This window comes from Luteimonas sp. KH_071 (genome assembly GCF_057838005.1).
On record NZ_CM174458.1, the window covers coordinates 3,123,240 to 3,236,489 of the forward strand.

At 67.5% G+C, this 113,250-nt stretch carries 105 protein-coding genes (2 of these 105 running past the window's edge); 38 read left to right on the plus strand and 67 right to left on the minus strand.

Annotation, left to right across the window (positions count from 1 at the left end):
* The 3 genes in view from AC3IRM_RS14420 to AC3IRM_RS14430 are tightly spaced (at most 29 nt apart) and all read right to left on the minus strand, a layout consistent with a single transcriptional unit that may run on beyond the window.
* Nucleotides 1-1,266, minus strand: partial view of a CIA30 family protein gene (locus AC3IRM_RS14420; RefSeq protein WP_489203770.1) — the 5' portion only. It extends 585 nt beyond the left edge of the window; only the first 1,266 of its 1,851 coding nucleotides appear in the window; the start codon lies at nt 1,264-1,266; its stop codon lies off the left edge, out of view.
* A 29-nt stretch (nt 1,267-1,295) separates the two neighbouring features.
* Nucleotides 1,296-2,066 carry an ABC transporter permease gene (locus AC3IRM_RS14425; RefSeq protein ID WP_489203771.1) on the minus strand — a complete coding sequence of 257 codons (771 nt, stop codon included), beginning with the start codon at nt 2,064-2,066 and terminating at the stop codon, nt 1,296-1,298.
* A complete protein-coding gene (locus AC3IRM_RS14430; RefSeq protein WP_489203772.1) occupies nt 2,066-3,022 on the minus strand; it encodes an ABC transporter ATP-binding protein in 957 nt (318 codons plus the stop codon). The genes AC3IRM_RS14425 and AC3IRM_RS14430 overlap by 1 nt, the downstream gene beginning before the upstream one ends.
* Nucleotides 3,023-3,268: 246 nt before the next feature.
* Here AC3IRM_RS14430 and AC3IRM_RS14435 point away from each other — a divergent pair, with 246 nt between their 5' ends.
* The 5 genes from AC3IRM_RS14435 to AC3IRM_RS14455 are packed head-to-tail and all read left to right on the plus strand — an operon-like array spanning nt 3,269 to nt 8,106.
* On the plus strand, nt 3,269-4,516 hold the full coding sequence (locus AC3IRM_RS14435) for an efflux RND transporter periplasmic adaptor subunit (RefSeq protein ID WP_489203773.1): 1,248 nt from the start codon (nt 3,269-3,271) through the stop codon (nt 4,514-4,516).
* Between the two features lie 44 nt (nt 4,517-4,560).
* Entirely contained in the window at nt 4,561-5,253 is a 693-nt protein-coding gene (locus AC3IRM_RS14440; protein WP_489203774.1) for an ABC transporter ATP-binding protein, read from the plus strand.
* A gap of 25 nt (nt 5,254-5,278) precedes the next feature.
* A complete protein-coding gene (locus tag AC3IRM_RS14445; protein ID WP_489203775.1) occupies nt 5,279-6,436 on the plus strand; it encodes an ABC transporter permease in 1,158 nt (385 codons plus the stop codon).
* 54 nt (nt 6,437-6,490) lie between these two features.
* The gene (locus tag AC3IRM_RS14450) at nt 6,491-7,801 is read left to right on the plus strand and encodes an ABC transporter permease (protein ID WP_489203776.1); all 1,311 of its coding nucleotides are present in this window, start codon (nt 6,491-6,493) and stop codon (nt 7,799-7,801) included.
* Nucleotides 7,798-8,106 (plus strand): hypothetical protein, encoded by a 309-nt coding sequence (locus AC3IRM_RS14455; RefSeq protein WP_489203777.1) that lies wholly within the window; start codon nt 7,798-7,800, stop codon nt 8,104-8,106. Before AC3IRM_RS14450 ends, AC3IRM_RS14455 begins: the two co-directional genes overlap by 4 nt.
* Before the next feature lie 350 nt (nt 8,107-8,456).
* On the opposite strand, the gene AC3IRM_RS14460 is transcribed toward AC3IRM_RS14455, so the two are convergent.
* The gene (locus AC3IRM_RS14460) at nt 8,457-9,074 is read right to left on the minus strand and encodes a nucleotidyltransferase family protein (RefSeq protein WP_489203778.1); all 618 of its coding nucleotides are present in this window, start codon (nt 9,072-9,074) and stop codon (nt 8,457-8,459) included.
* A gap of 176 nt (nt 9,075-9,250) precedes the next feature.
* Here AC3IRM_RS14460 and AC3IRM_RS14465 point away from each other — a divergent pair, with 176 nt between their 5' ends.
* A complete protein-coding gene (locus AC3IRM_RS14465; RefSeq protein ID WP_489203779.1) occupies nt 9,251-10,315 on the plus strand; it encodes an alpha/beta fold hydrolase in 1,065 nt (354 codons plus the stop codon).
* Nucleotides 10,316-10,357: 42 nt separating this feature from the next.
* On the opposite strand, the gene rarD is transcribed toward AC3IRM_RS14465, so the two are convergent.
* From rarD to AC3IRM_RS14540, 15 genes are all read right to left on the minus strand, one after another.
* A complete protein-coding gene (rarD, locus tag AC3IRM_RS14470; protein ID WP_489203780.1) occupies nt 10,358-11,269 on the minus strand; it encodes an EamA family transporter RarD in 912 nt (303 codons plus the stop codon).
* Nucleotides 11,266-12,204, minus strand: coding sequence for a drug/metabolite exporter YedA (gene yedA / locus AC3IRM_RS14475; protein ID WP_489203781.1), 939 nt, complete (start codon nt 12,202-12,204; stop codon nt 11,266-11,268). The genes rarD and yedA overlap by 4 nt, the downstream gene beginning before the upstream one ends.
* A 225-nt stretch (nt 12,205-12,429) precedes the next feature.
* Nucleotides 12,430-14,622, minus strand: a complete 2,193-nt coding sequence (locus tag AC3IRM_RS14480) for a carboxy terminal-processing peptidase (protein ID WP_489203782.1) — start codon at nt 14,620-14,622, stop codon at nt 12,430-12,432.
* A 391-nt stretch (nt 14,623-15,013) separates the two neighbouring features.
* Nucleotides 15,014-16,021, minus strand: coding sequence for a lipoyl synthase (gene lipA / locus AC3IRM_RS14485; RefSeq protein ID WP_489203783.1), 1,008 nt, complete (start codon nt 16,019-16,021; stop codon nt 15,014-15,016).
* Between the two features lie 80 nt (nt 16,022-16,101).
* Nucleotides 16,102-16,785 (minus strand): lipoyl(octanoyl) transferase LipB, encoded by a 684-nt coding sequence (gene lipB / locus AC3IRM_RS14490; protein ID WP_489205937.1) that lies wholly within the window; start codon nt 16,783-16,785, stop codon nt 16,102-16,104.
* Complete coding sequence (locus AC3IRM_RS14495) at nt 16,755-17,222, minus strand: BLUF domain-containing protein (RefSeq protein ID WP_489203784.1); 468 nt, start codon at nt 17,220-17,222, stop codon at nt 16,755-16,757. Before AC3IRM_RS14495 ends, lipB begins: the two co-directional genes overlap by 31 nt.
* 22 nt (nt 17,223-17,244) lie before the next feature.
* Nucleotides 17,245-17,523, minus strand: a complete 279-nt coding sequence (locus tag AC3IRM_RS14500) for a DUF493 family protein (protein ID WP_489203785.1) — start codon at nt 17,521-17,523, stop codon at nt 17,245-17,247.
* 345 nt (nt 17,524-17,868) lie between these two features.
* Nucleotides 17,869-19,110 (minus strand): D-alanyl-D-alanine carboxypeptidase family protein, encoded by a 1,242-nt coding sequence (locus AC3IRM_RS14505; RefSeq protein WP_489203786.1) that lies wholly within the window; start codon nt 19,108-19,110, stop codon nt 17,869-17,871.
* A 55-nt stretch (nt 19,111-19,165) separates the two neighbouring features.
* Complete coding sequence (locus tag AC3IRM_RS14510; protein WP_489203788.1) at nt 19,166-20,497, minus strand: septal ring lytic transglycosylase RlpA family protein; 1,332 nt, start codon at nt 20,495-20,497, stop codon at nt 19,166-19,168.
* Nucleotides 20,494-21,624: a lytic murein transglycosylase B gene (gene mltB / locus AC3IRM_RS14515; RefSeq protein WP_489203789.1), complete on the minus strand. Its 1,131-nt coding sequence runs from the start codon at nt 21,622-21,624 to the stop codon at nt 20,494-20,496. Before mltB ends, AC3IRM_RS14510 begins: the two co-directional genes overlap by 4 nt.
* Before the next feature lie 83 nt (nt 21,625-21,707).
* Nucleotides 21,708-22,817, minus strand: a complete 1,110-nt coding sequence (gene rodA / locus AC3IRM_RS14520; RefSeq protein ID WP_489203791.1) for a rod shape-determining protein RodA — start codon at nt 22,815-22,817, stop codon at nt 21,708-21,710.
* Nucleotides 22,814-24,880, minus strand: a complete 2,067-nt coding sequence (gene mrdA / locus AC3IRM_RS14525; protein ID WP_489203792.1) for a penicillin-binding protein 2 — start codon at nt 24,878-24,880, stop codon at nt 22,814-22,816. Before mrdA ends, rodA begins: the two co-directional genes overlap by 4 nt.
* A gap of 274 nt (nt 24,881-25,154) precedes the next feature.
* Nucleotides 25,155-25,634, minus strand: coding sequence for a rod shape-determining protein MreD (mreD, locus tag AC3IRM_RS14530; protein WP_489203794.1), 480 nt, complete (start codon nt 25,632-25,634; stop codon nt 25,155-25,157).
* Nucleotides 25,631-26,686 (minus strand): rod shape-determining protein MreC, encoded by a 1,056-nt coding sequence (mreC, locus tag AC3IRM_RS14535; protein WP_489203795.1) that lies wholly within the window; start codon nt 26,684-26,686, stop codon nt 25,631-25,633. The genes mreD and mreC overlap by 4 nt, the downstream gene beginning before the upstream one ends.
* Nucleotides 26,687-26,922: 236 nt before the next feature.
* On the minus strand, nt 26,923-27,963 hold the full coding sequence (locus tag AC3IRM_RS14540; RefSeq protein ID WP_489203796.1) for a rod shape-determining protein: 1,041 nt from the start codon (nt 27,961-27,963) through the stop codon (nt 26,923-26,925).
* A gap of 208 nt (nt 27,964-28,171) precedes the next feature.
* Between AC3IRM_RS14540 and AC3IRM_RS14545 the strand changes: the two genes are divergently transcribed.
* The 8 genes from AC3IRM_RS14545 to AC3IRM_RS14580 all read left to right on the plus strand — a co-directional run bounded on the left by AC3IRM_RS14545 (nt 28,172) and on the right by AC3IRM_RS14580 (nt 34,644).
* A complete protein-coding gene (locus AC3IRM_RS14545; RefSeq protein ID WP_489203797.1) occupies nt 28,172-29,122 on the plus strand; it encodes a carbohydrate kinase family protein in 951 nt (316 codons plus the stop codon).
* A gap of 401 nt (nt 29,123-29,523) precedes the next feature.
* Nucleotides 29,524-29,877, plus strand: a complete 354-nt coding sequence (locus tag AC3IRM_RS14550; protein ID WP_489203798.1) for a hypothetical protein — start codon at nt 29,524-29,526, stop codon at nt 29,875-29,877.
* A 347-nt stretch (nt 29,878-30,224) separates the two neighbouring features.
* Nucleotides 30,225-30,914, plus strand: a complete 690-nt coding sequence (locus AC3IRM_RS14555) for a hypothetical protein (protein ID WP_489203799.1) — start codon at nt 30,225-30,227, stop codon at nt 30,912-30,914.
* A 479-nt stretch (nt 30,915-31,393) separates the two neighbouring features.
* Nucleotides 31,394-31,876 carry an SMI1/KNR4 family protein gene (locus AC3IRM_RS14560; RefSeq protein ID WP_489203800.1) on the plus strand — a complete coding sequence of 161 codons (483 nt, stop codon included), beginning with the start codon at nt 31,394-31,396 and terminating at the stop codon, nt 31,874-31,876.
* Nucleotides 31,877-31,932: 56 nt separating this feature from the next.
* Complete coding sequence (locus tag AC3IRM_RS14565; protein ID WP_489203801.1) at nt 31,933-32,310, plus strand: hypothetical protein; 378 nt, start codon at nt 31,933-31,935, stop codon at nt 32,308-32,310.
* A gap of 57 nt (nt 32,311-32,367) precedes the next feature.
* Complete coding sequence (locus AC3IRM_RS14570) at nt 32,368-32,664, plus strand: hypothetical protein (protein ID WP_489203802.1); 297 nt, start codon at nt 32,368-32,370, stop codon at nt 32,662-32,664.
* 911 nt (nt 32,665-33,575) lie between these two features.
* A complete protein-coding gene (locus tag AC3IRM_RS14575; RefSeq protein ID WP_489203803.1) occupies nt 33,576-34,013 on the plus strand; it encodes a hypothetical protein in 438 nt (145 codons plus the stop codon).
* Between the two features lie 58 nt (nt 34,014-34,071).
* A complete protein-coding gene (locus AC3IRM_RS14580) occupies nt 34,072-34,644 on the plus strand; it encodes a hypothetical protein (RefSeq protein ID WP_489203804.1) in 573 nt (190 codons plus the stop codon).
* 48 nt (nt 34,645-34,692) lie between these two features.
* Here AC3IRM_RS14580 and AC3IRM_RS14585 read toward each other — a convergent pair whose 3' ends face one another.
* A complete protein-coding gene (locus AC3IRM_RS14585) occupies nt 34,693-34,857 on the minus strand; it encodes a hypothetical protein (protein ID WP_489203805.1) in 165 nt (54 codons plus the stop codon).
* A 974-nt stretch (nt 34,858-35,831) separates the two neighbouring features.
* Here AC3IRM_RS14585 and AC3IRM_RS14590 point away from each other — a divergent pair.
* From AC3IRM_RS14590 to AC3IRM_RS14600, 3 genes are all read left to right on the plus strand, one after another.
* Nucleotides 35,832-36,155, plus strand: coding sequence for a DUF3658 domain-containing protein (locus AC3IRM_RS14590; protein ID WP_489203806.1), 324 nt, complete (start codon nt 35,832-35,834; stop codon nt 36,153-36,155).
* A 491-nt stretch (nt 36,156-36,646) separates the two neighbouring features.
* Nucleotides 36,647-36,997 (plus strand): ribonuclease E inhibitor RraB, encoded by a 351-nt coding sequence (locus AC3IRM_RS14595; RefSeq protein ID WP_489203807.1) that lies wholly within the window; start codon nt 36,647-36,649, stop codon nt 36,995-36,997.
* Between the two features lie 88 nt (nt 36,998-37,085).
* Complete coding sequence (locus AC3IRM_RS14600; RefSeq protein ID WP_489203808.1) at nt 37,086-37,289, plus strand: hypothetical protein; 204 nt, start codon at nt 37,086-37,088, stop codon at nt 37,287-37,289.
* Nucleotides 37,290-37,776: 487 nt separating this feature from the next.
* On the opposite strand, the gene AC3IRM_RS14605 is transcribed toward AC3IRM_RS14600, so the two are convergent.
* A complete protein-coding gene (locus tag AC3IRM_RS14605) occupies nt 37,777-39,381 on the minus strand; it encodes a hypothetical protein (protein WP_489203809.1) in 1,605 nt (534 codons plus the stop codon).
* A gap of 238 nt (nt 39,382-39,619) precedes the next feature.
* On the minus strand, nt 39,620-41,104 hold the full coding sequence (locus AC3IRM_RS14610) for a peptidoglycan-binding protein (protein WP_489203810.1): 1,485 nt from the start codon (nt 41,102-41,104) through the stop codon (nt 39,620-39,622).
* A gap of 416 nt (nt 41,105-41,520) precedes the next feature.
* Here AC3IRM_RS14610 and AC3IRM_RS14615 point away from each other — a divergent pair, with 416 nt between their 5' ends.
* Both AC3IRM_RS14615 and AC3IRM_RS14620 read left to right on the plus strand, forming a co-directional pair.
* Nucleotides 41,521-43,035, plus strand: coding sequence for an MATE family efflux transporter (locus AC3IRM_RS14615; RefSeq protein WP_489203811.1), 1,515 nt, complete (start codon nt 41,521-41,523; stop codon nt 43,033-43,035).
* An 86-nt stretch (nt 43,036-43,121) separates the two neighbouring features.
* Entirely contained in the window at nt 43,122-43,562 is a 441-nt protein-coding gene (locus tag AC3IRM_RS14620; protein ID WP_489203812.1) for a hypothetical protein, read from the plus strand.
* Nucleotides 43,563-43,652: 90 nt separating this feature from the next.
* Here the strand turns inward: AC3IRM_RS14620 and AC3IRM_RS14625 are convergent, their stop codons facing one another.
* The 4 genes from AC3IRM_RS14625 to ubiE all read right to left on the minus strand — a co-directional run bounded on the left by AC3IRM_RS14625 (nt 43,653) and on the right by ubiE (nt 48,240).
* Nucleotides 43,653-44,384: a hypothetical protein gene (locus tag AC3IRM_RS14625; RefSeq protein WP_489203813.1), complete on the minus strand. Its 732-nt coding sequence runs from the start codon at nt 44,382-44,384 to the stop codon at nt 43,653-43,655.
* Complete coding sequence (locus tag AC3IRM_RS14630; RefSeq protein WP_489203814.1) at nt 44,381-45,364, minus strand: alpha/beta fold hydrolase; 984 nt, start codon at nt 45,362-45,364, stop codon at nt 44,381-44,383. The genes AC3IRM_RS14625 and AC3IRM_RS14630 overlap by 4 nt, the downstream gene beginning before the upstream one ends.
* Before the next feature lie 4 nt (nt 45,365-45,368).
* Nucleotides 45,369-47,384 (minus strand): M1 family metallopeptidase, encoded by a 2,016-nt coding sequence (locus AC3IRM_RS14635; RefSeq protein WP_489203816.1) that lies wholly within the window; start codon nt 47,382-47,384, stop codon nt 45,369-45,371.
* A gap of 94 nt (nt 47,385-47,478) precedes the next feature.
* Nucleotides 47,479-48,240, minus strand: a complete 762-nt coding sequence (gene ubiE, locus AC3IRM_RS14640; RefSeq protein WP_489203817.1) for a bifunctional demethylmenaquinone methyltransferase/2-methoxy-6-polyprenyl-1,4-benzoquinol methylase UbiE — start codon at nt 48,238-48,240, stop codon at nt 47,479-47,481.
* A 103-nt stretch (nt 48,241-48,343) separates the two neighbouring features.
* On the opposite strand from ubiE, the gene AC3IRM_RS14645 reads away from it, so the two are divergent.
* From AC3IRM_RS14645 to AC3IRM_RS14655, 3 genes are all read left to right on the plus strand, one after another.
* A complete protein-coding gene (locus tag AC3IRM_RS14645) occupies nt 48,344-48,799 on the plus strand; it encodes a nucleoside deaminase (RefSeq protein ID WP_489203818.1) in 456 nt (151 codons plus the stop codon).
* 213 nt (nt 48,800-49,012) lie between these two features.
* Entirely contained in the window at nt 49,013-50,641 is a 1,629-nt protein-coding gene (locus AC3IRM_RS14650; protein WP_489205938.1) for a SulP family inorganic anion transporter, read from the plus strand.
* A 12-nt stretch (nt 50,642-50,653) separates the two neighbouring features.
* The gene (locus AC3IRM_RS14655) at nt 50,654-51,532 is read left to right on the plus strand and encodes a universal stress protein (RefSeq protein ID WP_489203819.1); all 879 of its coding nucleotides are present in this window, start codon (nt 50,654-50,656) and stop codon (nt 51,530-51,532) included.
* 53 nt (nt 51,533-51,585) lie between these two features.
* Here AC3IRM_RS14655 and AC3IRM_RS14660 read toward each other — a convergent pair whose 3' ends face one another.
* The 12 genes from AC3IRM_RS14660 to AC3IRM_RS14715 all read right to left on the minus strand — a co-directional run bounded on the left by AC3IRM_RS14660 (nt 51,586) and on the right by AC3IRM_RS14715 (nt 60,845).
* Nucleotides 51,586-52,329 carry a hypothetical protein gene (locus AC3IRM_RS14660; RefSeq protein ID WP_489203820.1) on the minus strand — a complete coding sequence of 248 codons (744 nt, stop codon included), beginning with the start codon at nt 52,327-52,329 and terminating at the stop codon, nt 51,586-51,588.
* Nucleotides 52,330-52,571: 242 nt separating this feature from the next.
* Nucleotides 52,572-53,204, minus strand: coding sequence for an ATPase (locus AC3IRM_RS14665; RefSeq protein ID WP_489203821.1), 633 nt, complete (start codon nt 53,202-53,204; stop codon nt 52,572-52,574).
* A gap of 2 nt (nt 53,205-53,206) precedes the next feature.
* Nucleotides 53,207-53,563: a type II toxin-antitoxin system prevent-host-death family antitoxin gene (locus AC3IRM_RS14670; RefSeq protein WP_489203822.1), complete on the minus strand. Its 357-nt coding sequence runs from the start codon at nt 53,561-53,563 to the stop codon at nt 53,207-53,209.
* 87 nt (nt 53,564-53,650) lie between these two features.
* A complete protein-coding gene (locus tag AC3IRM_RS14675) occupies nt 53,651-54,109 on the minus strand; it encodes a hypothetical protein (RefSeq protein ID WP_489203823.1) in 459 nt (152 codons plus the stop codon).
* Nucleotides 54,110-54,149: 40 nt separating this feature from the next.
* Nucleotides 54,150-55,352 carry a DUF1176 domain-containing protein gene (locus AC3IRM_RS14680; RefSeq protein ID WP_489203824.1) on the minus strand — a complete coding sequence of 401 codons (1,203 nt, stop codon included), beginning with the start codon at nt 55,350-55,352 and terminating at the stop codon, nt 54,150-54,152.
* Nucleotides 55,353-55,421: 69 nt separating this feature from the next.
* The gene (gene hslU / locus AC3IRM_RS14685; protein ID WP_489203826.1) at nt 55,422-56,804 is read right to left on the minus strand and encodes an ATP-dependent protease ATPase subunit HslU; all 1,383 of its coding nucleotides are present in this window, start codon (nt 56,802-56,804) and stop codon (nt 55,422-55,424) included.
* 91 nt (nt 56,805-56,895) lie between these two features.
* The gene (gene hslV / locus AC3IRM_RS14690; RefSeq protein ID WP_159680638.1) at nt 56,896-57,450 is read right to left on the minus strand and encodes an ATP-dependent protease subunit HslV; all 555 of its coding nucleotides are present in this window, start codon (nt 57,448-57,450) and stop codon (nt 56,896-56,898) included.
* Between the two features lie 56 nt (nt 57,451-57,506).
* On the minus strand, nt 57,507-58,103 hold the full coding sequence (locus AC3IRM_RS14695) for a hypothetical protein (protein WP_489203827.1): 597 nt from the start codon (nt 58,101-58,103) through the stop codon (nt 57,507-57,509).
* Nucleotides 58,103-58,984, minus strand: coding sequence for a tyrosine recombinase XerC (xerC, locus tag AC3IRM_RS14700; RefSeq protein WP_489203828.1), 882 nt, complete (start codon nt 58,982-58,984; stop codon nt 58,103-58,105). The genes AC3IRM_RS14695 and xerC overlap by 1 nt, the downstream gene beginning before the upstream one ends.
* A 10-nt stretch (nt 58,985-58,994) precedes the next feature.
* Complete coding sequence (locus AC3IRM_RS14705; protein WP_489203829.1) at nt 58,995-59,672, minus strand: DUF484 family protein; 678 nt, start codon at nt 59,670-59,672, stop codon at nt 58,995-58,997.
* Entirely contained in the window at nt 59,672-60,511 is an 840-nt protein-coding gene (gene dapF / locus AC3IRM_RS14710) for a diaminopimelate epimerase (RefSeq protein WP_489203830.1), read from the minus strand. The genes AC3IRM_RS14705 and dapF overlap by 1 nt, the downstream gene beginning before the upstream one ends.
* Nucleotides 60,512-60,548: 37 nt before the next feature.
* A complete protein-coding gene (locus tag AC3IRM_RS14715) occupies nt 60,549-60,845 on the minus strand; it encodes a hypothetical protein (protein ID WP_489203831.1) in 297 nt (98 codons plus the stop codon).
* A gap of 154 nt (nt 60,846-60,999) precedes the next feature.
* Between AC3IRM_RS14715 and AC3IRM_RS14720 the strand changes: the two genes are divergently transcribed.
* On the plus strand, nt 61,000-62,100 hold the full coding sequence (locus AC3IRM_RS14720; RefSeq protein WP_489203832.1) for a DNA/RNA non-specific endonuclease: 1,101 nt from the start codon (nt 61,000-61,002) through the stop codon (nt 62,098-62,100).
* 12 nt (nt 62,101-62,112) lie between these two features.
* The gene (locus tag AC3IRM_RS14725) at nt 62,113-62,547 is read left to right on the plus strand and encodes a hypothetical protein (protein ID WP_489203833.1); all 435 of its coding nucleotides are present in this window, start codon (nt 62,113-62,115) and stop codon (nt 62,545-62,547) included.
* A 3-nt stretch (nt 62,548-62,550) separates the two neighbouring features.
* Here AC3IRM_RS14725 and AC3IRM_RS14730 read toward each other — a convergent pair whose 3' ends face one another.
* From AC3IRM_RS14730 to AC3IRM_RS14785, 12 genes are all read right to left on the minus strand, one after another.
* The gene (locus AC3IRM_RS14730; protein ID WP_489203834.1) at nt 62,551-62,946 is read right to left on the minus strand and encodes a YbaN family protein; all 396 of its coding nucleotides are present in this window, start codon (nt 62,944-62,946) and stop codon (nt 62,551-62,553) included.
* Between the two features lie 55 nt (nt 62,947-63,001).
* The gene (locus tag AC3IRM_RS14735; protein ID WP_489203835.1) at nt 63,002-63,592 is read right to left on the minus strand and encodes a lipocalin family protein; all 591 of its coding nucleotides are present in this window, start codon (nt 63,590-63,592) and stop codon (nt 63,002-63,004) included.
* Nucleotides 63,593-63,629: 37 nt separating this feature from the next.
* A complete protein-coding gene (locus AC3IRM_RS14740; protein ID WP_489203836.1) occupies nt 63,630-64,712 on the minus strand; it encodes an SAM-dependent methyltransferase in 1,083 nt (360 codons plus the stop codon).
* Entirely contained in the window at nt 64,709-65,500 is a 792-nt protein-coding gene (locus AC3IRM_RS14745) for a DUF1295 domain-containing protein (RefSeq protein WP_489203837.1), read from the minus strand. The genes AC3IRM_RS14740 and AC3IRM_RS14745 overlap by 4 nt, the downstream gene beginning before the upstream one ends.
* Nucleotides 65,497-66,741, minus strand: coding sequence for a class I SAM-dependent methyltransferase (locus AC3IRM_RS14750; RefSeq protein WP_489203838.1), 1,245 nt, complete (start codon nt 66,739-66,741; stop codon nt 65,497-65,499). The genes AC3IRM_RS14745 and AC3IRM_RS14750 overlap by 4 nt, the downstream gene beginning before the upstream one ends.
* Complete coding sequence (locus AC3IRM_RS14755; RefSeq protein WP_489203839.1) at nt 66,738-67,553, minus strand: DUF1365 domain-containing protein; 816 nt, start codon at nt 67,551-67,553, stop codon at nt 66,738-66,740. The genes AC3IRM_RS14750 and AC3IRM_RS14755 overlap by 4 nt, the downstream gene beginning before the upstream one ends.
* Nucleotides 67,550-68,851 (minus strand): NAD(P)/FAD-dependent oxidoreductase, encoded by a 1,302-nt coding sequence (locus AC3IRM_RS14760; RefSeq protein WP_489203841.1) that lies wholly within the window; start codon nt 68,849-68,851, stop codon nt 67,550-67,552. The genes AC3IRM_RS14755 and AC3IRM_RS14760 overlap by 4 nt, the downstream gene beginning before the upstream one ends.
* A complete protein-coding gene (locus AC3IRM_RS14765; protein WP_489203842.1) occupies nt 68,848-69,801 on the minus strand; it encodes an acyl-CoA desaturase in 954 nt (317 codons plus the stop codon). Before AC3IRM_RS14765 ends, AC3IRM_RS14760 begins: the two co-directional genes overlap by 4 nt.
* Before the next feature lie 136 nt (nt 69,802-69,937).
* Complete coding sequence (locus tag AC3IRM_RS14770) at nt 69,938-70,723, minus strand: anti-sigma factor (protein WP_489203844.1); 786 nt, start codon at nt 70,721-70,723, stop codon at nt 69,938-69,940.
* Nucleotides 70,720-71,289, minus strand: a complete 570-nt coding sequence (locus AC3IRM_RS14775) for a sigma-70 family RNA polymerase sigma factor (RefSeq protein ID WP_489203845.1) — start codon at nt 71,287-71,289, stop codon at nt 70,720-70,722. The genes AC3IRM_RS14770 and AC3IRM_RS14775 overlap by 4 nt, the downstream gene beginning before the upstream one ends.
* A 113-nt stretch (nt 71,290-71,402) precedes the next feature.
* On the minus strand, nt 71,403-72,188 hold the full coding sequence (locus AC3IRM_RS14780; protein WP_489203846.1) for a hypothetical protein: 786 nt from the start codon (nt 72,186-72,188) through the stop codon (nt 71,403-71,405).
* A 65-nt stretch (nt 72,189-72,253) separates the two neighbouring features.
* The gene (locus AC3IRM_RS14785; protein WP_489203847.1) at nt 72,254-73,351 is read right to left on the minus strand and encodes a glycerophosphodiester phosphodiesterase family protein; all 1,098 of its coding nucleotides are present in this window, start codon (nt 73,349-73,351) and stop codon (nt 72,254-72,256) included.
* Nucleotides 73,352-73,449: 98 nt separating this feature from the next.
* Between AC3IRM_RS14785 and queD the strand changes: the two genes are divergently transcribed.
* Together queD and AC3IRM_RS14795 are read left to right on the plus strand one after the other, a co-directional pair.
* Nucleotides 73,450-73,806, plus strand: coding sequence for a 6-carboxytetrahydropterin synthase QueD (gene queD, locus AC3IRM_RS14790; protein WP_489205939.1), 357 nt, complete (start codon nt 73,450-73,452; stop codon nt 73,804-73,806).
* 161 nt (nt 73,807-73,967) lie between these two features.
* Entirely contained in the window at nt 73,968-74,369 is a 402-nt protein-coding gene (locus AC3IRM_RS14795) for a phasin family protein (RefSeq protein ID WP_489203848.1), read from the plus strand.
* Between the two features lie 95 nt (nt 74,370-74,464).
* Here the strand turns inward: AC3IRM_RS14795 and AC3IRM_RS14800 are convergent, their stop codons facing one another.
* The 7 genes from AC3IRM_RS14800 to rhlB all read right to left on the minus strand — a co-directional run bounded on the left by AC3IRM_RS14800 (nt 74,465) and on the right by rhlB (nt 81,020).
* Nucleotides 74,465-74,866, minus strand: coding sequence for a DUF3037 domain-containing protein (locus tag AC3IRM_RS14800; RefSeq protein WP_489203849.1), 402 nt, complete (start codon nt 74,864-74,866; stop codon nt 74,465-74,467).
* The gene (locus tag AC3IRM_RS14805) at nt 74,850-75,626 is read right to left on the minus strand and encodes a HipA family kinase (protein WP_489205940.1); all 777 of its coding nucleotides are present in this window, start codon (nt 75,624-75,626) and stop codon (nt 74,850-74,852) included. Before AC3IRM_RS14805 ends, AC3IRM_RS14800 begins: the two co-directional genes overlap by 17 nt.
* Nucleotides 75,626-76,324 carry a uracil-DNA glycosylase gene (ung, locus tag AC3IRM_RS14810; RefSeq protein ID WP_489203850.1) on the minus strand — a complete coding sequence of 233 codons (699 nt, stop codon included), beginning with the start codon at nt 76,322-76,324 and terminating at the stop codon, nt 75,626-75,628. The genes AC3IRM_RS14805 and ung overlap by 1 nt, the downstream gene beginning before the upstream one ends.
* 119 nt (nt 76,325-76,443) lie before the next feature.
* Entirely contained in the window at nt 76,444-77,277 is an 834-nt protein-coding gene (locus AC3IRM_RS14815; protein WP_489203851.1) for a response regulator, read from the minus strand.
* A gap of 3 nt (nt 77,278-77,280) precedes the next feature.
* Nucleotides 77,281-78,231, minus strand: a complete 951-nt coding sequence (ftsX, locus tag AC3IRM_RS14820; RefSeq protein WP_489203852.1) for a permease-like cell division protein FtsX — start codon at nt 78,229-78,231, stop codon at nt 77,281-77,283.
* The gene (ftsE, locus tag AC3IRM_RS14825; protein ID WP_310235768.1) at nt 78,224-78,913 is read right to left on the minus strand and encodes a cell division ATP-binding protein FtsE; all 690 of its coding nucleotides are present in this window, start codon (nt 78,911-78,913) and stop codon (nt 78,224-78,226) included. The genes ftsX and ftsE overlap by 8 nt, the downstream gene beginning before the upstream one ends.
* A gap of 340 nt (nt 78,914-79,253) precedes the next feature.
* Nucleotides 79,254-81,020: an ATP-dependent RNA helicase RhlB gene (gene rhlB, locus AC3IRM_RS14830; protein WP_489203853.1), complete on the minus strand. Its 1,767-nt coding sequence runs from the start codon at nt 81,018-81,020 to the stop codon at nt 79,254-79,256.
* Between the two features lie 204 nt (nt 81,021-81,224).
* Between rhlB and trxA the strand changes: the two genes are divergently transcribed.
* Both trxA and rho read left to right on the plus strand, forming a co-directional pair.
* Complete coding sequence (gene trxA, locus AC3IRM_RS14835; RefSeq protein ID WP_310235771.1) at nt 81,225-81,551, plus strand: thioredoxin; 327 nt, start codon at nt 81,225-81,227, stop codon at nt 81,549-81,551.
* 213 nt (nt 81,552-81,764) lie between these two features.
* Entirely contained in the window at nt 81,765-83,558 is a 1,794-nt protein-coding gene (gene rho, locus AC3IRM_RS14840) for a transcription termination factor Rho (protein WP_489203854.1), read from the plus strand.
* Nucleotides 83,559-83,629: 71 nt separating this feature from the next.
* On the opposite strand, the gene AC3IRM_RS14845 is transcribed toward rho, so the two are convergent.
* The 5 genes from AC3IRM_RS14845 to AC3IRM_RS14865 form a co-directional block, all read right to left on the minus strand.
* Entirely contained in the window at nt 83,630-84,499 is an 870-nt protein-coding gene (locus AC3IRM_RS14845; RefSeq protein ID WP_489203855.1) for a TonB family protein, read from the minus strand.
* Nucleotides 84,500-84,578: 79 nt separating this feature from the next.
* Nucleotides 84,579-87,881, minus strand: a complete 3,303-nt coding sequence (locus AC3IRM_RS14850) for an ankyrin repeat domain-containing protein (RefSeq protein WP_489203856.1) — start codon at nt 87,879-87,881, stop codon at nt 84,579-84,581.
* A complete protein-coding gene (locus AC3IRM_RS14855; protein ID WP_489203857.1) occupies nt 87,874-88,146 on the minus strand; it encodes a YcgL domain-containing protein in 273 nt (90 codons plus the stop codon). The genes AC3IRM_RS14850 and AC3IRM_RS14855 overlap by 8 nt, the downstream gene beginning before the upstream one ends.
* Before the next feature lie 98 nt (nt 88,147-88,244).
* Nucleotides 88,245-89,264 (minus strand): cytochrome d ubiquinol oxidase subunit II, encoded by a 1,020-nt coding sequence (gene cydB, locus AC3IRM_RS14860; RefSeq protein ID WP_489203858.1) that lies wholly within the window; start codon nt 89,262-89,264, stop codon nt 88,245-88,247.
* A complete protein-coding gene (locus AC3IRM_RS14865; RefSeq protein WP_489203859.1) occupies nt 89,264-90,661 on the minus strand; it encodes a cytochrome ubiquinol oxidase subunit I in 1,398 nt (465 codons plus the stop codon). Before AC3IRM_RS14865 ends, cydB begins: the two co-directional genes overlap by 1 nt.
* Nucleotides 90,662-90,839: 178 nt before the next feature.
* Here AC3IRM_RS14865 and AC3IRM_RS14870 point away from each other — a divergent pair, with 178 nt between their 5' ends.
* From AC3IRM_RS14870 to AC3IRM_RS14885, 4 genes are all read left to right on the plus strand, one after another.
* Entirely contained in the window at nt 90,840-93,200 is a 2,361-nt protein-coding gene (locus tag AC3IRM_RS14870) for a S9 family peptidase (RefSeq protein WP_489205941.1), read from the plus strand.
* The gene (locus AC3IRM_RS14875) at nt 93,197-93,673 is read left to right on the plus strand and encodes a hypothetical protein (RefSeq protein ID WP_489203860.1); all 477 of its coding nucleotides are present in this window, start codon (nt 93,197-93,199) and stop codon (nt 93,671-93,673) included. The genes AC3IRM_RS14870 and AC3IRM_RS14875 overlap by 4 nt, the downstream gene beginning before the upstream one ends.
* Nucleotides 93,674-93,734: 61 nt before the next feature.
* On the plus strand, nt 93,735-94,646 hold the full coding sequence (gene hemF, locus AC3IRM_RS14880) for an oxygen-dependent coproporphyrinogen oxidase (protein ID WP_489203861.1): 912 nt from the start codon (nt 93,735-93,737) through the stop codon (nt 94,644-94,646).
* Nucleotides 94,647-94,678: 32 nt separating this feature from the next.
* Nucleotides 94,679-95,371, plus strand: a complete 693-nt coding sequence (locus AC3IRM_RS14885) for an RluA family pseudouridine synthase (protein ID WP_489203862.1) — start codon at nt 94,679-94,681, stop codon at nt 95,369-95,371.
* Between the two features lie 358 nt (nt 95,372-95,729).
* On the opposite strand, the gene polA is transcribed toward AC3IRM_RS14885, so the two are convergent.
* Nucleotides 95,730-98,471, minus strand: a complete 2,742-nt coding sequence (polA, locus tag AC3IRM_RS14890) for a DNA polymerase I (RefSeq protein WP_489203863.1) — start codon at nt 98,469-98,471, stop codon at nt 95,730-95,732.
* 106 nt (nt 98,472-98,577) lie between these two features.
* Between polA and AC3IRM_RS14895 the strand changes: the two genes are divergently transcribed.
* Both AC3IRM_RS14895 and AC3IRM_RS14900 read left to right on the plus strand, forming a co-directional pair.
* Nucleotides 98,578-98,874, plus strand: coding sequence for a DUF2782 domain-containing protein (locus tag AC3IRM_RS14895; protein ID WP_489203864.1), 297 nt, complete (start codon nt 98,578-98,580; stop codon nt 98,872-98,874).
* A 4-nt stretch (nt 98,875-98,878) separates the two neighbouring features.
* Nucleotides 98,879-99,928: an oxidoreductase gene (locus AC3IRM_RS14900; RefSeq protein ID WP_489203865.1), complete on the plus strand. Its 1,050-nt coding sequence runs from the start codon at nt 98,879-98,881 to the stop codon at nt 99,926-99,928.
* A 256-nt stretch (nt 99,929-100,184) separates the two neighbouring features.
* On the opposite strand, the gene AC3IRM_RS14905 is transcribed toward AC3IRM_RS14900, so the two are convergent.
* Nucleotides 100,185-102,272 (minus strand): S46 family peptidase, encoded by a 2,088-nt coding sequence (locus AC3IRM_RS14905; RefSeq protein ID WP_489203866.1) that lies wholly within the window; start codon nt 102,270-102,272, stop codon nt 100,185-100,187.
* Between the two features lie 180 nt (nt 102,273-102,452).
* Here AC3IRM_RS14905 and AC3IRM_RS14910 point away from each other — a divergent pair, with 180 nt between their 5' ends.
* Both AC3IRM_RS14910 and AC3IRM_RS14915 read left to right on the plus strand, forming a co-directional pair.
* Complete coding sequence (locus AC3IRM_RS14910) at nt 102,453-102,698, plus strand: hypothetical protein (protein ID WP_489203867.1); 246 nt, start codon at nt 102,453-102,455, stop codon at nt 102,696-102,698.
* 97 nt (nt 102,699-102,795) lie between these two features.
* Nucleotides 102,796-102,975, plus strand: a complete 180-nt coding sequence (locus AC3IRM_RS14915) for a hypothetical protein (RefSeq protein ID WP_489203868.1) — start codon at nt 102,796-102,798, stop codon at nt 102,973-102,975.
* 30 nt (nt 102,976-103,005) lie between these two features.
* Here the strand turns inward: AC3IRM_RS14915 and uvrD are convergent, their stop codons facing one another.
* The 3 genes from uvrD to AC3IRM_RS14930 all read right to left on the minus strand — a co-directional run bounded on the left by uvrD (nt 103,006) and on the right by AC3IRM_RS14930 (nt 109,350).
* Nucleotides 103,006-105,183: a DNA helicase II gene (gene uvrD, locus AC3IRM_RS14920; protein ID WP_489203869.1), complete on the minus strand. Its 2,178-nt coding sequence runs from the start codon at nt 105,181-105,183 to the stop codon at nt 103,006-103,008.
* A gap of 42 nt (nt 105,184-105,225) precedes the next feature.
* On the minus strand, nt 105,226-108,633 hold the full coding sequence (locus AC3IRM_RS14925; protein ID WP_489203870.1) for an EAL domain-containing protein: 3,408 nt from the start codon (nt 108,631-108,633) through the stop codon (nt 105,226-105,228).
* Between the two features lie 66 nt (nt 108,634-108,699).
* Nucleotides 108,700-109,350 (minus strand): TIGR00645 family protein, encoded by a 651-nt coding sequence (locus AC3IRM_RS14930; RefSeq protein ID WP_489203871.1) that lies wholly within the window; start codon nt 109,348-109,350, stop codon nt 108,700-108,702.
* Nucleotides 109,351-109,902: 552 nt separating this feature from the next.
* Between AC3IRM_RS14930 and AC3IRM_RS14935 the strand changes: the two genes are divergently transcribed.
* Together AC3IRM_RS14935 and AC3IRM_RS14940 are read left to right on the plus strand one after the other, a co-directional pair.
* A complete protein-coding gene (locus tag AC3IRM_RS14935; protein ID WP_489203872.1) occupies nt 109,903-111,192 on the plus strand; it encodes a sugar MFS transporter in 1,290 nt (429 codons plus the stop codon).
* Nucleotides 111,193-111,576: 384 nt separating this feature from the next.
* Nucleotides 111,577-113,250, plus strand: partial view of a TonB-dependent receptor gene (locus tag AC3IRM_RS14940; RefSeq protein WP_489203873.1) — the 5' portion only. Its footprint extends 1,347 nt past the window's final position; only the first 1,674 of its 3,021 coding nucleotides appear in the window; the start codon lies at nt 111,577-111,579; its stop codon lies off the right edge, out of view.

Sequence of the window (113,250 nt, forward strand, 5' to 3'; positions counted from 1 at the left end):
GGTGATGTCGTCCAGCGGATTGCCGTCGACCAGCACCAGATCGGCACGCAGGCCCGGCGCGACCCGGCCACGGTCGGCAATGCCGAAGCGCGCGGCCGGTGCGGAGGTCGCGGCCACCAGCGCCTGCTGCGGCGTCAGCCCGGCCTGCACCAGCAACGCGAGTTCGCCATGCAGGCTGGCGCCCTGTGCGGTACCGGAGTTGGGTGCATCGCTGCCGGCGAGAATCGTCACGCCTGCCGCATGCAGGCGCTGCACGCTGGCGATCGCATCGGCAAGGCGTTGCGGCTTCGGGGTCACCGACATGCGTGCGCCGAGACTGTCGCGCTGTTCCGGCGTCAGCCAAGGCGACAACGCGGTGTCGGCCGCGAGCTGTCGGCCTGCGTCGACGCCGGCCACCGACGCGATCACCACCAGTGTCGGCACGACGAACACATCGCGACGCGCGACATCGGCGACGAAGGCGTCGTCGGCCACGGCATCGTCTGCCACATGCACGAAGCCGTCGACACCGGCCTCCAGCACCTCGCGGGCGCTGGCCTGCGTGGACACGTGGGCGACGGCGACGCGATCGTGCGCGTGCGCCGCGTCGACGACGGCGCGTACCTGTGCGGCGCTCAGCGTCGGCAGCGTGCGGCCCGTCGCGTAGCCGCTGAGATCCTCCACGATCAACTTGATGAAGTCGTCGCCTTCGGCCACGCGTGCGGCGATGAAGGCCGGAATATCGGTGTCGGCATCGACAGTCGGCACCGGGAACCCGTACTGCGTGCCATGGCCGCCGGGTGCGGTGATCGCGGTGCCGGCCGCCCACAGATCGGCCTGCGTGGTGGGCGCAGTGGATTCCCGTTGCGTGCGCAGCGCCGGCAGGCGCTCCGGCATGCCGTGCATGTCGAGCCCGCTGGTCACACCGAAGCGCAGCATGTCCTGCTGCGCGTTGCCCCAGGCATGCACGTGCGCATCGATCAGACCGGGCAGCAGGGTGCGCCCTGCGCCGTCGATCACCTCGACCCCGTCGGGGATCGCCACCCCCGCACCGGCCGCCTCGATGCGGCCGTCGCGCACCACCACCGTGCCGCGTTCGATGACGTCGACACCATCGAAGATGCGCACGTCGTGAATCGCGAACGCGCCCGCCGTGGTCGTCGTGCCCGCTGCGGTCGCGGGCGCCCGTCCCGTCAGTGCCACGGCGCCGCCGAGCACGGCCACCAGTGCCGCCACTGCGGCGACGCCCGGCCAGCGCCGCTGTCCTGTCCTGTTCGCATGTGTCATGTCGGTTCTCCGGATGTCGAAGCGGAACGTCAGGCCGCGCGCGCGAGACGGCGCAGCGCGAGCACGCAGCAGGCCACGGTCACGACGGACAGCACCAGCAGGTGCAGCCACGGCGACGTGGTCGCCGGCTGCCCGGTTGCCCCCAGCGCGATCTGCGCCAGGTGCCAGGCGGGCCACAGCGGGGCCAGTCGCGCGAACACGTCGGGCAGCATCGCCAGCGGCAGCCACAGGCCGGACAGGAAGGCCATCGGCAGGAACAGCAGGTTGACCCAGGCCGGCGCTGCGTTCGCGCTGGCCACGCTGCCGAGCAGCAGGCCGATCGCGCAGAACGGCAGCGCGCCGAGCACGGTCACCGTCCACAGCAGCGCCCACTGCCCCGGCGCCAGTGACACGCCGCCGAACACCGTTGCCAGCAGCGCAAGCTCCAGCACGATGCCGAGTGCGAACAGCATCGCGATCAGCATCCGCGCGATGAGCCACGCGCTCGGCGGCGCGGGCAATGCGCGGCGCAATGCGAAGAAGCCGCGCTCGCGGTCGATCGCCAGCGTGACCGAGAAACCGAACAGGCCCGCGCCCATCGCGCCGAACACGCCGTAGGTCGCGAGCAGGTACCGCGCCGCCTCGCCGCCGCTCCGCCCGCCCATCAGCAGGCCGAACATCACGTAGAACAGCGCCGGAAACAGCAGCGTCGGAATGATGTACATCGGCTCGCGCAGCAGTCGCAGCAGTTCGCAGCGTGTATCGAGCAGATAGCAACGCAGCAACCCGACGCGCGCGCCGGTCTCGATCGTCGTGTCCATCACGCGGCCTCCTGGTTCGAATCGGACATGGGTGTGGCGGCCACGGTCATCGCGACGAAGGCGTCGGCAAGACCGGCGCGTTGCACGTCGAGGTCGGTGAGCTGCGGGTCCGCGTCGAGCAGCCGGCGCAGCACGGCTTCCGCATGCTCGGCCATGACCACCAGTTGCCCGTCGACGCGCTTCGCCGTGCGCACGCCCGGCCAGGTCGCCACGACATCGGCAGGCACGACGGTCGCGCAGCGGATGCGTCGCTGCGCGACCTGCGCACGGATGTCGCCGATGCTGCCGTCGGCACGCACCCGGCCGGCATCGAGCACGACGACGCGATCCGCCAGCGCTTCGGCCTCTTCCAGGTAATGCGTGGTCAGCAGGATGCCGACGCCGTCGGCGACCAGGCTGCGGATCGCGCGCCACACCTGCTGGCGTGCGCCGATGTCGAGGCCGGTGGTCGGCTCGTCGAGGAACAGCAGCTTCGGCCGCCCGCACAGCGCGAGCGCGAACTGCACGCGGCGCTGCTGCCCGCCCGACAGCCGCCCGTAGCGCCGGCCGAGCAGGCCGTCGAGTCCGGCCAGCGCCACGCAATCGGCTATGCTGCGCGGCTGCGGATACCAGCTGCGCGCCAGTGCGAGCAGCTCGCCCACCTGCAGGCGTTCCGGCAACTGCGCCTGCTGCAGCATCACGCCGATGTGGCGACGCGCGGCGAGGTCGGACGGATGCCGGTCGAACAGCGTCACCTCTCCGCTGTCTGCGGCTTGCAGACCGAGCAGGATTTCGATCGCGGTGGTCTTGCCGGCGCCGTTGACGCCGAGCAGGGCGGTGACCTGACCGGGTGGCAGCGTGAGATCGACGCCGTCGAGCGCCTGCACGGTGCCGCGGCGGCGGCGCACGCCACGCAGGCTCGCGAGTGGTGCCGGTGGGTGCGGCGTGGTGTCTGCAGTGAGCGGGGCTGGGCGCATTTCGGGTCCTCCGGGTGGCCTGCAGTCTCGGGCGCGGCGCCCGGCACCGGCAGACGCAGGCGTCATCTCCTGCAGGTGACATCCGTCAGGTGACCCGCGGCCGGGAAGCGCGCAGACTCGGCCCGGCGCATCGCTGCGCCTGCTCTGCTCGGCACCCCGTCGGAAGCTGACTTCCGGCAGGTTGGATCGACAGACCCCCGCGGTCACACTCCCGCCTGTCGTCACGTCCTGCTTTCCATGGAACCCATGAATACCAAGGCCGACCTGCTCAACGAACTCCGCATCGACCGCAAGGCGCCGCCCGAGCCGCCACGTCGACGCGGGCTGTGGATCGCCATCGCGGTCGGCGTGCTGCTGCTTGTCTTGATCGCCGGCTGGGCGCTGTTCGGGCGCGACGGCGGCGTCGAGGTGCGCACCGCCCCGGTCGTCGCGATCGCTGCCGGCGGCGCGAACGCATCGGTGCTCGATGCCACCGGCTACGTCGTCGCCCGCCGCACCGCGACGGTGTCGTCGAAGATCACCGGCCGCGTGCGCGAGGTGCTGATCGAGGAAGGCCAGCGCGTCGAAGCCGGCGAGATCATGGCCACGCTCGATCCGATCGACGCCGATGCGCAGCGCAGCCTGTCGGCCTCGCAGCTCGCCGCCGCGCGCAGCCAGACCGGCAGCGTGCAGGCCCAGCTGGCGCAGGCCGAAGCCGATGCCACCCGTCTGCAGTCGCTGGTCGCGCAGCAGCTGGTGTCGCGCTCGCAGTTCGACCAGGCCGTCGCCCAGCGCGATGCGCTGCGCGCGCAGCTGGTCACCGCGCAGCGCAATACCCAGGTCGCGTCCGCGTCACTGGCGATCGCCGATCTCGGCGTCGACAACACCATCGTGCGCGCACCGTTCGCCGGCATCGTGATCGCGAAGTCCGCGCAGCCGGGCGAGATCGTCTCGCCGCTGTCGGCCGGTGGCGGCTTCACCCGCACCGGTATCGGCACGATCGTCGACATGGATTCGCTGGAAGTCGAAGTCGACGTCGGCGAAGCCTTCATCGGCCGCGTGCAGCCGAAGATGCCGGTCGAGGCGACGCTCAATGCCTATCCCGACTGGAAGATTCCGGCCGAGGTCATCGCGATCATCCCGGCCGCCGACCGCGGCAAGGCGACAGTCAAGGTGCGCATCGCGATCAAGCAGAAAGACGCGCGCATCGTGCCCGACATGGGCGTGCGCGTGAGCTTCCTCGAAGCGCCGAAGGCCGACGATGCGCAGCAGCCGCGCGGCGTGCGCGTGCCGGGCGCGGCCATCGTGCAGCGTGATGGCGCCGACGTCGCCTTCGTGCTCGGCGAGGACGACACCGTGACGCAGCAGACGCTCGAGATCGGCATCGCGCTCGGCAACGACCGTCAGGTGCTGTCGGGCCTCAACGCCGGCGACACCGTCGTGCTCGATCCGCCCGACACGCTGACCGACGGCGCGAAGGTGCGCATGGCCGCCGCCGATAACGAATCCCGCTGATCGCACACCACATCCACCGAGCAGCATCCACTCCGGAGTGCGCCATGTCGTCCCTCGTCAGCATCCGCAACCTGCACAAGACCTATCAGCGCGGCCCGGAAAAGGTCGACGTGCTGCACGGCATCGATCTCGACATCCCGCGCGGCGATTTCGTCGCGCTGATGGGCCCGTCGGGTTCGGGCAAGACCACGCTGCTGAATCTGATCGGCGGTCTGGACACGCCGACCTCGGGCGAGATCGAGATCGAGGGCGAGCGCATCGACCGCATGAGCGCCGGCCAGCTGTCGAACTGGCGCAGCCGCCACGTCGGCTTCGTGTTCCAGTTCTACAACCTGATGCCGATGCTCAACGCGCAGAAGAACGTGGAACTGCCGTTGCTGCTGACCACGCTGGGCGCGGCGCAGCGCAAGCGCAACGCGGAGATCGCGCTGACCCTGGTCGGCCTCGCCGACCGGCGCACGCACAAGCCCAACGAACTGTCGGGCGGCCAGCAGCAGCGCGTGGCGATCGCCCGCGCGATCGTGTCCGACCCGACGTTCCTGATCTGCGACGAGCCCACCGGCGATCTCGACCGGACGAGCGCGGAGGAAATCCTCGGCCTGCTGCAGGAACTCAACCGCGAGCACGGCAAGACCATCGTCATGGTCACGCACGACCCGAAGGCCGCCGAGTACGCCACGCACACGATCCATCTCGACAAGGGCGAGCTGGTCGACACGCCGATCGGCGCGCACTGAGCCACCGCAACCCGGAGACGGCACGATGAAATACCTGTCGCTGGTGTGGGCCCAGCTGTTCCGCAGCAAGACGCGCACGCTGCTGACCCTGCTGTCGGTGGTCGCGGCGTTCCTGCTGTTCGGCATGCTCGATTCGGTGCGCGTGGCCTTCAATTCGGGCGGCAGTGTCGACGGTGCGAACCGGCTGATCGTCGCCTCGCGGCTGTCGATCACGCAGTCGCTGCCGGTGCGCCTGCAGTCGCAGATCGAGTCGATCCCCGGTGTTCGCCAGGTGACCTACGCGATGTGGTTTGGCGGCATCTACCAGGACCAGCGCAACTTCTTCCCGAACTTCTCCGTGGCGCCGAACTTCTTCGACGTCTACGGCGAATACGAGGTGCCGCCCGACCAGTTGCAGGCCTTCCGCGACACGCGCACCGGCGCGGCCGTGGGCGAAACGCTGGCGAAGAAGTTCGGCTGGAAGATCGGTGACACGATCCCGATGCAGGCGACGATCTTCCCGCGCGGCGGCAGCAACGACTGGCCACTGGAACTCAAGGCGATCTTCCGCGCCAGGGACCGCAGCAATGTCGGCGCGGAAAACCAGTTGATGATGAACTGGACCTACTTCGACGAATCCAACGACTACATCAAGAACCAGGTCAGCTGGTTCACCGTGCAGCTGGCGAATGCCGACCAGGCCTCGCGCGTGGCGCAGGCGATCGATGCGATCTCGGCGAACTCCGACCACGAGACCAAGTCGCAGACCGAGTCGGCGTTCCAGCAGGCGTTCGCCAAGCAGTTCGCCGACATCGGCCTGATCGTCACCGCGATCATGGGCGCGGTGTTCTTCACCCTGCTGCTGCTGACCGGCAACACGATGGCGCAGGCGGTGCGCGAGCGCATCCCCGAACTCGCGACGCTGAAGACGCTCGGTTTCACCGACGGTACCGTGCTGGTGCTGGTGATGGTGGAATCGGTGCTGCTGGTGGTGATCGGCGGCCTGGTCGGCCTGGGCCTTGCCTCGGCGATCATGCCCGGGGTCAGCGCGGCGAGCGGCGGCGTGATCGCGCTGCCCACGGTGCCGGCGCAGACCTGGCTGATCGGGCTCGGCCTGATGATCGGCATCGGCATCATCGTCGGTGTGCTGCCGGCGCTGCGCGCGCAGCGACTGAAGATCGTCGATGCGCTCGCCGGGCGCTGACGTCATGACCCGACGCACTGCCTTCCGTTGCACGACGAACCGGATCGGACCGATATGAAAAGCCCGTGGCTCTGGAACCTGCTGTCGATCGTCGCGCTGATTGTCGGCCTCGCGGTGTGGGTGCTGCTGCCCTGGTACGGCGTGCTGGCGATCGCGGTCGCCATCGCGCTGTGGCTGGTGCTCACGCGCGGTGGCCGCCTGGCATTGGCGGCCGCGCGCATCGGCATCAGCAGCCTGCCGCAGCGCTGGGGTGCATCGTCGGTGATCGTGGTCGGCATCGCCGGCGTGGTCGGCGTGCTGGTGGCGATGCTGGCAATGGGCGAAGGCTTCAAGGCGACGCTCAACAGCACCGGCGACGAGACCTCGGCGATTGTGCTGCGCGGCGGCTCGCAGGCCGAGACCAATTCGGTGATCACCCGTGACCAGGTGCCGCTGATCGGCACGCTGGCCGGCATCGCGCGCGATGCGCAGGGCCGCCCGCTGCTGTCGCCGGAGCTGTCGCAGGTGGTCAACCTGCCGTCGAAGGCCGACGGCAGCGACGTCAACGCGCAGTTCCGCGGCGTCGGCGAACTCGCCTGGGCGGTGCACGACAAGGTGCGGGTGATCGAGGGCCGCACGTTCGCGCCTGGCCTGCGCGAGATCGTCGTCGGCCAGGGCGCGCGCAGCCAGTTCCGCGGGCTCGAGGTCGGCAAGACGCTCAATCTCGGCAACCAGAAGTGGACGGTCGTCGGCGTGTTCGCCTCCGGCGATGCGCACGATTCGGAACTGTGGACCGATGCCGAAACGCTCGCTTCGACCTACAACCGTGGCGCCTACCAGTCGATCACCGTGCGCACCGACGGCACCGCCGGCTTCACCGCATTCAAGACCGCGATGGATGCCGACCAGCGCCTGAAACTCGATGTCTCGACGACGCGCGCCTACTACGGCAAACAGTCCGGCCAGCTCGCCACGATCATCAACGTGCTGGGCACGGTGATCGGCGCGATCATGGCGGTCGGCGCGGTCTTCGGCGCGCTCAATACGATGTACGCCGCGGTCGCCGGCCGCGCGCGCGAGATCGCGACGATGCGCGCGATCGGGTTCCGCGGCCTGCCGGTGGTGGTCGCGGTGATGCTGGAGACGATGCTGCTGGCGCTGCTCGGCGGCCTGCTCGGCGGGCTGCTCGCGTGGAGCATCTTCAACGGCTACAGCGTCAGCACGCTGGGCAGCAACTTCAGCCAGGTGGTGTTCCAGTTCAAGGTCTCGCCGGAACTGCTGTGGAATGGCCTGAAGTGGGCGCTGGGCATCGGCCTCGTCGGCGGCCTGTTCCCGGCCCTGCGCGCCGCGCGCCTGCCGGTCACCGCGGCGTTGCGCGCGACATGAGTGCCGCATCGCCCGATACCTTGTCGAACGCCGACATCGCACGCGAGATCCAGTCGCTGCAGAAGCGTGCATTCGAACGCTACGAGGATGCTGCGCTGCGCGCCGAAGCCGATCCGACGCGCGCCGAGGTCATCTATGCCCAGGCCGAACGCGACACCGCCCCATGGATCGCGCGCGCCACTGCGCTCAACGACGAACGCGTCGCGCGTTATCAGCGCCGTGCGAGACGCTGGCGCAATGCGGCGCTGGTGATCGGTGTCGTCGGTGCGGTGTGCGTGGTGTGGATGATGTCGCGTACGGGTTGATTGCCGCGCACGTCTTACGCACAGAGCGTTTCCGCAAGACCACGAACAAAGAAGAGTCGCGTGAGCAATTACGTTTGGAGACCCTCGCCCCACGGGACCTGATTCGTTTCCTGTCTCGGCTGGCGACTGGAACCATGCGTCGTCATTCCCGCGAAGGCGGGAATCCAAGGACCTTCGTCCGCGCGCATGTCCATGGACTCCCGCCTTCGCGGGAGTGACGGAGTATTTGCCAATCCTTCCAGACAAATCAGCGCAATTCCCGCGAAGGCGGGAATCCAGGAACCTTCGTCACATCCGCACGCACGTCCACGGAGGCTCGCTTTCGCGGGGGCTACACCGTCTGCTTGATGTCAGACCCCGCGATCCACCAACCCGTCCTTCAGCGCCTGCGCGACGTCATCCGGTGTGTCGATGTCCTGCGCCAGCGACGGCGCCTGCAGCCGGAACAGATCCTCCTCCGGCAACGCCGCCAGCAACGATCCGAATCCCCGATCCCCTTCCAGCGCATCCACCTGCGCGAACAGCTTGTGCGACAGCACCGCCGGTGCGCCGGGTCGTTCGCCGTGCATCACCGCCGCACATCCCGAACGCACGCTGCGTGCGCCGTCCAGCAGCGCGCGCAGGTGCAGGGCGTTGAGCGCAGGCTGATCGATGCCGGTCACCAGCACCGGACCGCGATGCGCCTGCAGCGCACGCGATGCGGCGACGAGGCTGGCGGACAGACCGTCGCGCCAGTCCGGCACCGCGTGCAGCTCGACGAAGCCGTGCGGCGATGGCGCGAGTTCCGCGGCGACGGCGTCGTGGTACGCGCCGAGCATCACCACGAGCCGGTAGGGATGTGTCTCCGCGACCAGCCGCACGACGCGTGCGACCAGGCTTTCGCCGTCGTGGCGCAGCAGCTGTTTGGGCCTTCCGAGACGCGTGCTGCCGCCGGCGGCGAGCACGATCGCGGCATGCGCGGTGGTCATCGAAGAATTCCCGGGCGACAGGTCGACATGGCCGCACTGTGCCAGAAGGCCGGTGCAGCGACCGCCGCCTGCCGATGAACGGCGACCGTCTGTCATGCAGTTGTCATCGCCGTGCGATAGCGGCGCCTGGCGCCGCGTCGATAGTCTGCGCGGCCGCCTCGCCCCCTCCCATCACCATGCTCCGCCTCGCCGCCCTCCTCGTCGCCTGCCTGCTCGTCGCCGGATTCTCGTCCTGGCCGGGCATGGCGAATTCGCTGGCCGCGAAGCTGGTGGCACCGCCCGGCGCATCGCCGCTGCTGCAGACCGATCGTGTCGAGGCCGCGTTCGCGCGGCTGCCGAACCGCAGCGGACACGTCACCACGAGCGACGGCGTGCCGGTGTTCTGGCGCGCGCTCGATCCCGGCGACTACGGCATGGACTACGCGTGGACGCGGCCCGCCGACGATCCGCACGGCGTCGACTTCTCGCTCGATTTCCACCCGCCGTCCGCGTCCGCAGCGACGCCGCGCGGCACCGTCGTGCTGCTGCACGGCTGGATGATGGACGGCGGCTCGCTGCTGCCGTGGTCAATCGCGCTGGCCGAAGCCGGCTATCGCACGATCACCCTGGACCTGCGCAATCACGGCCGTTCCGGTCATGCGCCGTCGGGCTACGGCACGCGCGAGGCCGGAGACGTCGTCGACGCGGTTGCCGCATTGCGCGAGCAGGGCGAGATCGCCGGCCCGCTGCACATGTTCGGTGTGTCCTACGGTGCGGCGACCGCGCTGTTCGCGGCGGCCGATCCGCGCCTGCACGCCGAACGTGTCGTCGCGCTCGAATCCTTCGACAATGCCGGCGCTGCGATCCGCGACATGGTGCCGTACATGCTCGATGAAGACGGCGGCAGCTGGCACGCGCAACTCACCCGCCATTGGCTGCGCTGGCGCATCGATGCCTCGGTGCTGGACGCGGCGATCACACGCGCCGGCGACACGCTGTCGCTGCCGCTCGACGGTGTCGATGTCGGCGCCGCATTCGCACAGACGCCGGGGTGCGTGCTGCTGGTGCACGGCGACGCGGATCGACACGTGCCGGTCGAACATGGACGTGCGCTCGCGGCCGCGATGCCCGGCGCGCGCTATCTGGAACTCGCCGGCGAAGATCACCTCAGTCTGCCGATGCGGCTCGACCGTCTGGCGCCGACCGTCGTCGACTGGTTCGACGCAGCGGCCTGTCCGCAGAGCGCACTCGCTGCGCGCTAGAACCTCCTGCAGGCGCGCGCTTGCATCGGGAGGCCGCGCCGGTTACGCCTGCTGCGCGACGATCCGCCGCCGCGACTGCAGATAACCGTCGACGGCGAACACCACCAGCCCGACCCAGATGAAGCCGAAGCCGATCGCACGGTCGATACCGAAGGCTTCGCCGAAGAAGAACACGCCCAGCAGCAGCTGCAGCGTCGGACCGATGTACTGCAGCAGGCCGATGATCGTCAGCGGCACGCGTCGCACCGCATAGGCGAAGCAGATCAGCGGGATCGCGGTCAGCGCGCCACCGAGCACCAGCAGCACATCGGTCCAGCCACCCCAGCGCAGCGAGAAGAATCCGCCGCCGCCCTGGCTTTCGATCCAGATCAGCGCAATCAGCGCAGGACCGAACACGAACAGGTTTTCGACGCCGAGTCCCTGCACCGCTTCGACCGCGGCGAACTTGCGGATCAGACCGTACAGCGCGAACGAGGTCGCCAGGCACAGCGCGATCCACGGGAAGCTGCCGTAGTTGAAGGTCAGCCATGCGACGCCGCCACCGGCGAGCGCGACCGCGATCCACTGCGGCAGCGACAGCCGCTCGCGCAGGAACACCACGCCGATGACCACGTTGAGCAGCGGATTGATGAAATAGCCCAGGCTCGCCTCGACGACGTGGCCGCTGTTGACGGCCCAGACGTACAGCGCCCAGTTCGCCGCGATCAGGCAGCCCGACATCGCGAGCATGCCGGCGAGTTTGGGTTGCGCGAGGATCTCGCGCAGCCAGCCGCGGCCCTGGCGGATGGTCAGGAACGCGGCGACGAGGATCGCGCACCAGATCGAGCGGTGCAGCACGATCTGCAGCGACGGCACCTCCCGCAGCAGATACCAGTACAGCGGCATCAGCCCCCAGATGACGAAGGCCGCGACTGCGATCCACAGGCCGCGGCGGCTCTGTGCGGCGTCGATCATGGCTCTTCTCCGGCGACTGCCGCGGCCGGTGTCGGGACGGGCTTCTTCGCGCGCGCGCGGCCCAGCGTGATCGCGACCACGGCGACCAGGATTACCGCCATCGCGCCGAGATCGTTGACGTGGAAGCGCTCCGACGCGAGCCACGCGCCGAGCAGCACCGCGATCGCCGGGTTGACGTAGGCATAGCTGCCGGCGAGTGTCGGCCGCACGTTATGCAACAGCCACACGTAGGCGGTGAAGCCGATGATCGAACCGAACGAGGCGAGATACGCGACCGACAGCGTGCCCTTGAGCGTCGGCAGTTCATGGAAACGTTCGCCGATCAGCAGGCCCGCCGCGAGGATGATCACGCCGCCGGCGAGCATCTGCGCCGCGGCCGCCATGAACGGCGACGGCAGATCGCGGCCGCGGCTCCATACCGAACCGAAGGCCCAGGCGAGCGGCGCGATCAGCAAGGCGATGAGGCCGGTCGGCGTCGCGGTCAGCGAACTGCCTGCGTTGAGCCACAGCACGCCGGCGAACCCGACCGCGAGGCCGGCCCATTCGATGCGCGATGGCCGATCGCCACGGATCGCCGCGAACAGGGCGATCCAGATCGGCGCCGAGGCGACTGCGACTGCCGCGAGACCCGACGACACACTCTGTTCGGCGATACAGACCATGCCGTTGCCCAGACCGAGCAGCAGCACGCCCATCGCGAGCAGCGTCTTCCACTGGTTGCGCGTCGGCGCCGGCACGCCGCGCAGGCGCAGCGCCGCGTACATCAGTCCACCGGCGACGATGAAACGCATGCCCGCCATCAGCAACGGTGGATAGCCGCCCTCGAGGGCGAAGCGGATCGCGAGATAGGTCGACCCCCAGACGAGATAGACGGCCGTCAGTGCCAGCGCGATGGCCAGGACCGAGGCGGGACGCGACACCGGCGCGACGCTCATGGGGCTTCCGAAAGAAGAGACGACCGCGGATGCGGGAGCGGAATTCTACGCCTGCGGCCCGTTGCACGGCTGGAACGGTGGAGTTGCAGTCCTGCTGTAGGCGCGCGCTTGCGCGCGATGCGGCGTGACCGAGGAAAGCCAGATCGCGCGCAAGCACCCTCCTACAAGTACGAAAAAGCCGCCGCGATCACTCGCGGCGGCTTCGTCTTGAAACGTGTCGGTGGCTCAGCGCGCCCAGCGGCCCGGGGCGGTCGAAACGGGGAGCACCGTCGCCGACAGGTCACGGTCCGCGTTGAGCAGGCGCACCGCGTCGGCCAGGATCGCCGCCGACTCGCGCAGCAGCGGATCCGGGCGATCTTCGGCGGCCTTCTCTAGGCGGTTCTGCTGGGCGATCGCACGCTCGCTGGCTTGCAGGCCATCGTCGTCGGAATCGTCGGCCAGCGGGTCGAGCTCCAGACCCAGTGCACGACGCTCTTCCTGACGCACCTGGCGCTTCTCGGTCTGCCGGTCCCGCTCGGTCCGGCGCTCGGCCTCGTTCAGCGATACGAACTTCTTCTCGCGTTCCGCGCGGAACTCGGCGATGTCCTCGGCCCACCAGACGAATTCCTTGTCCGTCGCCACGCGCGTGTCGTGCAGCGCTTCGAGACGCGGCAGCAGCGGCGCGAAGTCGCCGTACTGGGTGTGCGGCACGGCCGCGATGCGGGTCCACGGGAGCGCGTTGTCGTAGGTGCTCTCGCCGAACTCGGTGGCATCGACCGTCACCGGAAAGTGGATGTCCGGCTCGACGCCCTTGTTCTGCGTACTGCTGCCGCCGGGCAGGAAGAACTGCGCGATGGTCAGCTTGACTTGGCCGAAGCGCTTGGTCTCGTTCGCCGGCCAGCGGTCGAGGTCGACCAGGTTCTGCACCGTGCCCTTGCCGAAGGTGGTCTCGCCGATGATCAGGCCGCGACCATAATCCTGGATGGCCCCCGCAACGATTTCCGAGGCAGACGCGGAACCGCGGTTGATCAACACCGCCAGCGGACCGTCCCATGCCACACCGGGCTCGCGATCGCCCTGCACGCCGACCCGGCCACCGGCCTCGCGCACCTGCACGACGGGACCCTGGTCGATGAAGAGACCGGTCAGTTCGACCGCCTCGTTGAGCGAGCCGCCACCGTTGTTGCGCAGGTCGAGCACGACGCCGTCGACCTTCTTCGCCTTGAACTCTTCGAGCAGCCGCGCGACGTCGCGCGTCGCGGACGCGTACTCGCCATCGCGGTTCCGGCGACCTTCGAAGTCCTGGTAGAACGCCGGCAGCTTGATCACACCGATCTGCTTCTCGCGGCCACCCTCGGTGTCGGCCGGCAGGGTCAGCGTCTCGGCCTTGGCCGCCTGTTCTTCCAGGCGTACGCGGGCACGGGTGAGCGTGATGCGCACCGGCTCGCTGTCGAGCGTGGCCTCGGCCGGCACCACGTCCAGGCGCACCTGGGTGTCCTTCGGGCCCTTGATCTTGTCGACGACATCATCGATGCGCCAGCCGATCACGTCTTCCATCGGCCCGTTGGTGCCCTGGCCGACACCGACGATGCGGTCGCCCGGCTTGAAGCGGTTGCTCATCGCAGCCGGACCGCCGGGGATGACCTCGCGGATCACCACCACGTCGTCCTGCTTCTGCAGCTGCGCGCCGATGCCTTCGAGCGACAGCGACATGCTCTGGTTGAACAGACGCGCCGCGCGCGGATTGAAGTAGTCGGTGTGCGGATCGATCGAGCCGGTGTAGGCGTTGAGGAAGCTGCTGAAGGCGTCCTCGTCGTTGAGCGAGGCGACCGTATTCGCGGTGTTGAGGTAGCGACGGTCCAGCGTCTTGCGGATCTCGTCATCGGCCTTGCCGGCGAGCTTCAGGCGCAACCAGTCGTTGCGCACCGACTGGCGCCACAGGGTGTCCAGCTCGGCCGCGTCGGCCGCCCACGGGGCGTCTTCACGATCGTATTCCCAGCGATCGGTGCCGCTGAAATCGAAGATGTCCTGCTTCAGCAGTTCGCGCGCGCCGGTGATGCGCTCGGCGACACGCTGCTTGTAGAGCGCGAACACTTCCAGCGCCGGCGCCACGTTGCCATCGCGGACGGCGCCGCCCATACCGGCACGCAAGGGCTCGAACCGGTTGATGTCCTGCTGGGTGAAGAAGAGCTTGCCGCCGTCGAGGTTCTCGAAATAGCGGTCGAAGATCTCGCCGGACAGACTTTCGTCGAGCGCGCGCGGCCGATAGGCATAACGGCTGTCGGACAGCAATCCGTAGACCAGCTTCGACGCGGCCACCTGGTCGACATTCGGGGTCGCCGGCGCATCGGTGATGGCGTCTGGCCTGGCCATCAACGCGAGCGGCACCGCGAGCGCGAGGGCAATCAGTGAGCCGGAAACGACGCGGGAAGCTTTCATGCAGAGTCCTGGATTGCGGATGCGGTCATCATGCGACATGCCTTGGAGCCTGTCGCGTGAACAGACGTATCGACAGTGCCGAAAGTTGCACGTCGCATGCAACGGACTGTACGGAAACGGGATGAATCGCCGCTGCGTTCATCGCGGCGTCAGTCGCGCGGGGCGGATCAGAAGCTGGCTGGAGCGTCCCACTCTCTCGACTTTCTAGCACGCACCTGCGCGCTTGATCGAGGTGCCCCACGGAAGCGGATACGGGCGCAACTCTGGAATGTCCTAAGACGTCCTCGCCCTCACCCGACGCGCTCTGCGCGTCGACCTCTCCCAAAGGGAGAGGTATGAGGTGTCTGCGCGCGTCTAGATGATGCGTAACCGGCCTGGACCGATATACGAATCAGGCGGCGACGCCGGCGTCCATGGCCTGCTGGTCGGCGTGATAGGAGGAGCGCACCAGCGGGCCGGAGGCGACGTGGCTGAAACCCAGCGCCATGCCGTAGTCCTCGAGCGCGCGGAACTCTTCGGGCGTCCAGTAACGCAGCACCGGATGGTGGTGCGCGCTGGGCTGCAGATACTGGCCGATGGTGACCATGTCGACATCGTGTGCGCGCAGGTCGCGCAGCGTGCCCTGCACCTGTTCCATGGTCTCGCCGAGGCCGAGCATGATGCCGGACTTGGTCGGCACGTCCGGATGCTGGGCCTTGAACTTCTTCAGCAGGTCGAGCGACCACTGGTAGTCCGCGCCGGGACGCACGTTGCGGTAGAGGTCCGGCACCGTCTCGACGTTGTGGTTGAACACGTCCGGCGGATCGGTCTTGAGGATCTCCAGCGCGCGCTCCATGCGGCCCTTGCCGCGGAAGTCGGGCGTGAGCACCTCGATGCGGAGGTGCGGCGACTGCGCGCGGACTTCGCGGATGCAGTCGACGAAATGCTGGGCGCCACCGTCGCGCAGGTCGTCGCGGTCGACCGAGGTGATCACGACGTACTTCAGGCCCATGTCGGCGATCGTGTTCGCGAGGTTCAGCGGCTCGCTCGCATCCGGCGGCTTGGGCCGGCCGTGGGCGACGTCGCAGAACGAGCAGCGGCGCGTGCACACCTCGCCGAGAATCATGAAGGTCGCGGTGCCGTGGCCGAAACACTCGTGGATATTCGGGCAGCTGGCTTCCTCGCAGACCGTGACCAGGCGGTTCTCGCGCAGCTTCGACTTCAGCGCGGCGACCGCGCCGTTGGACGGAATGCGCACGCGGATCCACGAGGGCTTGCGCAGCACGGGGGCGTCGGCGAACTGCACCGGCGAGCGCGCGATCTTGTCGCCGGCCACCTGCTTGACGCCGGTCTGCAGCGACGCCGGCGGCGGCGCGGACACCACCTGCAGCGGGATCGATTTGTCGACGGAAGAGGACATGGCGGCCAGGACTGCGGGCGGAGCTTCATTGTAGGCCCCTGCCCCGGCACTGTCTTGCCGGCCGCCGGGGACGCTGCGTGTCATTCAGCGGCCTGAAATAAGGGCGGTGGGCCTGCGGTCATCGACAGACCGAACTGCGCGGCCAGGTTCTCCAGCAGCATCGGCGCGACCGCATCGGGCGAGGACGGCCCGCCGAGATCGGCCAGCGACACCACCTGCAGCCCTGCGTAGCCGCAGGGATTGATGCGCTGGAAGGGCTCGAGATCCATCGCCACGTTGAACGCCAGACCGTGGAAGGTGCAGCCGCGGCGCACGCGGATGCCCAGCGCCGCGATCTTGGCATCGTTGACATAGACGCCCGGCGCGCCTTCGCGGCGCACGGCCTCGATGTTCCAGTCACCGAGGGTGTCGATGACCGACTGCTCGATCCTGCAGACGTACTCGCGCACCCCGATCTTCAGCCGCGGCAGGTTCAACAGTGGATAGACCACCAGCTGGCCCGGGCCGTGATAGGTGACCTGGCCGCCCCGGTCGACCTGCACGACCGGAATGTCGCCGGCTGCGAGCACGTGTTCGGGCTTGCCGGCCTGGCCGAGGGTGAAGACCGGATCGTGTTCGACGACCCACAGCTCATCGGTGCCGTCGGCGCCGCGCGCATCGGTGTAGCGCTGCATCGCGCGCCAGACTGGCTCATAGGGCTGGCGACCGAGCTGGCGGACAATCGCCGTCGAGCTCACAGCACGCGCTCCATCGCCCGCGCGCAGCCCAACCCGCCGCTGGGCACCGGCGCGCCGTGCAGGAAATCACGCATCGCCGCAGCGACGCGATCGCTGCGGGCACTTTCGAGTCGCGCGAGCGCCTGCGTATCGGTCTCGATGCCGTCGAACAACGGCGTCTCGCCGTCGATCAACGCCTCGCTCCAGGCCATGCGCGAGCCGGGCAACAGCGGGGCGGTGCGTTCGGCGCGGACCATCAGACGTACCTCGCAGTGGCGGGAATCGGACGCGATCCTTGCATACAGTGCGTCGACGGCTTCGGCCGGGCCTTCGAGCAACTGCATGAACAGACCGTCCTGCAAGAGCAGCATGCCGCCGATGCCATGCCGCGCGTTGTAGGCGCGGGCCTGCGCCAGCAGACGCTGCATGTCCTGCAGGGTGAATTCGGACAGCTGGCCGCTGCGATAGAGCAGCTGGCGGATCATGCGCTGCGTTCCGGTGGATGCGTTACAGCGTCCACTTCACTTCGGGATGATCGCGCAGGGCTGCATGCGCGGCGTCGTACTGCGCGCGGGACTCGGCGCGGATGCTGAGCTTGATCGACACGTACTTGCCGCCGCTCGACTCGCGCGCGGTGACGGTTTCGTGGAGCACGGTGATGCCGGCGGCGGTCAGCAGGCGCGGGATCTCCGCGTCGAGCCCGGCAGCGGCCGGCCCCATCGCGGTGATCTCGAAGACGCCAGGAAACTGGAAGCCGTGGTCGGGGTTGTCGGAGGTGATATCCATCGCGGGATTATCGGGGCAGGGGCGGCCGAACCCAAGCGGTGGCGTACCGAATTCACGTGGCAACGTAGAGACGATTGCACATGACCCGCCCGGCAGTCGCCGGACGCATCGAAGCCAGCACCTCTCCCTCTGGAAGAGAGCCTGCCCCGGACCTGATCCGGGGTCGACGCGCGCAGTGCGTCGGGTGAGGGCCGGGGCTTTACGTGGACCGCCTCAAAAGCACCCTCATCCGCCCCCCGCCTACGCGGGGGCAGGCTCTTCGGGCACCCCGCATCAAGTACGGGGCAGGCTCTTCCCCATAGCGGGAAGGATTAGAAACTCAGGTGGGTCGCGACGATCTGCCGCTTACGCGTTCCACCACATCAGGAACTCGTGCCACAGGCGCTTGAAGAACCCGGCCTCTTCCACCGCTTCCAGCGCGACCAGCGGACGCTCCGCGATCACCTTGCCGTCGAGTTCGACGCGCACGGTGCCGATGGCCTGGCCCTTCTCGATCGGGGCTTCCAGCGTCTGCGGGATGTCCATCGACGGCTTGAGTTGCGCGTACTTGCCGCGTGGCATCGAGACCAGCATCGGCTCGGCGACGCCCAGTTGCACTTCGTTGATCTTGCCCTTCCAGACCTTCTGCGTCGCCACGGCCTTGCCGGCGTCGTAGACGGCATGGGTTTCGAAGAAGCGGAAGCCCCAGTTGAGCAGCGCCAGCGAATCGGTGGCGCGCTGCGCCTCGCTGGTCGAACCCATGACCACCGAGATCAGGCGCTGGTCGCCGCGCAGGGCCGACGCCATCAGGCAGTAGCCGGCGCCGCTGTGGTGGCCGGTCTTGATGCCGTCGACGCTGTCGTCGCGCCACAGCAGGCGGTTGCGGTTGTGCTGGGTGATCGGCCCGACGGTGAATTCCTTGATCTTGTTGTGCGCGTATTCCTCGGGGAAGTCGCGCACCATCGCGCGGCCCAGGATCGCCAGATCGCGCGCCGTCGAATAATGCTCGGGTCCAGACAGGCCGGTCGCGTTCTCGAAGTGGCTGTTCTTCATGCCGATGCGCGCGGCGTAGGCGTTCATCAGCTGGGCGAAGGCTTCCTCGCTGCCGGCGACGTGCTCGGCGAGGGCGATCGCGGCGTCGTTGCCCGACTGCACCACCATGCCGATTTCCATGTCCAGCAGCGGCGCACGCTGGTTGACCGGGAAGCCGCTGTAGCTGCCGTCGGTGCCGGCGCCGCCCTTGCGCCAGGCGTTCTCGCTCATCAACACCTGGTCGTCGGTCTTGATCTTGCCGGCGGCGAGTTCGGCGGCGATCACATAGCTGGTCATCACCTTGGTGATGCTGGCCGGCTCGACACGCTCATCCGGGTTATCACCTGCCAGCACCTGGCCGGTGGCGTAATCCATGATCACCCAGGCGGTGCCGGTGACGGTCGGCGGAGGCGGCGTCGGCAGGTCGTCGCTGAGCGCGGGCGCGGCGGCGGCAGGCGCGGCAGGCCGGGGCGCGGGCTGCGGCGTGGGCGCGGGATCCTGCGCAACGGCGATCCCCACCGTGGCGGTGGCCAGCGCGGCCAGCAACATGCGCGAAACGACTACGGACACTTTCATGTAATGCACAACTCCGGGGAACCGGCCGCGTCGACCGGCGGTTGATGAAAAGGATTCAGTCGCGCACGACGGTCGGCGCGCCGAAGCCGAGACCGGCGACGCGCGAGGACACATCGGCGACCTGGGTGGCCTCGACCGGACCCACGCGCAGGCGCCAGACCGGCTTGCCGGCGGCGGTGCCGTCCTGCAACTGCGCGGCAGCGATACCGGCGCCGCGCAGTGTCGCCAGCGCGCGCTCGGCATTGGCGCGGGCGCCGAAGGCGGCGACCTGCAACGTCACGCTGCCCAGAGCCTGCGCGGCGGTGCGGACCGGCGCAGGCGTCGGCGCCGCGACGGCCGCCACTGCAGTCGGTGCAGCGGCGGGTGCAGCCGCGGGCTGCGGATGGATCGGAACCTGACGGCCGTTCTCGAGCTTGATCCCGCGCGAGGCGAGCCAGGCGTCGAAATCATCGGCGGTCATGACTTTGCCGTTCTGGTACATGTTGAAGCGGCCGTTCGCCGGATCGCCCTGCGGTGCGGGCGCCGGGCGCTCGCCCGCCTGCGCGGTGGCGAGCGGCAGCGCTTCGACGATGGCGTCCATCGCACTGGCGGCGGCCGAAGGCGTGGCAGCGGGCGTCACGGACGCGGTGGCGGTCGCCGGAACGGCCGTCGCGCGCGGCGCAGCGGCCGGCGGCGCACTGGCGACCGCGTCGTACTCGTTGCGGGCGTTCTCGCCGGGGCTCAGCGCACGCACTTCGACGCGGCCGGTGCCGGCGGGATGGATGCCGATCTTGACAGCCGCGGCGTAGCTCAGATCGACGACCCGGCCTTCATGGAACGGGCCGCGATCGTTGACGCGCACCACCACGGATTTGCCCGTATCGAGATTGGTCACCCGCGCGAAGCTTGGCAACGGCAGCGACTTGTGCGCGGCGGTGAACGCGTACATGTCGTAGACCTCGCGGTTCGAGGTCAGACGACCGTGGAACTTGGCGCCGTAGTAGGACGCAGTGCCGGTCTCGGCGAACTCGCTGTGGTCGTCGAGCACGTGATAGCTCTTGCCCAGCACCTGGTAGGGACTGCGGTTGCCGACCGGCGAACGCGGCAGATCGACGACTTCCGGCTCCGGAATCAGATCCACATTGGGCAGGTAGTCGGGCAGGCTGTCGGGTACGCCCGGGCGATACAGGCCACCCGCGGTGTAGTGGCCGCGGGTGTTCGGATCTTCCTGCGCGGGCGCATACGGCGAAACGCCGCGCTGACCCGATGCCGGCCGGTGCGTACTGCCGCCATGTGCCGGCGGCGCGGACACGGTGCCGCCCGCTCCGGGCGCATCGCCGCGCTTGGCATTCCCCGCGCAGCCCGCCAGCAGGACCACCGCCGCCAGCGGCAGCAGCCATCGGATCACGGACCGACCCCGGCCCGGATCGCCTGCGCGAGCTGGTGCACCGACAGCGAATACATCGGCGATCGGTTGTAGCGGGTGATCACGTAGAAGTTGCGATACGCCAGCCAGTACTCCATGCCGGCCTCGCCATCGAGCGAAAGCAGCGTTGCACCTTCGCCGGTCGGCTGGCCGGGCGCCGGTGTGTAGCCGCGCTTGGCCAGATCGGCCAGCGGATACACCGGATCCCAGTTCTCGGGCTTGAAGTCGGCTGCGGATGCATCGCGCTGGGCGCGGGCGACGACCGGGCCGCCACGCTGCCAGCCGTGCACGACGAAATAGTTGGCGATCGACGCAAACACGTCGGGCTTGTGGGTCAGCAGATCGCGGCGGCCATCGCCGTCGCCGTCCTTCGCCCACAGCCGATAGCTCGACGGCATGAACTGGCCCATGCCCATCGCGCCGGCATAGCTGCCCTTGAGTTCGAGCACATCGAGCTGCGGCTCGGCCTTCTCCAGCGCGAACAGTTGCGCGAGTTCGCCGGCGAAGAACGGGGCGCGCGGGGCGTAGTCGAACGCCAGCGTGTACAGCGCGTCGATCACCTTCCAGTTGCCGGTGATGCGGCCGTAGCTGGTTTCCACGCCGATGATCGCGACGATGTATTCGGCCGGCACGCCGGTCTCGGCGGCCACGCGATCGAGCGCCGCGCGATTCTCGCGGTAGAACGCCACGCCGCCGTTGATGCGCGCGTCGTTGATGAAGATGGGGCGGTAGTCGCGCCACGGGCGCACGGCTTCGGCCGGACGGCTGATCGCGGTGAGGATCGCCTGCTGCACCTGCGCCTGTGCCAGCACGCGGCGCACGTGCGCCGGATCGGCGCCGTAGGTCGCCGCGGTGTAGTCGATGAAGTTCTCGACACGCTGCGCGCGCGGGATCGCCGGATCGGTGACCTGGGTCGGCGCGACCGGACGCTCAGGCGGCTGCGGCACCGGCGCCAGCAGGGCACCTTCGGCGCGCGCAGGCTCGGGCAACGGCGTCACCGCACCGTAGTCCTCGGCATGACCATCGGACGGGTTGACGGGTGTCGCACACGCTGCCAATGCAATCGGCAGCGCGGCCACGGCGAGTCGGAAAAACGGGCGTCGGCTCATCGGCGGCGAGGTTAGCACGCACGTGCGCGCGGCACGCACCGTTGCGCGGATGCAGTCAGGGCCGGTAAGGCTAGAGCGCCGACTCAGCGACGCCGCGTCGCGCTCGCCTGCACGGCCATCACCACACCGAAGCCGGCCAGCAAAGAGACCGCCGCGGTGCCGCCGAAACTCAGCAGCGGCATCGGCACGCCGACCACCGGCAGCAGGCCGGAGATCATGCCGCCGTTGACGATGACGTAGACGAACAGCGCAAGGCCCAGGCTGCCGACCAACAGACGCGAGAAGCCGTCGCGCGCCTCGCTGGCGATCCACAGGCAGCGGCCGACGATGAACAGGTACAGGCCCAGCACGACGCTCACCCCGAGCCAGCCGAACTCCTCGCTCAGCACGGCGAAGATGAAGTCGGTGGTGTGCTCGGGCACGTAGTTGAGGTGCGACTGCGAACCATCGCCCCAGCCCTGCCCCGAAAACCCGCCCGAGCCGATCGCGATCTTCGACTGGATGATGTTCCAGCCGGTGCCCAGCGGATCGGATTCGGGATCGAGGAAGGTCAGGATGCGGTCCTTCTGGTACTGCTGGAAATACCAGAACCACGCCGCCGGCGCGGCCACCGCGAACGCTGCGGCGCCGCCGATGAACCACCACCACGACAAGCCGGCCAGGTACAGCGCGAACACGCCGCCCGAGGCCACCAGCACTGCGGTGCCCAGATCGGGCTGCAGCAGGATCAGTCCGGTCGGCACGCCGATGATCGCCGCGGCGATGGCGATCGTGCCCAGCCGCGGCGGCGTGGGCTGCTGGCCCAGCCACCAGGCCGCCATCATCGGCAGCGACAGCTTCATCAGCTCGGCCGGCTGCACGTAGAACACGCCGAGGTTGATCCAGTGCTGGCCGCTGCGCCCGGTGCCCATGAACAGCACGGCGATCAGCGGCAACAGCGACGCGACATACGCAGCCGGCGTGAAGCGCCGCAACTGCACCGCGGGAATGCGCGAGAGCCCCCACATCGCGCCCAGGCCGACGACGAAGCGGCTGCCCTGCGATGCGACCATCGCCACGTTCTGGTTGGTGGCGCTGTGCAACACGGCGAGGCCGATGCCCATCAGCGCGAGCAGCGCGGCGAGCAGCGGCCAGTCCAGTGTGCGGGTGAAACGCTGCAGCATCTCCAGCAGCCAGCGCAGGATCACGTTCATGGCGTCGGCTCCGTCGGCGCTGCATTGCCGGTCGAAGGCGCGCCGGTCGCGGGCGCGCGCGCCGGCGGTACACCGGGGAACTTGCCGTTCGCATCCCGCGGCGCGGTGCGCACACCGGCGACGACCGCCTCGAAAGACGGCTCCGGCGCGAGGTTGGCCTCGGGCACGATCGCAGCGACTGCAGCGGGTGCACCGGTGGCGGCGTCGATCTCCATTTCGGGCATCTTGCCGAGCAGCCAGGCGTCGAAGATGCGGCGTGCGATCGGCGCGGCCGTGCTGCCGCCGTAGCCGCCGTGCTCGACGGTGATGGCGACGGCGATCGTCGGATTCTCGGCCGGCGCATAGCCGACGAACAGCGCCTGATGCCGCAGGTGATACGGCAGGTTGCGCGGGTCCGTGCTGGCGTTGCCGCGGCGGCTGACCCGCTGCGCAGTGCCGGTCTTGCCGGCCATGCGGTAGTCGGCGCCGATCGCCATGCGCGTGCCGGTGCCGCGGCCGTGGATCGTGGTCACCATGCCTTCCTGCACCGCACGCAGATGCGCGGGGTTGTCGGTGATCGAGGTCGACGCCGGGCGCGGGACCAAGCGCCATGGCGCGTCGAAACCGTCGCGGCGTTCGTTGGCCAGATGCAGCGTGTTGAGCTGGCCGCCGTTGGCGATCGCCGCAGTGCCGCGCGCGAGCTGCAGCGCGGTCGCGATCCAGTAGCCCTGGCCGATGCCGGCGATCACGGTTTCGCCGGCGTACCAGGGCTCGCGCGTGCGCGAGGCCTTGAAGCGCGGCGACGGCACGATGCCGGCGTTCTCGCCCAGCAGGTCGATGCCGGTCGGCTGGCCGAAGCCGTAGCGCGTCATGTATTCGTCGAAGCGCTCGATGCCCATCTCGTAGGCGAGCTGGTAGTAGTAATAGTTCACCGAACGCGCGATCGAATCGCGCAGGTCGGTCCAGCCCGCGCCGCGCGCGGCATCGCGATAACCGCGACGTTGCCCCGGAATGAAGAACTCGCCGGTCGAGAACACGCGCGATTCCGGCGTACGCAGCCCGCTGTCGACACCGGCCAGTGCGACCAGCGGCTTGATCGTCGACCCCGGCGGGCCGCCGCCGAGCACGTTGCGGTTGAACAGCGGACGCGCGGGATCGTCCATCAGGCTGCGGTAGTCGTCGTGCGAGATGCCGTTGACGAACAGGTTGGGGTCGAAGCTCGGCAGGCTGACCATGCCGAGGATGTTGCCGGTGGCCGGATCCACCGCCACGGCCGAGCCATGCAGGCCACCGAAGGCCAGCACCATCGCCTGCTGCAGGTCGGCATCCACGCTCAGGCGCAGGTCGGCGCCGGCCGTCGCGGGGAGCAGGCCGAGCCGGCGCAGCGCGCGGCCTTCGACGTTGGTCTCGACCTGTTCGTAGCCGATCCTGCCGCGCAGCGCTTCGTCGTAATACCGCTCCAGGCCCGTGCGCCCGGTCTGCGGATACAGCAGATGCGCCTGGCCGTAGCGGGTGACGTCGCTCTCGTCGGTGCGGCCCACGTACCCGACCACATGCGCGAACAGATCGCCGTAGGGGTAGTAGCGGTTGAGATACGGCACGACCTCGACGCCCGGGAAGCGCCAGCGGTCGAGCGCGAAGCGCGCCATCTCGTCCTCGCTGATGCGCAGCTTCAGCGTGACCGCGCGGAAGCTGCGCTGCGCCTTGCGTTCCCGGTCGAAGCGGGCGATGTCGTCGGGCGACAGCGCGATGATCCGCGACAGCTCGCTGATCAGCCGGCGCGTGTCGCCGGCTTCCTCGGGCGTCACTTCAAGCCGGTAGGCCTGTTCGTTCTCGGCGAGGATGCGGCCCTTGCGGTCGAGGATCAGCCCGCGCCCTGGTACCACCGGCCGAGGCTTGATGCGGTTGGCTTCCGAACGCTTGGCGTAGATGTCGTGGTCGACGACCTGCAGCTTGAAATACCAGCCCGCCAGCACGCCGAGCGCGATCACGACCGCGCCGAATCCGATCAGCGCGCGTGTGCGGAACGCCGCAGCCTCGGCAGCGTTGTTGCGGATATCGGGACGGCGCCCGCGCCTGGACATGCCTAGGGCCTGTCAACGCTGATGACGCATATCGCACCGGCCCTGCGGACATGCGCAGCACGAAAGAGCGACGGCGTGTATGTCGATACGCAACGGAGCGATGACACAGCTGAGCGTGTCCGCAGGGTCGGCCCTTCGGGTGCCTTCCCACTGGCCGCCATGCGGCGCCGCGCGGCTTGACCTGACGGCCAGTCAGGCGCTGCGCCACGCAACACCACCTGACGGCCAGTGGGAAGGCATGCGATATGCGTCATCAGCATTGGCAGGCCCTCCCCTACGGTTTGCGCCCGAAGCGCAGTGCGTCCATCACCAGGTACAGCGGCGCCCACAGCAACATGCCGATCAGCGGCGCCAGCCAGTAGGCCCACGGCAGCTGCGGCACGCCGAGCGCGACGTGGATCGCCGCGCTGACGATGCGATCGTTGAGCAGCAGGCCACCGATCGCCAGCGCCTGCTGCGCGACCGGGAAGAAGCGCAGCTGCGAGCGGAAGCGCTGCAGGATGAAGGCCATGATCACCAGCCGCAGCGCCTGCTCGCCGAGCAGACCGCCGAATGCGAGATCGGCGATCAGCCCCATCGAGAACGCGAAGCCCAGGCCCGCACGATCGGGATCCTCGATCACCCAGTACGCGACGACCAGTGCCAGCCAGAACGGCCGGAACGGCTGCAGGCCCGGCGGCAGCGGCAGCAGGCCGAGCAGCAGGGCGACGAACAGGCTGACCGGCAGCACCCAGGGATGGCGACGACGGCTCATTGCTGCGGCACCTGCGCAGGTGGTGTCGCCGACGGCGCCGGGGCGTCGTTGGTCGGCGCCGGTGGCGCGTCAGTTGGCGGCGAATCGCCGGCATCGGCGCCGCCCGCCCCGGCGCCGTCGGCGGGCGTGGCTGCAGCGTCCGCGTCGGCCTGCGCGCGCGCGGCCGCTTCGCGTTCGACCGCCGCAGCTTCGAGATCGGCGGTCGTCACCGGCACCACGACATCGCGCAGCAGCAGCACGTCGCGACCGCGATCGAGCTGGGCAGCCGGCGCCAGATCGCCGATCAGGAACGCGCGGCTGTCGTCGGGCTGCAGCTCGGTGATCGTGCCGACCGGGAACCCCGGCGGAAAACGACCGCCCAGGCCCGAGGTCACCAGCGTGTCGCCGACTTCGACCTCGGCCGAGAGCGGCACGTTGCGCAGCGCCAGATGGTCGGGGCGGCCGCTGCCATACGCGACCAGGCGCACGCCGTTGCGGGCGATGATCACCGGCACCGCGTGTTCGAGATCGGTCACCAGCAACACGGTCGAGGTCATCGGTGTGACCGCGATGACCTGTCCGAGCAGGCCGCCGGCGTCGATGACGCTCTGGCCCACGCGCACGCCGTTGCGGCTGCCGGCATCGAGCAACAGGCGCTGGCGCGTCGGGTCCTGGTCGACATCGAGGATCGGCGCCAGCTGCACATCGAGGCTGCCCTGCTCCACCGCGCCGAGCAGCGCGCGCAGCCGCGCATTCTCGACCGCTTCCACGCGCAATCGCGCCTGTCCGGCATTGAGGATCAGCAGTTCGTTGCGCAGGCGCCGGTTGTCGGCCGCCAGCTGGGTGCGCGTGGCGGCATCGTTGCGCATGCTCTCGCCCAGTCGCGACGGCAGGCCCGCCAGCCACCACAGCGGCTGCATCGCCACGTTGGCCTGCTGGCGGAACTGCGACAGCCAGCCGCCCTGGTGATCGCTGACCACCAGGGCACACGACAGGGCGAGATAGGCGAGCAGACGCAGCGTGCCGGCGACTTCGCCGGGCCGGGGCGCGGGAGAGCTGGCGTAGGAGGACATCAGGCTCGATCGTTCCGGGTCATCTCAAACGGTGGCCCTGGACAAAGCCAAAGGCCGCTTCGTCGTCGCCCTGGCGGCTTTCGACAGACGGATGTCTGACAACGCCGGAACGGAGGCTCGGTCCATCGTCTGCAGTGTCCGAAGCATGTTCCGGATGACTGCATCTTCCAAGCCATCAAAGAGCGGCGACAGGCAGGGCGGATACCGGACAGTCACTCCGATCGCCCGTACACGCATCAGTCCGCGAAGAACTCGTTGCCGTGCAGGTCCAGCAGCTCCAGCGCACGACCACCACCGCGGGCGACGCAGGTCAACGGATCCTCGGCGACCTGCACGTGCAGGCCGGTGGCCTCGCTGATCAGGCGGTCGAGGTCGCGCAGCAGCGCGCCACCACCGGTCAGTACGATGCCGCGCTCGGCAACGTCGGCGCACAGTTCCGGCGGGGTCTGCTCCAGCGCCTGCTTCACCGCCTCGACGATGCCCGACAGCGGCTCACGGAGCGCATCGAGCACTTCGTTGGAGCTGATCGTGACGATCTTCGGCACGCCCTCGGCGAGGTGACGACCGGAGACTTCCATCTCCATGACGTTGTCCTGCGGATACGCGCAGCCGATCTCGAGCTTGATGCGCTCGGCGGTGGATTCGCCGATCAGCATGCCGTGGTTGCGGCGCACGTAATTGATGATCGACTCGTCGAAACGGTCGCCGCCGATGCGGGCCGACTGCGAGTAGACGATGCCGTTGAGCGCGATCACCGCGACTTCCGTGGTGCCGCCGCCGATATCGACGACCATCGAACCGCGCGCCTCGGTGACCGGCAGGCCGGCGCCGATCGCAGCCGCCATGGGCTCTTCGATCAGCGACACGTCACGCGCGCCAGCCTCGAGTGCCGAATCCTTGATGGCGCGCTTCTCCACCTGGGTGGAACCGGCCGGCACGCAGATCAGCACGCGCGGGCTCGGACGCAGGAAGCGCGACTTGTGCACCTTCTTGATGAAGTACTTCAGCATCTCCTCGGTGTAGGTGAAATCGGCGATGACGCCGTCCTTCATCGGGCGGTGCGTGGTGATGTTGCCGGGCGTGCGGCCGAGCATCTGCTTGGCCTCGGTGCCCACGGCGGCGACCACCTTCTGGCCCGCACTCCGGTCCTGGCGTACAGCCACGACCGACGGCTCGTTGAGCACGATGCCCTGGCCGCGGACGAAGATGAGGGTATTTGCAGTGCCCAGGTCGATGGACAGGTCATTGGAGAAGAGACCGCGGAACTTCTTGAACATCGGGAGAGGGCGTCCGGCAGGGAGGCGAAACGAAGCGGATTAGCCTAGCAAAAAAGCAGCATCCACGCGGCCCCGGGGCACCCCCAGTTGTGCGCCCGGTCGGGCGCTGTTCCGGTTTTCCGGAACGCCTCCCATCGGCCCCTCCGCTGGCCTCGCGCCCCCCGCGCCGGTACCCTGTGCGCCCTTTCCGCGCGCGAGTTTCCGCCCGATGTCTGCACTGATCTGCGGCTCCCTGGCCTACGACACCATTATGGTGTTCCCCGACCAGTTCAAGAACCACATCCTGCCGGACAAGGTGCACATCCTGAACGTCTCGTTCCTGGTGCCGCGGATGCGTCGCGAGTTCGGCGGCTGCGCCGGCAACATCGCCTACAACCTGAAGCTGCTCGGCGGTGACCCGATCCCCATGGGCACGGTCGGCCAGGACTTCGGCCCCTACCGGGAGTGGTTCGAGGAACACGGCATCGACCTGTCGCAGGTCCGCGAGATCCCCGACCTGTTCACCCCGCAGGCCTTCATCACCACCGATCTGGACAACAACCAGATCACCGCCTTCCATCCGGGCGCGATGATGCGCAGCCACGAGAACCACGTGAAGGACGTTGCGAACGTGACCATCGGCCTCGTCGGCCCCGACGGCCGCGAAGGCATGCTGCAGAACGCCCAGGAATTCTCGGAAGGCAGGATCCCCTTCATCTTCGACCCCGGCCAGGCCATGCCGCTGTTCAACGGCGAAGAACTGCGCAACTTCATCGAGTTGGCCGACTACGTTGTCGTCAACGATTACGAATCCAACCTGCTGCAGGAACGCACCGGCTGGGACGAGACCGTCATCGCCGGCAAGGTGCGCGCCTATATCTGCACGCGCGGCCCCAAGGGCGTTGTCATCCACGCCGAAGGCCAGACCCACGACGTGCCGCCCGCGCACGAGCGTCGCGTCACCGACCCGACCGGCTGCGGCGACGCGTTCCGCGCCGGCCTGATCTTCGGTATCGAAAAGGGCTGCGACTGGCTGACCATCGGCCGCATCGGCAATCTGATGGGCGCCCTGAAAGTCGAACACCCCGGCACCCAGAACCAGCGTTTCGATTACGCCGAGTTCTCGCTGCAGTTCCGCCAGCAGTTCGGGTATGCGCTGGAGAGCAAAACGACGGTTTGAGTCGAGGCGACATCGCGAGCGTTTTGAGAACAGGGCGTCCTTTGGGGCGCCCTGTTTTTTTTGACTCGGCTTTGGTCGGCGACGGACGACAGGACGACAGGACGACAGGACGACAGGACGACAGCATTCCACCAGGCCCGTTATTGAAGGAGTTGGCGCCTGTGTCGAGCGCAAACTACCGGTGTTACACCCCACTTCCATCGCATAACGCCGTCCCACGACCGTCGCCTGATAACGCAGCCGGCCGTGCGATCACGACAGCCGGCATGCACGACGCAAACCCTTGATTCCATAAGCAAGGCCTTCGTCTTTGCGATGGACCCGCGCCCAACGCATACTCGACGCAACACCCCGCATCCGGGGTCGAATACTAGTTAGACCGCGCAGAAGGATTTCCGCAAATGACATATTTCTCTCAATACGGTTTTTCGAGCGCCGACGTTGCAGGAGCGGTTGCCGAAGCTGCTGTTCACGATCTGCGTGTCAACGGATTCTCGTTTAACGGCTTTCCACAAATCCTGATATCGACCGACGCCGAGCGACAAGTCTTCTTAGTAACTCTAAGCTGGACCGAGCACAGTGACTGCGCTGCCATGTTTGAGATGTCCTTGAATGAGACAAAAGCATCCGTAAAACGGTTTAAGAACAAGCAGGGCTATGATCCAGTTATCTTTGACAGGGTCCAGAGTTGCCTCGCCTCGCTAGAGGGAAAGGCCGGAGACGCTCATCGGAAAGCCATGATGGGCGCGGTCTAACAGTTCATTCAAGCCGACGCCGCTTCGCGGCGCGGCTTAACTCAGGTGTTGGGCCGCGGATTTCGCATTCTCTTTGTGCGGTTTCCCGCGACTGGCAGTTCACAGGCAAAGCCCGCTCCACCAGATCGCGCGCCATCGATTCACTCTGGCGCCGTCTCTGGGCAAGCCGGCTACTCACGGAGGCATGGATGCACCGGATTTCTAGAACCGCTATCGGCAAAGCCCCGCGCTCGGCGGCCTTGTCGTATCGTCAGGCCAACCGGCTTCGGACTGACTGCCCGCGGCCCAACAATTCATTCAAGCCGATGCCGCTTCGCGGCACGGCTTAATTCAAGCGTTAGCTGCCAATGGAATTTTCTCGCTCGCCGACGGTAGAAAAATGGTGGCCTTTGGCTCAGTCGCTCGACCTGATCGAAGGCTCATCTGACCACGTCGCCGCCGCGATCGAAGTCGAACTCTCACGGATCGTAGAGGGCGAAGAGCTACGGTGCACGACAGTGGCCTGCACCGACCTAGACGGTGTGTTTGCCTTGGCGCCGGAGCTCTCGACCGTTCCAACCATGCTTGTTGTAGTGCCTACCCACTCAAAGTGGTCAATCCTCTGGGTAAATAGCGCCCTTTGTGACGGCTACGACGCGCTGTGCCACTGCCTGACAGCGAATCACGGCCTCACAACTTTGCATTGGTCGGCCCACGATGACGCCACAACCTTCCAACCGGGCGCGGGCTTCACCTTCAGAAGCATGTCACGTGGCGGCATAGCGAATCGGTCAGTGCAAACAGCGAGGAACGACGGGCGCTGGGCGTTTGTAGAGGTTGGTGCTCCACTACCGGAGGAAGATATCTCGCTCTATTCTTCCCCGCAAAAGGGGAAGAGGCTTAACGAATCATCCATGCAAGCACTATTGGAGCGTCTCGGCGCCCGCCCTTGGAGCGATGATTTTTATGCGTTGCCTGGCGACTGTCATGTTGTGGCTCGCCCCAATCCCCCTGCTTCTGTGAAGCGGGTGGCGGTGGCATCAGTGCTAGGCAGCTAACAATTCATTCAAGCCGAAACCGCTTCGCGGTTCGGCTTAATTCAGGCGTTAGGTTGTGATGGATAGACCAGGGGCGACTCAAGAGATCTCATCCAGCCGCCTCGGCGGTTTCCTTGCAGTTGTTACATCTGGGTTTGTTGGGCTCTTGGCTATCATTCTTCTCGTCGGCTGGGTGCGGGACCGCGGGGCGCCCAGCTTCCTATTCGCCCCAGAGATCATTGTGGCTGTTATCGGCAGCAGCCTCCTTGCAGCTATCGCATTGGTCTTCCTTCGCCAACTCCCTCGGCCCGTAAGGCTCTCGCTAGCGCCTGCACTGGCGTTTGCCATATTCTCGTGTTGGATTGTGGCCGGTTCATGGCTCACAACCTAACAATCCGTTCAAGCCGAACTTGCTTCGTTACGGCTTTGGCGCGGCAGGAAAAGCTTGCCGCGCCAAAGCCTCCACTACGCAAGTCGGCTTAACTGAGGTGTTAGGCCTCATGCCAATTGATCTCGCAAGCTTCTGGGCAGAGAACTACTACAATCATCCACCGCTCACAGATGAGATGGTCGCCGTCGCCGAGTCAAGCTTGGAGGTGCGGCTACCCACCGAGTTCCTTGCGCTACTTCAACGTCAGAACGGTGGATACACAGCGGGATTTGCACACCCGATGGGCCAGCCTACAAGCTGGGCCAAGGACCATGTCCCGCTGCACGATCTGTGTGGAATCGTCACTGATCCAGAGCATGGGACTGCCCAGAATCTATTGAGCACCGCGTACATGACGCAAGAGTGGGGGCTTCCACCCAAGCAAGTTCTGCTTTCTGGTGACGGTCACTACTGGATCACGCTCGACTATCGGGCTGGAGACTCTCCATCGGTTGCGTGGATAGACGCTGAGTGCGATGAAGACGTGCAAATTGCCCCGTCCTTCGCGGCGTTCCTCGCGGGCCTGGTGCCGGACACCACGTATGAGGCCTAACAATTCATTCAAGCCGACGCCGCTTCGCGGCGCGGCTTAATTCAGGCGTTAGGCCCGTGCAGCTAGATCTTGGCTACTTCGAAGAATTCAAAGGCGGGAACACCCTGCTGGTTGCGGGCCAGCCCGCAGAGATCGAAGGCTTAGCAAGAGCCCTTGAGTCCTTTGTTGCCTCCGAACACCAGTCTCTGGTGCTGCAATTACAGGGCTATCGCATAGGCGGAGCGCAGCTCCGGCTAACCAAAGCGCCGATGCCACGCGACGTTCATCTAAGCTGGCTTGTCACGCCATCTGAGGTCGCGCGAGTTGCCGAACAGCTCCGCGCCGTGGCACATGGCGCGCCTGCCCACCAGTACTTCGAGCTGGTAGGCTCGGAAGCGCAGCTTATGGTCGCGGCCGGCGAGTACCCGCCCGAGTGGTGGCAGGCCCAGGCCTAACAATTCATTCAAGCCGACGCCGCTTCGCGGCGCGGCTTAATTCAGGTGTTAGGCGTCATGAAGATCAAAACCGCGCACCCGCAACTTTACTTCGACGGTAACGCCCATCTAGCGGAGCGCTCGTTCGCCTTGGTGCAAGGCACGCTTGATGACCTACTTGCCTTGGGCCTTACTCCGGACTTAGCGATGGGTACGCGCTTTACTTTCGTCCAAGAAGACATTGGCCCTGCCGGCGGGCCGGATGCCCTACTTTTCAACGGCACTATTACCCACAGTCCCGCCCTGGGGCACTTTGCCTTGGCAGATCCTGGGGGTGTTCATTGGCTGTCCGAGATCGCCGGCCATGACGCCTAACAATTCATTCAAGCCGAACCCGCTTCGCGGGTCGGCTTAACTCAGGCGTTAGGCCGCTAAAGCATCCCTGTGCGAGGTGACACATGTGGAACAGAAACCAAAATTACGGACCTGGCGGCGGACGTTCTGTTGGGCCAGGTGGTGGCATGTCAGTTGGGCCGGGAGGTGGCGCATCTGTTGGCCCCGGAGGCGGGCTTTCAGTAGGGCCCGGTGGAGGCATGTCGGTTGGCCCGGGCGGCGGGCTCTCCGTAGGTCCGGGTGGCGGACTCTCTGTCGGACCAGGCGGTGGCCTTTCGGTAGGGCCAGGCGGCGGGTTGTCCGTTGGCCCAGGCGGCGGACTTTCTGTAGGCCCGGGTGGCGGCATGTCGGTCGGTCCGGAGCCTTACATGAGCAACATCCCGCCATGGCCAGTTTTTGTTCAAGAGCTCCGCAAGCGCGGCATGCATCAATACGCTGACATGATTGAGCAGCATCTTCCCCGGTAGCGGCCTAACAATGCGTTCAAGCCGAAGCCGCTTCGTTACGCAAAGCACATGGCAGGAAAAGCTTGCCATGTGCTTCGCTCCACTACGCGTCTCGGCTTAACTTAGGTGTTAGCCGTCAATGAGACTCCTCGCAAAATTCTCAGGCGCACTTCTTTCAATGTTCGCGTTCGCGGGCTGTGTAGTTTCAGTTCTCGCGCTGCTAGATCCGCGCGGAACCCAACATGCCAACGACTCGGACCCATTTGGCACTCCACCAACCACCGGGGAGTCATTGCTGTACCTGGCTGTTTGGATGGTGATGTTGGGCCTTGGCCTTTGGCTTTCCTTCCGGCCCCGGCCGCGGTAGGTTGCCGCCTAACAGTTCATTCAAGCCGAACCCGCTTCGCGGGTCGGCTTAATTCAGGTGTTAGCCGCCACGGAGCTGATATGGATAGCCTCGAAATAGCTACAAAGATTGCTCAGATAATGATCGCGGTTGTTGTCGGATACATTGCTTTTCTTGCTCGCCGTGATGCACGGAGGAACTCAATCGCCGGTCTCCTTAAGCTTGTCTCGGACCAACGCAAGGAGACCGTTAAACTGCAGTCTGAGTACTTTGTGGAGACCCTAAGTGCGAACACTACGTTTTGGTCTAAGCCACACAAGTACCGGGAGATTATCCTCGATCAGCTCGACTCAATTGTCGATGAAAAAAGAGGGCTGGATCTAGCTGAAGCTGCTCTACTAAAGCAGGCTGACGACGCTTGGAATCTGGGGGTGGCGCTTCAACGCCGGCACTCCGGAATGAACAAGAATGGCGAGCAGCAATGGCACAAGATGCGTGAGGATCTCAAACTTAAGCATGAGCAGTCGGGTGGCGCCTAACAATTCATTCAAGCCGAACCCGCTTCGCGGGTCGGCTTAATTCGGGTGTTAGACCGCTATGGAAATTAGCCGCGAACTCATACCAATCATTGGCTCTATTGCTGCAGCTTGCATCGCTGGGGCAATTGCTTTCATTGCCAGTGTGTTCACCAAGGAGAACAAGACATCGGAATTCCGGCAGGCGTGGATCGAAGGCCTTCGGAACGACGTCGCCGAACTGGCGAGCCTCTACCACCACATCACCAGCTCCACGCCAATGTCCGCCAAATCTGGCGTTGATACGGATGAGTTCATAAGATCACTAAAGCAAGAGTTCTTAAAAATTGAACTCATGCAGGCTCGCATCGAGCTCCGCCTCAACCCAGAAGAGCACCAAGAGTTAATCAGCAAGCTCAGAAGAACGGTTCGCTTTGAGGGGATAGACGACAAAGATGTTGGTGCGCACACAAAAGCAGTCGAGTCGTTACTTTTCGACACTCAAGTCGTTCTCAAGGCGGAGTGGGAGCGCGTAAAGAAGGGCGAGCCAATCTATCGCGCAACCAAGTGGGGGTCGCTTATTCTATTTTCTGGTGCTGCACTCTTAGCAACGCTGGTCGCCGCCGGATGCATAAGTATCAGGTTCGCGGTCTAACAATTCATTCAAGCCGATGCCGCTTCGCGGCACGGCTTAATTCTGGTGTTAGGCCGCAAGTGAGAGTTCCTTGAGAGTCCTAGCAGCTTTACTCATATTCACCATCGCAACTGCGATCAATATCTTCGCGATCAAGTTCGGCTTGGAGGACAGGCGGCCTTTGGTGCGCTTCTCCGCAGTGGCATCGGGATCTCTTGCAATACTATGCGCCATCGGGGCTCCAGGCGCTTTTCTTCGCTTCTTGCTATCCAGCGACTCATTGATACTGACAAATACGTTCCTTGCAGGCGCAGTTCTCTTTACAGCAGTATCTCTAGCACTTGATGTTGTAATCGCAGTCAGGCTGCCACGTAGTGCGGCCTAACAATTCATTCAAGCCGACTTGCTTCGCAAGTCGGCTTAATTCAGGTGTTAGGCGCTCAAGAGCTGTTCCGTTGCAGCTGCCTCACACGTTGCACTCGCAAAGCTCATCAGGCCTCTGGTGCGTCGCTTGTCGAGCAAATTCGGCCGCTCATTGCTGGTGGCCTCGGCTCGAGGCGGCGCACGGAGTTCGTCGGCTTTCCTTCGGCAACACTCCGCAGGCGCAAGCGCTATGGAGCGTTGGCGCTCACGCCTCCAACTGTTCGTCGCTTCGGCAACGCGGACTCCACCAGGTGCGCGCCCGTACGCCTCGGCTTTCGGCCAGTGGGGGCGCGTTGCATCTGCTGCCCTGTCGCCCTCTTGCGGCTCGGGCGCCTAACAATTCGTTCAAGCCGACCCCGTTCCGCAGGCTTCGTTCAAAGGTCTGGTTGCTGTGGCATCCTCGCCTCACAGCTTGCTCGTTCCGGGGCGGCTTAACTCAGGCGTTAGGCAGCTGGAGACGGTGAATGGCGCTTCTTGATCTGCTGGAACTCGGAGAGCTCTTTCTCTCTTGGCGCCTTTACGTTGGCATGGCAGTCACTGTTGCTCTCTGCGCCGTCGCCTTCTTACTGATTCCTTCGGATGCCCCCGGCTGGGTTGCTTGGTCGGTTTGCACGCCAATTGGGGTTGCCGGGGTTATCCTCAGCTTTGCGTGGCAAGTGCGCTCTGACTCTAGCAAATAGGCCATGGTGGCCGGCTTTCCACGGGCAGCTGCCTAACAATTCATTCAAGCCGACGCCGCTTCGCGGCGCGGCTTAATTCGGGCGTTAGGCCTCACAAGGATCGTCATGGCAACTTCAGAAAATCATGAGTTCGCTGATCCAACGCCGGACGCCGAAGCACTCAAGCTGATCGCAGCTCTTCTGCCGGAGCAAGTTCAAGCAATCGACGAGGCCGTAATGCAAGCTGCGGATCGTAATTGGCGGAAGGTTGCTTTTGTCGTTGGTACCGTCATGGGCACCCTGCCTGGACGGGTTCCTGGCATACCTGACGTCTTCTATGCTCAACGCGTTGCTTCGCTGGTGGCTCAAATTCGGCTAGAGTCACGAGGCGACCTTTCTCGCATGCGCTACAGCGAGGTTCGCATTCCAGTGCAGGCCGGTGAGGCCTAACAATTCATTCAAGCCGATGCCGCTTCGCGGCACGGCTTAACTCAAGCGTTAGGTGCCATGACCAAGCTCCTCATAAGCGTCATTCTTCTATTTGCTTCGGTTGCGGCCCACGGTGGCGAGAAACCGATATTCTAGCCGTTTCCTGAGGCTCAAATCACTGAGGCTCAATGGGAGTGGTATCGCCGCACGGTCATTGACGCTTACGGAGCATCGCTGCGTCAGTTCCGTGACGAGCATCTTGAGGTCCTGCATAGTCCCGACCGAGTGATGCACTTTGCCTTCACTAAGTTGGGGCATCCTGCACATCCATCTTGGATCACGCGGAATGCTAAGGACGGCTCAGTGGATCAAATTGGATACTTTGCGGGTCAGGAGCCACCGTTCGCAGCGCTCTTTCAAGCGTATCGTGCCCTAACTGATCGCACTCTTGATTCCATTCCTGATGAGCCTGTCCAGCCATGACATTGGCTACGCGCTATCCACTTGGTGTCATGCATATGGCAATTGACTCACTCATAGCAACAGCCGTCTCGGACACCGACTTGCTTCGCAAGCTGGACGGGCAAGGAGATCGCTTTGCTGTCCCGCGCGACGTCGAATTCCTTCTGAGGGCGGCATCCGCCGAAAAGGCTACTACCGTGGCTAGCTTTATTAACGACTACCAGTACGGGGTCGCAACCGCGCAGGACCTAGAGGATTCGCCCAGTGTTCTTGTCGTCGTTCACATGTCCATCGAGCAGCACACCATCCAGTCTGTATCTGGGTTCATGGCCTGCGTTTGTGAATTGTTCGGGCTGGAATATGACGGTTGGGGATGTGTCGTCCAAGTGGCGCACACCTAACAATTCATTCAAGCCGAACCCGCTTCGTGGGTCGGCTTAATTCAGGCGTTAGGCCGCTCGGGTCGTATCGAACAGTCATGGTAATTCGATGAACAAGGTTGGCCGCATCTTCTCAGCGGGACTCGGCGTTGTTCTGCTTGGCGCCGGCATCATTGCGCTTGTCCAAGATCATCTGACACTTGCTTGGCGTCTTGGTGGAGGCTTTGCCTTGATCCTGCTTGGCGGCAACTCGCTCTTCGCGGCGTTCGGCGGCAAGAAATCATGGCTATCGCGCTTAGGTCCATTGCCGTGACATTCACCGGCCCACGGCCTAACACTTCATTCAAGTTGACGCAGCTTCGCGACGCGGCTCAATTCATGTGTCAGGCCTCATGACATATTTTCGGCCACTGATCATTTGGCGCTCTTTGCCGCTGCCTGCTCTTCAGCCGATCAGCCCTGCATAGAAGTGTACGTGCGGCGGCCGGCGTCGTAAGGGAAGCAGCTGAAGAAAATCTAGCAACTGGCGTGTCTTCGCGCGTCGTAGCTTTGCCAGCCAAAACCCGTGCTCCAATTCGATCGCTAATGGTGAGCCGCACGGACATATCGCAAACTTTGTACTGCAGGAGGGGTCACGGGCCGTTGAGGCTACTGAGAACCTGAGCATTTCCGTGAACGCCAACAGTGATCTCACGATACTGCCGATGAAGATTCGAGGGGCTACTTCCACTCGTGAGCGGCTGAGACAACGCAGGGCGCTTTCGCGCCCTGCGTGATCAACGTATTTCAATGCTCACGAATCAGCCACCGCGTGACCCATCGATATAGCTACGGTACTCGCCCACTGACTCGCTGATCTGATAATCACGGTTACTGGCTTCGAGAATGGTGTCCAGGATGAACGTGTTGGACTCGTCCTTGATTCCCTCCAGATACTGGAAATCCTCCGGCAACGCCTCGATGATCGCTGCCTTGGCCTGATCGGTCAGCTGGCCCTGCGCGTTGGTCAGCAGGTCCTTCGGGATTGCAGAGAGCGACTCCGTGATCTGGTCACGCACGCTGTCGCTCAGACCGCCCAACGCTCCCTTGAGGTGATCGGAGATCGCGCCGGCGGCGAGGTCACCGCCCACGGGGATCGCTGAGATGGCGGTGTCGAGAATGAAGCCCATGAATGCATCACGCGCGGCAATCTCGGCGCGCAGATCCACATAACCACTGCTCACTGCATCCTGCATCACCGCGCCGATCATCGCGGCGCGTCCATTGCCAGCGTCGATCGCCTCGATGTCGGCGCCGTCGACAACGCCATCACCATTGGAATCGGTGTTCTCGGCTGCATTGCCGACACGAATATTCTCGGCAGTGAAGTCACCCAGCAGATCCATCACCTGCGCCGAGCGCGAGTTCTCGGGGTTCAGACCGGTGATCCGTACGAGATTGGACAGCGCGGCGAGGTTGTCCCCAATCACGGTCTGGCGATCATTGGCGGAGCCGCTCGTTTGCGTGGGATTGGCGACCGTCAGGTCGGTCAGGATTGCGTCACCGTGCGTGACAAAAAGCTCTCCGAGGGCTTCGGCACGTGCATCAAGCGGCTTGTTGTCGCCGTCGTAGTACTGGTTCTCGATGATGTTCCCGGACGAGTGTTCGTTGACGAAGCGCACCAGATCGAGTGCTTCGGCGCTGCTGCCGTGACGGGATACGGTTTCGACGTAGATCGCCATCGGGTCGCGAACATTCGCCCCCTCGAGCATTGGATTTTCGAAGCTGCGCCCATCGGCGGACAGCGCATCGCGCAGTGCGGTTTGCTGATCGCCGGAGAGCGTGCCCAGCACCGAGTTGACGGCACTGCTTCCGCCAGCCTGGTCGAGTGCGTTGAGGAGAATGCCGGCATAGGGACCCTGCTCGCCGGGCAACAACGACGGCGGATCGGTCAGCACACGCTCGCGCAAGAGTTCGCCTGAGAATTTTTCGATGAACTCCGAGGCGTACGGGCTGTTGCTGCCGGTCAACGTGCCGACCAGCGAATCGATGGCGCCAGGGTCGGGCGTCAGACCCAGCGGCCCGACGGCCGATGATCCGAAGACGTTGGTGAACTGCATGGCATCCTGGAACGAGATGTCGCCATCGACATAGGCGTCGCCGAATGCATCGAAGATGGCGCCACGCTCCTGGTCCGAAATGCGCCCCTCGCCCACCATGCCGTTGAGTCGATCGACCGTGAGCCACGACATCAGCGCGCCGCTGTCCTGTTCCAGAATTTCGTCGAACAGCTGGTTGCGAGCCGAAGGGTCGAGACCCTCGATTTCTTCGGCGAAGCGATCCATTCGCGCTTCGTAGTCGTCGGTTCGGAGGAACCGGTCGCCGACGTCAAGAATGTCGGATGCGAGCTTGTCGATGTCGGTCATGATGGGATCTGCCTGCGGACGATATGCCAACCCTAGTGCGATGCCTGCACGCAGCTCCATTAGGGGGCGACCCTAGGTGCAACCGCGGGCCCGGCCATTTCGCGGTTTCGAATGAACCGACTCCAACGGGCAGTTTGCTTACACGCATTCAGCCGGGACACTTTCAGCCGCATGCATCCGCAATCAATCAAGGCGCCTCTCGGCGCCTTGACGTTCTGCTGTCATCCCAGCCACGGCATCAACGCAGATTGACGAACCCGTCCGCGTCGACGTTGCCGGCCGCGATGCGATTCCGCATATCCGCCGTGCTCAGGCCGGTATCAAGCTGGAAGTGCGGGCGGTCGACGAAGGTCGTCCAGTTGCCACCCCACTCCAGCCCCATGTCGGTGCCGACGCGGCCGATGGCATCCCAGTCGGGACTCCAGTTGATGCTGCCGTCCGGGCGCACTTCGACGACGTCGAAGGCGGTACCGAAATTGTGGTTGCTCTGTCCACCGCGGGCATTGGTCACGATGTCGCCCGGTGTGGTGCGGCCCTGCGCGTACAAGGCATCCTGCTCGGCGTAGGTGCGCATGCCCTGCGTCACGCGCAGGGTGATGCCCAGTTCCTGCTCCACACGGTTGACGAACTCGGCCGCCTGGCCGCGCAGTTCGGGATGCAGGCCGGCGATGCGCGCGTTGCTCGGACCATCGGTGACACGGGCGACCTCACCCGGCGCCACCGGCTCGGTTGCCGGCGGCGGATCGACCGCAGGCGCGCCGTTGAGCTGGGCCCAGGTATTGGGACCGACGATGCCGTCGACCTCGAGGCCACGGCTGGCCTGGTAGCTGCGCACCGCACTCTCGGTGCGGGCGCCGAAGATGCCGTCGGCCGTGCCGGGGCTGAAACCCGCCGCTGCCAGGCGGTTCTGCAGATCGACGACCGCGGGACCCCGGTCGTCGCGTTCCAGCGTCGGCGTGGCCGAGGCCGGTGCGCGCTGCTGCACGGGCACGGCGTCCCCGGTGCGCGCGCCGCCGTTGAACGGCGTGCCCAGCAGGCCCTGCGCCTGTGCGTCGGCCACCGCCGCGCGTGCTGCGGACACGTCGGTGTTGTAGGTGTTCGCCAGGCCCTTGTAGCCACCCCACGGCGAAAGGTTGGTGCCGTTGTTCGACAGTTCGAATGCGACGCGCGCATTGGTCTGCGGGTCGAACAGCTGGTCGTTCGACGTGAGGCCGAAGGCTTCGCGGCGCTCGGGACCCATGCCGCCGAGCATGTTGATCTGGGTCAGGCCGTAGGACTGGTCGCCAGTGGCGCGGTTGCCGTTGAAGGCGGCGGGATCGCCGCTGGATTCGCGCATCGCGATGGCGACCATGCTCACCAGGTTCTCGCCGCGGAAGCCGGCCTCGTGGAACAGCTGGGCCAGCTGGGTGCGATCGAGCGGACCACCGCTGTAGGTGCCCTGCGCCGCATTCGCCGGCGCCGCGGCATTGACCGGCGCTACGTCGCCACTGAGCGCCCTGGTGCCGGCGGGCAGCGCGATGGACTGGTCGGGATAGATGACATCGGGATTGAGCACCTGCGGGTTCGCAGCCAGCAGACCTTCGAGGCTGACGCCGTGGGCCTTGGCGATCTGCGACAGCGTGTCGCCGCGCTGCGCGGTGTACGACTGGGTGGCCTCGCCCGGGGGCGACAGGTCCTGCAGGCGATTGCTGGTGTCGGATGACGAGACGGCGTTGAGGCTCACGGCGGGCTCCTGGATCGGTCGGGCACACATCCCCCGGACCCCTGCAGTGTCCGGGCGTCCGGGCAGGCGCGACAGATGGGGGATGCCCCAGCGTGCATGGGTCACAGTTTGGCTTTCGATGCCCGCGTCCTACGCACGGAAGCCCTGGTGGAAACGAACCGTCCGTGGCGCCTGCTCTGATCTCTCACCCTCCTTGAGAAGAGCCGGCCCGTACTGATACGGGGTGCTCGGGTGCGGCAGCGGGCGCTTCTGGCGACGGGTTCGATTCCTCACCCTCACCCGAAGCGCTGCGCGCTTCGACCTCTCCCGAAGGGAGAGGTGCTCGAACCCCGCGCACCCGCTCTGCCGCTCCGCTCCAAACATGCCCAACCCACATCCTCACCGCACCGCGATCCGTTTCCCGATTGAATGCGCGCATGCCGCGACGCCGATCTGCCGACACCCCCGCCCGCCCACGCGATCTGACCCGCGGGGCGATCGCGCCCACACTGTTCGCGTTCGCGTTGCCGATCCTGGGTGGCAACGTGATGCAGTCGCTGAACGGCTCGGTCAATGCGGTCTGGATCGGGCGCTTCCTCGGCGAAGGCGCGCTGGCGGCAATCGCGAACGCCAACAACATCCTGTTCCTGCTGCTGGGCGCGGTGTTCGGCGTGGGCATGGCCGCGACGATCCTGGTGGCGCAGGCGATCGGACGTGACGATCTGCCGGGCGCGAAACGCGTCATCGGCACCAGTGCGACGTTCTTTCTCACCGCCTCGGTGCTGGTCGCACTGGTCGGACTGCCGCTGTCGCGCCCCGTGCTGCTGTGGATGGGCACGCCGGCCGAAGCGCTGCCGCATGCGGATGCGTATCTGAAACTGATCTTCCTCGCGGTGCCGTTCCTGTACGCATTCGCGTTCCTGTCGGCGATCCTGCGCGGCGCCGGAGATGCGCGCACGCCGTTCCTGTTCCTGCTGCTGGTGGTCGCACTCGACATCGTGCTGGTGCCGATGCTGATGCTCGGCGTCGGACCGCTGCCGGTGATGGGCATGGCCGGGGCGGCGCTGGCGAGCCTGATCGCGAACGCGCTCGGCCTGACCGCCCTGCTCGCCTGGCTGCGGCATCGCCGGCATCGCCTGTGGATCCATCGCACCGAGCGTCATCTGTACCGGCCCGACTGGACCATCGTGCGTGCGCTGCTGGCCAAGGGCCTGCCGATGGGCCTGCAGATGGTGATGCTGTCGGCGGCGATGATCGCGATGATTTCGATGGTCAATGCGCACGGCGTCGACACCACCGCGGGCTACGGCGCCGCGCTGCAGCTGTGGACGTATGTGCAGATGCCGGCGATGGCGATCGGCGCGGCGTGCTCGACGATGGCGGCGCAGAACGTCGGCGCCGGGCACTGGGACCGCGTCTCGCGCATCGCCGCCGCCGGCGTGGGCTTCAACGTGCTGATGACCGGCGGACTGATCGCGCTGTTGCTGCTGCTCGACCGCGCGGCGCTGTCGCTGTTCCTCGGCGATACCAGTGTCGCGCTGGAGACCGCGCGGCATCTCAACCGCATCGCGATCTGGTCGTTCCTGTTCTTCGGCGTGACCTTCGTGCTGTTCGGCGTGGTGCGCTCCACCGGTGCGGTCATGCCGCCGCTGCTGATCCTGGCGGTCACGCTCTGGGGCGTGCGCGTGCCGTTCGCGACGCTGATGCAGCCGGTGCTGGGCGTGGATGCGATCTGGTGGAGCTTTCCAGCGAGCGCGCTGCTCGCGATGCTGCTCTCCATCGGCTACTACCGCTGGGGCGGCTGGCGTCGCGCGCGCATGCTCGGCGATGCGCCGCGCGAGCCGGGCGCGATTCCTTCAGAAGTGCCGGCACATCCGCCGGCCCCGGTGGCCGGCGTCGATCCGCACGATGGCGAACCCGCGCATGGCGCCCGGCGGCCGGCCCGCGCCTGAACCCCTCTCCCGCGCCGCCTTGACCCCGCGACGCAGCGACGGCATCTAGGGCGGACGTGCACCTTGCGCTTCCGGACCTGCCTGCCATGCGTATCGCCGATGTGCTGACGTTGTTGCTGCTGACCGCGGTCGCCGCATCGCCCGCGTTCGCGCAGCAGTTGCGCAATCCGGCGGATCCGCCGCCGGTGGCCGGCCAGGCATTGCGCCAGATCGAGCCCGCGCCGCGCATTCCCACTGCAAGCGGGACACGCAGCGCCGCGGAACCCGCACCCGACACGGCAGCCCGCGCGCGTTGCCTGCAACGGGCCACCGCCACGATCGAGCCGACGGCCACCGCGCGGGTCGCGACGGCGCAGCGACGCGCGGCGGCCGTCGACACCCAGCGCGCGGCGCGCGGTGGCGATGCCGCCGATCCCACCGACCGGAGCGGCCTGCGCGCGCAACGCGATGCGCAGGCACGCGCCGCCACACGCGAAGACAATGCAGCACGCCAGCGCCTTGCACTGGCCCAGGCGAACTGTCGCTGATCGAGCGCGCAGGTCCGCGCTAGCGCCTCGGATGCCGCAGCCGCTGGATCACCGGCGCTGGATGCGCGCAGGCCGCAACGGACCCCTGCCTCAGTTCCACTTCGGCAGCTTCGTCCGCTCCAGTCCCGCCACTTCGAACAACGCTGTGCGCGTACCACCCGCTTTCACCGGGAACTCGATCGACACCGTCTTCGCGCCGTCGAGCAGACGCCACAGCGCGCGCTCGTCGTCGATGAACATGGCGATGGCTTCGTCGGTCTGCGGTCGGTTGGCGGCCATGCGGCGTGGTTCCCCGTCGTCGACGCGCACGTTGACGCGGCAGCTGGGATAGCAGTCGAAATCGCCGGCCTGCAGTACGAGGTAGCTGCTGCGTCCCCAGGACGGGTGGTCGCGGAAAATCAGCTGCACGCGCTTCGCGCCGGTGCCGTCAACGTCGATGGTGTCTTTCGCGTAGATCGCCGCCGACAGCTGTTCGCCGCTTTCGACGTTGGCGGTGTTGTAGCTCCACAGCGCCTGCGTGCGCGCGGTCTCGCGCACCGCGTCACCCTTCGCCGCAACGTCGTCGAACTTCGCGCGCACGCGCTCCGCGGCGGCGGTGTCGGGATAGCGTGCGAGCAATACGTCGGCCTGCGCCTTCGCCAGCGCCCAGTTCTCGATCGCGACAGCGGCTTCGAAATCGCGCTCGCCAGCTTCCGCCTGTTCTTCTGCGGCGGCGGCCTGGGCCTGCGCCTGCGCGGCAGCCTGGGCTTCGCGGTCCTGGCAGGCGGTCAACGGCAACAACGCGGCGAGCAGCGCGGTGGCGAGCAGGTGTCGGGATGTCATGCGGGCGTTCCTCGTTCGATCAGCCAGTGCACCGCGTCGGCGACCTCGCGCGGTTGCTCCATCAGGGTCATGTGGCCGCTGCGGTCGAGCAGGACCTGACGCGCCTGCGGCATGCGTTGAGCGTACAGGGCCATCGCACTCGGATCGATCACCGCATCGTGCGCGCCCCAGACCAGCACGGCGGGCTGACGGATGTCGCCTGCCGCATCGCCGGGCGCGAACCGTTCGTCGCTGCGCCCGATGCGGTCGAGCACGGCCTGTTCGAACGCGGCCTCGTTGCGGCGATGGCGTACGAAGGCGATCGCGCCGGGCCATGGCAGAGGTGGCCGCGCACTGCGCTCGTGGAACAGCACGGACAGGTACTGCTCCATCGACGCGGTGTCTTCGATGCCGAAGGGATTGCGACCATCGAGCACCGCAAGACCGAAGGCGTTGTCTTCGAAGTGCACGCCGGCCGCATCGAGCAGACCGACGCGCGCGACGAGATCGGGAGACTTCGCCGCGACCAGTGCGGCGATGCCGCCGCCCATCGAATGCCCCAGCAGCACGACCGGGCCGGTATCGAGATGCCGCAGGAACGCGGCGACGTGCGCGGCCTCGGCGACGAAGCCGTGGTCGGCATTCGCGATGCGTTCGCTGTCGCCCCAGCCCGGCAGATCCGGCATGACCAGGCGATAGCGCGCATCGAGCTCGGGCACCAGCCGGTACCAGTTCTCCTTGCTGCCGGTGTAGCCGTGCAGCATCACCAGTGTCGGCGCTACGGTATCGGCACCCGCGCGTTCGGTCCAGCACCAGCGCAGGCCGTCGATGCGCGCGCGATGCACGCTCAGCCGCAGCCTTCGACGCTGGCGCCCGTACTCGGCGCGGATCAGTTGTCGCGGCTGGCGCAGCAATACCCACGCGAATACGGCGACACCGATGACCGCAACGCACGCGGCCGCCACGAGGGCGGCCGCGAACGGATGGCTCGATGCCTGCATCGCCTCAGTTGGCGGGCGCCCGCGCCGCCGGATCGGCAGGCGCGGCCGCATCGGCCGCATCGGCCGCATCGGCCGCAGGCACTTCAGCCGGTGCCGGTGCGGGCGCTGGCTTGGCCTGGTTGATCAGCGTCTCCACCGAACCGGTGGTGATCGGGTGATACCCCGGACGCGCGGTTTCGAAGATCTGCTTCGCCAGTGCGAGGCCGGCTTCCGTCTGCACCAGTGCGGTGTAGATCGGCATGATCAGCTTGCGACGGCCGACGCGCGTGGTGAACTCGGCCAGCGCCTCGTTCGCCTGCGTGTAGCCGCTGCGTACCGCCAGCGGATACCAGCGCATCGCGATCTCGCCGTTGTCGGTGCCGGTGAACGTGTACGCCGCATCTAGCTGCGCCAGCTGCTCGACGGTCAACGTCGGCGGCAGGCTTTCGAGGAAGTGCAGCCATTCCTGGGTCGACCACGCGTCGGTGATCTGGCGCGGCGGCAGCTGCGCGCTGCCCAGCCACGCCAGACGCGCGGAATCGACGATGCCGAAGTTGCGCGACATCACCTGCGGCGCGGAACCCGGAATGCCCGGCGCGTAGACCCATTCCTGGATCTCGGCATCGGTTACCGTGTCGGGGAACTTGTCGAACAGATTTTCTTTCGCGTACGCGAGGAACTGCTCGGTGGTGATGCTCTGGAACGCGAAGTGGTCGAAGTAGCCGCGCAGGAAGGTATCGAAGTTCTCGCGGCCGAAGCGCTGCTCGAGGAACTGCAGGAACCACGCCCCCTTGTCGTAGGACACCGCGCTCAGCGCGTCGTCGGCATCGAGTGCGACGTCCGGCTTGACTGCCAGCGCCTGCGTGCCCTCGGGCATGGACGCAATGTTCTCGCGCAGGGAGTTACGCGCGATCACGTACTCCATGTCGCTGACTTCCTTGCCGTACAGCGACTCGACAATGCGGTTCTCGACGTAGCTGGTGAAGCCCTCGTTGAGCCAGCCGTGCTTGGCGCTGGAGAAGGTCACCAGATTGCCCGACCAGCTGTGCGCGAGCTCGTGCGCGATCAGCGAAACCAGCGACTTGTCGCCGACGATGACGGTCGGGGTGATGAACGACAGCCGCGGGTTCTCCATGCCGCCGTAGGGGAACGACGGCGGCAGGATCAGCAGGTCGTAACGCTCCCAGCGATACGGACCGTAGAGCTGCTCGGTGGTGGCGATCATCTTCTCGGTGTCGGCGAATTCCGCCACCGCGCGATCGATCATCGCCGGCTCGGCCCATACGCCCGCGCGACCGGAGATCTCCTGGAACACCAGATCGCCGGCCGAGATCGCCATCAGGTACGACGGAATCTTCTGCGGCATCTTGAAGGTGTAATCGCCGTCACGCTGGGCGGCCGGATCGTTGTCGGCGCTCATCAGCACCATGACGTCCGGACGCGCGGTGACGTGCGCGGTGTAGGTGTAGCGGATCGCCGGCGTGTCCTGCAGCGGCACCCACGAACGCGCATGGATCTGCTGCGACTGGCTGAACATGAAGGGCAGTTGCTTGCCTTCGGTCATCTCCGGCGTGAGCCACTGCAGGCCCGAGGCGTCCGGCGAGGTCACGTAGGTCACGCGGACCTTAGCGTTGCGCTCGGGTGTTTCGATGGTGAGCTTGCTGCCGAGCGTCGCGTCGGCCTGCGCCAGCGCGTACTGCAGCGGCTGCCACTGGCCGCCGGCGGCTTCGCCTTCGACTTTCGAGATCGTCAGGTCGCGCGTGTCGAGCACCAGCTGCGTCGCGGACGGGTCCTTCCACTGCAGCGTGTAGGTCGCGGTACCGGCGATGGTCTTCGCATCGAAGTCCAGCGCGATATCGAGCGCCAGGTCTTCGGTGACGACCTTGTCGGGCTCGGCATAGGAATGCTCGTCACGATCGACGGCGGCAGCCTGGGCAGGCGGCGCGGCCGGCTCGGCGGCAGGCGCTGCATCACGGTTGCATGCGGTCAGCGCAAGAACGGCCAGTGCCAGCAGGCCGACGGCGGAACGGAATGGGCGCATCAGGAAATCCACGCGGGGGACAAGCCGAAGATTCTACCGTGCGCCCTGCCCTGCCTCCGGTGTGCTGCGCCACGTCAATGGCCCACCGCCCTATTCAGGTCTTGTACCCGTCGTGGATCGCGACAATGCCGCCGCTGAGATTGCGGTACCTGCAGCGCGCGAAACCGGCCGCTTCCATCATGCCCTTGAGCGCGTCCTGCGGTGGATGCTTGCGGATCGATTCCGACAGGTACTGGTAGCTGTCGCTGTCGCGCGCGAACAGCTTGCCGAGCCGCGGCATGATCTGGAAGGAATGGAAGTCGTAGATCGGTTTGAACCAGTCCGCCTTCACTTCCGAGAATTCCAGCACGCGGGCCTGGCCGCCGACCTTCAGCACACGCAACATTTCGCGCAGCGCGGCGTCCTTGTCGGTGACGTTGCGCAGACCGAAGGCGATCGTCACCAGATCGAAGCTGGCGTCCGGGAACGGCAGCGTCTCGGCGTTGCACTGCACATACTCGAAGCCGCGCACGTTGCCGCGGTCGGTCATGCGGTCGCGGCCGACGCGCAGCATCGAGGCGTTGATGTCGCCCAGCACCAGTTCGCCGGACTCGCCCACACGGGATTTCAGCAGCGCGGCGATGTCGCCGGTGCCACCGGCCAGATCGAGCACACGGTCGCCGGTGCGCACCTGCGCGGTCGCGGCGAAGTAGCGCTTCCACACCCGGTGAATGCCGAGGCTCATCAGGTCGTTCATCAGGTCGTAGTTGCCTGCGACCGAAGAAAACACCTCGCCGACCAGCTTCTGCTTCTCCCCGGTGGGGACGTCGCGGAAACCGAAGTGGGTGGTGCCGGTCTTGCTGGAGTCGTCGTTCATGGGCCGATTATCCCTCATCCGCCGGCGCGCGCCCGTGTATGCCGGCTCGACCCCGCGCGCTGCTGCGGTCAGACTCATGGGCCATTTGCAGACGATGTGCCCGATGATCGCCACGCCCGACTACCGCGCCCTGCTCGACACCGCGATCGCCGAAGCCCGCCAGGGCCTGGCAGAAGGCGGCATCCCGATCGGCGCCGCGCTGTATCACCAGGACGGGCGCCTGCTCGGCTGCGGCCACAACCGCCGCGTGCAGGAAAGCGATCCGTCGATCCACGGCGAGACCGACGCCTTCCGCAAGGCCGGGCGCCAGCGCTCGTATCGCGACACGATCATGGTCACGACGCTCGCGCCGTGCTGGTACTGCAGCGGCCTCGTGCGCCAGTTCGGCATCGGCACCGTGGTGGTCGGCGAATCGCAGACCTTCCAGGGCGGTATCGACTGGCTGCGTGAGGCTGGCGTCGAGGTCATCGACCTGCAGAGCCAGGCATGCGTGGACCTGCTCGGCGGTTTCATCGCCGCGTATCCGGACGTCTGGAACGAGGACATCGGCGAGGACTGAGCGCCAGCCGCGCGACGACGCGTGGCGCCTTCGATTACACTGCGCGCCTCGACGATGCCTGCGTGGCATCGGCCCGCCGCGCCGAATCCCTGCCTTGATGACGATCACGCCGCCATAGCATCCGACGCCTGCCGCTGACGCGGCCGTCTCCTGCTGGCTGCATTTCGATCTCATCCCCCCGGACCCGTGTCCGGGCGTTACCAGGGCATTCCATTGAATTTCTCCCCCACGCTGCGCCAGGAATGGTTCGGCAATATCCGCGGCGACCTGCTCGCCGGGCTCGTCGTCGCGCTCGCGCTGATTCCCGAAGCGATCGCGTTCTCCATCATCGCCGGCGTCGATCCGAGCGTCGGCCTCTACGCCTCGTTCTGCATCGCGGTCGTCATTGCGTTCACCGGTGGCCGGCCGGGCATGATCTCGGCCGCCACCGGCGCGATGGCGCTGGTGATGGTCACCCTGGTGCGCGACCACGGCCTGCAGTACCTGCTGGCCGCCACGCTGCTGACCGGCGTATTGCAGATCGTCGCCGGCGCGCTGAAGCTCGGCGTGCTGATGCGCTTCGTCTCACGCTCGGTGATCACCGGCTTCGTCAATGCGCTGGCGATCCTGATCTTCATGGCGCAGATCCCCGAACTCATCGGCGTGCCGGCGCTGGTGTATCCGATGGTCGCGCTGGGCCTTTTGATCATCTACGGCCTGCCGTGGCTGGGACGGTTGACGTTCCCCGGCGTGGGTCTGTTGTTGCTGGTGATCGGTTTCGCGCTGACCTTCGGCAGCATGGAGCCGCGGCTTCTGTACGTCGTCGCGGTGCTCGGCCTCGCCGCCGTGGCGCTCCTGTTCCGCTGGACCCGCAACCTCGTGGTGCCCGCGCCGCTGGTGGCGATCGTGCTGCTGACCGGGCTGGCGCTGTACTTCGGACTGGTGGTGCCGACCGTCGGCGACAAGGGCGCGCTGCCCGACAGCCTGCCGGTGTTCCTGTTCCCCGACGTGCCGCTGACCCTGGACACGCTGTGGATCATCCTGCCGGTCTCGCTGACGCTGACCGTGGTCGGCCTGCTGGAGTCGCTGCTGACGGCGCAGATCGTCGACGATCTCACCGACACACCCAGCAACAAGAACCGCGAATGCGCCGGTCAGGGTGTGGCCAACATCGCGTCCGGCCTGCTCGGCGGCATGGCCGGCTGCGCGATGATCGGCCAGTCGGTGATCAACGTGAAATCCGGCGGCCGCGGGCGCCTGTCGTGCCTGGTCGCCGGCGTGGTGCTGCTGATGCTGGTGGTGTTCGCCGGTCCGTGGGTCGCGACGATTCCGATGGCGGCGCTGGTCGCAGTCATGATCATGGTGTCGATCGGCACCTTCAGCTGGAGCTCGATCAAACAGCTGCGCACGCATCCGGGCACGTCGAGCATCGTGATGCTCGGTACCGTGATCGTCACCGTCGCCACGCACGACCTCGCCAAGGGCGTGCTGACCGGCGTGCTGCTGTCGGCGCTGTTCTTCGCGCGCAAGGTCAGTCGCGTGCTGCACATCGGCTCCACCGTCGACGCCGACGGCGCGGCGCGCACCTACGTCGTCACCGGCCAGGTGTTCTTCGCCTCGTCCGAGCGTTTCGTGTCGGCCTTCGATTTCCGCGAAGTGCTCGAGCGTGTGACCATCGATGTCTCCGCCGCGCACTTCTGGGACCTCAGCGCGGTCGGCGCGCTGGACAAGGTGGTGCTGAAGTTCCGCCGCGAAGGCACGCATGTGGACGTCGTCGGCCTCAACCAGGCCAGCGCCACCATCGTCGACCGCCTCGGCGTGCACGACAAACCCGACGCCGAACGCCTGATGGGCGGCCACTGAGGAGCGATGCAGATGATTGACGCACCCTTGATCCCCGCCGGCGGCCGCGTACTGGCCGCCATCGACCCCTCCGCTCACGCACGCGATGTCGCCGATCTCGCCGCCTGGGCCGCGCAGCGTCTCGACGTGCCGCTCGATCTGCTGCATGCGATCGAGCGCGACCCGGCCTCGACGCCGCCGGCCGACTTCAGCGGCAGCCTGTCGCTGGGCAGCCAGGAAGCGCTGCTGGCCGAGCTGGCTGCCCACGACGAACAGCGCGGCCAGCTGGCGCAGCGCCATGGCCGCGCGCTGCTCGACCAGATCCGCGCCCAACTGCGCGACAGCGCCGGACTGGAGGCCGAACCGCGCCTGCGCCACGGCACACTGGTGGATGCACTCACCGATCTGGAAGGCGACGTGCGCCTGTTCGTGCTCGGCCGTCGCGGCGCCCATGCCGATGGCGCCAGCGGCCACCTCGGCCGCAATCTGGAACGGGCGGTCCGCGCGGTGCATCGCCCGGTGCTGGTCGCCACGCGCGCGATGCAGCCGATCGCCCGCTTCGCGATCGCTTTCGACGGCAGTGCCACCGCGCGTCGTTGCGTGGCGATGGTCGCGGCGAGTCCGCTGTTGCAGGGACTCGACTGCCATCTGGTGACGGCCGGCCGTGCGGACGACCACGCGAGCGAACGTGCCGCCGCGGTCGCCGAGCTCACCGCCGCGGGATTCCAGGTCCACCCGCACACCGTCGAAGGCGCACCGGAATCCGCGATTCCCGCGTTCCTCGACGCCCAGGCGATCGACCTGCTGGTCATGGGCGCCTACGGGCACTCGCGCATCCGCAGGCTGATCGTCGGCAGCACCACCACCCAGGTGCTGCAGACCAGCGCGGTGCCAGTGCTGCTGTTGCGCTGACGGACATGCGCCAGGCCGCCCGGGCGGCCTGGCAATGCCGCGTGGAGGCCGGGTCAGTCGCGCATGAGGCCGGTTGCAGCGTCCGTCGGGCCGAACACGTCGCGCCATGCGGCGTAGGCGACCAGGCCCAGCGGCAGCAACAGCAGCAGGATCCAGGGCTGATAGACCAGGCCCATCAGCAGGCCGACGTTGGCGAGCATCCAGCCCAGCAGCGGCGCCGGATGGCGCCGCAGCAGCCGCAGGTTCTCGCCGATGGCGGTGAACACCGGCACGCCGTCCAGCACGATCCGGCTGCCGGCGAAGAACAGCAATGCGATGGCCGGTATCGCACCGGATGCGATGCTGATCGCCGTGTCCAGTCGGGTCAGCGACGTGAGATTCGCCGGATCGGGGGCGATGAACGCCATCGCGCCAACAGGTCCGGCGAGCAGAAGCAGCACCAGCCACTGGAATCCAAACACCGCGGTGCTCAGCAGGGCCAGCCCGGGCAGCGACCAGCGGATCCGCCACAACGCGCGTAGCGCGCCTGTCGCATCGGCGCGGTTGCGCGCTATCACCCCGTGCGCCATCAGCAAGGCCCATGCCGAGAACACCGGCACCACCAGCTTCGACAGCACGACGCCGGCTCCGGGCACACCGACCTGCAAGACGATCTCCACCAGCATCGGCAGCACGGCCAGCGCATAGAGCCGGAACGGCGCGTCACGAAAGAGGCGCCAGGCGTCGGACAGCCAGACGCCGAGACGGCGCATCGGCCAGCCTTCGGATCCGGCATCTGAAACAGATTCGTACAACATCGGCGCGCTCCTTCCATGTATGTCTGGAGAAGACGCGTGCGACGCGCGCGTTGTGACCGGGCCGGCGTGGCGTCGATCGCGGTTCCTGCCGATGTAACGGTGGAAATGCGCGTGGATATGGCGGCGGCAGTGCGTGGCGCGACTGATGCGTTCCCTTCAGCGCGCAGCGCTTGAGCCCGTCGATCCATCCCGTCATGGCAAAGACGCCTGGCGCGAACGGAGTACGTCCACCTACGCCGACGTCAAAAACCCAGCGCCGCTTCCAGCACCGGCTTCGCCCACTCCGGCGTCTTCGCCAGCGCCGTCAGGTCATCCGCACCCGGCAACACCAGCGCGCCGTCGATCATCTCCAGCAGCAACACCGGATCCGGCACGGCTTCTCCGCGCGCGACGTCCACGCTGTTGTCGTAGACCTGCAGTTGCGCGAGCACAGGCATCAGCGCGATCAGGTTTTCGCGCGCACGGGTCCAGCGCGCGCGGATATTCGCTTCGGGAATGTCGTGGCCGCCGACCGCGACCCGCGCCTGCACGCGTGCGATGTGCTGCTCGGCCGACGACAGCCCGCAGAACCACATCAGCACATCGTGCGTGCGCGCGGCCTCGGCGATGCGCGCCGGCACGGTGTTGCCGCCGAGCGTGGTTTCGAATGCATAACTGTGGCCGCTCGCCAGTGCGACATCGAGCCGGCGCATGCCTTCCTGCCAGGCCTCCGAGTTTGCCTCCGGCATCGAACAGCCGGTCGCGGCGGCCAGGTCGCGCGCGAAGGTGTCGGGGTTGAACCACGCCATGCCGGCGCGTTCGAGCAGATGGCCGCCGACCGAACTCTTGCCGGCGCCGTTGACGCCGGCCAGCACGTAGAGGACCGGGCGCGCCACGCTCAGCAGGTCGCGCCGGCCTTGACCTTGCCGCGCAATCGCGCGGGACCACGCATCGCTTCACGCAGGTTCGCGCCGGCGTCGCCGGCCTGCAGCGCGGCCAGGCGCGCATCGAAGCGTGTGCGCAGGGTGTCGAGGGCAGAGCGCTGGGCCGCACCCGCGGCGTCGAGCGCCTGCAGGATCTCGCCGTATTCCTCGGCCGACAGGATCACCGCCTCGGGCGTGTTGTGGTGCGTCACGACGACCTTGCCGCCGCGGGCGATGGTCTTCATCACGCCGCGCCAGCCGAGCTTCTTGACGTCGGACGCCGGCGTGCGCGGCAGCGCATCAAGGGCGTCGAGCTTGAGGGACATCGTCATCGCGATCGCTCCTGCGGCGGGTATGGGGAAATATACCCCAATTGGCCAATCTGGCCCTTCACGCGAGGCCCGACGTTCCGGTCCGGCTCAGCGACGGGAGAGGCGCAGGACCAGCCACAGGACGAGCGCGAGCAGGTTCACGCCCAGCGCCGCAGTGGATGGGCCCGCGAGCGCGAGGCGGAAGGCTTCCGATGGCACCGACCAGTCGAGGTCGACCACGACGCTGCGGCCGAACCGGAACTGCAGCGGCACCGTAGCGCCGGCGTGCCAGGCGTAGGTCAGCCAGGGCGTGGCGATAACCGGAATCTGCAGGGCGAGCGCGATCCGCGACAGCCGCTCGCCGAGCGCGTCGCCTTCGAGCAGCAGCACACCGGCGATCATCGCGAACGTCGACAGCAGCAGGCCGATCACCAGCACCAGCACCGCGGCGCCACCCGCGCCGCCGGAGGCCAGCCGGATCAGCGTGCTGGCGAGGCCGTAGAAACCACCGGCGATCTGCAGGCAGGATCGCGACGATTCGAAGCAACACGGACATGGGCGGCGCACCGGACAGGGCGGGCGATTGTGGCAACGTCGCCCGACGGGCTCAAGGCGCGGCGGCAGGCTCGGCCACGCGCCACAGCACCGGCCACGCATCGGCGCTCAGACCACCGCACGTCTGCATCTCGGCGTAGTGCGACAGCTGGAACGCCTGGCCGTCGAACTGCCACGTCGCTTCAAAGCCGCAGTCGCCGATGCCGCGGCCCTTCGCGAATTGCGCGAGCGTGCCGTGGGCGGCGTCCAGGCCCGGGCTGACCAGCAGGTCGAAATCCTCGCTGGGGTTCACGCTGTCGTCGGAGAGCTTCGGCGCCGGCAGGGTCAGCCGCGTCACGTCGCTGCCGTCGCGCGCCGCTCGGAACACCAGGCTCGAGCCCTGATAGGCGCCGCTGTAGCAGCTGATGAAGACCAGCGCGTGCGCCGCATCGAGGGGGTACGCAGCATCCTCGCGCGAGACATCGAAATCGCCGCCGGCCTCGTTGCATTCGTGCGCACGCAGCGCAGCGGCCTGCGACGCACGCACGCTGCCCGTCAGACGCGCGGCATCGGCGTTCGACAACGGCGGCGGTGCCGAAGCGGGTCGCACCAGGACCGGCAGCGCCGGCGCCGCAGGAACAGCCGCGGCATCCCGCTCGCCACGGCGCGCCCACGCGCCGGGCGTATCGAGTCGCTGCTGGTGTTCGTCGATGTAGAGCAGCGCCGCATTGAGGCCCGACAACGACACGCTGCGGTCCTGGTCGTCGCCCAGACGCGTGCCATTGCGGACCAGATCGATGAAGCGCGCGATCGCCGCGGGATCCTCGATGCGCAAGGCAGCGTTCTCGCCTGCATCGCGCTCCCAGGGCAGCGCCGCAATCGCGGACGCGGCGACACCGTCGAGTCGCAGCGACGAGGCGTCCACGTCCGCCCACGGTGCACTCAGCAGCAAAGACTGCGCGCCATCGGCGCCTGCATCGCGGATCAGCGACAGCACCAGGCCTGACGCGCTGTCGCTGACGCCGATCGCGGCGCACCGGCGGATGTTGTCGCAGGCCACCACGACATCGCGGAAGGTGCGGTAGACCGGCGCGGCGGGTCTGCCGGGCGGCACGGCCTGCAAGTCGGACGCATCTACGGAAGACGCCGCGTCGGTGTCCGGTGCCGTCACGGGCTCGGCTGAGGATGCCGGCGTCGCCGCATCGCGCTGTGTGCACGCAGCCAACGATGCCAGCAGCCCCACCAGGACGAGTGTCTTGCGTACGCCATTCGACATCGCGGTGCTTCCAACGAAAGGGCCCGCAATGATGCGGGCCCGATGTCCGATCGTGATGAACGCCGCGCGTCAGAGGATGTAGCGGCTCAGGTCCTGGTCCTGCACCAGATCGCCCAGCTGCTGGTCGACATACGCGCGGTCGATGAGCACCGTGCCGCCCTTGTCGGGGGCTTCGAAGCTCAGCGAATCGAGCAGGCGTTCGAGCACCGTGTGCAGGCGACGCGCACCGATGTTCTCCTGGCGCTCGTTGACGTGCGCGGCGATCTCGGCAAGCCGCTCCACCGCATCCGGCGCGAACGTCAGGCCGACGCCTTCCGTCTTGAGCAGTTCCACGTACTGCGTGGTCAGCGCGGCCTTGGGCTCGGTGAGGATGCGGACGAAATCGTCCTTGGTCAGCGCGGTCAGTTCGACGCGGATCGGGAAGCGGCCCTGCATCTCGGGAATGAGATCGCTGGGCTTGGCCAAGTGGAACGCACCGGATGCAATGAAGAGGATGTGGTCGGTCTTCACCGAACCGTACTTGGTGCTGACCGTGCTGCCTTCGACCAGCGGCAGCAGATCGCGCTGCACGCCTTCGCGGCTGACGTCGGCGCCGCTCGCGCCGCTCTCGCTGCGCTTGGCGACCTTGTCGATCTCGTCGATGAAGACGATGCCGTGCTGCTCGCAGGCTTCGATCGCGGCCTCGCGCACGTCGTCTTCGTTGACCAGCTTGCCGGCTTCTTCCTCGACCAGCTGCGGACGCGCGGCGCGGATCGTGAGCTTGCGCTTGTGGGTCTTGCCGCCGCCGAGATTGGCGAACATCTGCCGCAACTGCTGGCCCATTTCCTCCATGCCCGGCGGGGTCATGATGTCCATGCCCTGCCCGGCGCTGAGCTCGAGTTCGATCTCGCGATCGTCGAGCTCGCCGGCGCGCAACTGGCGACGCAGCTTCTGCCGCGTCTCCGATTCCTTCGACGGCTCGGCGCCGATGTCGACGGTGGCGGTCTGCGCGCCGAAACCGAACGCCGGCTGCGGTGCCTCGCGCCTGGGCAGCAGCGCATCGAGGATGCGGTCCTCGGCGCGGTCCTCGGCCTGCGTGCGCACGCGCACCTTGGCCTGCTCGCGGTAGAGCTTGACCGCGGTGTCGGCGAGGTCGCGGATGATCTGCTCGACGTCCTTGCCGACGTAGCCCACTTCCGTGAAGCGCGTCGCCTCGACCTTGACGAACGGCGCGTTGGCGAGCGTCGCCAGACGGCGCGCGATCTCGGTCTTGCCGACGCCGGTCGGGCCGATCATCAGGATGTTCTTGGGCATGACCTCGTTGCGCAGATCGTCGTCGAGCTGCGCGCGGCGCCAGCGGTTGCGCAGCGCGATCGCGACCGCGCGCTTGGCGGCGTTCTGGCCGACGATGTGGCGGTCGAGTTCCTGCACGATCTCGCGCGGGGTCATGGTCGAGGAATTGGCATTCGTCATGGGAATCGGGTGTCCGTAGAAGCGTGGGCGGGTGCGCGCGACCGGCAGGCGCGTGCGACCCGGCGGATCGACACGCGCCGCCACAGTTCGATCACAACTCTTCGACCACCACGTTGCGGTTGGTGTAGATGCAGATGTCGCCGGCGATGTTGAGCGACTCGACGGCGACGGTGCGGGCATCAAGTTCGGTGTGCGCGAGCAGCGCGCGCGCCGCCGACAGCGCGTAGGAGCCGCCGGAACCGATCGCGATGATGCCGTCGTCGGGTTCGATGATGTCGCCGTTGCCGCTGATGATCAGCGAGGTTTCCGCATCGGCCACCGCGAGGAGCGCCTCGAGCTTTCCGTAGCGGCGATCGGTGCGCCAGTCCTTGACCAGCTCCACCGCGGCGCGCACCAGCTGGCCGCCGTGCTGCTGCAACTTGCCTTCGAACAGTTCGAACAGGGTGAATGCATCGGCGGCGGCGCCGGCGAATCCGGCGAGCACCTTGCCGCCCTCGCCCAGGCGACGCACCTTGCGCGCGTTGCCTTTCATGATGGTGTGGCCGAGCGTGACCTGGCCGTCGCCTGCGACGACCACCTTCCCGCCCTTGCGGATCGACACGATCGTCGTGGCGTGGAATACGTTGGGATTCTGGCTGGGGTCCATGCGGCCTCCAAGGATCGAATCCACTGGATGGGGGCTTCGTGCCCCGACGCAAGGGCTCAGCGGGCCGTATTGCCGGACAGAAACCCAGACGCCTTGAGGAGCTGCAGCGTTCGTCCGAAATTTGACGCCGCCACCGTGGTTGTCAATGCGCCTGCCACATCGCCGGCCATTTCCGCCAGAGTCACGATCCGGATCGGATTGCCTTCCAGAGCACGGTGGAAGCCGGCACACGATTCCCACACAGCGCGATCACCGTTCAAGCGCGTCACAGCTGTGACATACGTGAAGGTACGCGAACCGGTCGCGTTCTCGACCGCCTCCAGGAATGCCTGCGCCCACTTGGGCTGAACCAGCTCCCTGAACCCTCGCCAAGCCTCGCGCCCGCCGACACGCATGTCGCGTTCGATCTGGGACAGCTTTGCCTTCGGATCAAAGCCGGCCTGCCAACTCTTGCAACTCACGACGACGACTCGATCGCACCCCTCGAGCGCAGGATGCAAACCGACGACGTCGATGTCGCTCGCTACCGAGTCCTGGCGTAGCTCGAACCCGGGCGCCGAGGCCTTCGGCTTGAATTTCAGATTGTGTCGCGTGAAGTACCCCTTCGACTGCAACCAATCGTCCGAAAGCTGCTCGAGAATGTCTTCCTTCATCAAGTCTTCCGTTTCGCCCGCGGATGCGCGGCGTCGTAGACCTTGGCCAGATGCTGGAAATCGAGATGGGTGTAGATCTGCGTGGTCGCGATGTCGGCGTGGCCCAGCAGCTCCTGCACGCCGCGCAGGTCGCCGGACGACTCGAGCACGTGGCTCGCGAATGAATGCCGCAGCAGATGCGGATGCACGCGCTTGAACAGGCCCTGGCGCTGCGCGAGCAGGCGCAGGCGCAGCTGCACGGCGCGCGCGGAGATCGGTGCGCCGCCGCGACCGGGGAACACCGGCGTCGCCGACGTGCCGCCACTTTCGATGCGCCACTCGGTCAACGCGCGCAACGCATGGCTGCCGACCGGCACGCTGCGCTGGCGGCTGCCCTTGCCGAGCACGGTCACCAGGCCGCCGTCGAAATCCAGATCGCGCCAGCGCAAGCCGACCAGCTCCGACAGGCGCAGACCCGACGAATAGAAGAGTTCCAGCAGCGCCCGGTCACGCAGGCCCAGCGGCGCGTCGACCGGCACCTCGACCAGTTGCGTGGCCTCGTCGACATCGAGCACCTGCGGCAGCTTGCGCGGCGCCTTGGGACCACGCACGCCCGAGGCGGGATTCGCGCTGATGTGGCCGTGCTTGAGCAGCCACTGGTAGAAGCTGCGACACGCGGACAATCGACGCTGCAGGCTCTTGGGCGACAGTCCGCCGCGATGGCCGGCGGCGACGAAGGCGCGGATGTCTTCGCCGTGCAGCGCGCGCAGATCGCCACGTGACTGCGCACCGGTCCAGTCGACCAGTGCAGTCAGATCGCGCCGGTAGGCGTCGAGCGTGTGCACCGACATCCGCCGTTCGATCTGCAGATGGTCGAGGAACGCGTCGACGTCGGCGTGCATGCGCGTGCGCTCAGGCGGCGCTGTCGAACCGTCGCATCGCAGTGGCGAACGCCTCGCCCATCATGCGCAGGAACAGCGTGCCCATGCCGGGATAGAAGCGGTTGGCGTCGCCGCTACCCACTGCGACCAGGCCGATGCCCGCCAGCGGCAGCAACGCGCTTGAATGCACTTCATCGACGCGCGGGCCGTACAGCAGCGACTGCTTGTCCGGATGCAGGCGGCCGCACAGCGGCTCTTCGTCCTTCAGGCAATCGACGAAGGGCTGCAGCAGTCGGTCATCGCGCGCGACCACCTGCAACCAGTCTTCCTCCAGACCCGGCACCGGCGCGAACAGCACGATGCGCACCAGATCGCCGTTGAAGTCTTCCGCCAGCGTCGCGGCGAGCGCACGCACGGTGGACGCCGGGTCGGACTGGCGCATCAACGCCAGCGTGAGCTGGTGCGTGCGCACGGCGAGGCGCTCGTTTTCCTGCGAGATCGCAAACAGATCGCGCAGACGCTTCGACAGCTCACGGTTCTTGTCGCGCAGCACTTCGAGCTGGTAGCTCGCCAGCGAGGCGGCCGGGCCGTCCTCGCGCGGCACCACCAGGGTCAGCGCCAGATCCGGGAACTGCTGCAGGAAACCCGGGTGACGACGCAGCCAGGTGGCGACTTCGTGTGCGCCGAGTTTCTCGGTCGTCTCGCTCATCACAATTCCCCTTCGAAAACGAATGCGGCCGGCCCGGCCATCGACAAGGTGACGTCGTCGGCCGGCCAGTCGATATGCAGGGTGCCGCCGGGCAACGATACGGCGACGCTGCGCCCGGTGCGACCACGACGCGCGAGCACCGCGACCGCCGCGCAGGCGCCACTGCCACACGCCAGCGTTTCGCCGACGCCGCGCTCGAACACGCGCAGGCGGATGCGGTCGTCCGCCACCACCTGGGCGAACCCGACGTTGACCGATTCGGGAAACCAGGGCGACGCCTGCAGCGCGCGGCCGATCCGTTCGACGTCCGCAGACTCGACATCGTCGACTTCGATCACCGCATGCGGATTGCCCATCGACGCTGCGCCGAACGCGAGCGTGCCGATGCCGTCGACCGGCAGGGTGTACAGCGGCTGCGCCGCGTCGACGCCGGCCATCGGAATGCGGCCCGGGACGAACTCCGGCACCCCCATCGCAATGCGATAGCCCGCGCCTTCGCGCGTGACCGCATGCAGACCAGCCGGGCTTTCCAGCACGAAGGCATCACCGCCCACGCCGTCGCGCACCAGCCACGCGGCCACGCAGCGCGCGCCGTTGCCGCACTGCTGCGAGGCCGAGCCGTCGGCGTTCCAGATGCGATAGCGGGCAAGCACGCCGGCGGCGCGCGGGGTCTCGACGGTGAGGATCTGGTCGCAACCCACGCCGGTGTGGCGATCGGCGAGCGCGCGGCACAGCGCGGCATCGGGCGGCGGCACGTCACCGCGCAGGTCCAGCACGACGAAGTCGTTGCCGGCGCCGTGCATCTTGGTGAAGCGCAGCGGGGAGACGGTTCCGGACATCAGGGACGACAGCGGTGCCAACGGGTGTCGCGCAGGCTCACGGCGTTCCGGTGGTGGCCGGCGGCACGTCGCGGATCAGCGGCACCGGCTGCGCGGGCGGCGTACCGGTCGCGTCGTCGGTCGTGTCGTCGTCCGTGGCCGCTTCATCGGCGTCGTCTTCCCAGGCCGCTTCCTCTTCGGCGTCGAGCTGTTCCTGGGTCGGAATCGACGACTTGAAGATGTAACGGCCGCGGTCTTCCGGCGGCACCTGGCGCGGCTGCAGGAGATCGGCCTTGTTGCCGCAGGCGGACAACAACAGCGTGGCGGCGAGGATCGGCAGAAGACGGGTATGCATGGGCGGAAGTGTAGCCCGCCGCGTCACGGGCGACATCACCGGCGTTGCGGTTCAGATGACCGCACGATGACAGCGCACCAAGGGTCGGCCCCAGATTGTCCGGGCCTGCCGCCACGCCCAGACTTTGCCCAATCCGCGCCGACAGGACCGCACGATGGGCATTCTCGATGGGCTGGGCAACGCTGCCTCGCAGGTGGGCGGCGTCTTCAAGGGCGCCGGCGAAGTGCTGTGGGAGACCGGCGAAGGCGTGGTCACGCTCGGCGGCAACGCGCTCAAGGCCAGCTACGACCTGAGCCCGGCAGGCCTGGCAGTCGACGGCGTCAACGGCCTGTACGAACGGGCGACCGGCGACACCCTCGACGCACCGGACTGGCTGCCGTCGGCCGCACGCGGCGGCGAGCGCATGGAAGCCGCCGCCGAAGTCGTCTCCACCCTCGCCCGCAATCCGGGGCTGCTGGTCGACGCGGTGGTCGATCCGATCCAGGCCGACTGGCAGGCCGGCAACTACGGAGAAGCCATCGGCCGCGGTGCGACCGAACTGGTGCTGGCCGTGGTCGGCACCAAGGGCGCCGACAAGGCGGCCAAGGGCGCGAAGGCGGCCGATGCCGCCGACACGGTTGCCGATGCCGCGCGCGTCGCCGGGCGCACGGATGATCTGGGCGACGCGGGCCGTACCACCGCCGCACGCGGCGCCGACGAGGCGGAGCTGGGCGACATACTCGCCGACGCCGAGACCGGTCGCACAGTCGGCGGCCGTCCGGTGCTGGCATTCGAGTCGATGGACGATTTCAACCTCGCCGCCAACGCCGCGCGTCCCGACACCGTCTACGAATTCGGCAACTACCGCTGGACCACCGACGACCAGGCGCGGGTGATCCGCGCCGAGGGCCGCGTGGATCTGGAACCGGTCGGCCGCAACGATGCCGGCCTGCAGCGCGACATCGGCAACGAAGGCCGCGCGACCGACGTCGGCTTCCACATCATCGCCGACCGTCTCGCCGGACCGACCAACCGGCTGAACGTGGTGCCGGGCAACGGGAAGCCGATCGGCGATGGCCTGCCGAACCTCAACAACGGCGAGTACAAGCGGTTCGAGAACGAACTCGCGCGTCTCGCCGGGAACGGGCACGAGGTGGATATGCGGGTATCGCCCCAATACAATCCGGGCAATACCAGCAACCGTCCCGACGCTTTCGTTGCGGAATATCGCGTGGATGGCGGCGACTGGATCGACCAGACCTTCCCCAACAAGTGATGCGAACCCGCCATGGATGATCTCAATGCCGCCTATGCCGACACCGTGCGTGCCGTCGCGGCGAGCGTCCGGGATGTGAACGACGGCGAATGGGGCGCGCGCGACTGGCTGCGCCTCGTGGTCGATTTCGAATCGCTGTCCGAAGACGGCGGCGCGCCGCGCACCAGCAGCATCTCGTTCGCGATCGCGCGCGAGGGCGACGGTCCGCTGGAGAAGGTCGCGTTCCGCCTGTCGCCCGAAGCCAAGGCCGGCTTCGCCCAGATCGGCAGGATCATGCACGCGCAGAAGGGCCAGGACTGGACCACGAGCACGCTGGTCGTCGAGCGCGATGGCCAGTACGACTTCCAGTTCGCCTACAACGCGCCGTATCGCCTGTCGGGCAACCTCAACGACACGCGCTATCGCGATTACCTCGAGCGCTTCAAGGCCGAGACCGGCGCGCCCTAGGCATCACGCTGCCGGCGGCTCCGGCCGCAGCCACAGCCAGGCCGCCACTGCGGCCATGCACGCGATCGGCAATGCGGTCATCCACCAGCGATGCGCTGGAATCCACAGCATCAACGCGAGCAGAACCGCGGCGCAGACCGTCATCGTGCCGGTGGCCAGCCACTTCGCGCGCCGGCTCACCGCGCCATGCGCCTGCCAGTCGCGGATCGATGGACCGAATTGCGGATGCGCGAGCAGCCAGCGATGCAGGCGATCGGAGCCGCGCGCGGCGGCCCAGGCCGAGATCAGCACGAAGACCGTCGTCGGCAGACCGGGCACGAACACGCCGACGATGCCGAGGCCGAGGCTGGCATAGGCCAGCAGCCACCAGGCCCATCGGAAGCGCGTGCGTCGTTGCATGACGCATTCTATGCGCGGCGCCCGTGAGCGCCGGGCGCCGCGCGGTCTGCGCCGGTTATTCGACGCGGCTTGCGTCGGGCACGCGCGCCGGGTCGGCCGCCGACTGGGGTACGCGGCGGATCTTGGAGATGTCGTAGCCCAGCGCGGTGATGCGCTCCATGTGCGCCGCATAGTCGGATTCGGAAATCGCGGGCGTGCGCGCCATCAACCAGACGTAATCGCGCTTGCTGCGCCCGACGATGGTCTGCTGGTAGTCGTCGTCCACGTAGACGATCACGTACTCGGCCTTGATCGGCCAGACGAACTGCATGCCCCAGATGGCATTGCCGGTGCCTTCGCGCACCGTGCCGGTCGGGTGCATCGTCTTGATCTTCTCGTCGAAGCCCCCGTCGCGATAGCGGAAGGTCGTGTCGACCTTGCCATCCTCGCGCAGGGTGTAGGTCTCGATCGAGTCGAATGCCTCCCGCTCCAGTCGCGTCGGAATCTGCGCGATGACGTACCAGTCGCCCATGAAACGGGGCACGTCCACGTGCGCGACCGGGGGAATCTGTTCCTTCACGTTACCGCCTCCACAAGCCGCGAGCATGCCGGTGGCGATGCCCGCGAAGATCAGGCCAGCGGCAAACCGCCGGTTCGAAGTCGCCATGAAACCCCTCCTGCCGTGAGTGCGGCGTCGGTCGCGGTCAGCCCGCGCGTGAGAACCGGTAATGCGCGACCAGCCACTGCTGGCCACGCTCGTATCCGAACAGCTCGGCGCAAGACATCCAGAACATGCGCCAGCGCTGGAACCACAGTTTTGCACCGTCCCGGCCGTAGGCCTGCTCGAGCACGCGCATCACCTCATCGCGGTTGCGGTCCTGGTTGGCGAGCCAGTGGTTGGAGGTTTTCTCGTAATGCGTACCGTCGAGCAGCCAGCGCTGTTCGATACCGAGATCGCCCTGCTGGAAATGGAGCAGCGTATCGGCCGCCGGCATCAGACCACCGGTGAAGAAATGCCGGCCCATCCAGTTGTCCTCGCCCGCGGTCTCGTAGGGATACATCAGCGTGCGGTGGGCGAAGATGTGCACGAACAGCTTGCCGCCCGGACGCAGCCACGTGCCGATGCGCGTCATCAGGATCTGGTAGTTGCGCATGTGTTCGAACATCTCGATCGAGACCACGCGGTCGAAGGCTTCGGTGTCGAGCGCCAGCTGGTTCACGTCGCAAGTGATCACCCGCACGTTGCCCAGCCCGCGCGCCCTGCACTGCGCTTCGATGTGCTCGCGCTGCGGGCGCGAGTTCGACACCGCGGTGATGCGCGCGCCGGGGAACTGCTCCGCCATCCACAGCGTCAGTGAGCCCCAGCCGCAGCCGAGCTCCAGGATGTCCTGTCCGTCGGCAAGTTCGGCGCGCGCGCCATACAGTGCCAGCATCGCGTCCTCGGCTTCGTCGAGCGTCTCGTTGCCGGTCGGGTAATAGCAGCTGCTGTACTTGAAACGACGCCCGAGGCACAGCGCGAAGAATTCCGGCGGCAATTCGTAGTGCTGGGTATTGGCCGCATCGGTGTGGATGGCGACCGGGCTGGTCCGCAGCGACTGCAGCAGTGTCCCGAAGCGCGCGGACTGCGCCTCCATGCTGCCTTCGGTTTCCTCGGCCAGGCGCTGTGCGCACAGGCGGCGGATGCCCAGCCGCAACGCCGCATCAGGCACAAGGCCACGTTCGGCCATGCCGATCAGGCCGGGCGCAGCAGTGTCGCGTTCGAGTTCGGGGCGAGCCACGGCATTCATGCGGACGGTCCTTTCGAGTCGGATTTGGGGAACCACGGAAACAGCATCGGCGTGGTGCGCTGGTACTCGCGATAGTCGTCGCCACGCGTCCGCAGTGCCTGCTGCTCGGTATAGGGAATGCCACTGACATAGCGCAGGAACAGATACATCACCAACGGCCCGGCCAGCGCGAGCCACCACAGCGGCGAGCCGGCCGCGAGAAGGACATACGTCAGCCAGTGCAACCACTCGAAGAAGTAGTTCGGATGGCGCGAGTAGCGCCACAGCCCATCCCGGCAGGTCTTGCCGCGGTTGGCCGGATCGGCGCGGAAGTCGGCCAGCTGCCGGTCGGCGACTGCTTCGCCGCCGACACTGATCAACCAGACCGCGATCGCGGCGAGCAGGCCGAGTGAGGACACCGGATTGGTGGTGACCGCGAGGAACGGCACCGCGAACAGCACGATCAGCAACGCCTGGGCCTGGAAGAACAGGAAGAACTTCCGCTGGTCCCCGTGCCAGTGCTTGCGCAGGTACGCGTAGCGACCGTCCTCGTCTTCGCTGCGGACGCGCTTCCACAGGTGCGCGGCCAGGCGCAGGCCCCACAGACCGCCGAGAACAGCGAGCAGGATCCGCGGCAGCGGCGCGCCATCGCCCAGCAACGCGACGACGACCGCCGCGCCGCCGACGCCCAAGGACCAGACCACGTCGACGATGCCGGCGTTGTCGCGGGCCTTCTGCCAGCGCCAGGCGCCGGTCATCGCGATCGCAGCGAGCGCCCAGACCAGCAGCAGCGTCCAGAGCGGACTCATGCCGCCGCCATCCGGACGTGACCCGGCTTTCCGAACAGCAGGTGCGACACGCCGATCGAGCGCTCGCGGAAGCCGCCTTCGCAATACGCCAGGTAGAAGGTCCACATGCGTTCGAAGCGTCTGTCGAAGCCTTGGCGACGCACCTCGGGCAAGTGCGCCAGGAACCGTTCGCGCCAGATCTTCAACGTGCGCGCATACGACGGGCCGAAGTCGTCCTGCTGCAGCAGCTGCAGATCGCTCGCCGCGGTCTTGGCCTGCAGCATTGCGCTGATCGACGGAATGAAGCTGCCCGGGAAGATGAAGCGCTTGATGAAGTCCACCGAGTCGCGCGCCTGCGCGTAGCGGTGGTCCTCGATCGTGATCGCCTGCACCAGCGCGGCGCCATCGGGCTCGAGCAGGCTGCCAAGCTTGCCGAAGTAGGTCTCCAGATACTGCGCGCCGATCGCTTCGATCATCTCGATCGACACGAGCTTGTCGTAGGTGCCCTCGAGGTCGCGATAGTCCTGCAGCAGCAGCGTCACGCGGTCCTGCAGACCGGCCTCGGCGATCCGTGCGCTCGCCAGCGCATGCTGCTCGCGCGAGATCGTCGTCGTGGTGACGTGGCAGCCGTATTGCTGCGCGGCGTGCAGCGCGAAGCCGCCCCAGCCGGTGCCGATCTCGACCACGCGGTCGCCCGGCCGCAATGCCAGCCGCTCGCAGATGCGATCCAGCTTGCGCGTCGACGCGATTTCCAGGGTGTCGTCCTCGCGTTCGAACAGCGCGGACGAGTACATCAGGTCCGGCGAGAGAAACAGCGAGAAGAAATCGTTGCCGAGGTCGTAGTGCGCAGCGATGTTGCGGCGGCTGCCGTCGCGCGTGTTCCGGCGCAGCGCGTTCCAGCCGCGCATCGCCAGTCCGCCGAGGCGCGCGACTCCAGTCTCCATGCCGTCCAGCAGATCGCGGTTGCGCACCAGCAGGCGCACCAGGCCGACGAGATCGTCGCAGTCCCAGTGACCCTCCATGTAGGCCTCGCCTGCGCCGACGCTACCGTTGGCGGCCACCAGGCGGTAGAACGCGGGATCATGCACGCGGACGTTCACGGCACGCAGTTGCGCATCGCCGAAGGTCTCGCTGCCGAGTGCATCGTCGAGCCGCAACGCGCCGCCCTGCATCTGTGCGAATTGGGCGACGAGCCGCGTGCGCAGCGCGCGTTCGAGCGCGCCGAACGCACGTGGCGTCGCATGGGCGGCGATCTGGTTCATCGGGAGGGCTCCTGTTCGGTTCGCGGCAGGCGCGGATGGTCATGCACCGGATTGCGCTTGAGCCACAGACGCAGCGCCTGCCAGTGGATCGCGGCGACCACCTGCACGGTCATCGCGGGATAGCGCCACAGCACGCGCGCAAGCGAGCCTGCATCCAAGGGTCGCCGCTGCAGTGTCATCGTGGCGTCGAATTCGCGCGCGTCGTCGCGCAGCACATCCATGTGGATGTGCAGATCCTCCACCGGCGGTGTCAGCCGCCAGCGGTAGCGGTGGTCCATCGCCATGAATGGCGAGACGTGGAAGGCCTTGGGAAACTCCCACTGCAGCGCGCGGCCATGCCGCTCGGCATCCGCCGCCGGCAGCACGTAGGCATGGCGCTCCTTCCATGGCGTATTGGTGATCTCGGCGACGATGCAGTCGAGCGTGGTGCCGTCGACGCGGTAGCAGTAGTAGAAACTCACCGGGTTGAACACGAATCCGAAGTAGCGCAGATGCGTGAGCAGCCGGATCGGACCTTCAGGCCGGCGCCCGAGCGCAACTTCGACCCGCATGCGTACGGCTTCGGCGAGCGGCACGTCGGTCGGGCCGAGGTAATCGGCGCGGCGGAACCGGGCCAGTGCCGGGCGTCGGGTCGACCACAGCCAGCGGCCATCGAATACGCGATCGAGCTCGTCGAGATCCAGCCACAACTGCGCGACGCGATACGAGAATGCGTGCGGCACTGGATGGTACCGGCGATGGCGCACCACGCCTTCGTACACCGCGCTGTGCAGCTGTACGGGCGGCGCTGCGCGATCGCCATCTCCGCTCATGCGACCGCGCTCACCGGCATCGGCGTCGCCTGCGCGCGACCGGCCGCAGCCAGCGGCCCCAGACCGAACATGCGTGCCACCTGCGCCGCGCTGCGGATGCCGTCCTCATGGAAGCCCCAGCCCCAGTACGCACCGGCGTACCAGGTGCTGCGTTTGCCCTGGATCTCCTCGCGCCGCCCTTGCGCCGCGACCATGGCCGCGTCGTAGACGGGATGCGCGTACCGCATGCGCGCGATCACCTTCGCCGGATCGATCGCATCACTGCGGTTGAGCGTGACCACCAGGGGCTCGGGCGTATCGAGATTCTGCAGCTGGTGCATGCAGTAACTCACCGTGCACGCGGCGCCGGGCGTGGCCGGCACATGCGCGTTCCACGCCGCCCAGGCCTTGCGGTTGCGCGGCAGCAGGCGCGCGTCGGTGTGCAGCACGGTCTCATTGTGCTGGTAGCGGATCGCGCCGAGGATGTCGCGCTCGGCGGCGTCGGCATCGTCGAGCAGTGCCAGTGCCTGGTCGCTGTGGCAGGCCAGCACGACCTGGTCGAAACGCTCGCTGCCGGCGGCGGAGGCGAGCTGCACACCTGCCGCATCCCGACGCACCGAATCCACCGGACAGCCGACGCGCTCGATCACCGACCAGCGCGCGCGCAGCGCATCGATGTAGCGCGATGATCCGCCGCGCACGACGCGCCACTCCGGCCGGCCACTGAGCTGCAGCATGTGGTGGTTGGCCATGAACTGCACGAGGTAGCGCGCCGGAAATTCGAGGATCCCCGCGCTCGGCGACGACCACAGCGCCGACGCCATCGGCACCAGGTGCAGATCGCGGAACGCGGCGCCGTAGCGGTTGGCCTGCAGGTACTCGCCCAGCGTCGGCCCGGCATCATCGCCCTCGAGCAGCGCCGGCGCCTCGCGATAGAACCGTCGCAGATCGCGCAACATGCCCCAGAAACGCGGCGACACGAGGTTGCGCCGCTGGCAGAACAGGGTGTCGAGCGTGGTCGCGTTGTATTCGAGCCCGTCCGCTTCGTTGTGCACCGAGAAGCTCATCGTGGTCGGCTGCGAGGCCACGCCCAGCGATTCGAACAGACCGGTCAGCAACGGGTAGTGCTGCGGATTGAACACGATGAAACCGGTATCGACCGCAAACATGCGCCCAGCCAGCTGCACATCGTGCGTGTGGGTATGACCACCGAGCCGCGTATCGGCTTCGAACAGCGTCACCGCATGATGCTGCGACAGCCACCACGCGGTGGCCAGCCCGGCGATCCCCGAGCCCACGACGGCGATGCGCTGCTTCATGCGCGCGCCTTCTCGTGCACCCATGCGGGCACCGGCTTGAGATCGCGCACCAGACCGACCCACGACATGAGCTTGAGCCCGTACCAGGTCAGGTCGATCTCCCACCAGCGGAAGCCCTGGCGCACGGTCCCGGGGAAGAAGTGATGGTTGTTGTGCCAGCCTTCGCCGAAGGTCAGAAGCGCCAGCCAGATGTTGTTGCGGCTGTCGTCACCGGTTTCGAAACGCTGGCTGCCGAAGCGGTGCGACAGCGAGTTGATCGTCACCGTCGCATGGAACAGCACGGTGGTGGAGATGAAGAAGCCCCAGACGAGCATCTGACCGCCACTGGTGCCCAGACCGGGTGCCACGCGCTCGAGTAGCGCGCCCAGCCCGAACAGGGCGACCGCGAGCAGCACCGGCACCAGCGTGTCGAAGCGGTCGAGCCAGCGCAGTTCCGGGAACTTCGCCAGATCGGGAATGCGCGACCAGTCTGTGCGGAAGCCTTCGCGTGTCAGGAACCAGCCCATGTGGCTCCACCAGAACCCGTGCACGCGCGGCGAATGCGGATCGAGCGCGGTTTCGGTGTGCCGGTGATGGTTGCGATGGTGCGCCGCCCACCACAGCGGCCCGCGCTGCACGCAGGACGCGCCGATCAGGGCGAACACGAACTGCACCACACGCGAGGTGCGGAAGGTGCGGTGGGAAAAGTAGCGGTGATAGAAACCGGTCAACGCGAACATGCGAATCGCATACAGCGCCACCGCCACGATCACCGCGATCGGCGACACGCCGACCCAGAACACCAGCAGGCAGGCGAGATGCATCGCCACGAACGGTGTCGCGCGCAGCCAGTCGATCCGGTCGTCGCCCTCGCGCACTTCGTTCGCCTGCGCGCCGGTATCGAACCAGCGGCCCAGACTTGCGCGCAACGTGCGGGTGCCGGTCGCGCTGCGGCCGGGATCGCTCGACATGGGTGGACTCCTGCGGATGTGGCTTACGGGAAATACGCGCAGGCGCGTGGAACGGATGCACGCCTCGCCCCTGCATTTATGCGCACGCGCGTCGCGCCGCGACGTCCGGCGGCCTGCGCCGCCGGATAGATATTGCTCAGATGCGCAAGGCGCCGCTGGCGACGACGGGGCCCGTGGGTGCATTGCTTGGCGAGCCACCAGGCGGCTCCAGCGACACCGCCAGCGTGGCGCCCGCCACCAGTGCCGCCTGCAGTGCAGCGGGCACCTCGACGGCACGTGTGCGGTCGTGCGGCAACAGGCCGAGCGACGCGGGCGCACCGCCCTCGGGAATCAACCACAACTCGGCGACGCGCCCTTCGGCATCGACATCGGCTGGCAACGGCACCACCAGCACCCGTCCATGCACGGCGTCGACCGAGGCGAGCCACGCCGGCGAACCGTCCTCATGCGCGAGCGTGGTGACGGGCAAGGCTTCGGCAACGGATGCAGGTGCAGGTGCAGGTTCAGGCGCAACGACCACCGGCAGCTCGCGCGCGTCTTCCATCGGCACGCGGCCGGCCAGCACCGCGACGATCGCAACCGCGGCCGCCAGCGCCGCAGCGCCGCGCCAGAAACCGGTGCTGTGCCACAGCCCCTCGGGCGTTGCGGCAACCGGCGTCCAGCCAAGCGCGGTGCGGATGCGCGGCCAGACGTGCGCGGGCACGTCGGCGCTCGGGAATTCCGCGAACCACGGCGAGAGGCGGATATCCCAGTCGGCCACCAGGCGCGCGAACCCCGGATCGCTGGCGATGCGTGCCTGCACCGACGCGCGCGCCGGTGCATCGAGCACACCGAGCACATACTCGCCGGCGAGCAGATCCGCCCGCGGCGGCTCGGGACCGCCGTTGTCGTCGATATCGAAATCGAGGTCGCGCACGTTCATGGCTCCAGACACGCGCGCAGCTGCAGCAGACCACGCCGGATCCAGCTCTTGACCGAGCCGAGCGGCGAGCCCACGCGCTGCGCGAGTTCCTCATAGGTCGAGCCGTCGAAGAAGGCGGCGCGGATCAGACGGCGGCGGCGCGGCTCCAGCGTGTCGAAACAGCGCTCCAGGCGTGAGCGGTCGCCGGCGCGCTCGCTCGATTCCAGCGGCGTGTCTCCGCCATCGGGCATCGCTTCGATGAGTTCGACCGGGGCGAACTGGTGCTGCGGCCGCGCGCGCAGCCGGTCGATCGCGGTATTGCGGGCGATCGTCGCCAGCCAGGTCGCCGCCGCGGCGCGTCCGGGATCGAACTGCGCGGCCTTGCGCCAGATGCGGACGTAGACATCCTGCAACGCGTCCTCGGCTTCGCTGCGATCGTGCAGCACCCGGATGCAGATCCCGAGCAGACGCGAGGCGCTGGCCCGGTACAGCGATTCGAACGCGCGCTGGTCGCCGTCGGCCACCTGGCGCAGCCAGGCGTCCAGCCCCGGCTCGTCCGCTGTGGCGATCGCATCGTGCTGTGGCATCCGGCGCGCGCATCCCGAGAAATGATGGACCGCCATCCTCACAGCGGCCCGCCGTTCGCGCAAGCGCGGTCGTGCGGAGGGCAGGCGGCGGCCTGCGCGCGGCGATGCGGAGATCAGGTGGCGCATCGGCCGTTCAGCGGATCTGCAAGCGCAGCGGCGACGTCGGTCGCCGCGACGCGCCGCGGTGGCTGGGCAGGAAACACGATACGGACCTCGCGCGGCTTGCCGCGGGCATCGCGCACCGTGCCGGGACCGGTAAATTGCCGCAGGCGCCGGTCCGCGAGTCCGTACTGCAGCTCGATGGGCGCGACCGCGAAGCCGAACCAGCGATCCACCGACATCTGCAGCCGGCGCACGCCGTCGGCGTCCTCGAGCTTTGCCACACGCACCGGCATGAACGCGAGACGTTCGGGCAGCAAGAAGGAGAGCCGCTGCGGCGCAGCGTCCAGCGCGGACCAGCGCGCACGCACGGCGGCATCGAAGCCTGCATCGATCACCGCGTCATCAGCCGCAGGCAGTGCCGCCGTTCGCGGCGCGGCGTCGCCGCGCTGGACGAAGATCTCGCGCGCGCCATCGTGCGTGCGCACGCCCTCCCGGTATCCGGTGCGGGCATCGTGGAAGGCGAAGTCCGGCTGCGCGGCCACACCCTGGGTGCGCACGATCTTGCGCGCGAAGGCCGCGCCGTCCGGACACCGGTACAGCACCACGCGTCTCGCGGCGTCGCCGTCGCGGTCCCGGAAGTGCACTTCCCGATACAGCAGTCGACCGTCGTCACGCGCCAACGCGCGCGCCTCTTCGCGCTCGGCCGCCGCCAGTGGCAGGGCCGCGAGCAGGCATGCGATCGCCGTCGCGCAACGCATACGCGCAAGGACCGCGGCTTCGACAGCGGGCATTGGCATGGGCGGCTCCCGTGTTGAGGTTCACGGGACGTACGCCGGCATTGCGGGCCGCGGATGCAGCCGGTTCAGCGCGCGTCAACCGCCTGACGTGCGAGCGCGGGATCGTCGGCGAACAGACCGTCCACGCCCGCATCAAGGAACGCGCGCATCTCGGCGATCGCACCGGCCTCGTTGCGCGCATTGGCAAGTCCACTGCGCAGCCCTCGCGGCAGATACGGATTTTCGGGGCGGAACGTGTACGGCATGACCTGCAGGCCGGCGGCGTGTGCGTCGCCCACCAGCGTCGTGGCCTCGAAACGACCGCCACGTCCGAACTCGCCGATCTGCGACTTGTGCGGCCCCAGCAATGACGCGTAGTCCGCGATCGCGCGCAGCCCGTCCGGGGTGAGCATGTCGCGGTAGCGCAGCTCGTCGCCGATGGCTTCGCTATCCGCGGGACGCGTGCGTGGATCGCCGATGAGTTGCAGCAGGCGCAGATCCGGCAACGCCGGTGCTGCGATCTCCCGCAACGCACGCAGGCTGGCGGGCTCGAACGATTGCACGACCAGCGGCACGCGCGTGGCGACCTCGTGTTCCGCGAGCGCGTCCACCACCGCCTGCTCCATCGGCAGACCAATCGAACGGAAGTGCGTCGGGTGTTTGATCTCGGGAATCAGCCCAACCGAGCGGCCCGAATCGCGCACCAGATCGTCGAGCAGCGCCAGGATCTCGTGCAGCGTGGGCACCGCGAACTGGCGGTCGTGCGAGACCCCGCGCAGCGCCGGCAACGGCTCGCGTGCGCGCAGTGTTTTCAGCTCGGCGAGCGTGAAGTCCTCGGTGAACCAGCCGGTGATGTCGACGCCGTCGATCCGCTGGGTGCGCTTGCGGTCGGCGAACTGCGGATGCAACGCGACATCGGTGGTGCCGCCGATCTCGTTCTCGTGGCGCGCGACCAGCACGCCGTCGCGGGTCATCACGAGGTCGGGCTCGATGAAGTCCGCGCCGTCCTCGACCGCGCGGCGATACGCCGCCAGCGTGTGCTCGGGCATGCGCGCACTGGCGCCGCGATGGGCGATCACGCGCGGCGCGTCGGCAACGGGCGCGGCAGCGGAGGCAACGCGATCGGGCAGGGTCATGGTGGCAGTGGCGAGCAGCAGCGGGATCAGGAAAGACGTTCGGTGCATCGGAGATCGACCGGAAGCGAAGACCGGCAAGCGTGGCAGCCGCGCATGTCACCACCACGACGATTGCCGCGCGGGCGGCCACGCCCGAGAATGCGCGCATGGACATCTTCAAGGTTTTCACCCTCGAGGCCGCACACCGGCTGCCGAACGTGCCGCCGGGCCACAAGTGCGCGCGTCTGCATGGACATTCGTTCCAGGTCGAGGTGCACGTGTCCGGCGAGCCCGGCCCGGAAACCGGCTGGATCATGGACTTCGGCGATCTGAAAGCCGCGTTCGCCCCGCTCTACGCCCAGCTCGACCATCACTATCTCAACGACGTCCCCGGTCTCGAAAACCCGACCAGTGAGCGGCTGGCGATCTGGATCTGGGAGCGACTCAAGCCCGGGTTGCCCGCGCTGAGCGCGATCGTGATCCGCGAAACCTGCACCTCGGGCTGCCGCTACACCGGTCCCTGAAACAGTCTGCGCGCGGGCTGTAAGCGGTTCCAAGTCGTTGATCCCCATACGAAACTGAATGCATAACGACCGCCTGTCGGGATTTTGTTGCAATGCAACATGGCTGGGATATGCTGCATCGCACAAACCCGGCAGATCGCCGGCTCACGCAGGTAACCGCCATGTCCTACCAGTTCAACGAGCAGTTCACCGCCGCGTCGCGCCAGTTCGCCGATGCAGCCGCCCAGTTCAACCGTCTGACCCTCGAGAACGCCGAGACCCTGTTCGGTCTTCACCTCTCGACGCTCAACGACAACACCCATGCCACGTTCGCGTTCATCAACGAAGCGATCGAAGTGCGTGACATGGATGGCTTCAAGGCCCTGTTGCCGAAGGGCGCGCAGGTTGCCCGCGAAAACGTCGAGCGTCTCGTCAGTGCCGGCCAGGAAACCCTGGGCCGCACGGTGAAGACCAACGAAGCCATCGCAGGCCTGGCCAAGTCGCACGTCGAATCGGCCACCGCCGACGTCCGCGCCGAAGCCGAGAAGGTCGTCAAGGCGACCGCGAAGGCGACCAAGCGCTGAGACGCGCTGCGGCGCCCTGGCGCCGCGATCTGAACTCCGGGCGATCCCTCCCTCGCCCGTAGCCGACCCGGCAGCCCCCACGCTGCCGGGTTTTTTTATGCGCCGCGCACCGGACCGGGTAGCAGCACCATGCGCGCCAGCAGGCGGGCGCACAGCGCGTCGGGATCATCGGTACGACCGGTGTGCACCGGCGAGACCTGGATCACCGAGCTGCGCCGCGCAGTGAGCCAGTGAAACCGCGCGCGCGCGGGCAACGCGGCGATCGGCCCGCCATCGGCATCGCCGCGGCAGATGCGCACGATCGCGTCGAGATGGCGCTGCAGCGTGGCGATATCGGCATGCGGATCGAGCGCCTGCAGCCGTGCCGGATCCAGCGCGACCGCTGCCGCCAGCGTGCGCGCGCCCTGGCAGGACACGATCACGCCCACGTTGATGAACTCCTCGCGTTCGACCCGGGGCACGACCCGGATCACCGCGTAGTCATAGACCCGCTGCATGCGCACGCTGCGCCTCCCCGACGAACGCCGACCGGTGCGCCAGGCGCGTGCAGAAGAACTCGACATAGGCCGCGCGATGCGCGTCCGCATCGGCGAATCGCGATTCGCCGGTCAGCCATGCATTCGGGACCAGCGCCACGATGCGGCGGATGTCCGCCTCGGTGATGCGTGCCGACAGGGCCGCATCGGCGGCGTCGAGGGCAGTCGCGAACGGCAGCAGCACGTGATCGGCGATCCGCGCGAACGGGGCGGTCGCGATGCGCACGGCGCTGTCCCAGTCGTGGTGGAAGTACAGCGCCGCGCCGTGATCGATCAGAGTCAGGCGGCGGTGCCAGACCAGCAGGTTGGTATTGCGCGCGGTGCGGTCGACATTGCAGACGAAGGCATCGAACCAGACGATCCGCGATGCGAGATCGGCATCGGGTGGATCGACCGCGGGATCGAAGTTGATCGCACCGGGCAGGTAGTCCAGCGCGAGATTGCAACCTGCACTGGCGCGGATCAGGTGCTGGATCTCGGAATCCGGTTCCGTGGCAGCCAGGTCCGGATCGAGATCGATGAACACGATCTCCGGCATCGGCAGACCCAGCAGGCGCGCGAATTCGCCGCCGATCAGTTCGGCGACCAGCGCCTTCGGTCCCTGCCCCGCGCCGCGGAACTTCATGACGTACATGCCATCGTCGTCGGCTTCCACGACCGCCGGCAGCGAGCCGCCTTCGCGCAGCGGCGTGACATAGCGCGTGGCCTCGACGCTGCGGATCATGCGTCGAGCGCCGAGCGCATCGGCAGCGACCAGTCGATCTGGGCGATACCGCGCTTGCGCAGGAAGTTGTTGGTCTTGGAGAAGTGCCCGCTGCCGAGGAAGCCGCGATAGGCCGACAGCGGCGACGGGTGTGTGGTGCGCAGCACGCAGTGGCGCTGGGTGTCGATGACCTTGCCCTTGGCCTGGGCGTAGCTGCCCCACAGCAGGAAGACCAGATCCTCGCGCTCGCGGTTGAGCACGTCGACGACGTGATCGGTGAAGCCTTCCCAGCCCTTGCCCTGATGCGCGCCGGCCTTGCCGTCCTCGACCGTCAGCACCGCATTGAGCAGCAGCACGCCGCGCTTGGCCCAAGGCATCAGCCAGCCGTGGTCGGGCCGCGGCAGGCCGAGATCGCGTTCGAGCTCCTTGTACATGTTGTCCAGCGACGGCGGCACGCGCTGGTCCGGACGCACCGAGAAACACAGGCCATGTGCCTGACCGGGCCCGTGATACGGGTCCTGGCCGAGGATGACCACTTTCACCGCGTCGAATGGCGTGGCATCGAAGGCCGCGAAGATCTCGGGCCCCGGCGGATAGATCCGCGCGCCCGCGGCTTTCCGCTGGCGCAGGAACGCGGACAGCGCCTGCATGTCGTCGCGGCGCAGCCAGTCGCCGACGTGGGCTTTCCAGGAAGGTTCGAGGCGGATGTCGGACATGGGGCAACCGTGGATGGACACGCCTGCCAGCGTAGCGGCACAGCGGTGCGTGAGGTTGTGGGAGTGCACGTGCGCGCGATGGCTGCATCGGCAACGCCGCATCGCGCGCAAGCACGCGCCTACAGGGGCATGTGCGGCTGCATCGCGGACAGGCGCAACTGGAACAGCGCCTTGGTCGCCAGCACGCGCTCCTCGGCCGGCTTGACGACGAGATCGTTGGCACCGGCGCGCAGCAGCGCGACCTGGTTGTCGTGGTTGCCGTCGCCGGTCATCACCAGCACCGGCAGGCGCCGTTTGCCGTAACCGAAGTCGCGGCGCACCGCGCGCAGCAGGTCGTGCCCGCTGAGCTCGCCCTTCAGATACACGTCGGTCAACAGCAGGTCGGCGCCGGGGGCAGCCGAGCCGTCACGGTACGCATCCAGATAAGCCAGCGCGTCCTCTGCGCTGAGCACGTGGGTCACCCGCATCTGCTGCGCTTCGAGCATGCGCCGGGTCGCCAGCGCGACCGTGCGGCTGTCCTCGACATAGAGCACGTGCGCATCGGGAATCGGCGCCGGCTGCACGTAGCCGCGGATGAATTCCGCCAGCGCGCGATGTCCGAGGGCCTTGTCGAAATGGTCGGTGACGTCTTCGGTGAAGCGGCGCGATTCGAGATGCGCCTGTGCATCGCCCGAGACCACGATCACCGGCACGTAGCGCTGGCCGGTGGCTTCACGTACGCGTCGGGCGAGCTGCAGGCCGTCGCCATCGGGCAGTGACAGCGCGGTGCTGACCAGATCGACCGGCGCCCCATCGAGCGCGACCGCCGCGTCCGCCAGCCCCGTGCATTCCACCACCTCGACATCGGCCAGCGCCTGCCGCAGCACGTCGCCGATCAGCCGGCGCACCAGCTTCGAGCCGTCGACGACCATCACCCGGGGCGCGTCGCCGGCCAAATGACGGAGATCGTGCATGGATCAGGTGTCGGTGGGTCGCGTCTGGCGCAGGAAGTGCCCGGTGACGATGCCGCCGCCACACCAGCCCAGCGCGGTCGCGCCGGCCAGCACCGCCAGCACACCCATCGGGCCGAAGCCGCGCAAGGCGAACGCCGCGCCGTAGCTCGCCGCGAGTTCCGCCAGCGGCGGCTGCAGCGCGAGGCCGGCCAGTGCGAGCAGACCGAGCGCGACCGCGCCGGCGGCCAGCCCATACCAGGCGCCCAGATAGAGGAACGGCCGGCGGATGAAGCCGTCGGTCGCACCGAGCAGCTGCAGCACGCCGAGCTCGTCGCGGCGCGACTGGATGTCGAGCCGCACCGTGTTGCCGACCACCAGCAGCGCGCCGATGCCGAGCAGCGCCGCCAGCACCCACACCACGCGGCCGCCAAAGCGCAGCCAACCATCGAGCCGTTCGCGCCATTGCGCGTCGTGCTGGACGAGTTCCGATTCGGGCAGCGTGCGCAGTGACTCGGCCAGCAGCATCTCGTCGCCGCCGGGCGTCACGATCAGCACGTGCGGCAGCGGGTTCTCACCGAGCACGTCGATCGCGTCGCCGAACTCGCCGCGCTCGCGCAGTTCCGCCAGACCTTCGTCCGGAGAGCGATGCACGACGCTGCCCACATCGCCGCGGCTGCGCAGTTCACCCGCCAGTGCTTCGGCGCGCGGACCGTCGACGTCCTGCTTGAGGAACACGCTGATCTCGCGCGAGGCGTCGATGCTGCCGCCGAGGCGACCGACGTTGTCGAGCACCAGCCACAGGCCGAGCGGCAGTGCGAGCGCGACCGCCATGACGCCGATCGTCAGCGCCGCCGACCACGGCTTCTTGAACAGCCGGCCGAGGCTCGCGAGTACGCTGTAGACGTGATGGTCGATCCAGGTGCCGACCGGCGAGCTGCCGCTGCGCGCGGGCTGGTTGCGGGGCGCCTCAGGCATCGGCGAGGTCCTCCGGCGAAATGTCGTCGGCCAGCGTGCCGTGGTCGAGCACCAGCGTGCGCTTCTTCATGCGCTTGACCAGACCGAGGTCGTGACTGGCGATCAGCACACTGGTGCCGCGCTCGGGCAGCTCGGCGAACAGCGCCATGATTTCGGCCGACAACGTGGGATCGAGATTGCCGGTGGGTTCGTCGGCGACCAGCAGCATCGGCTCACCGACGATCGCGCGGGCGATGCCGATGCGCTGCTGTTCGCCGGCCGAGAGCTGCGTGGGCAGCGCACGTTCGCGCGCGCCCAGCGCCAGACGCTCCAGCACGCTGCGCACGCGCTTGCCGATTTCCGGCCGGCGCATGCCGCGCAGGATCAGCGGCAGCGCGATGTTGTCGAACACGGTGCGGTCGGGCAGCAGGCGGTGATCCTGGAACACGACGCCGATGTCGCGACGGTGCATCGCAACCCTGCGGCCGCGCACCTTGAGCAGATTGCGCTCGCCGAACACCACCGCGCCGCGGCTCGGCCGCTCGGCCAGATGGATGAGTTTCAGCAGCGTGCTCTTGCCCGCGCCGGAGTGGCCGGTGACGAACAGCATCTCGCCGGCCGCCACGTCGAAACTCACCTCCGACAGCGCCACATGGCCGCCCGGATACTGCTTGCTGACGTTGTCGAATCGCAGAACGCTCATGCGCGGCAGTATCGCAGGGAATGTGGACAACAGCGTCATGGTCAAGCGCGTGTCGGATGACGATCGGGCAGCGTGGACGTCGCCTCCGTTCGTGGGCGAACTGCTTGCAGCACTACTCGAAGCAAGGCCCTGGCAGCATCGAGCGGACCGAGGCTCCCATCGCCGCCTGACGGAGCCCCCTCCCCTCGGGAGAGGGGTTGGGGTGAGGGCGGACGCTCGTGCGGCGCCATCATCGTGCGCCAACGATGGGGTTTCGCTGCGCTCCACGAATGCACCGGACGCATCTACGAAAAAGCCCCGCCGAAGCGGGGCTTTTCTCCACGCACGCCAGACGCTGCGATCAGCGCTTGTCGTCACCCGATACCAGGCGACGCAGCCCGCGACCGATGCGGCTCAGCAGCGACGGTGCCTGCTCGGACTTCGACGCCGGCGCCGGACGCTGGGTGGGACGCACTTCGCGCGGACCCTTGCCACCGTTGCCCTGCGGCTTCTTCGACGCATCGGCTGCGGTCGTCTCGGCGGCCTGCGGCGCTGCGCCTTCGGCACCTTCGATCTTCTTGCCGGCGCGGCGGCGACGACGCTTGCGCGGCGGACGCGACTCGTCCGGCATCGCCTGCGCGACCGAACCGGCGGCATCGATCACCGGCTGCGGCGCAGCAGCGACCGGCGCGACTGCCGCTTCTTCGCCTTCGACACGCGGCGGACGCGGCTTGCGCGGTCCACGCTCGCCACGCGCTTCGCCGCTGCCCGCCGGACGCGGACCGCGCGAACCGGGCGCACCCCGACCACCGGCACCGACGCCCGCACCACGGCCGCCGCCACGCTTGGCGTCTTCGACCGCGCGTGCTTCGCGCACTTCCTTGAAGATCTCGTTGATGCTCTCGCCGTCCTCGTCGTCGATCTCCACGCCTTCGCGTGGCTTGCGCGGCAGCGCGGTCAGCAGCTCGGACGTCACCGGCTCCACCGGGATCTTCTGCTCGATGTAGGCCTCGATCTCCGGCAGGCTCTGCGCGTAGCGCTCGCAGGCGAAGCTGATCGCATCGCCCTCGGCGCCGAGGCGCGCGGTGCGGCCGATGCGGTGGACGTAGTCCTCGGCATCGAACGGCAGGTCGTAGTTGTAGACATGGCTGACGCCGTCGATGTGCAAGCCGCGCGCGGCGACGTCCGTGGCCACCAGCAGTTCGAGCTGGCCGGCCTGGAACTTCTTCAGCAGGCTCTCGCGCTTCTTTTGCGGCACGTCGCCCGACAGCACGCCGACCCGGTAGCCGGCCTTCTCGAGCGCACGCGCCACCCGCTCGATGAACGCCTTGGTGTTGACGAACACCATCGTGCGGGCGCCTTCACTGCGCGACAGCAGGCCCAGCAGCAGCTGCAGCTTTTCGTCGTCGGCCGGGAAATACATCACCTGCCGGACCTTGGCGTTGGTGATGAACTCGCTTTCGACGACCAGCTTCTCCGGCTCGTTCATGTGCTCGTAGGCGAGCTCCAGCACGCGATGGCTCAGCGTCGCCGAGAACAGCAGCGTCTGGCGTTCGGTGCGGATCGGCATGCGCCGCAGCAAAAAGCGGATGTCCTTGATGAAGCCGAGGTCGAACATCCGGTCGGCCTCGTCGAGCACGCACATCTCGCAGGCGTGCAGGCTGACGACCTTGTGCTGCTTGACGTAGTCGATCAGGCGGCCGGGGGTCGCGATGATCACGTCAGCACCCTCGGTGAGGATCTGCCGCTGCTTGTCGTAGTCGACGCCGCCGTAGACCAGGGCGAACTTCAGTCCCAGCTGGCTGCCGAACTTCACCGCGTCCTTGTGGATCTGGATCGCGAGTTCGCGGGTCGGCGCGAGGATCAGCGCGCGCGGATCCTCCGGCTTGCGGTCGGCCAGTGCCGGCTTCGACAGCAGGCGGTTGATCACCGTGACCAGGAAGGCGAGGGTCTTGCCGGTGCCGGTCTGGGCCTGGCCGGCGATGTCGCGGCCGTTGAGGGCCAGCGGCAACGTCAGCGCCTGGATGGGCGTGCAGCGGGTGAACCCGGCCTCCTCCAGCCCGGCAAGCAACGCCGGATGCAGGTCGAAGGAGGAGAAGGTGATGTCGGTAAGAGGCTTGTCGCTCATGCGTAGGAAGGTGTCCGGGCGTCGCCGACTTGGAGGGCGCCGCGTGCTTGCGTGGGAGGCAGTCGCGACGGCAGACTGCCTGGGCGCAGGACGCGTGGGTCGTCCCGCAGGAGCGCCACCTTGATTCCGGGCGGCGATTCCCCATTTTACATCCATCCCGGCGCCGCTGCTTCGAAGCGCGCCCCAGCCCCCCGGAGCCCCCCCGTGACCGATGCCGTCATCCATGCCAGCGATTCCGATTTCGACTCCACCGTGCTGCAGTCCGATGTCCCGGTGCTGGTCGACTTCTGGGCCCCCTGGTGCGGTCCCTGCAAGATGATCGCCCCGGCGCTCGACGAATTGGCGGGTGATTACGCCGGCCGCGCCAAGATCGTGAAGATCGACGTCGACCAGAACCAGGCCACGGCGCTGAAGTACCACGTGCGCTCCATCCCGATGCTGCTGCTGTTCAAGGATGGCCAGGTGCAGGGCACCCAGATCGGTGCCGTGGGCAAGCCGCAGCTGGCCCAGCTGATCGACAAGGCCCTCTGAGGCCCGTCTCAATCCTGCGGCAGGCCGTTCAAGAGCGCCCTGCCGTCTGAACCGACCGCGCGGCCAGCGCTTGCCGCCGGTCGGATGCAGTGCTAGGTTTGCGCTGCTCCGGCGTGTTTTCAGCGCGCCGCACCCATCTGGCGTCACTCCCGACTGTCCGTTTCCCTGCCGCCGCCCGTCCCGGGCGCTCGCAACCGAGCGAGGATTTTCCGCTTGTCCGACAACACATCCGATCCCGGCACGCCCGAGGGCGACACCGCCGTGAAGCGCGTGCGCAAGCCGCGCGTGGCCAAGAAAGCCACCGACTCCGCGTCTCCCGATTCTCAGTCCCAGTTGCCGTTGGCGACGCAGGACAGCGCCGCGCCGAAGGCCCCGCCCGCCAGCGCACCGCCGGCGCAGGCGTCTGCACCGCAGTCCGATCCGCAGCGTGCACCCAGCGAGTCGGGCCAGGGCGATGCCCAGCGCGGCAACCAGGGCAACAACGGGCAGCCGAATGGCGGCCAGCACCACCCCCAGCAGGGCGGCGAGCCGCGCCAGCACGGTGGCGGCCAGCCGAACCAGAACCGGGGCAACCCCGGCAACAACAACAACAACAACAACGATCAGGGCGGCAACAACCGTCGCGACCGGTTCAAGAACCGGCGTGATCGTCCGCGTGGCGGTGGCCGCGACGACGGCCTGCCGCAGGACGGCGGCAACGACCACGTCCAGCGCCTGCCGCCCCCGAACATTCCCGAGGGCTTCCCCCAGTACACGCTGAGCGATCTCAAGCGGATGCCGGCGCACAAGCTGCTCGACATCGCCGACCAGCTCGCGATCGAAGGCGTGGCCCGCGCGCGCAAGCAGGACGTGATCTTCGGCCTGCTCAAAGTGCTGACCCGCCACGGCGAGGGCGTCGTCGCCGACGGCGTGCTCGAAATCCTGCCCGACGGCTACGGCTTCCTGCGCGCGGCCGAGGCGAGCTACCTCGCCGGCCCGGACGATGTCTACATCTCGCCCAGCCAGATCCGCCGCTTCAACCTGCGCACCGGCGACCATCTGCTCGGCCGTATCCGCTGGCCCAAGGACGGCGAACGCTACTTCGCGCTGTCGGTCGTCGACACGATCAACGGCGAACCGCCGGAAGCCAGCAAGGGCAAGGTGCTGTTCGAGAACCTGACCCCGCTGTTCCCGCGCAAGCGCTTCAAGCTCGAGCGCGGTGACGGGTCCAGCGAAGACATCGCCGGCCGCATCCTCGATCTGATGGCCCCGCAGGGCAAGGGCCAGCGCGCCCTGATCGTCTCGCCGCCCAAGGCGGGCAAGACGATGATGATGCAGCAGATCGCCAGCGCGATTACCTACAACCATCCCGACGTGCACATGATTGTGCTGCTGATCGACGAGCGTCCGGAAGAAGTGACCGAGATGCAGCGCACCGTGCGCGGCGAAGTCATTTCCTCGACGTTCGACGAGCCGGCCGCGCGTCACGTGCAGGTGGCCGAAATGGTCATCGAGCGCGCCAAGCGCCTGGTCGAGCACAAGAAGGATGTCGTCATCCTGCTCGACTCGATCACCCGCCTCGCCCGCGCCTACAACAACGTCGTGCCGAGCTCGGGCAAGGTGCTCACCGGTGGTGTCGACGCGAACGCGATGCACCGCCCGAAGCGCTTCTTCGGCGCCGCGCGCAACGTCGAGGAAGGCGGTTCGCTGACCATCATCGCCACTGCCCTCGTCGACACCGGCAGCGCGATGGACAAGGTGATCTACGAAGAGTTCAAGGGCACCGGCAACTCGGAAGTGCACCTGGACCGTCGCATCACCGAGAAGCGCGTCTACCCGGCGATCAACGTCAACCAGTCGGGCACCCGCCGCGAGGACTACCTCATCGAGCCGGACCTGCTGCAGCGCATCTGGATTCTCCGCAAGCTGCTCCACCCGATGGACGAGATCGCAGCGATGGAATTCCTGCTCGACAAGATGAAGAGCACGAAGTCCAACGACGAGTTCTTCTCGTCGATGAAGCGCTGATCCATAGGGTCCTCGCTCACGAAAAAAGCCCCGCTTCCGCGGGGCTTTTTTTTGGCTCCGGTCCGGCCCGGTCAGCCTTCGAACGGCGTGAGCAGGCGGAAGCGGGACTGTCCCTGATGCAGCGTGCCGGCGACCTGCGCGTCCGGGCTGAAGCCGGGCGGATCCGGCATCGCCCAAGTCGGACGGGTCTGCGCGCCGGGCACGTATCCGAGCCATTGTCCGTAGGCCGGACCTTCCGGAAGACGGGCGCCATCGGAAAGCGAGAAGTCGACCGGCACACGGACGACCCAGTGATCGCTGGAAACGGCGTCTCCCGTGGTCGGTGGCGCGAATGTCCACTCCCTGGCCTTGTCGATCGCCGCCTTCTCCAGACCGCGGCGGATCATCTCCATCTGCCGCGCCGTGCCGAGCGCCGTCAGGTTGGTCTGCTCGGCTGCGACGTCTTCCACACGGCCATCGCGTGCGACCTTGACCAGCAGGTAGACAGTGCCCTTGCCGCCCATCTGCGCGATGCTCATGGGATACCGCGGCGGCTTCATCTCGATCGAGCGGACGCGTCCTGTGTCGTCCGGATCATATTCCTCGCCGAAACTCGCGCTCTTGATCGCGATGTTCATGTTGCCGTCGTCCGCGGGCGTCGCCACCAGCCGGATGGTCATCTTCGCGCGGGCCAGCACCGGCGCGCCGTCGACGAGCACCGGTTCGAAGCGCAGCGCAGGCATTGCGCGCTCGATCAGACGCACGACGTAGTCGGGAAGCTTGTCCGGTTGATCCAGCGTGTGGGTACTGACGCTGCCATCGAGCGCGATGTCGACATGCCCGGTCACCAGCATGCTGCCCTCGACCTGTTGGCGCATTTCGCGTGCGCTCTGCGCCGCAGTCAGCGACGGTACGAGACACGCCGTCGCGAGCAGCACACCCAGCAGTCTTTGAAGTGTCATCACGGATCCATCCTTGAGCGAGGACCCGACGTTACTCCCGGCCCCCTGCGTGGACAAGCCGGGGTAAACCCGAGTGCCGTCAGCGCTGCTCGCGCAGGAACCTGGCCATCGACACGCCGTCGCCGCTCTGCGGGGGTGCGAATTCCGCGGCGACGTCGATGAAGCCGCGCATGATCGCGATCTCGCGCGGCGTGCGGTTGAGCGTGTCGCGCAGCTCAGGATCGGCGCCGGCGCGCAGCAGGCGGCGGGCCAGGCGCAGCTGGCCGTGCAGGCCCGACAGGTGCAGCGGGCCGAAGCCGCGCTGATCCTGCGCGTCGAGCGAGACACCCTCATCGAGCAGGTGCTCCATTGCAGCCAGCACCACGTCCTCGTCGCAGGGCGTGCCGGGCTCGGCCCGTGCACCGAGCAGCAGCAGCAGCGGCGTGACGCCACCGGCCGCGGGCGCGTCGACCTCTGCGCCCGCCAGCAGCAGGGTGTCGAACAGCGCGAGCAGACGTGGACGATCGCGCGAGGTGAACCCGTAGAGCGCGGCGCAATGCAGCGGGGTCAGGCCCTGCGCGTCGGTCGCGTGGATGTCGGCGCCAGCGGTCAGCAGACGCGCGGCAAGATCGGGCAGGCCCAGGGCAGCGGCGAGCATCAGCACGCTGACTTCGCCCGGCAGGCGCTGGTCGAGCGAGACGCCTGACGCCAGCAGGCGATCGACGATTTCGGCGTGACGCATGCTGACCGCCGCCGACAGCGGCGTCGCGCCGGACTGCGCAGCGAGCGCTGCGTCGGCCTCGCGTGCCAGCAACAGATCGACGACCTCGCGATGTCCGCCACCGGCGGCGCGCAGCAGCGCGGTGCAGCCCTGTGCATCGACGGTGTCGACCGCGAATCCCAGATCGAGCAGACGGCGCACGGCCTCCGCGTCGCCCGCGTTGGCGGCGGCTGGCAGATCGGTCGGTTCCAGCGCACGTCTCGGCAGCGCCCAGCCCCGCCAGTCCAGCCAGTCGGCGAGGTCGCGTCGCCCGGCAGAGAGTGCAACGCCCAGCGGCGTCTGGCCATCAGCGGCGCAGGCCGCCGGCGAGGCGCCGTGACGCACCAGCACCTTGAGCGCGCCTTCGCGTCCGAGTGCGGCGGCGAGATGCAACGCCGTCATGCCGCGCGCATCACGGGCATCAAGATCGACGCCATGACCGACCAGACGCTCGATCAGCCGCAGCCAGCCCAGCCGCACGGCCAAGGCCAGTGGCGGATCGCCCGCGGGCGACGGCGCGAACGGATCGGCGCCGCGGGCCAGCAGATCGAGCGCGAAGGTCTCGTACGCCCGCGCGGCCTGATCGTCGTCGCTGCAGGCCGCGAGATACCGCGCCAGCGTGCCGGCGCCGCCGGGCGACGCGCCATGCCGCAGCAGCGCCTGCAGGATCGGCAGGTGTTGCGGCGCTGACGACAGCAGCGCGCACAGCGGCGGCACGCCGGCATCATCGGTGACTTCGACATCCGCCCCCTGCGCGAGCAGCCATTCGATACGGTCCAGCGATGGCGGCATCTCGGGATCGAGCAGCAGACCACCGAGATCGCGCGCGTTGAGCAGGCGCAGCAGCGGGCCCTGATCGTCGAAGCGGCCTTCGCGCAGGCTGGCGCGCAACAGCAGGACCGGCGTGCGGTCGCTGGCGGCGGCGCCATCCTCGTCGTCGCCGATGCCCAGATTGACCGGCAGCGGATAGTCGGGATCGAGCAGGCGCACCAAGGTCCAGCGGCCGGTCTCGGCGGCACGGTCGACCGGCTTGCGGCCATCCGCATCGGCGATGTCGGCCGGCACGCCCAGTTCGAGCAGACGCTGCAACAGCGCAGCCGACGGCAGTTCCGCGGTACACGCCAGCATCACCGCATTGCGGCCCGCGGCATCGACGGCGGCGACATCGGCATTCGCGGCCAACAGCGCTTCGAGCGCGGACAGGCGACCGCCGCGCGCGGCTTCGAGCAGCGGCGTACGGCCGTCGTTGTCGCGGCCGCGCACATCGGCGCCGGCGCCGAGCAGCGCGGCGAGGATCTCGTCGTGGCCCTGGAACGCGGCGACATGCAAAGCGCTGCGACGCAATGCATCGCGCGCATCGACGCGTGCCTTGTGCTTGAGCAGCAACTGCACGCCGGCGGCATCGTCCTCGTCGCCGCCGGCCGCCGCCAGCAAGGCCGGCGTGCCGCCCTCGACCTCGGCGCGGGCGCCACGTTCGAGCAGGAATTTCGCCAGCCGCCAGTTGCCGACCGCGCAGGCCATGCCCAGCGGCGTCAGGCCATCGTGGTTGCGCGCTTCGAGTTCGGCGGCGGCATCGCGCAGCAGCGCGGCGACGCCGGGATCGGAACTGCGCGCGGCCAAGTGCAGCGGCGTGTTGCCTTCGTGGTCGGTGATCCGCGGATCGGCGCCGTTTGCGAGCAGCGTCATCACCGCATCGGGACGACCGTGCCAGCTGTCGCGGGTCGCGGCCAGCAGCGGGGTCATACCGGCGTGCGCGGTGTTGACGTCGACGCCGCGTGCGATCAGTTCACGCAGCAGACGCAAGTCGGGCAGTACCGCGGCCAGCACCGGCAGGCTGCGCTGGTCGCGGTCATCACCCGCAGGCAGCACGCGCACGTCGGCGCCTGCTTCGATCAGGGCCAGCGCGCGGTCGACACGACCGGCGCGGGCGGCGGCGTAGAGCGCGACATCGGGCGCGGCATCGACTGGTTCTGCCGACAATGCGACCGCGGGATCGCCCTGCATCTCGACGATCTGGATCGGCAACGCCGCCGGCGGCGTGAGCCGTTGCAACACGGCATGCAGGCCGAGCGAGCCGAGGACGGCGATGATCGCCAGCCCGGCACGCGGGCCGATGCCCCCGGGCGGCAGCCAGGCCGGCAGCAGGACGAGCGCGACGATCGCAGCCACGCACAGCGCGGCGCCGACGCCGCGCCAATGGCCCGTTTCGCGCTCCGACAGTGCGCGCCAGTGCGTGCGCAGATCGCCGCCGTCGCGCTCGAGCGCATGCCACAACGGCCACGTGCGCCAGAAGCCGATGACTGCGAGACCGGTGGCGATGCTCAACGCGAGCGCCGCGCCGAGTTCACCACCCTGCCGCAGCGCGGACAGTGGCCAGACGACGAGCACGGCAGTCGCGACCGTGGCGCCGCCCCATGCGACGGCCAGCGACAGCAGGTCGATCCGCAGCGTGGCGCCCGCGGGCAAGGTGCGCGTGTGCCAACCGCGGATGACCAGCGCGAACGCGGGCTGCGCGAGCGCAGCGGCAACTGCGGCAAGCGGACCACCGACGAGCGTCAGCGCTGCCAGCGCGACGCCGGCCAGGAGCACGAAGATCAGGGATCGGGCGAACGCGGACGAAGGCCGCTGCGCGGACTCAGGCATCGGTGCCCCAGTCCTCCGTGAGTGGATCGTGGACCAGGCGCGGCGGCATCTGCAGATGGAATTTCTGCGAGCGCAGCTTCTCGCGCACGGTCGCGACATCCTCGCGCGCCAGCTTGCGGTCGGGCGTCAGCGCCACGTCCAGCACGAAGACCAGTTCGCCCAGCTGCGCACGCACCGGATCGGGCAGGACGTCGAACGCGTCGCGCTCGGCGAGGTACACATAAGTGTCCGCCTTGCGCTGGCTTTTGTAGACGTAGGCGTGCATGGCCGAAGAACCGCGGAAACACGCTCGATTGTGCGGCAAAAGCCCCGGCTTGGGTATCGCGCGCGGCCATGCATCGGGTGTGCGCGTCGACACCGCGTTCAGTGATAGCCGGCGTCGACGGCCACCTTGCCGCGGAACACACGGTACGACCAGGCGGTGTAACCGAGGATCAGTGGCAACAGCACCACCAGCCCGGCGAGCACGAAGCCCTGCGACGACGGTGGCGACGCAGCCTCCCAGATACTCAGCGAAGGCGGCACGATATTCGGCCACATCCCCAGTACCAGACCGAGAAATCCGAGCCCGAAGAAACTCAGCGTCAGCAGGAACGGACGCGCATCGCGCCCCTCGCGCATCGCCGCGCGCCACAGCCAGATCGCATTGATCAGGGCCAGCACCGGCACCGGCGACAGCCACCAGAAATTCCCGTCCTCGAACCAGCGCGCCATGATCTGCGAATCGAGGAACGGCAGCCACGCGCTGACCAGCCCCATGAACGCAGCGACCACCAGCACCAGTGGCCGGGTCGCTTTGCGCGCCAGCTGCTGCAGCCGGCCCTCGGTCTTGAGGATCAACCAGCCGCTGCCGAGCAGCGCGTAACCGGCCACCACCGCTGCGCCGGTCAGCATCGAGAACGGGCTGAACCAGTCCAGCGCGCCGCCGGCGTACTTGCCTTCCTGGAGCGGCATGCCCTCGACCAGTGCACCGAGAATCACACCCTGAGAGAACGCCGCCAGCAGCGAGCCCACCGCGAAGGCCGCGCCCCAGAAGCGCTTGCCGCGCTGCGCCTTGAAGCGGAATTCGAACGCAACACCGCGGAACACCAGCGCGATCAGCATCAGCAGCACCGGCAGATACAACGCCGACAGCACGATGGCGTAAGCGCGCGGGAACGCGGCCAGCAGCCCGGCGCCACCGAGCACCAGCCAGGTCTCGTTGCCATCCCAGATCGGCGCCGCGGTGGTCATCATGTGGTCGAGCTGATCGCCGTCCTCGGCGAACGGCGCCAGCACGCCCAGGCCCAGCACGAAGCCGTCGAGCAACACGTACATCAGCACACCGAAGCCGATGACGCCGAACCAGATCACCGGTAGTACGGTCTGCAGGTCGAGTTCCATCAGTCGTCCCCCACCGGGCCGTCGGCCGCGGAGATCGGCCGCATCGGCGTGCGTTCGCCGTCGTCGTGGTCCGGGCCGTCGTCGAAGGGTTGCGGGCCCTTGCGGATCATCTTGAGGATGTAGCCGCCGCCGGCGCCGAACACCACCGCATAGGCGATGACGAATGCGACCAGCGAGATGATCACGCTGGTGCGATCGATGTCGCTGACCGCATCCGCGGTGCGCAGCAGCCCCTGGACCGCCCACGGCTGGCGGCCGATCTCGACGACGAACCAGCCCGCCAGTACCGCGATGAACCCGCTCGGCGCCATCAGCCGCCAGGTGTTGAGCAGCCAGGTCGATTCGAACAGCCAGCGCCGCCGCCATGCCCACAGCGAGACGACGGTCAGCAGCAGCATCGCCATGCCGATACCGACCATGACCCGGAACGCGTAGAACACCGGCGCGACCGGCGGCCGTTCATCGCGGGGGACCGCGGTCAACGGCGCGATCGTGCCGTCCCAGCTGTGGGTCAGGATTACGCTGCCGAGCCGCGGAATCGCGATCTCGTAGTCATTGCGCTCTGCGTCCACGTTCGGCACCGCGAACAGCACCAGCGGCACGCCCTCACCCAGTTCGCCTTCGTGCCAGTGCGCTTCCATCGCCGCGAGCTTCACAGGCTGCATCTCGCCGGTCTTCAGGCCATGCAGGTCGCCGACGACGATCTGCAGGGGCACGGTGAGCGCCGCGAATGCGACCGAGAGCTTGAGCATCCGCGTCGCCGCATCGACGTGCTCGCCGCGGCGCAGATACCACGCCGCCACGCCGCCGATGACGAAACATGTGGTGATGAACGCCGCCAGCACCATGTGCCCCAGCCGGTACGGGAACGAGGGGTTGAAGATGATCGCCATCCAGTCGGCGGGATGGAACACGCCGTCGATCAGTTCATAGCCGGCCGGCGTGTGCAGCCAACTGTTGGCCGACAGGATCCAGAACGTGGAGATCAGCGTGCCCACCGCGACCAGACAGGTGGACAGGAAGTGCAGCTTTTCCGACACCCGGCCCCAGCCGAACAGCATCACGCCGAGGAAGCTCGCCTCGAGGAAGAACGCGGTCAGCACCTCGTAGCTCAACAGCGGCCCGAGGATGTTGCCGGCCGCGATGCTCAGCGCCGACCAGTTGGTGCCGAACTGGAAACTCATGACGATGCCCGACACCACGCCCATGCCGAACGACACGGCGAAGATCCGCATCCAGAAGAAATACAGCTCGCGCCACACCGGATCGCGCGTGCGCAGCCAGCGGAACTCCAGGAACGCCAGCCAGCTCGACAGGCCGATCGTGAAGGCGGGAAACAGCACGTGGAAGGAGATCACGAATCCGAACTGGATCCGCGACAGCAGCAGGGCGTCCAAGCGGAGCTCCAGTGGAATGGCGCACGGTGAGTCTGCGGGCGGCGACGTGAAAGCACGATGCGGCACGCCGTCGCGCGACGGAATGACGCGGACCATGACCTTCGCCAGAGCAAGCCAGAGGACACGGCCCGTTACACTTCGGCCTCCTTGTCCGTGATGGAACCGTCGAATGCGTCGACTGCCGCTGAGCTGGGTGCTCGCCTGTGCCCTCGTGTCTCCCGCCGTTCTGGCACAGCCGGCGCAGCCGCTGACGATGGAGCGGATCATGGCCGATCCGGACTGGATCGGCGCCCCGGTCGAGGGCGCGTGGTGGCGCTGGGACGGCCAGGCGGCGTACTACACGCTCAAGCGCGAAGGCAGCAGTGTCCGCGAGACCTGGCAGCAGCCCCTGACCGGCGGTGCGTCGGCCCGCGTCGAAGATGGCGCGCGCGCCGATCTCGATGCGCAGAACCCGATCACCGATGCCACCGGCACGCGCATGGCGTTCCTGCGCAACGGCGATCTGTTCGTGCGCGATCTGCGCACCGGCGCGCTGACCCAGGTCACGCGGACGGAAGCCCAGGAAGCACAGCCGCAGTGGTCGACGGCCGGCGGCCTGGTCTGGCGCGCGGGCAACGACTGGTTCGGCTGGGACACCCAGCGCGGCATCACGCAGCTGGCCAGCCTCAAGGCCGAGGACGATCCGGCCAAGCCGCCCAAGGACGATGATCTGCGCGACCGCCAGTTGCGCATGATCGAAACCCTGCGCGTCGAGCGCGAGCGACGCGACGGGCTGCGCATGCAGAACGAGACCTGGCGCCGCAGCGATGCCACGCGCGCGCCCGGCCCGGTGTTCCTGGGCAAGGACGTCACGATCGCCGGCAGCGCGCTGTCGCCGGCCGGCGACCGGCTGATCGTCGCCACCACCGCCAAGAGCGGCGATGCGGGACAGGCCGGCAAGATGCCGCGCTACGTCACCGAATCGGGCTACGAGGAATTCGAGGACGTGCGCACGCGCGTCGGCCGCAACGATCCGCTGCCGCACACGCTGTGGCTGGTGGACGTGGCCAGCGGCCAGGCGCGTGAGCTCAAGACCGACACCCTGCCGGGCATCGGCACCGATCCGCTGGCCGACCTGCGCCGCGCGGCCGGCAAGGACGCGCTCAAGGGCAATCGTCCGGTGCGTCTGGAACTCGACGGCCGCGGCGGTGGCGGCGGTGCGATCCGCTGGAGCGCCGACGGCCGCAATGTCGCGCTGTCGATCCACTCGGTCGACAACAAGGACCGCTGGCTCGCCACGGTCGATCTGGCCGGCGCCACGCTGCAGAACCGCGACCGCCTGACCGACACCGCCTGGATCAACTGGGATTTCAACGAGTTCGGCTGGCTGCCCGACAACCGCACGCTGTGGTTCCTGTCGGAGACCTCCGGCTACTCGCATCTGTATCTCAACGACGGCGGCCGCTCGCGCGCGCTGACCTCGGGCCAGTGGGAAGTCTCCGCGCCGGTGATGTCGCGCGACGGCAGCCGCTTCTTCTTCCTCTGCAACCAGCAGTGGCCGGGCCGCTACGAGGTCTGCAGCGCGAACGGCGGCACCGTCAGCGAACTCACGAAGACCGGCGGCATCGAGGACTTCGCGCTGTCGCCCGACGAAACCCGCCTGCTGCTGCGCACCTCCAGCAGCTACACCCCGCCGCAGCTCGCGGTGGCCGATGTCGCCGGCGGCGAGGTGCGCGTGCTCACCGACACCCGCACCGCCGAGTTCAAGGCGCATGACTGGCTGCAGCCGGAATACGTGCAGATTCCGTCCAAGCACGGCGCCGGCACGGTCTGGGGCAAGTTCTACGCGCCTGAGAACTATGAGCCGGGCCGCAAGTATCCGGTCGTGCTGTTCGTGCACGGCGCCGGCTACCTGCAGAACGTCAGCGACCGCTATCCGAACTACTTCCGCGAGCAGATGTTCCACAACATGCTGGTGCAGCAGGGCTACATCGTGCTGGATCTCGACTTCCGCGCGTCCGCCGGCTACGGCCGCGACTGGCGCACGGCGATCTACCGGCAGATGGGGCACCCGGAGCTCGAGGACTACCTCGACGGCATCGACTGGCTGGTCGACAACCACCAGGCCGACCGCGACCGCGTCGGCATCTACGGCGGCAGCTACGGCGGCTTCATGACCTTCATGGCGCTGTTCCGCGAGCCCGGCGTGTTCAAGGCCGGCGCCGCGCTGCGCCCGGTCACCGACTGGTCGCAGTACAACCACGCCTACACCGCCAACATCCTCAACACGGCGGACCTCGATCCCGAAGCGTATCTGAAGTCCTCGCCGATGGAATACGCCGACCGCCTGCAGGACAACCTGCTGATCGCGCACGGCATGATCGACGACAACGTGTTCTACAAGGATTCGGTGATGATGGCTCAGCGCCTGATCGAGCTGCGCAAGGACAAGTGGGAACTGGCGAGCTATCCGCTCGAGCGTCACGCCTACCAGCACCCGGCCTCGTGGTACGACCAGTACCGCCGCATCTACGAGCTGTTCGAGCGCACGCTGAAATGACCGCGCCCGGCCCGTTGCCGGCGGTCGAGCTGCTGCGGCCGTCGCCGTGGAAGATGCTCGCGCTGCTGGCGATTTCGGCCGGATTCGTGTGGATGGCGCTCGTCATCGGCGAGCGCCATCTGCTGATCGCATGGCTGTGCGGCGGATTCTTCGGCCTGTGCGCGCTGGTGGCGCTGGTGTCGCTGCTGCCGGGCGCGAACCATCTGCGGCTCGACGCCGACGGGATCGAGCTGCGCTCGCTGTTCCGGGTCACGCGCTGGAGCTGGCGCGATGTCGTGCGTTTCGGACCGACACGCGTGGGCCTGCACACGATGGTCGGCATCGATTTCGCCGACCACGTGGAGGCCGCGGCGCGCCTGCGACGGGTCAACCGCGGGCTGACCGGCTTCGATGGCGCCCTGCCCGACACCTACCGGCACAAGGCCGCCGCACTCGCGGCGAAGCTGGAAATCTGGCGCCAGGCGCACGCCTGAGCACCTCGCGGCATTGACCTGAATCAATGTCGCCACACGGGCGCCGCCTACAATGCGGGCCATGAACGATTTCGACACCGTCCGCGACTATCTGACCGGCCTGCAGGACCGGATCTGCCATGCAATCGAAGGCGCCGATGGCCGCGCCCACTTCGTCGAGGACCTGTGGCAACGCCCTGAAGGCGGCGGCGGCCGCACACGTGTGCTGCGCGATGGCGCGGTGTTCGAGCAGGCCGGCATCGGCTTCTCCGATGTCTCCGGAACCGCCCTGCCGCCGTCGGCCAGCGCCAACCGGCCCGAACTCGCCGGCGCCTCGTGGCGCGCCTGCGGCGTGTCGCTGGTGTTCCATCCGCACAATCCGCACCTGCCGACCACGCATGCCAACGTGCGCCACTTCCGCGCGATGCGCGACGGCGAGACCGTGGCCTGGTGGTTCGGCGGCGGCTTCGACCTGACGCCGTTCTATCCGGTCGACGAAGACGTGCTGCACTGGCATCGCACCGCGCGTGACCTGTGCGAACCCTTCGGCGGGCAGGCGCGCTACGACGCCCACAAGCAATGGTGCGACGACTATTTCTTCCTCAAGCACCGCAACGAGACGCGCGGCGTCGGCGGCCTGTTCTTCGACGATCTGCACGGCGATTTCGATGCCGACTTCGCCTATATGCGCGCGGTCGGCGACGGCTTTCTCGATGCCTACCTGCCGATCGTCGAACGCCGCAAAGACACGCCCTGCAGCGAGCGCGAGCGCGAGTTCCAGCTGTACCGTCGCGGGCGCTACGTCGAATTCAACCTGGTCTACGACCGCGGCACGCTGTTCGGCCTGCAATCGGGCGGGCGCGCCGAATCGATCCTGATGAGCCTGCCGCCGCGCGTTCGCTGGGAGTACGGCTTCACCCCGGAGGCAGGTAGCGACGAGTCGCGACTGGCCGCGTACCTGCATCCGCGCGACTGGCTCGCCGAGCTGGCCTGAGCGAACTGGCCTGGGCGCGCTGGACTGAAACGGTGATCGCATCCGACGATGCCATGCATCCGGACGTCACGCCGGACTGCCTGCGCGTGCTGCACGAAGACGCGCATGTGCTTGCCTTCGACAAGCCCAGCGGCCTGCTGTCGGTGCCCGGCCGCGGCGCCGACAAACAGGACTGCATCGCGACCCGTGCCCTGGCGCACTGGCCGGACGCACGCGTGGTGCATCGACTGGACCAGCCGACCTCGGGGGTGATCGTGCTGGCGCGGGGGCCCAGGATGCAGCGCGCGCTCGGCGACGCCTTCGCCGGGCGCCGCGTCGACAAGCGGTATATCGCCATCGTCGACGGCTGGCCCGACGCGGACGCCGGCATGATCGATCTGCCGTTGCAGGCGGACTGGCCCAACCGGCCGAGACAACAGGTCGACCTTGATCGCGGCAAGTCCGCTCTGACCCGCTGGCAGGTCCTGTCGCGCACGCAGACGGCCGATGGCACGCCGTGCGCCCGGCTGGCGCTGATACCCGAGACCGGCCGTACGCACCAGCTACGCGTGCATCTGCAGGCGCTCGGCCATCCGATCCTCGGCGATGCGCTTTACGCCCCGCCCGAGGTGCAAGCACGCGCGCCACGGCTGCTGCTGCATGCGGCGTTGCTGACGTTCGAACATCCTGCAACGGGTGCACGGCTGCAAATCGAGTGTCCCGTGCCATTCTGGACGCCTCTGTAGGAGCGGGCTTGCGCGTGAACGCCCTGACCGGTAAAGCACCATCGCGCGCAAGCGCGCTCCTGCAACACACGCGGATCGGCAAATCCCGGACATAAAAAAGCCCCGCAGGCAGGGGGGGCCTACGGGGCTCAGGGAACCGGGCGCGGGGAGACGCCTGGTGGTTCCGGTCGATCACTCCAGGGGAGGAAGCGATCTGGCGACAGACGTTGCATCTGTCGAGGGACATAAGACCATTCCGCGGATGGATGGATCGTGAAGATTATGGTTAATTTTCTGTTGGATTCAGGCCGCATTTACTCGCTCCCTGCGTGACCACCGACGCCGCCAGAACCGGCACATTTTCAGCGGAATACGGGTGTCAGTGCGCCTCGTCCCAGTTGTCGCCGACGCCGCTGTCGACGACCAGCGGTACCCGCAGTTCGCCGGCGCGGGTCATCCGGCTCACGACCTCGGCCAGCAGCGTGTCGACGAACTCGAGGTCCGCCTCGAACACCAGTTCATCGTGGACCTGCAGGATCATCTTCGCCCGGTCCGCGTGATCCGCGATCCAGCCGTCGATGGTGATCATCGCCCGCTTGATGATGTCGGCCGCGGTGCCCTGCATCGGCGCATTGATCGCGGCGCGCTCGGCGCCGGCGCGCTGCGAGGGGTTGCCCTTCTGGATGAAGTCCAGCGTCAGCCGCCGGCCGAACACGGTTTCGACGTAGCCGGCCTCACGCGCCTGCAGCCGCGTGCGGTCCATGAAGTCGCGTACGCCCGGGTACCGCGAGAAGTACAGCGCAATGTAGTCCTGCGCCTCCCCGCGACCGATGCCGAGGTTACGCGCCAGACCGAACGCGCTCATGCCGTACATCAGGCCGAAGTTGATCGCCTTCGCCGCGCGGCGCTCGTTGCCGGTGACCTCGTCGAGCGGGCGGCCGAAGACTTCGGCCGCGGTCGCGCGATGGATGTCGACACCGGATTCGAAAGCGCGCACCAGGCCCGGATCCTCGGACAGGTGGGCCATGATCCGCAGCTCGATCTGCGAGTAATCGCAGGCGATCAGCTTGCGGCCCGGCGGCGCGACGAAGGCGCGGCGGATGCGGCGGCCGTCGTCGGTGCGGATCGGAATGTTCTGCAGGTTCGGATCGCTCGATGACAACCGTCCCGTCGCCGCGCCCGCCTGGTGGTAGCTGGTGTGCACGCGACCGGTGTCGGCGTTGATCATCTCCGGCAGCTTGTCGGTATAGGTACTGCGCAGCTTCGCGAGGCCACGGTATTCGAGGATCACCTGCGGCAGCTCGTGCTGGTCGGCGATCGCCTCCAGCGCTTCCTCGTTGGTGCTCGGCTGGCCCTTGGGCGTCTTGACGAGCGCCGGCAACTTCAATTCGTCGAACAGCAATGCCTGCAGCTGTTTCGGCGAATCGAGATTGAAAGTGCGGCCGGCGAGTTCCGTCGCTTTCTGCTGCGCGGCGAGCATGCGCTTGGACAGGTCCGCGCTCTGGCGGCGCAGTTCGTCGGCATCGACGCGCACGCCATTGGCCTCGATGCGCGCGAGCACGGGCACCAGCGGCATCTCGATGGCGGCGTACACGCGCAGCAGCCCCGCATCGGCCTCGATCCGCGGCTTCATGACCCGGTGCAACCGCAGGGTGATGTCCGCATCTTCCGCCGCGTACTTCGCTGCATCGTCGATGGCGACCTGCGAGAACGAGATCTGCTTGGCGCCCTTGCCGGCCACGTCCTCGAACTTGATCGTGTCCATGCCCAGATGGCGTTTGGCCAGCGAGTCCAGATCGTGGCGGGCGATGCCGGCATCGAGCACGAAGCTTTCCAGCAGCGTGTCGTCGGCGTAGCCGCGCACCTCGACACCATGCCGGCGCAACACGTGGATGTCGTACTTGCCGTGCTGGCCGAGCTTGCGCTTCGAAGGATCTTCCAGCACGCCGCGCAGCGCATCGAGCACCTGCGCGCGGTCGAGCTGCGCGGGGGCGCCCGGATAGTCGTGGCCGACCGGGATGTAGCAGGCGCGGCCGGGCTCGATCGCGAAACTCAGGCCAACCAGGCCCGAGCGCATCGCATCCAGTGCGTCGGTCTCGGTGTCGAAGGCGAATTCCTCCGCCGCCTGCAGCTGCGCCACCCAGGCATCCAGGCGCTCGCGCGTCGTCACCGTCTCGTACTCGCCGGGCACCGACAGCGCGGGGTCGAGCGTCGACGGCGCTGCAGGAGTCGTGACCGTGGCGGCACCTGACGGTGCAGCGTCCGCACCGCCAGCGGCAGCGTCGAGATCCTTCAGCGCCTGGCCGAAGCCGTAACGCGCGTACAGCACGCGCAGGGCATCGACCGCACGTGGCCGCAGGATCAGCGTTTCCGGCCCACCGTCGAGCGCGACATCGGTCTTGATCGTCGCGAGTTCGCGGCTGAGCGGCAACTGGTGCAGCGCCTCGCGCAGGTTCTCGCCGATCTTGCCCTTGATGTTGCCGGCGTTCGCGATCACGCCATCGAGCGATTCGTATTCGGTCAGCCACTTGGCCGCGGTCTTGGGCCCGCACTTGGGCACGCCGGGAATGTTGTCGACGCTGTCGCCCATCAATGCGAGCAGGTCGACGATCTGGTCGGCGCGCACGCCGAACTTGTCGCGCACGGCGTCGTCGCTGTCCATGCGGCTGCCGCTCATCGTGTTGACCAGGGTCACGCGCGGGCGCACCAGCTGGGCGAAATCCTTGTCGCCGGTGGAGATCGTCACCTCGATACCGGCGTCGGCCGCCTGCAGCGCCAGCGTGCCGATGACGTCGTCGGCCTCGACGCCCGCCACGCGCAGGATCGGGAAGCCCAGCGCCTCGACGATCGTGCACATCGGCTCGACCTGCGCACGCAGTTCGTCGGGCATCGGCGGCCGGTTGGCCTTGTACTGGTCGTAGAGATCGTCGCGGAACGTCCTGCCGGGCGCATCGACGACGAACGCGGCGAAGTCCGGCGCTTCCTTCAGCGTCGCACGCAGCATGTTGACGATGCCGAACAGTGCGCCGGTGGGTTCACCGTCGGCATTGGTCAGCGGCGGCAGCGCGTGGAACGCGCGATACAGGTACGAGGACCCGTCGATCAGGATGAGGCGTTTCATGCCTGCGATTCTACCGCCGCGCCTCGCGCGGCCCGTGAGACGCGTCACCCCGGCGCGATCCCCGCCACCGCATACTGGCACTCCTTGGCCCGCGCCGGAGAACACCATGCACAGGTTCCGCACCGCCCTGCTCGCCACCGCCCTGCTGGGCCTGTCCGCCTGCGCGACCACGGGCGGCAACGGCATGCCGGACGGCATCCCCGCCGATGCCGAGCAGGTGACCCGCACCGAATCCAACGGCGACCAGATCACCGAGTACCGCATCGCCGGCCAGCTGCGCGCGGTGCAGGTGGTGCCCTCGCGCGGTCCGGCGTATTTCCTCTACGACCGCGACGGCGACGGCAGCATTGATGGCGACCGCGACAACGTGCCGCAGACCTACTTCAAGCTGTTCAGCTGGTAAGTCCGTGGATGAGGGCTTGCGGGTCGCGCTGGTCGGCTACGGTCTCGCCGGCCGCGCATTCCATGCGCCGCTGATCAAAGCGACGCCGGGGCTGACGCTGCACACGGTGGTGTCGAGCGATGCGGGCAAGGTCCATGCGGATCTGCCCGATGTGCGCGTGCTGGCCGATCCGCGGACCGCGCTCGATGACCCGGCGATCGATCTGGTCGTGATCGCCACGCCCAATGACACGCATGCACCGCTCGCCATCGCGGCGCTGCAGGCCGGGCGCCACGTCGTGGTCGACAAGCCGTTCGCGATCGATCTGGCCGAAGCCCAGGCCGTCGCGGCGGCGGCCCATGCGGGCGGCCGCTTGCTCAGCGTGTTCCACAACCGTCGCTGGGATGCGGATTTCCTGGCGCTTCGTACGTTGATCGAGGCCGGCACGCTCGGCGAGATCGCCGAGGTCCATTCGCATTTCGACCGGTTCCGTCCGAGCGTGCCCGACCGCTGGCGTGAACGCGCGGGCCCAGGCGCCGGGCTGTGGCTGGACCTGGGCCCGCATCTGGTCGACCAGGCCCTGCAACTGTTCGGGCTGCCGGATGCGGTGCAGGCCGATATCGCGATCCAGCGCGTCGGCGCCGAGGTCGATGATTTCTTCCATGTGGTGCTGCGCTACGCGCGGCTGCGCGTAATCCTGCATGCGGGCGCGCTGGTACCCGGCGCGGGTCTCCGGTTCACCGTGCACGGCACGGGCGGCAGCTGGTTCAAGCATGGCCTGGATCCGCAGGAGGCTGCGTTGCGGGCGGGCGGTATTCCGGGGGCGGCAGCTTGGGGCGTGGATCCCGCGCCCGGCCAGCTGCTGCGTGTGGAGGCAGACGGCACGGTGCGGGGTGCGCCTTCACCGTCGCCTGCCGGCGATTACCGCGCGTTCTATGCCGGCGTGCGCGATGCGATCCGCAACGGCGCGCCGCTGCCCGTCACGATCGATGAGGCACTGGATGTGATGCGCGTAATGCAGGCCGCGATCGACAGCGCCGCGAGTGGCAGCGTGATGGTGCCGCACCGTACGTAGGCGGCTGGCTGCGCAGCGTCGCGAGGCTGGTTGCGCGCGACACGTCATCGCCCACAGGCTGCGCTCGTCCAGCATCCGGGGGCACGGTTGATTGATCAACGACGCACGACCAGCTGCGTAGGCGCGCGCTTGCGCGAGATCGGGTCCAGTCGGTAGCGCCACATCGCGCGCGCCCCCACAGAAGTCATTGGGGGGCACATAGAAACGGCGCCCCGAATCCGGGGCGCCGTTCGTGTGACGCATCCACGAAACGCGTTTACTTCTGCAGCAGCTCGCCCACCAGCGCATCGGCGCCGTAGACCGACTTCAGCGATTCGATGATTGCCGCGCTGTGCACCGACACCGTGCGGTTGAGCGCCGGGTCGTACCAGAAGTTGCCGCCCAGCGAATGGATGTTGCCGTCGAACGCGAGGCCGATCACCTGCGCGTCGCGGTTGATCACCGGGCTGCCGGAATTGCCGCCGATGATGTCGTTGGTGCTGACGAAGTTGAAGCGCGTGTCCTGTGCGATGCGGCCTTGCGCGTCCAGCCAGCGCTTCGGCAACGCATACGGTTCGGCACCGGTGTTGCGTGCGAACACGCCGCCCATCGTCGTGAACGGTTCGATCGCCGTGCCGTTCTCCTCCCAGCCGGCGACATCGCCGTAGGACAGGCGCAGGGTGAACGTCGCATCCGGATAGACCGTGGTGCCGAGCTTGTCGAAGCGCACCTTGGCGATCTGCGTGGCGGCCCGGGATTCGATCGACGCCACTTCCGACTCCTGCCGCTGACGGACCGCGCGCGCCGATGCATCGACCGCGCGGGCCAGACGGATGAAGGGATCGTCGGACGCGTCTACCGCCGCGGCGCCACCGTTCCACAGACGCTCGCGCTCGGCGACATCGGCGAGCGTCGAGCCCTCGACCAGGGCCTTGGCAACCTGCGCCGGCGACTGCGCGCCGAGGACGGACTTCACCAGCGGATCGTCGGTGCCCAGCAGTTCGCGGAACTTGGTCAGCGACCAGGTCAGCTTGGCGATCTCGAACTCCGGATACACCGGTGCCGAACTCAGCAGCGTCTGGCGCAGACGCCCTTGGCCGGCGTCCTGGAACTCGGGCAGACGCGCGTCGTTGGGCTTCGCGCGTTCCGCGCCGCCGCGCACCAGGGTGCGGGCGATGCCGAACAGGCGCGAGTCGAAGCCGCGTCCCTGCTCGAGCAGCATGTAGGGAACGGCGAGCTGGCGCGCCGTGACCTGGGCCGCTTCCACGGCGTTCCACGGCGCCGCGTCCACGCCGTCGCGCAGACGCGCTTCCTCGGCACGCTTGCCGGCGAACACCTGCGGATCGAGCAGCGCCTGCAGCTGCCCACGCACCACCTTGTAGCTGTTGTCGGTGAACGTGAGATCCGATTGCGCCTGGCGCGTGGCTTCCTCGTTGAGGCGGCCGTACTGGCCGAGGATCGCGCGACGCTCGGCCAGCCACAGCAGCGTGTTGATCAGGCTGACGTCACGGACCGTTTCCAGCTGGGCGACCGTGAGCTGGCGCTGGGTGCGACCGGGGTGTCCGGTGACCATGACGAGCTCGCCGGCCTCCGCGCCTTCGGGCTTGAGCGTGAAGTGGTGTTCGACGTTCGCCGGCTTGCCGTCCTCGTAGGCGCGCAGCAAGGCGGCGTCGAGGTTGTAGCGCGGGAAATTGAAATTGTCGGGATCGCCGCCGAAGAAGCCGACCGAGTATTCGGGCGTGAACACCAGACGGACATCGGAATAGCGGTGGTAGCGGTAGAGGTGCTGCTGGCCGCCGTTGTAGAGCTCGACGACGTCGCACCGCGTCTTCGCTTCGTCGTCGCCGACGCATTCCGATTCGATGCGGCTCTTCTCGGCGTTGCGCGCCTCCACGTAGGCCTGGCCCTGCTTGCCTTCGGCGGCGCTGGCGAGGCGCGTGCTGACGTCGGTGATCTCCCGCAGCACGTTGAGTTCCTCGGCCGGGCACTGCAGCTCCTCGCCGCGGGCATCGGCCACGAAACCGTCGTTCTGCAGATCGCGCTGCGGCGAGGACAGGCCCTGCACGCAGCCGACGACGCAATGCGCGTTGGTCAGCACCAGGCCGTCGGGCGAGACGAACGAGCCCGAGCAGCCGCCGGCGAGGCGTACAGAGGACTGCATCGCATGGTCCACCCAAGCCTGGTCGGGCGAGAACTGGTACTGCGACTGCAGCGCGGCCTTGGGCAGGTTGTCGAGCGTCCACATGCCTTCGGCGGCGAAGGCGGCGGGCGTGACGACAACAGCGAGCAGGCCGCCGACAGACGCGGCGAGGCGGATGCGTGTCCGGGAACGCGAGGGAACGGGCGTGAAAGCGGCGGACGCCATGGGATCTCCAGTCGAGGCGGCCGGGTCACGGCCGAAGGCCGCCCAGCGTACGCCGCCGCGTCGCCGGCGGCGTGGCCGGAAGGTCATGGTCGCGCCCGCTGTTTGGTCCACACAGTGCATTCCCGTAGGATTGATCTGCGTGCGACACAGGACAGGCTGTCGCCAGTCTTCGAGAAGCCGATGCATCCCAACGACCGCCGCAAGCCGGATCATCCGGACGCCGTCGCCCTCCGCGCCGGGCTCACGCCCGCGCAGGCCAGCGCGATCACCACCCTGGAACAGTTCGGCTGGACGCTCCGCTTCGTCCGGCGTCCGCTGTTCCGTGACCCGGTGCCGGTGCTGTTCGACAAGACCGGCAGCCGCTGGATCGTGGTCGATGGCGACGGCGGACTCGACGAGAACCCGGGCTTCGAACTCCGCGACTGAGCGCATGCATCGGCGATACCGACGGTTCAGCTGAATGCGGATGGCCCTCACGACGGCATCGCTAGCATCCGTCCGTCTTTCACGTCAGGAGCGGTCGATGTCTTCCTTCTCTATCTATCTCGTGGGCATGTTCGTATTGATCGGCGGCCTCGCCTACGGCGCACACCTGGCCGGCCTCGCGCCGCAGTGGATTGCAGTGGGTGTCGTCGTCCTGCTGGGCCTGGGCATCGTGAAGGCGGTCTCGCGCACGCGGCGCCCGGACCCGCCGTCGGCCTGATCGCCGGCCGGTGGAGTCATGCCGGCCTTCTCAGGCCGGCTGCAGGTTCGCGTAGGCCAGCACCAGCCATTTGCTGCCCGCGTCGTCAAAATTGACCTGCACGCGCGCGTGCGCGCCGTCGCCCTCGATGTCGGTCACGGTGCCGGTGCCGAACTTCACGTGGCTCACGTTCTGCCCCAGGCGCACGCCGACTGACGGCGACAGACTCGCGTGGCCGAGGTCGCGCTGGCGCTGCGGGAACGACGCGCGCGTGGCCTGCGCTCTGGGCCGGACCTCATGCAGCAGCGCCGGCGGAATTTCGCGCAGGAAGCGCGACGGCACGCCGAACATGTCCTGGCCGTGCAGGCGCCGCGCTTCGGCGTAGGTCAGCACCAGCTTCTGCCGCGCGCGGGTGATGCCCACGTAGGCGAGCCGGCGCTCTTCCTCCAAGCGCCCGCTTTCCTCGGCGGTGCGCGCGCTCGGGAACAGGCCTTCTTCCAGACCGACCAGGAAGACCAGCGGGAACTCGAGCCCCTTGGCGCTGTGGAGCGTCATCAGCTGCACGCCGTCCTCGCCGGCCTGGGCCTGGCTTTCGCCGGCTTCCAGCGAGGCGTAGGCGAGGAAGGCGACCATCTCGGTCAGCTGCGCGCTCTCCTCGTCGTCGCCGCGCACGAAACGCGAGGCCACCGACACCAGTTCGTCGAGATTCTCGACGCGCGAATCCGCGCTGCCCTTCGACTCATTGGCGTAATGCACGCGCAGGTTCGAGCGCGCCAGCACGTGGTCGATCTTGTCCTTCAATGACAGCTCGGCCAGCTCGGCCGACAGCTGGTCGATCAGCTGCGCGAAGCCCGCCAGCGCATTGCGCGCGCGGCCGGCGAGCACGTTGCCCTGCGCGCAGCGCAACGCGGATTCCCACAGCGGTATGCCCTGCATGCGCGCCTGCTGGCGCACTTCATCGAGCGTGCGCTCGCCGATGCCGCGCGGCGGCGTGTTGACCGCGCGTTCGAACGCCGCATCGTCGTCGCGGTTGGCGACCAGACGCAGGTACGCCAATGTGTCCTTGATCTCGGCACGTTCGAAGAAGCGCACGCCGCCGTAGACGCGATACGGCACCTGTTCGGCGACGAGTTGTTCTTCCATCGCACGCGACTGTGCGTTGCTGCGGTAGAGGATCGCGATGTCACCGTGCGAGCCGCCATCGCGAACCCAGTGCAGCGCGCGCTCGACGACATAACGCGCTTCGTCGATCTCGTTGTAGGCCGAGTACAGATCGATCGGGTCGCCTTCGCCGCTGTCGGTCCACAGCTGCTTGCCGAGGCGCTCGGGGTTGTGTGCGATCACCGCATTGGCAGCGCCCAGGATGTTCGCGCTCGAGCGGTAGTTCTGCTCGAGCCGGATCGTCTCCGCGCCCGGGTAGTCGCGCAGGAACCGCTGCACGTTCTCGACCTGCGCGCCGCGCCAGCCATAGATCGCCTGGTCGTCGTCGCCGACCACGAAGACCTTGCCAGTCTCACCCGCCAGCACGCGTACGAAGGCGTACTGGATCGCATTGGTGTCCTGGAATTCGTCCACCAGCAGATGGCCGAAGCGCTGCCGGTAATGCGCGAGCAGCGCCGGCGTGTCACGCAGCAACTCGTGTGCGCGCAGCAGGATCTCCGCGAAATCCACCAGACCCGCGCGGTCGCAGCGCTCCTGGTACAGCGCGTAGGCCTTGCGCATGACATCCGACCATTCGTCGGCGCCGTCCTGGATATGCTGCGGGCGCCGGCCCTCGTCCTTCTGCGCGTTGATCCACCAGGCGATCTGCCGCGGCGGGAACCGCGCATCGTCGAGTTCGAGCTGCTGCACCACGCGCTTGACCAGACGCAGCTGGTCGTCGCTGTCGAGGATCTGGAAACTCTCGGGCAACTTCGCGTCCTGCCAATGCAGGCGCAGCAGCCGGTGGGCCAGGCCGTGGAAGGTGCCGATCCACATGCCGCGCGCGCCACTGCGCAGCTGCGCATCGACGCGGTGGCGCATCTCGGCTGCGGCCTTGTTGGTGAAGGTGACGGCGAAGATGCCGTGCGCGGGCACGCCGACGACCTCGTTCAGCCACGCGATCCGGTGGGTGAGCACGCGGGTCTTGCCGCTGCCGGCGCCGGCGAGGACGAGGTAGTGGGCATCGGGCGCGGACACGGCCTGACGCTGGGCGGCGTTGAGGCCGTCGATAAGGTGGGACACATCCATCGCCGCATTCTACGCGGTCGCCGTCGCCGGCCCTGCGACGGATCAGACCCCGCCGGGGCGTTCGAGCAGCGCCAGCACATCGTCGAACGGCGCCGGGCGGGCGAACAGATAGCCCTGCAGTTCCTCGCAGCCGTGCGCGGCCAGCCAGTTCCATTGCAGGTCGGTTTCCACGCCCTCGGCCGTCGTGCACAGGCCAAGCCGCTGCGCCATGCGGATGATCGCGTCGCAGATCGCCTCGTCATCGGGATCGCGGCCGAGATCCTGCACGAAGGAGCGGTCCAGCTTCACCCGGTGCAACGGCAGCCGCTTGAGGTAGGCGAGACTGGAGTAACCGGTGCCGAAGTCGTCGATCGCGATGCAGACGCCGGCATCGCGCAGCGTCGCCATGTCACGGATGACGGTGTCCGGGCTCGTCATGACCACGCTTTCGGTGAGCTCCAGCTCGAGGGTCCCGGGCGGCAGCTGGAAGGCGTCGATCACCGACAGCACGTCGTCCACCAGTCCCTGCTGGAATTGCGCGGCCGACACGTTGACTGCGAGCCGCAGATGGCCCCAGCCGTGCGCAGCGAGGATCTGGTGATGGCGTGCGGCTTCGCGCAGCACCCAGCGGCCGATCGGCACGATCAGCCCGCTGTCCTCGCACACGGCGATGAACGCATCCGGCGTCAGCAGACCGCGTTCGGGGTGCTGCCACCGCAGCAGCGCTTCCATGCCGACCGGGCAGCGCTGCTGGTCGAACTGCAGCTGGAATACGAGCGTGAACTGGCCGGCCTGCAGTGCATCGCGCAGTTGCGAGACCAGCGCGAGGCGTTCGCTGGCCTGCGCGCCGAACTCGTCGCGATACGCGACGACGCAATTGCGGCCCTGCTGCTTCGCCTGGTACATCGCCTGGTCGGCATGTCGCAGCAGCATCGCGGGATCGTCACCATCGCCGGGATGGCGGCAGTAGCCGATGCTCGGGGTGATCTGCAACGAGGCCGCGCCGATCTCCATCGGCTGCGACAGCGCTTCGAACACACCCTCGATCGCCCGTGCGATCGCGTCCCGGTCCGCAGCATTCATGACCAGCACGAACTCGTCCCCGCCGAACCGGCCCACGGTGTCGCCAGGCTGCAGCACGGCAAGCAGGCGACGACCGATGGCGCGCAGCACTTCATCGCCAGTGGCGTGGCCGAGGCTGTCGTTGATGAGCTTGAAATCATCGAGGTCGACGAACACCAGGCCGACGCAGCTCTCGTCCGCGTCCGCGCGCGCCACGGCGTTCGCCAAGCGTTCCATCACCAGTTCGCGGTTGGGCAGGCCGGTGAGTTCATCGTGGGTCGCACGGTGCGCGAGCGCTTCTTCCGCGCGACGGCGCTCGGTGATGTCGTTGAGAATGCCGACGAAATGGGTGAGTTCGCCGTCCTGGTCGCGCACCGGCGCCATGCGCAGCTCGTTCCAGAACGGCGAGCCGTCGCACCGGTAGTTGCGCAATTGCACACGGACTTCGCGCGCCAGGTGGATCGCATCGCGGATCGCCTTTAACGCCGTCTGGTCGCGATCATCGCCCTGCAGGAAGCGGCAGTTGCGGCCGATGCTGTCCTCGGCGGCGTATCCGGTGATGCGCGAGAACGCCGGATTCACGTACACGATCGGCTGATCGCCTGCACGCGCGTCGGTGATGATGATGCCATTCTCGGTGGCTTCCACCGCGCGACGCAGCAGGCGCAGGTCCGCTTCGTCGCGACGTCGGCGCGTGACATCGAGCACACCGCCGACCGCGCGCACGGCGCGGCCGTCCGCATCACGCAGGATGGCACCCCGGTCCTCGACCGACGCGTATGCACCATTCGCGCACCGGAGCCGGTACTGCGCGTTCCACTCCGTCGCACCGCTCTCGATCGCAGCCTCGAGATGCCCGGCAACGCGCGCCTCGTCGTCGGGATGCAGCAGCGCCGACCACTGATCGATCGTGGACGCGTGCCTGCGCCAGTCCCAGCCGTACTGCGCCGTGAAGCCCTCGTTCCACCACAGCGTGCCGGTTGCGATGTCCCAGTCCCAGATCGCGTCGCTGGTGGCACGCGCGACCATCTGGAAGCGCGCCTCGGTGCGTTCGCGTTCGGCCTCGACCCGCTCCCGGTCGCTGATGTCCATCACCAGCACCAGACGCGCGGGCCGGCCAAGGAAATCGAGACTGCTGGAATACACCGTGACCGCGAACGTGCTGCCGTCGCGACGCCGGTGGCGGAAGCGCCGGCCGATATGCGGCGGGGGCGCGCGGGCGACCTCCTGGCGGATGTCGTCGCCATCCATGTCGACGACGAGCGCATCAGCGGAAAGTTCGACAAATGTCTCGCGCGGATAGCCGTACTCCGCGGTGGCGGCGTCGTTGACGGCCAGGATCTGCAGCGTGTCACGGTCGTAGACCAGCGCCGGCAGCGGGTGGCGTTCGTAGAGATACCGGTACTGCGCTTCGACATCGCGCATGCGCGCGGTGAGGTCGGTGATGGCACCTGCCGACCGTGCGATGTCGGCGTTCAATGCGTGTTCCCGACGTGCGCCGATCACCAGCATGCGCAAGCCGAACAGCCATGCCAGCAACAACAGGCCAGCGCCCGTCGCGAGCGCGACGACAAAGGTCCACCAGCCGGCGAGCAGATCGTCACGCCCCACGCCCACGGTTGCGATCAGCGGGTAACGCTGCAGTACGTGGAAACCGATCAGGCGTCGGGTGCCGTCGAGATCGCTGCGTCCTTCGAACAAGCCGGCGTCGCCCAGATTGACGCCGTGCGTGAACAGCATCGATGGGCCCACATCAGTGCCGACGTACTGGTCGTCCGGATCGGAGCGCGTGACGATCCGGCCGTTTCGGTGCACGAAGCTGGCAGTGCCGCTGCGACCGAGGTCGAGTTCGCGCAGCAGTGCATGCAGCGGGGCCGCCCGCAGGTGGCCCAGCAACCAGCGCGGCGATCCGTCGGGCGCATCGGACACGGCCAGTGCGAGCGGCAGCACCCAGCCCTTGCCGTCGCTGGCGGGGAGCGGATCGCCAACCTGCAGCCACATGCCGTCCGACCCGGCTGGCGTCACGAAAGCAGGCCGTACGTCGACCAGCGCGAGATCCTGCAGATCCGGATGTCGCGACAGCACGCCCTGCACCGCCGCGTCAACGCGCACGTCGGTTGCGTCCAGCCCGCGCTGCTGGATCGCGTCCAGATCGGCGCTGATCCCGGTGAAGGCCCGATCGAGGTTGCCCAGGGTCAGTTCGAGATTGCGCGCGAGGCCCGCCGACATGTCGCGCACATAACGCTCGCCGGCCTCCTGGCGCACGCGCAGGTCGTTCCAGGCCACGACCGAAGCCGCCGCGCACACGCTGGCCACCAGCAGCCCGCCGATCAGCAGCGCACGGTTGCGACGACGACGCGCAGGCGCGCCGTACGATCGATCCTCCCTGCTGACCTCTTCATCGCGCATCGCAGCACGACGTCCCCTGTCACCGCCTGCTTCGATGCTGCCACAGATGGAAGCCGCAGCGCGGATTCAGTGCGTGACGTGCTCGCGCTTGGCGGTGCTGTTGGTCATCAGCCGATCGGTGTAGGCGATGCCGATCGCCGACAGGATGAAACCACCGTGGATGATCGTCTGCCACATCACACCGGCCTGGGTGACCTTGGTGCAGACCGGCGCGGCCAGTGTCAGGCCGGCAGCGAGCGCTTGGGCGTGCGCGGTGGCGGCGGTGATGAACTCGGCCGAGCCGCAGACCGGCAGGCCCACCTCGCCGGCGGCGATGAAGGTCTTGAGCAGATGGATCGAGGAGATGCCGATGATCGCCATCGCCAGCTTGACCTTGAGCACGCTCGCGTTGACGTGGCTCAGCCATTCCGGCTGGTCCGGGTGGTTCTGCAGGCCCAGTCGCGACACGAAGGTCTCGTAGCCGCCGACGATCACCATGACCAGCAGGTTGGAGATCATCACCACGTCGATCAGGCCCAGCACCAGCAGCATGATCCCCTGCTCGGTCAGGGTGTTGGCGTCGGTGACCAGATGGGTCAGTTCCTTGAGGAACAGGAACACGTAGACGCACTGCGCGACGATCAGGCCCAGATACAGCGGGAGCTGCAGCCAGCGCGACCCGAAGATGACGTAGGTGAGCGGATTCATGCGCGTCGGCGCGGCAGGCTGGATCGACATGGCGGGCGTGGGCCGGGTGGAGGTGCGCGGAGCGTAGCGACCGGCCGTGCCTTTGCCAATCGCGGGGTCTGGCGATCGGCACGGCTGAGGACCGACGGGGTAGACAGGATGCGCATCGCCGCTGCGTCTCCGGCGGCGCGGCGCGCCGGAACTCTGAGCGCACGGCCGCACGAAGCAACCCAATTCGCCCGGACCCGATTGACAGCGTTGTCAGTCACTCTGTACAACGCAACCGCGGCCCGTCCGGGTCCGCGTCCGAGATTTGGGAGGATCGCGGATGTCGTCGACGCGCTTCGCGCGCCTGATGGAGCGGCCAGCGACCGCTCCGATCCGGCACTGCCCCTGCCTGCAACGGCATGTCGCATCCAGTGCGATGCGCGCGCGCTCGGCCACTCGCTGTCCCGCTCCGCAGTTCATCCATACGCGCCCTGGCGTTCCCGCCCGCGCGCGTCGCACGCGTGTCGCCATGCCTCGATGCAGGACGACTGCGCTTCCGTGTCCATCGCCCTTCCGGGCTCGAGGTAGTGCCGCATGAATCCGCAGACCCGCACCATGTCCAATCCCGCCGCCATCGCGGTGGTCAGCCTGATCTTCTTCACCTGGGGCGGCCTGACCAGTCTCAACGACGTGCTGATTCCGCATCTCAAAGCCGTGTTCTCGATGAACTACACGCAGACGATGCTGATCCAGTTCACGTTCTTCGGCGCGTACTTCCTGATGTCGATGCCCGCCGGCGCCGTGGTCGCACGGGTGGGCTACAAGGCCGGCATCGTCATCGGTCTGGTGATCGCGGCAATCGGCGCGGCGCTGTTCTATCCGGCCGCACGCCTGCCCTCGTATCCGGTGTTTCTGACCGCGTTGTTCGTGCTCGCCAGCGGCATCACACTGCTGCAGGTCGCCGCCAATCCGTACATCAGCCTGCTCGGCCGACCGGAAACCTCGCACAGCCGACTCAATCTCGCGCAGGCGCTGAACTCGCTGGGCACGACGGTCTTTCCGCTGCTGATCGGTCCGCTGATCCTGGTCGGTGCGGTCCTCGGCGCCGACGAGATCGCGGCGATGGGCGCGGCGGAACAGGTCGCCTACCGGGCCGCCGAGGCGCGGTCGGTCGAGATGCCGTATCTGCTGCTCGCCGGCGGCCTGCTGCTGATGGCGGTGTTCGTGCTGCTCATGCGCATCCCGAGCCTGCGTGACGCCACCGAGGCCAGCCCGGCCGTGCACCACACCTATCTCGAAGCGCTGCGCACGCCGCACCTGCGCTGGGGCGTGCTGGGCATCTTCTGTTACGTGGGCGCGGAGGTTGCGATCGGCAGCTTCCTGATCAACTACATGGCCGAGCCCGAGATCGGCGGACTGACCGAAGCGCGCGCTTCGCAGTTCCTGGCGTTCTACTGGGGCGGGGCGATGGTGGGCCGTTTCCTCGGCGCGGCGCTGATGACGTTCATCGACGCGCGCAAGCTGCTCGGGTTCGCCGCCGGCATGGTCTGCGTGCTGCTGGTCGTGACGATGAGCACCACCGGCCAGGTCGCGATGTGGAGTGCGCTGGCGATCGGACTGTTCAACTCGATCATGTTCCCGACCATCTTCACCACCGCGATCGAGCGTCTGGGCACGCTGACCAGCAAGGCTTCGAGCCTGCTCGTCATGGCGATCGTCGGCGGCGCGCTGATTCCGCTTGCGCAAGGTGTACTGGCCGACCGCATCGGCATCCAGCACGCTTTCGTCGTGCCGCTGGTCTGCTACGTCTACATCATCTGGTACGGGCTGCGGGGATCGCAGCTGACTGGGGCCGCAGCGGTCGCAGCGGGCGCAACCGCACCGCCTCCGCGCGCCATGCACTGAAGCAGGACATGCCCGGGCGTCGTCGCGCAGAGGCGCGCCGCGCCCGTCGCATGCCCCGCCGGTCGGGTCATGTCGGCGTGCGGCACTGCGATATGGAAGCCAGCATGTGCTTCGGCGTTGGCGGCGCCGGTCCCGTCTCGCGGCTCAGGCAAGTCGCAGGCCTGCTGCCAGCGACGTGGCGCGATCCACACATCGCAGACGACTGTTGCACCGCAGCACGAACCGCACGTTTTTCTGTATTACCAATCCGTTTTTGCATCCCATGCCCTTCTCCGTTGACAACGCTGTCAACCTGACATTCAATCCGCGCTGACAAACCGCCGGCATCCGCCTGGATGCACGGTCACAACTAGATTCCATGCGAATCCTTGGGAGGGGAGATCCATGAAGCGATTGCACACCGCGCCTAAGAAGCGGCTTCTCACGTCCGCGCTGCTGCTCGTCCTCGCGCCGCCACTGGCCGCGCAGGTCGCAGAACCGGCGACCGACAGTCCCGACGCCACCACGCTCGACGCGGTCACCGTGACCGGTATCCGCGGCAGTCTCGAATCGTCGATGAATCTCAAGCGCGATGCGCGCGGCATTGTCGACGGCATCATTGCCGAGGACATCGGCAAGTTCCCCGATACCAACCTGGCCGAGTCGCTGCAGCGCATCTCCGGCGTCTCGATCGACCGCAGTGCGATCGGCGAGGGTTCGCGCGTGACCGTGCGCGGCGTCGGCCCCGACTTCAACCTGGTGCTGCTCAACGGCCGCCAGATGCCCGCATCGAGCAACGGCGACGGCAGCACCGTCTCCAACTCGCGCGCGTACGACTTTGCCAACATCGCGTCCGAAGCGATCTCGGCTGTCGAGGTCTACAAGAGCGGCCGCGCCGAGACACCGACCGGCGGCATCGGCGCCACGATCAACATCAAGACCGCGCGTCCGCTCGACAATCCGGGCTTCCGCGCCAATGTCGGCCTCAAGGGCGTCTACGACACCTCGCTCGACAATCTGCCCGACCAGTTCAAGGGCAGTTCGGTCACGCCGGAAGTCTCCGGCATCTTCAGCACCACCAGCGCCGATGGCCGCTTCGGCATCGCGGTGACCGGCAGCTACCAGGAACGCGATCTGGGCTACAACCAGGTGTCGGTGCCCGGCGGCTGGCGCGGCTTCCGCGGCGACGAGGAAAACTGGGGCGCGATCCCGCAGCCCGGCGCGCCCGGCTCGGAGAACATCGTCAACCGGCCCGGTCCGGACGACGTGTATTCGGTGCCGCAGAACCTCAACTACGCCGTCACCGGCGTGCAGCGTCAGCGCACCAACGGCCAGGTCGTGCTGCAGTGGGCGCCGACCGACACCATCACGACGACGCTCGACTACACCTACTCCGAGAACAAGATTCAGCAGCAGCGCAACGACATGTCGGTCTGGTTCAACTACGGGCCGTCGAGCTCGTCGTGGACCGATGGCCCGGTGGCCGCGCCGCTGATCTACTCCGAGATCCTCCCCTTCACCTGCGACGCCGACAGCGTATGCCGCGGCGCGGATCTCGCCATGGGCGGCGCGGACATCGCCAACCGCAACGAGAACAAGTCGATCGGCTTCAACGTGGAATGGGAAGCCACGGACAACCTCGGGTTCGAGCTCGACGTGCACAAGTCGACCGCCGAAACCAGCCCCGACAGCCCCTACGGCTCTGGTGGCACGCTCGGCACGGCCGCCTTCATCCGCGGCAACACCACGGCCGATTTCAGCGGCGATTTCCCGATCCTCACCGTGCAGTATCCGCCGGGTTACACCGGCCCGCGCGCGTCCGACATGCTGGTCACCGGCTCGGTGTTCCACCGCAGCTACATGAAGTCCGAGATCGAGCAGGTCCAGGCCCGCGGCCACTTCAAGTTCGGCGATTACTCGCGCCTCGACTTCGGCGTGGCAGCGACGGAAGCCAACAACCGCACCGCCTACGGCAACGTGCAGCGCGACAACACCTGGGGCGGCGCGGAAGGCAGCGCCGAGGACTATCCGGACAACATCTGGATCCCCGGCAACATGGCCGACTACTTCGACGCGTTC

Coding starts and splice junctions, on each gene's coding strand:
- AC3IRM_RS14425 (WP_489203771.1), bottom strand. CDS start 2,066: ATGGACACGACGATCGAGACCGGCGCGCGCGTCGGGTTGCTGCGTTGC.
- AC3IRM_RS14430 (WP_489203772.1), bottom strand. CDS start 3,022: ATGCGCCCAGCCCCGCTCACTGCAGACACCACGCCGCACCCACCGGCA.
- AC3IRM_RS14435 (WP_489203773.1), top strand. CDS start 3,269: ATGAATACCAAGGCCGACCTGCTCAACGAACTCCGCATCGACCGCAAG.
- AC3IRM_RS14440 (WP_489203774.1), top strand. CDS start 4,561: ATGTCGTCCCTCGTCAGCATCCGCAACCTGCACAAGACCTATCAGCGC.
- AC3IRM_RS14445 (WP_489203775.1), top strand. CDS start 5,279: ATGAAATACCTGTCGCTGGTGTGGGCCCAGCTGTTCCGCAGCAAGACG.
- AC3IRM_RS14450 (WP_489203776.1), top strand. CDS start 6,491: ATGAAAAGCCCGTGGCTCTGGAACCTGCTGTCGATCGTCGCGCTGATT.
- AC3IRM_RS14455 (WP_489203777.1), top strand. CDS start 7,798: ATGAGTGCCGCATCGCCCGATACCTTGTCGAACGCCGACATCGCACGC.
- AC3IRM_RS14460 (WP_489203778.1), bottom strand. CDS start 9,074: ATGACCACCGCGCATGCCGCGATCGTGCTCGCCGCCGGCGGCAGCACG.
- AC3IRM_RS14465 (WP_489203779.1), top strand. CDS start 9,251: ATGCTCCGCCTCGCCGCCCTCCTCGTCGCCTGCCTGCTCGTCGCCGGA.
- rarD (WP_489203780.1), bottom strand. CDS start 11,269: ATGATCGACGCCGCACAGAGCCGCCGCGGCCTGTGGATCGCAGTCGCG.
- yedA (WP_489203781.1), bottom strand. CDS start 12,204: ATGAGCGTCGCGCCGGTGTCGCGTCCCGCCTCGGTCCTGGCCATCGCG.
- AC3IRM_RS14480 (WP_489203782.1), bottom strand. CDS start 14,622: ATGAAAGCTTCCCGCGTCGTTTCCGGCTCACTGATTGCCCTCGCGCTC.
- lipA (WP_489203783.1), bottom strand. CDS start 16,021: ATGTCCTCTTCCGTCGACAAATCGATCCCGCTGCAGGTGGTGTCCGCG.
- AC3IRM_RS14495 (WP_489203784.1), bottom strand. CDS start 17,222: ATGATCCGCCAGCTGCTCTATCGCAGCGGCCAGCTGTCCGAATTCACC.
- AC3IRM_RS14500 (WP_489203785.1), bottom strand. CDS start 17,523: ATGGATATCACCTCCGACAACCCCGACCACGGCTTCCAGTTTCCTGGC.
- AC3IRM_RS14505 (WP_489203786.1), bottom strand. CDS start 19,110: ATGAAAGTGTCCGTAGTCGTTTCGCGCATGTTGCTGGCCGCGCTGGCC.
- mltB (WP_489203789.1), bottom strand. CDS start 21,624: ATGAGCCGACGCCCGTTTTTCCGACTCGCCGTGGCCGCGCTGCCGATT.
- rodA (WP_489203791.1), bottom strand. CDS start 22,817: ATGAACGTGATCCTGCGCTGGCTGCTGGAGATGCTGCAGCGTTTCACC.
- mrdA (WP_489203792.1), bottom strand. CDS start 24,880: ATGTCCAGGCGCGGGCGCCGTCCCGATATCCGCAACAACGCTGCCGAG.
- mreD (WP_489203794.1), bottom strand. CDS start 25,634: ATGAGCCGTCGTCGCCATCCCTGGGTGCTGCCGGTCAGCCTGTTCGTC.
- mreC (WP_489203795.1), bottom strand. CDS start 26,686: ATGTCCTCCTACGCCAGCTCTCCCGCGCCCCGGCCCGGCGAAGTCGCC.
- AC3IRM_RS14540 (WP_489203796.1), bottom strand. CDS start 27,963: ATGTTCAAGAAGTTCCGCGGTCTCTTCTCCAATGACCTGTCCATCGAC.
- AC3IRM_RS14545 (WP_489203797.1), top strand. CDS start 28,172: ATGTCTGCACTGATCTGCGGCTCCCTGGCCTACGACACCATTATGGTG.
- AC3IRM_RS14550 (WP_489203798.1), top strand. CDS start 29,524: ATGACATATTTCTCTCAATACGGTTTTTCGAGCGCCGACGTTGCAGGA.
- AC3IRM_RS14555 (WP_489203799.1), top strand. CDS start 30,225: ATGGAATTTTCTCGCTCGCCGACGGTAGAAAAATGGTGGCCTTTGGCT.
- AC3IRM_RS14560 (WP_489203800.1), top strand. CDS start 31,394: ATGCCAATTGATCTCGCAAGCTTCTGGGCAGAGAACTACTACAATCAT.
- AC3IRM_RS14570 (WP_489203802.1), top strand. CDS start 32,368: ATGAAGATCAAAACCGCGCACCCGCAACTTTACTTCGACGGTAACGCC.
- AC3IRM_RS14575 (WP_489203803.1), top strand. CDS start 33,576: ATGGATAGCCTCGAAATAGCTACAAAGATTGCTCAGATAATGATCGCG.
- AC3IRM_RS14580 (WP_489203804.1), top strand. CDS start 34,072: ATGGAAATTAGCCGCGAACTCATACCAATCATTGGCTCTATTGCTGCA.
- AC3IRM_RS14585 (WP_489203805.1), bottom strand. CDS start 34,857: ATGGCGCATAGTATTGCAAGAGATCCCGATGCCACTGCGGAGAAGCGC.
- AC3IRM_RS14590 (WP_489203806.1), top strand. CDS start 35,832: ATGGCAACTTCAGAAAATCATGAGTTCGCTGATCCAACGCCGGACGCC.
- AC3IRM_RS14595 (WP_489203807.1), top strand. CDS start 36,647: ATGCATATGGCAATTGACTCACTCATAGCAACAGCCGTCTCGGACACC.
- AC3IRM_RS14600 (WP_489203808.1), top strand. CDS start 37,086: ATGAACAAGGTTGGCCGCATCTTCTCAGCGGGACTCGGCGTTGTTCTG.
- AC3IRM_RS14605 (WP_489203809.1), bottom strand. CDS start 39,381: ATGACCGACATCGACAAGCTCGCATCCGACATTCTTGACGTCGGCGAC.
- AC3IRM_RS14615 (WP_489203811.1), top strand. CDS start 41,521: ATGCCGCGACGCCGATCTGCCGACACCCCCGCCCGCCCACGCGATCTG.
- AC3IRM_RS14620 (WP_489203812.1), top strand. CDS start 43,122: ATGCGTATCGCCGATGTGCTGACGTTGTTGCTGCTGACCGCGGTCGCC.
- AC3IRM_RS14625 (WP_489203813.1), bottom strand. CDS start 44,384: ATGACATCCCGACACCTGCTCGCCACCGCGCTGCTCGCCGCGTTGTTG.
- AC3IRM_RS14630 (WP_489203814.1), bottom strand. CDS start 45,364: ATGCAGGCATCGAGCCATCCGTTCGCGGCCGCCCTCGTGGCGGCCGCG.
- AC3IRM_RS14635 (WP_489203816.1), bottom strand. CDS start 47,384: ATGCGCCCATTCCGTTCCGCCGTCGGCCTGCTGGCACTGGCCGTTCTT.
- ubiE (WP_489203817.1), bottom strand. CDS start 48,240: ATGAACGACGACTCCAGCAAGACCGGCACCACCCACTTCGGTTTCCGC.
- AC3IRM_RS14645 (WP_489203818.1), top strand. CDS start 48,344: ATGATCGCCACGCCCGACTACCGCGCCCTGCTCGACACCGCGATCGCC.
- AC3IRM_RS14655 (WP_489203819.1), top strand. CDS start 50,654: ATGATTGACGCACCCTTGATCCCCGCCGGCGGCCGCGTACTGGCCGCC.
- AC3IRM_RS14660 (WP_489203820.1), bottom strand. CDS start 52,329: ATGTTGTACGAATCTGTTTCAGATGCCGGATCCGAAGGCTGGCCGATG.
- AC3IRM_RS14670 (WP_489203822.1), bottom strand. CDS start 53,563: ATGACGATGTCCCTCAAGCTCGACGCCCTTGATGCGCTGCCGCGCACG.
- AC3IRM_RS14680 (WP_489203824.1), bottom strand. CDS start 55,352: ATGTCGAATGGCGTACGCAAGACACTCGTCCTGGTGGGGCTGCTGGCA.
- hslU (WP_489203826.1), bottom strand. CDS start 56,804: ATGACGAATGCCAATTCCTCGACCATGACCCCGCGCGAGATCGTGCAG.
- hslV (WP_159680638.1), bottom strand. CDS start 57,450: ATGGACCCCAGCCAGAATCCCAACGTATTCCACGCCACGACGATCGTG.
- AC3IRM_RS14695 (WP_489203827.1), bottom strand. CDS start 58,103: ATGAAGGAAGACATTCTCGAGCAGCTTTCGGACGATTGGTTGCAGTCG.
- xerC (WP_489203828.1), bottom strand. CDS start 58,984: ATGCACGCCGACGTCGACGCGTTCCTCGACCATCTGCAGATCGAACGG.
- AC3IRM_RS14705 (WP_489203829.1), bottom strand. CDS start 59,672: ATGAGCGAGACGACCGAGAAACTCGGCGCACACGAAGTCGCCACCTGG.
- dapF (WP_489203830.1), bottom strand. CDS start 60,511: ATGTCCGGAACCGTCTCCCCGCTGCGCTTCACCAAGATGCACGGCGCC.
- AC3IRM_RS14715 (WP_489203831.1), bottom strand. CDS start 60,845: ATGCATACCCGTCTTCTGCCGATCCTCGCCGCCACGCTGTTGTTGTCC.
- AC3IRM_RS14720 (WP_489203832.1), top strand. CDS start 61,000: ATGGGCATTCTCGATGGGCTGGGCAACGCTGCCTCGCAGGTGGGCGGC.
- AC3IRM_RS14725 (WP_489203833.1), top strand. CDS start 62,113: ATGGATGATCTCAATGCCGCCTATGCCGACACCGTGCGTGCCGTCGCG.
- AC3IRM_RS14730 (WP_489203834.1), bottom strand. CDS start 62,946: ATGCAACGACGCACGCGCTTCCGATGGGCCTGGTGGCTGCTGGCCTAT.
- AC3IRM_RS14735 (WP_489203835.1), bottom strand. CDS start 63,592: ATGGCGACTTCGAACCGGCGGTTTGCCGCTGGCCTGATCTTCGCGGGC.
- AC3IRM_RS14740 (WP_489203836.1), bottom strand. CDS start 64,712: ATGAATGCCGTGGCTCGCCCCGAACTCGAACGCGACACTGCTGCGCCC.
- AC3IRM_RS14745 (WP_489203837.1), bottom strand. CDS start 65,500: ATGAGTCCGCTCTGGACGCTGCTGCTGGTCTGGGCGCTCGCTGCGATC.
- AC3IRM_RS14750 (WP_489203838.1), bottom strand. CDS start 66,741: ATGAACCAGATCGCCGCCCATGCGACGCCACGTGCGTTCGGCGCGCTC.
- AC3IRM_RS14755 (WP_489203839.1), bottom strand. CDS start 67,553: ATGAGCGGAGATGGCGATCGCGCAGCGCCGCCCGTACAGCTGCACAGC.
- AC3IRM_RS14760 (WP_489203841.1), bottom strand. CDS start 68,851: ATGAAGCAGCGCATCGCCGTCGTGGGCTCGGGGATCGCCGGGCTGGCC.
- AC3IRM_RS14765 (WP_489203842.1), bottom strand. CDS start 69,801: ATGTCGAGCGATCCCGGCCGCAGCGCGACCGGCACCCGCACGTTGCGC.
- AC3IRM_RS14770 (WP_489203844.1), bottom strand. CDS start 70,723: ATGAACGTGCGCGACCTCGATTTCGATATCGACGACAACGGCGGTCCC.
- AC3IRM_RS14775 (WP_489203845.1), bottom strand. CDS start 71,289: ATGCCACAGCACGATGCGATCGCCACAGCGGACGAGCCGGGGCTGGAC.
- AC3IRM_RS14780 (WP_489203846.1), bottom strand. CDS start 72,188: ATGCCAATGCCCGCTGTCGAAGCCGCGGTCCTTGCGCGTATGCGTTGC.
- AC3IRM_RS14785 (WP_489203847.1), bottom strand. CDS start 73,351: ATGCACCGAACGTCTTTCCTGATCCCGCTGCTGCTCGCCACTGCCACC.
- queD (WP_489205939.1), top strand. CDS start 73,450: ATGGACATCTTCAAGGTTTTCACCCTCGAGGCCGCACACCGGCTGCCG.
- AC3IRM_RS14795 (WP_489203848.1), top strand. CDS start 73,968: ATGTCCTACCAGTTCAACGAGCAGTTCACCGCCGCGTCGCGCCAGTTC.
- AC3IRM_RS14800 (WP_489203849.1), bottom strand. CDS start 74,866: ATGCAGCGGGTCTATGACTACGCGGTGATCCGGGTCGTGCCCCGGGTC.
- ung (WP_489203850.1), bottom strand. CDS start 76,324: ATGTCCGACATCCGCCTCGAACCTTCCTGGAAAGCCCACGTCGGCGAC.
- AC3IRM_RS14815 (WP_489203851.1), bottom strand. CDS start 77,277: ATGCACGATCTCCGTCATTTGGCCGGCGACGCGCCCCGGGTGATGGTC.
- ftsX (WP_489203852.1), bottom strand. CDS start 78,231: ATGCCTGAGGCGCCCCGCAACCAGCCCGCGCGCAGCGGCAGCTCGCCG.
- ftsE (WP_310235768.1), bottom strand. CDS start 78,913: ATGAGCGTTCTGCGATTCGACAACGTCAGCAAGCAGTATCCGGGCGGC.
- rhlB (WP_489203853.1), bottom strand. CDS start 81,020: ATGAGCGACAAGCCTCTTACCGACATCACCTTCTCCTCCTTCGACCTG.
- AC3IRM_RS14845 (WP_489203855.1), bottom strand. CDS start 84,499: ATGACACTTCAAAGACTGCTGGGTGTGCTGCTCGCGACGGCGTGTCTC.
- AC3IRM_RS14850 (WP_489203856.1), bottom strand. CDS start 87,881: ATGCCTGAGTCCGCGCAGCGGCCTTCGTCCGCGTTCGCCCGATCCCTG.
- AC3IRM_RS14855 (WP_489203857.1), bottom strand. CDS start 88,146: ATGCACGCCTACGTCTACAAAAGCCAGCGCAAGGCGGACACTTATGTG.
- cydB (WP_489203858.1), bottom strand. CDS start 89,264: ATGGAACTCGACCTGCAGACCGTACTACCGGTGATCTGGTTCGGCGTC.
- AC3IRM_RS14875 (WP_489203860.1), top strand. CDS start 93,197: ATGACCGCGCCCGGCCCGTTGCCGGCGGTCGAGCTGCTGCGGCCGTCG.
- hemF (WP_489203861.1), top strand. CDS start 93,735: ATGAACGATTTCGACACCGTCCGCGACTATCTGACCGGCCTGCAGGAC.
- polA (WP_489203863.1), bottom strand. CDS start 98,471: ATGAAACGCCTCATCCTGATCGACGGGTCCTCGTACCTGTATCGCGCG.
- AC3IRM_RS14895 (WP_489203864.1), top strand. CDS start 98,578: ATGCACAGGTTCCGCACCGCCCTGCTCGCCACCGCCCTGCTGGGCCTG.
- AC3IRM_RS14905 (WP_489203866.1), bottom strand. CDS start 102,272: ATGGCGTCCGCCGCTTTCACGCCCGTTCCCTCGCGTTCCCGGACACGC.
- AC3IRM_RS14910 (WP_489203867.1), top strand. CDS start 102,453: ATGCATCCCAACGACCGCCGCAAGCCGGATCATCCGGACGCCGTCGCC.
- AC3IRM_RS14915 (WP_489203868.1), top strand. CDS start 102,796: ATGTCTTCCTTCTCTATCTATCTCGTGGGCATGTTCGTATTGATCGGC.
- uvrD (WP_489203869.1), bottom strand. CDS start 105,183: ATGGATGTGTCCCACCTTATCGACGGCCTCAACGCCGCCCAGCGTCAG.
- AC3IRM_RS14925 (WP_489203870.1), bottom strand. CDS start 108,633: ATGCGCGATGAAGAGGTCAGCAGGGAGGATCGATCGTACGGCGCGCCT.
- AC3IRM_RS14930 (WP_489203871.1), bottom strand. CDS start 109,350: ATGTCGATCCAGCCTGCCGCGCCGACGCGCATGAATCCGCTCACCTAC.
- AC3IRM_RS14935 (WP_489203872.1), top strand. CDS start 109,903: ATGTCCAATCCCGCCGCCATCGCGGTGGTCAGCCTGATCTTCTTCACC.